Below are 115,343 nucleotides of genomic sequence, written 5' to 3'. Positions count from 1 at the left end.
CGACTACCGACTATAGTTTTGGTCCTATCGATTCCCCTTTTAATGTTTCAGTTGACGATGTTGAACTCTTTTTTTGGGCAAGGGATACTAATGAAACCATTGTCTATTTCACGGACAATGGCACGGGGAGCGGTCGTGGCGTAACGGTGAAACACGACGGTGATGCGCCCATCATTGTCTGGCCTGTCGGCGCTGAGGCGACAGCAAACAGAGCCGCTCCTGGTAAGCCGTTTGAGGTCAAAGTTGATGTTAGCGATGCGCAGAGTGGCGTCGATCCGGCGAATGTTAAGTTACGTTGGAAAATAGGCGCAAATGCTTGGTCGGGTGATTTGGCTATGTCACATGTCGCCGAGAATCGTTATTCGTTGCAAGTGAACATCCCGGCCGATGTCAACAAAAACGACCCACTTATATTTCAGGTTCAAGCAGCCGACACGGTAGGAAACATCGTCGCTTATGCGAACAATAACCAACACGTTGCCGCAATAAGCAAACCAGAAATAACGTTTTCGGTGCTTGGGAAAGGTGGCTGGCATAACGGTAGCAAAATTAAAGTAAGCGGAAAAATAACCTCAGGTGCCGCGATAAAGAGTGTTGCAATCGGGCAGCGGAAAACTAGCGAACCAAATGGAATCTACCGTTATTGGAATTATGTTTGTAAAGGTAATTGTGGTCTTACAAGCGAATACAATTTGGACCAAGTTGAATATGTCTACGGACTATATACGGAAGACGTGGAAATCGCGATATGGGCAGAGGACGTGCTTGGAGGGGTTGCATTTTCTACGCTGGATGGCAACGATGCAACTGCGGGATTTTCGTTGAAATATGATGGCAAAGCCCCTGTGATTCACGATGTCATCGCAAAATGGGATCCCGATGGTAGTTTAATTGTCAGTGGCAGTTTCAGTGACGATGCTTCTGGCCTTGGCGCTGGCGGCGATGGAAAAGCCGCAATTGTGTTGGGTTGGTCGGGGATGGCCGATCAGCTCACGCTTGATGTCGTAGGAGATGGCCTTGGCAGTTCAGCGACCTTTTCGCATACGTTCGCAAAAGGCGACTTGCCTGCTAAGCCGGGCGTTATATTGACGGTCGCGGCCAGTGATCGTGCTGGTAACGTGAGTTTGCCGACGGCGATTGAGGTTGGTGCCCAGATTCCCAAATTAGCCCTTCGCGTTGAGCAAATAGCCACTTCGCCGCCGCGACAGGCATGGTTTGCCGGAGAAAGCGTCGCTTATCGCCTGACGTTAGCAGTAGCAACGGATTCGGTGTGCGCAATGAATAGCGATGTAATCTATGCGCTTCCGGCGCAGTTGCAGTTAGACCCCGGTGCGATTCCCTTACTAACAGTCAGCGACGGTACGGTGATAGCTAATCTTGATTCGATCTGGACGGGGGAGTCCGGTTTTGACAGCCTGCTTTCTGCAGGTGGTAAGTTATGTGCAGGACAATCGTTGCACATTGACGTGCCGTTGATTATTGCCGCGAACGCAAGTGGGGAAACCGCTGTAAGTGTTATCAACGCAACTGCGGATAACTTAATTGTGGCACTCCTGCAAAAAGACAGCATTACGGTCATGCCCGATCAAGGATCATTGCAATTTACAAAAACAGTCGATAAAGACAGTGCAGAACCCGGCAACGACCTGACCTATACCATCATCTTTAAAAATCGTTCGGATCAATATCTGACGATGCGGGAAATAGAAGATGTTGTTGCGCCTCATACATTACTGCAAGGCTTACCTGAGTGCGGTGCAATGCCGCCCGGATTGATGTGTAACTACGTTCCCACGGTCCCAAGGGGGCTTCAGTGGAGCTTTAGTGGTGAACTAGCCCCGGGAGAATCAGGTCAAGTGTCGTATAAGGTGAGGATTCAATAATCGCGTTGCCAGCTTGAATGTTATTAAAAAATAACTATAAGTGCTGGTATGTGCGCATTCGATATCCTACTAAAGGCGTATTTAGTCTCGCTAAGGCTACAGCTATGATGAATAATTGCTGTCCTCGTGCTGCGGTTTGACCGTTTTGGTCCCGCCGCGTTAGAATGTCGGGTTATTAAAATAGTGGGCTTTGCCAATCATGCGTCGCAATCTCGTAGCAGGAAATTGGAAAATGAATGGCAGCCTGTCTGCCAACGCCGCATTGTTGGCCGAATTAAAGGCAGGCTTGGGGGAAGTTGGCTGTGATGTAGCCGTCTGCGTTCCGTCACCTTATTTCGCTCAGTGCCAATCCACAATTGCGGGAACCGCGTTAGCTTTAGGCGCGCAAGACGTCTCGGTACATGTTTCCGGTGCATATACTGGTGAAGTTGCGGCATCGATGCTGCGCGACTTTGATTGTAAATATGTCATTGTCGGACATTCAGAGCGACGGGCGTATCATGGCGAAACTAGCGAATTAGTGGCGCAAAAAACGTTAAGCGCATTGAAATCGGGTTTGACGCCAATCGTCTGTGTGGGTGAAACCTTAGCGCAACGCGAAGCGGGTGAAACCGATGCTGTGGTCGGCGAACAATTAGAGGCGGTTTTAGAGCTGCTGGATGTGTCGGCAATCAAAAAAATTGTTATTGCTTACGAGCCTGTATGGGCGATCGGCACCGGCAAGACGGCTACCCCACAAATGGCGCAAGACGTGCATGCAGCTTTGCGCGGTAAAGTGGCTTTGCGGGATGCTGAGTCGGCCGCGGTAGTAAAGATTTTGTACGGTGGCAGCATGAAGCCGGATAATGCCGTCGAATTATTGGCAATGCCAGATATCGATGGTGGCCTGATTGGCGGTGCTGCATTAAAAGCCGCTGATTTCCTCGCCATTGTCGCGGCAGCCTGATCGTTGCTTGTCGGTGTGCCTGGATTGATGGCAGCAATTAGCGTCGCAAAGTAGTTGGGCGTCGGCTTGCTCAGAATAGGTTAAAGTTTTGGTTTGCGCAGTCAGGCAAGTCCTAAAAAGTATTGAATCGCAAAATAGCATCATCTCTCCATTGGAAAATCATTAAATGAACTCAGTACTTACTATTATCGTCATCGTTCAAGTCTTGTCAGCGTTGACGATCATCGGTCTCGTTCTATTGCAGCATGGTAAGGGTGCCGATATGGGCGCAGCTTTCGGCTCTGGCGCTTCAGGTAGCTTGTTTGGTGCAACCGGATCGTCAAATTTCTTGTCGAAGTCGACTGGATTGGCAGCGTTGATTTTTTTCTGCGCGACATTGGCTTTGGTGTATTTGGGTAGTCACCGCACTGCAGCAACTGGTGGTGTAATGGATAGCTTGCCGGCAGCATCTGCGCCAGCCGCCGCAATCCCTGCAACTTCGGTTCCTGCGACCGTTCCTGCAGCGAGTGCATCGACTAGCGCTACGCCAGCCGCGGCGGCAGCAACTTCGGCCTCATCAACGCATAGCGCCGATCAGTCGAATCAAATTCCTAAATAAGTAAATGTAGACTGTAAATTACTGGATTTTAATCAAATTGTGCATTGAACAAAAATGCTAAAACAGGTTAGAATACGGCCCTATGCCGACGTGGTGAAATTGGTAGACACGCTATCTTGAGGGGGTAGTGGCGAAAGCTGTGCGAGTTCGAGTCTCGCCGTCGGCACCAAGTTATGAAGGCCAGCAAAGTTGTTCCTACGCTGGTTTTTAATCGAGGAACTTGTAGTGTTTGGTTGAAAAGGTAAAGTACGTTGCGGTAGTTATTGTTACCTTTTCGTGCTTGCCGTTATATCACTCTACTCAACGTTCAAACTATTGGCGAAAAATTGTGAACCTCGAAAATTATTTCCCCGTCTTGTTGTTTATCTTGATTGGTATTGCGGTTGGTGTCATGCCGCAATTGCTCGGTCGTATCCTTGGGCCACATCGGCCCGATGCTCAAAAAAATTCTCCGTACGAATGTGGCTTTGAAGCATTCGAAGACGCGCGCATGAAGTTTGATGTGCGGTATTATCTCGTCGCCATTTTGTTCATTTTGTTCGATCTGGAAACTGCCTTTTTCTTCCCTTGGGGTGTTGCAATGCGCGACCTCGGCTGGGCTGGCTTCATCACGATGATGGTATTCATCGCTGAGTTTGTTGTCGGCTTCTGGTACATATGGAAGAAGGGCGCACTGGATTGGGAGTAAGTCATGTCTATTGAAGGCGTATTGAACGAAGGGTTTGTCACCACAACTGCTGACAAACTAATCAACTGGACACGTACCGGCTCGTTATGGCCGATGACGTTCGGTTTGGCTTGCTGTGCTGTCGAAATGATGCACGCCGGCGCGTCACGTTATGATATGGACCGTTTCGGCGTGATTTTTCGTCCGTCGCCGCGTCAATCTGATGTGATGATTGTCGCCGGTACATTGTGCAACAAGATGGCACCGGCGTTACGCAAGGTGTATGACCAGATGCCAGAGCCGCGTTGGGTGATTTCGATGGGATCGTGCGCCAATGGCGGTGGTTACTATCATTACTCATATTCGGTGGTACGTGGTTGTGACCGGATTGTGCCTGTCGATATTTATGTTCCAGGTTGTCCTCCAACGGCTGAGGCTCTCCTTTACGGCATCATTCAGCTGCAAAATAAGATTCGCCGCACCAATACGATTGCGCGCTAAGAGAATAGAATGACGACGAAACTGGAAACCCTTGAAGCCGCTGTGCGCAATGCGCTAGGCGATGATCTTCAAAGTCTGACTGTTGCCTTCGGCGAAGTGACGATCGTAGTCAAGGCTGCGAACTATCTATCGGTGATGCGCGTGTTGCGTGATCATGCGGATACGCGCTTCGAAGAATTGATCGATTTGTGCGGGGTTGATTATTCAACCTATGGCGATGGTATTTGGGACGGTGCGCGCTTCGCGGCTGTTTCGCATTTGCTGTCGCTTGAGCATAACTGGCGCTTGCGTGTGCGGGTATTTGCCCCCAATGATGAAATGCCTTTGCTGCCATCGTTGGTCAATATCTGGTCTGCAGCAAACTGGTACGAGCGCGAAGCATTCGACTTCTTCGGTATTCTGTTTGAAGGTCATGACGATTTGCGTCGTATTTTGACCGATTACGGCTTTATCGGTCATCCGTTCCGCAAAGATTTCCCCGTCTCAGGCTATGTCGAGATGCGCTATGATCCTGAGCAAAAACGCGTGATTTATCAGCCTGTAACGATAGACCCGCGTGAAATCACGCCACGCGTGATTCGCGAAGAAAATTACGGGATCAAATAATGGCAGAAATTAAGAATTACACGCTGAACTTCGGCCCACAACATCCTGCTGCACATGGTGTTTTACGTCTGGTGCTGGAGTTGGATGGAGAAGTTATTCAACGTGCCGATCCGCATATTGGCTTGCTGCATCGTGGCACTGAAAAGCTCGCGGAACAAAAAACTTATTTGCAATCTGTTCCTTACATGGATCGTCTCGACTACGTGTCGATGATGTGTAATGAGCATGGTTACGTGATGGCGATTGAGCGTCTATTGGGGCTCGAAGTGCCTTTGCGTGCGCAATATATTCGCGTCATGTTCGACGAAATCACGCGGTTGCTGAATCACTTGATGTGGATCGGCGCGCATGCACTCGACGTTGGTGCGATGGCGGTATTGTTGTATGCGTTCCGCGAGCGTGAAGATTTGATGGATTGCTACGAAGCTGTTTCTGGCGCACGTATGCATGCTGCTTACTATCGTCCGGGCGGCGTGTATCGTGATTTGCCTGAACAGATGCCACAGCATAAAGCGTCTATCGTTCGTAATGCCAAAGCCATCAAGGCCCTGAATGAAAATCGTCAGGGATCGATGCTGGATTTCATTGAAGATTTCACGAATCGTTTTCCTACCTATGTCGATGAGTACGAAACCTTACTCACTGATAATCGTATCTGGAAGCAGCGTCTGGTCGGGGTCGGTGTAGTTTCACCTGAACGTGCAAAAGCGATGGGATTTACAGGCCCGATGTTGCGCGGCTCTGGCATTGAGTGGGATTTGCGCAAGAAGCAGCCGTATGAAGTTTACGACTTACTGGATTTCGATATTCCGGTTGGTAAAAACGGTGATTGCTATGACCGTTATTTGGTCCGTGTCGCAGAAATGCGTCAGTCAAACCGCATTATCAAGCAATGCGTAGAATGGTTGCGGAACAATAGCGGTCCTGTCATGACTACAAATCATAAGGTAGCGCCGTCGTCGCGCGTTGATATGAAGTCCAACATGGAAGAGCTGATTCATCACTTCAAGCTTTTCACTGAAGGATTCCATGTTCCACCGGGTGAAGCTTACGCTGCCGTTGAGCATCCAAAGGGTGAATTCGGTGTGTATATCGTGTCGGACGGTGCGAATAAACCGTATCGCCTGAAAATCCGCGCACCCGGTTTTCCGCATCTTCAAGGTTTGAATGAGATGGCCAAAGGCCACATGATTGCCGATGCCGTCACTATCATCGGTACGCAAGATATTGTGTTTGGTGAGATTGACCGCTAAGGATTTTTTCTACAGCGAAAGCAAATTTTCGTGACATTAGCGCGCCTCGGCGTGCTTACCGGGAATTTACCAATAACTAGCGCAGAGTACCGCGTACGAATGGCCAACAACATGTTGTTAAGTCAAGAAACTTACAAAAAAATTGATCGCGAAGTTGCGAAATTTCCTACCGACCAAAAACAGTCGGCGGTGATGGGTGCATTGGCGATTGCACAGGATGAAAAAGGCTGGCTATCGCCAGAAACCATGCAGGATGTTGCCGATTATCTCGACATGCCAGCAATCGCGGTGCAAGAAGTCGCGACCTTTTACAACATGTACAACACCAAGCCTATCGGCAAACACAAGATTACGATTTGCACTAACTTGCCGTGCCAATTGTCCGGCGGCGAAAAAGCCGCTGCACATTTGAAACACAAGCTCGGTATCGATTACCGTGAGACGACCGCCGACGGTAAGTTTACGTTGATGGAAGGTGAGTGCATGGGCGCATGTGGTGATGCGCCAGTTTTGTTGGTCAACAACAAACGTATGTGTAGCTGGATGTCGAACGACAAGATTGATGGTTTGCTGGCGGAATTGAGCGAAGCTGAATCCAGCCAAATTCCAGCAACAGTGAGCCTAACATGACCAGCCTGCACAATCGTCACATCAATCCCCTGATACTTGCCGATTTGAATGGCGATAATTGGCACTATGCCGATTATGTCAAACGCGGTGGTTATTCTGCATTGAAGCGCATTTTGAGCGAAGGCATTACGCCAGAGCAGATCATCGCAGAACTCAAAGCGGGTTCCTTGCGTGGTCGCGGCGGTGCTGGTTTTCCGACTGGATTGAAGTGGAGTTTCATGCCGCGTCAGTTTCCCGGTCAAAAATACTTAGTATGTAATACCGATGAAGGTGAGCCAGGCACGTTTAAAGACCGTGACATCATTCGCTACAATCCGCATGCGCTGATTGAAGGCATGGCGATTGGCGCGTACGCAATGGGCATTACTGTTGGTTATAACTATATCCACGGTGAAATTTGGTCTGGATACGCACGATTCGAAGAAGCATTGGATGAGGCGCGTGCTGAAAATGCGCTAGGCGATGCGATTTTCGGCAGCACTTTCAACTTCCAGTTGCACGCATTCCACGGTTACGGCGCGTATATTTGCGGCGAAGAAACTGCATTACTGGAGTCGTTAGAAGGCAAAAAAGGACAGCCGCGCTTTAAGCCTCCTTTCCCTGCCAGCTTTGGTTTGTACGGTAAACCGACAACGATTAATAACACCGAAACGTTCGCAGCAGTTCCTTTCCTGTTGAACATGGGTGGCGAAGCCTATGCAGGTTTAGGTAAGCCAAACAATGGCGGCACCAAGATTTTCTCGATCTCCGGCGACGTCGAATTGCCAGGTAATTATGAAGTGCCTCTGGGTACCCCGTTTGCCAAGCTGCTAGAGCTTGCCGGTGGGATGCGCGGCGGTAAAAAGATTAAAGCGGTCATCCCAGGCGGATCTTCGGCACCAGTGATTCGTGGCGACGTGATGATGGACACCGATCTTGATTACGACGCAATTGCTAAAGCCGGTTCGATGCTGGGCTCCGGCGCTGTCATCGTGATGGATGACACGCGTTGCATGGTCAAGGCGTTGCAGCGATTGTCGTATTTCTATTTTGAAGAATCCTGTGGTCAATGTACGCCATGTCGTGAAGGTACTGGCTGGTTGTATCGTCTTGTACATCGGATCGAAACAGGGGACGGCCGCCCTGAAGATATAGAACTGTTGGACACTGTCGCCGGCAATATCATGGGCCGCACGATTTGTGCGCTCGGAGATGCAGCGGCGATGCCGGTACGCGGTTTCTTGAAGCATTTCCGCGAAGAATTTGAATATCATATCGAGCATAAACATTGCTTGGTGCCCGCTTATGTTTAAGGGTAGCGCTAAAATTTAAGACGCCTTCCGGTGACTCCATGGATACGGCGAAGTCATCGCGTGTGTGACGGCGTAACTCAGAACAGTAAGCAAAAAACTTAGGCAAGAAAAGCAAAAGCCATGGTCGAAATCGAAATAGACGGCAAAAAAGTGGAAGTCCAAGAGGGCAGCATGGTAATGGATGCTGCCAACAAAATGGGCACCTATATTCCTCATTTTTGTTATCACAAAAAACTCTCTATTGCGGCAAACTGCCGTATGTGTCTGGTCGAGGTAGAAAAAGCGCCGAAGGCTTTGCCGGCCTGTGCCACGCCGGTCAGCGCTGGCATGATTGTGCGTACAGCTAGTGAAAAGGCGGTTACCGCACAAAAGAGCGTGATGGAATTCCTGTTGATTAATCACCCGCTGGATTGCCCAATCTGCGATCAGGGTGGTGAGTGTCAATTACAGGATTTGGCGGTTGGGTACGGTAAGTCATCGTCACGCTACGAAGAAGAAAAGCGCGTCGTAACACCCAAAGATGCTGGTCCATTGATCTCGATGCAGGAAATGAGCCGTTGCATTCAGTGCACGCGCTGCGTTCGGTTCGGTCAGGAAATTGCTGGCGTGATGGAATTCGGTATGGTCGGTCGCGGTGAGCATTCCGAGATTACGACCTTTGTCGGCAAAACTGTCAATTCAGAGTTGTCTGGCAATATGATCGATCTATGCCCAGTCGGTGCATTGACTTCGAAACCATTCCGTTACAGCGCCCGTACTTGGGAATTGTCACGACGTAAATCAGTCAGCCCACACGATGGCCTAGGCGCAAATCTGATCGTTCAGGTTAAGTCTGGCAAAGTCATGCGCGTGCTGCCGTTAGAAAATAACGACGTCAATGAATGCTGGTTGTCGGATAAAGATCGCTTTGCATACGAAGGTTTGAACAGCGCTGAGCGTTTGACCAAACCAATGCTGAAGCAAGACGGAAAATGGCAAGAAGTTGAATGGCAAACCGCGCTGGAATACGTCGCGCATGGTTTGCGCAATGTCCGTCATGAGCATGGCGCTGATGCGATTGCAGCGTTGGGTACTCCATATTCGACAGTGGAAGAATTGTCCCTGCTACAAAAAATAGTACGTGGACTAGGCTCCGAAAATATCGATTTCCGTACACGTCAGTCAGACTTTGCGTTGGATGGCAAAGTAAGGCCTTGGCTTGGTATGTCGATCAATGAATTTGCTGATCTGGATCGGGCGTTCGTAATTGGTTCGTTCCTGCGCAAAGATCATCCGCTATTATCTGCACGGCTGCGTTTGGGTGTTAAACGTGGTGCCAAGTTAAGCATCCTGCACGCCACCGACGATGATTTGTTGATGCCGGTCGCGAACAAGATCATCACAGCACCATCAAACTGGTTGGCGATGCTAGGCGAAGTTGTCGTCGCCGTTGCGCAAGCCAAGAGTGTTGCTGTGCCAGCAGGTTTTGATAATGTCACGCCGTCAGCGAATGCTAAGCAAATCGCTACTAGTTTGATATCCGGTACATCCAAAGCAGTATTGCTGGGTAATGCCGCAGCACAGCATCCACAAGCATCGCAGTTGCACGTTGCTGCACAATGGATCGCGCAGCAAACAGGAGCCAAATTTGGCTATATGACTGAGGCAGGTAATACCGTCGGTGGTTATTTGGCACAGGCAATTCCTGCGGTAGGCAAAGGCGCTAACGCACAAGAAATGTTTGCAAAACCGCGCAAAGCCTACGTACTGCTGAATGCCGAGCCAGAGTTTGATAGCTTTAATCCACAAATCGCCCGTGCTGCATTGAATCAAGCCGAAATGGTAGTGGTGTTATCGGCTTACAAGCACGGCACTGATTACGCTGACGTGTTGCTTCCTATTGCACCATTTACCGAAACTTCCGGCACATTTGTCAATTGCGAAGGTCGTGCCCAAAGTTTTAACGGCACTGTGCGCCCATTGGCGGATGCGCGACCTGCATGGAAAGTCATGCGGGTATTAGGTAATCTGCTTAGCTTGCCAGGTTTTGACTACGATACTTCCGAAGCCATTCGCGCTGAAGTGCTGGGTACTGATGGCATTGTCGAAGTAAATCTGCAGGCGCAACTGAATAACCTCTCTGATCTGCAATTAGAAGCCGCTCCGCAAGTGGCTGATAGTGCTATCGAGCGTATCGCTGATGTGCCTATCTATTTTGCCGATGCAGTGGTGCGGCGCGCAGCATCGTTGCAAGAAACCATAGATGGTCAAGCGCCGCGAGCATGGTTATCTGCTGCGTTGGCTGAAAAACTGGGTATCGCTAATGGTGACCTGGTGAATGTAAAACAAGGGCAGGGTGCAGCGTCACTGCTAGCTGCAATCGATCTTGGCTTGCCCGATAATGTTGTGCGTGTTGCCGCGTCTCACGCATCGACTGTAGCTCTGGGTTCGATGTTCGGTTCTATCGTTGTGGAGAAAGCATGATGGATCAATTTATCGCCTCCATTAATGCTGTAGGCGCAGATCATCTTGGCGTTATCTGGCCGTTGATCTGGAATGTTATCAAGATTGTTATCGTAGTCGTACCACTGTTATTGTGCGTGGCCTATCTGACATATTGGGAACGTAAACTAATCGGTTGGATGCATATTCGTTTGGGCCCTAACCGCGTTGGACCATTCGGCTTACTGCAACCGATTGCCGATGCGCTAAAGTTGCTGCTGAAGGAAGTGACTTTGCCGTCACGTGCGAATAAATACCTGTTCTTTATTGCACCCATCATGACCATCATGCCTGCACTTGCGGCATGGGCAGTGATTCCATTTGGGCCTGAGACAGTTTTGGCCAATGTGAATGCCGGTTTGTTGTTTGTGATGGCAATTACTTCAATGGAAGTCTACGGCGTGATTATTGCTGGTTGGGCTTCAAACTCCAAATACGCATTTTTGGGTGCCATGCGTGCTTCAGCGCAGATGGTGTCGTATGAAATCGCGATGGGCTTTGCGCTAGTGATTGTCTTGATGGTCTCAGGCAGTTTGAATCTGACCGACATTGTGATGGGACAAAGTAAGGGCCGTTTCTACGATATGGGCCTTGGCTTCCTGTCATGGAACTGGTTGTCATTGTTGCCGGTGTTTGTCATCTACTTTATCTCGGGTATTGCTGAAACTAACCGTCATCCGTTCGACGTTGTAGAGGGTGAATCTGAAATCGTTGCCGGTCATATGATCGAGTACTCAGGTATGTCGTTCGCTATGTTCTTCCTGGCTGAATACGCCAATATGATTTTGATTTCGATTTTGACGTCATTGTTATTTTTGGGTGGTTGGGCATCGCCACTGCAGATACTTGATTTCATCCCTGGCTGGATTTGGCTCGGTGCAAAAACATTCTTGGTGGTGTCGATGTTTATCTGGGTTCGGGCATCATTTCCGCGGTATCGGTATGACCAGATCATGCGTTTGGGCTGGAAAGTATTTATCCCGTTGACCCTCGCTTATTTGGTGATCGTCGCTGCCTGGATTCAAAGTCCGTGGAATATCTGGAAGTAATGGAAGGTTTATTATAAATGGAAGCGATTAAGGATTTTTTCGGTAGCTTAATGCTGCTGGAGCTGCTTAAAGGATTACGGCTGACTGGCCGTTACCTGTTTGCGCGCAAAATTACGGTGTTGTTCCCGGAAGAAAAGACGCCGCAGTCGCCGCGTTTCCGTGGTCTGCATGCACTACGTCGTTACCCGAATGGCGAAGAGCGCTGCATTGCTTGCAAATTGTGTGAAGCGGTTTGCCCTGCGATGGCGATTACGATTGAGTCGGAACAGCGTGAAGATGGTTCACGCCGCACGACGCGTTACGATATCGATTTGACCAAATGTATTTTTTGCGGTTTTTGCGAAGAGTCATGCCCGGTAGATTCAATTGTTGAAACGCACATTCTTGAATATCACGGTGAAAAGCGCGGTGATTTGTACTACACCAAAGAAATGTTGCTGGCGGTTGGTGATCGTTACGAACCTGAAATCGCTGCAGCACGTGCGGCAGATGCTGCATACCGTTAATCGGTGTTGCTCCCGGCTTGTGGACTTGGTTTGTCCTCAAGCCTGAATTTAAAGCTTATTTAGCTGACTTTTTTGGTCGATTATGGAATTTAAGACATTCTTGTTCTACGCGTTTTCGGTGGTGCTGGTCATCGCTGCATTACGTGTTATCACGGCGCGCAATCCCGTGCACTCAGCATTATTTCTAGTGTTGGCGTTCTTTTCAGCGGCCGGTATCTGGATGTTGCTTAAAGCAGAATTCCTGGCGATCGTTCTGGTTCTCGTGTATGTCGGGGCAGTAATGGTGCTCTTCCTGTTTGTTGTGATGATGCTAGATGTTAATCTGGATAAGTTGCGAGAGGGATTTTGGGGGTACTTTCCGTTGGCCGCTACTGTCGGCGTCATTATTGTTCTAGAAATGGCGGCAGTATTACTGCGCGGTTTTTGGGCTCCTGAAAGCGAAGTACCGGCGATTTCTGCAAACATCGGAAATACCAAAGCACTTGGTTTGCTGATTTATACCCAATATGTGTACGCGTTTGAAATTGCTGCCGTGGTATTGCTGGTAGCGATTGTTGCTGCGGTTGCACTCACATTGCGTCGCCGCAAAGATACCAAGGCTATGGCACCTTCCGAGGCTGTAAAGGCACGTAGTGGGGATCGTATACGACTGGTAAAAATGAAGTCGGAGCAGCGACCATTTGATACGCCAACAACGGCCGCGCCAGAAAAAAAATAAGAGGAATCGATCATGGCTTTATCACTGTCACATTATTTGATCCTCGGCGCGATCCTGTTTGCGATCGCGATCGTCGGAATTTTTCTGAATCGTAAAAATATTATCGTATTGCTGATGGCAATCGAATTGATGTTGTTATCGGTGAATATAAACTTTATCGCCTTTTCATATTACCTCGGCGATCCAGCTGGTCAGATTTTCGTATTCTTTATCATGACAGTTGCTGCAGCCGAAGCGGCGATTGGTTTGGCGATTCTGGTGGTGTTGTTCCGTAACCTGGATACCATCAATGTAGAAGATCTCGATAGCCTGAAAGGTTGAGATTAGATTCAGAAACAAGACAAGTGACAGCAATATGTGTGATGCGGTATTACGAAAAATTGCATGACATATTGTGACTACAGGGCAACTCAAAAAACCGTAGCGAACGCGCCAGTGTCGCATTTTAGAAGCGAGCCGTAGGACTTTACGGCAAGCATCTCAAATGCAAGATTGGTGTGGGGGTGTATAGCCCATCGCAGGTTTTAGGGACGACCACAGCGAACAACGAATAAAGATAAGGTTCATCATGGCGGGGCAACTTAACCCACAATTACTTCTGGCTGTACCGTTGGCGCCTCTCGTAGGTGCCGCGATAGCAGGCTTATTCGGTACGCGATTCTTCGGCAATCTGATAGGGCGTAAAACCTCGCACACAGTGACCATCCTGGGTGTGCTGATTGCGTTCATCATTTCAATTCAGACACTGCTTGCGGTAATGGATGGCGCGTCGTTCAACGGTACGCTTTACACCTGGATGACGGTTGGTGGAATCAAGCTGGAAGTCGGATTTCTGATCGACAGTCTGACTGCCATGATGATGTGCGTGGTGACTTTCGTTTCGCTGATGGTGCATATTTATACCATCGGATACATGAAAGACGATGAGGGCTATAACCGCTTCTTCTCTTACATTTCGTTATTTACATTTTCGATGTTGATGCTTGTCATGAGCAACAATTTCCTCCAACTGTTTTTTGGTTGGGAAGCAGTAGGCCTGGTATCGTATTTGCTGATCGGTTTCTGGTACACCAGACCGACCGCAATTGTCGCTAATATGAAGGCATTTCTGGTCAACCGTGTTGGTGACTTTGGTTTCATTCTGGGCATCGGTTTACTATTGGCGTATTCCGGCTCGATGAACTACACCGAAGTATTCGCACAAAAGGGCGCGTTGGCGCAAATGATGTTGCCGGGCAGTAACTGGATGCTGCTGACCGTTGCTTGTATTTGTTTATTCATCGGCGCAATGGGTAAATCGGCACAGTTTCCGTTACACGTCTGGCTGCCGGATTCGATGGAAGGTCCAACCCCGATTTCCGCGCTGATTCACGCCGCGACAATGGTTACCGCCGGTATCTTTATGGTGTCGCGGATGTCGCCCTTGTTTGAATTGTCGGATACAGCTCTTTCCTTCATTTTGGTCATTGGTTCGATTACCGCACTGTTCATGGGCTTCCTGGGCATGATCCAGACTGACATTAAGCGCGTCGTTGCATATTCCACGCTGTCACAGCTTGGTTACATGACAGTCGCATTGGGTGCCTCGGCTTACTCAGTCGCCGTATTCCACTTGATGACTCATGCATTCTTTAAAGCGCTGTTGTTCCTTGGCGCAGGCTCAGTCATTATTGGCATGCACCATGATCAAGACATGCGCAATATGGGTGGCTTACGTAAGTACATGCCAATTACGTGGATCACTTCGCTGATTGGTTCTCTGGCGCTCATCGGTACGCCGTTCTTCTCCGGTTTCTATTCTAAAGACAGTATTATCGAAGCAGTCGAAGCGACGCATTTATATGGCGCTGGTTTCGCTAAATTTGCTGTGCTGGCAGGCGTTTTTGTTACTGCGTTCTATTCGTTCCGTATGTATTTCATGGTGTTCCACGGCGAAGAGCGTTTCGGCAAACCGCATCATCATGCAGACAATCATGCTGATGATCATCACGAAGAAGAAGAGGCTGATGATCACGGGCATCATGGTTTGGCGCCAGGTCAAAAGCCGCATGAATCACCATGGGTCGTTACGGTGCCTTTGATTCTGCTGGCCATTCCATCGGCGGTTATCGGTTTCTTTACCATTGAACCTATTTTGTACGGTAATTTTTTCAAAGATGTGATCGTGGTCGGCGAAGCGCATCGCGCCATGGAAGAGTTACGTAATGACTTCCACGGCCCGCTATCGATGGTTGTGCATAGTCTGACTTCTGCGCCATTGTGGTTGGCAATTGCCGGTGTCGTGGTTGCCTACTACTTTTATATGGTTAATCCGCGTGTGCCAGCGGCGATCAAACAAAAGCTGTATCCGCTGTACGTGTTATTGGATAACAAGTACTACCTGGATAAGTTTAACGAAGTGGTCTTCGCCGGTGGTGCGCGTCTGATCGGTCGAGGCTTGTGGAACGTTGGTGACCGCAGTCTGATTGATGGCTTGGTTGTGAATGGCAGCGCCAAGGCAGTCAACTGGTTCTCGAAAATTACCCGCCTCTGGCAATCTGGTTACATCTATCACTATGCATTTGTGATGATTATTGGTGTGCTAGGTTTCCTGGTTTGGTTCATGCCTTCTCCGTTTGCCAAATAAGTTGGCGAAGTAAAGTAAATAATAACCATGATTCAGTCAACTTTCCCTCTTCTTAGCCTCGCGATCTGGTGCCCGATCGCGTTTGGTGTGCTCGTCCTGGCAATTGGTCGCGACGATAATCCTACGCTTGTCCGGTGGCTGTCACTGTTCGGTGCGCTGGTTAGTCTGGCGGTGACCATACCGCTGATAACGAATTTCGATAACAGCTTCCATGGCATGCAGTTTGTTGAGAAAGCTGCCTGGATTACGCGTTTCAACATCAATTACTTCGTCGGTATTGATGGCTTGTCGCTGTGGTTCATCCCGTTGACCGCCTTCATCAACGTGATGGTTATCATCTCTGCATGGGAAGTGATCCAGAAGCGTGTTGCGCAGTACATGGGTGCATTTTTGATCCTGTCAGGTGTGATGATCGGTGTGTTCTGCGCACTTGATGGCATGTTGTTTTACGTCTTTTTTGAGGCAACGCTGGTGCCGATGTTCATCATCATCGGAATATGGGGCGGTGCAAATCGCGTCTATGCGGCGATCAAGTTTTTCCTTTACACGTTCTTCGGATCGTTGTTGATGCTGATCGCGTTGCTGTATCTCTACTTTGTGTCGGGCGGCAGTTTCGATATTCTGACTTGGCATCAAGTACCGCTGTCAATGAGCGCGCAAGTCTATATTTTCCTGGCGTTCCTGATGGCCTTCGCAGTTAAGGTGCCAATGTGGCCGGTGCACACGTGGTTACCGGATGCGCACGTTGAAGCGCCGACTGGTGGATCGGTTGTACTGGCAGCGATCATGTTGAAATTAGGCGGTTACGGTTTCCTTCGTTTTTCGTTACCTATCGCACCGGATGCAAGTCATTATCTGGCGGGATTCATGATCACGCTGTCGCTTATCGCTGTGATTTACATTGGTTTGGTGGCGCTGGTTCAAAATGACATGAAGAAGCTGGTCGCTTATTCATCGATCGCGCACATGGGTTTTGTCACACTTGGTTTTTTCCTGTTTAACGATATGGCCTTACAGGGCGGTATCGTACAAATGATTTCTCACGGTTTTGTCTCTGGCGCGATGTTCTTGTGTATCGGTGTTATGTATGACCGTTTGCATACGCGTGAAATCGCACAATACGGTGGCCTTGTAAATGTGATGCCGCGTTTCGCTGCATTGTTTGTGCTGTTCTCGTTAGCAAACAGTGGACTGCCAGGCACTTCAGGTTTCGTCGGTGAATTCATGGTGATTCTGGGCGCGGTCAAGGCCAATTTCTGGATCGGTTTATTAGCCGCAACTGCATTAATTTTGGGCGCAGCGTATTCGTTGTGGCTGGTTAAGCGCGTGATATTCGGTGTTATTACGAATCCACATGTTAAAGACATGGCCGATCTGAACAAACGCGAGTTCTTTATGTTGGGCTTGCTGGCGATTGCCGTTATTGCGATGGGCCTCTATCCAGCGCCATTTGCCGATGCGATGCAAGTATCGGTGGCTGATCTGTTGAAACATGTTGCCATCACCAAATTGAATTAAAGACCTCCATGTCTCTAAGCAGAAATAAAGAGAATTTACGAAAACCTTCCTCAGGTGGGTTATCGCCTAGCCAAGCCGGTGGCGTCGACTATGCCAATAGTCTTTATCAAAATGGCTTGCTGGAAGGCTTTTGCGTAAGTTCGAATGAAAAAGCTGTGAGCACCAGTGAAAAAAATAAGCGGCAAATAAATGAATAACATAAATCTGATCCCTGTTTATCCGGAAATCTTTTTGCTGATTGCGACCTCCGCAGTTCTGCTGGTCGATATGTTTCTCTCGGATGCGAAACGTCACATTACGTATTATTTGACATTGCTTGTGCTGGTGGTCTGCTTCTTCCTGACCCTTGGTGCTTTCAATGCGGGCGAGACGGTTTATACCTTTCATAATATGTTTGTGAGCGATCCTTTAGCGCATCTGCTAAAGCTTTGTTCATATGTCGCGGTATTCGCTACGCTGGTGTATTCCCGCGAATATATTGGTGAGCGTGAGATGGTGAATAATCATCTCGGCGGCGAGTTTTATCCATTGGCCCTGTTCGCATTGTTGGGCCAGATGGTCATGATCTCTGGCCATAATTTCCTGATTATTTATCTCGGTTTGGAATTGATGTCATTGTCGCTGTACGCACTTGTAGCACTGCGTCGTGATAATGCGAGTGCGACCGAAGCCGCCATGAAGTATTTCGTACTTGGTGCAATGGCTTCCGGCTTCCTGTTATACGGGATGTCGATGTTATACGGGGCGACTGGTTCGCTGGACTTGATTGAAGTTACCCGCGCTATCGCGATGGGCGGTACAGAAACGCAACACAATACGCTGGTGTTTGGTGTGGTGTTCTTAGTGGCTGGACTAGCTTTTAAATTGGGCGCGGTGCCGTTTCATATGTGGGTGCCCGATGTTTATCAAGGCGCACCGACTGCCGTAACTCTATTGCTGGGCGGTGCACCGAAACTGGCTGCGTTCGCGATTTGCTTCCGCTTATTAGTCGAAGGCTTATTGTTATTGGCAATTGATTGGCAACAGATGTTAATGGTGCTTGCAATATTGTCGATGGCGATTGGTAATATCACGGCGATTGCGCAGACTAATATCAAACGGATGTTAGCGTACTCGACTATTTCTCATATGGGTTTCATGTTGCTGGGTCTGTTGTCCGGCGTTGTTGATGGCAACATGTATTCGGCCACCAATGCTTACAGCGCGGCGCTGTTTTATGCCATCACTTATGTTCTGACGACACTTGGCACATTTGGCGTGATTTTGTTGCTGGCCCGGTCAGGATTTGAAGCGGAAAATATTGAAGACTTTAAGGGTCTGAACCAACGTAGTCCTTGGTTTGCCGGGATTATGCTGTTGTTAATGCTTTCATTGGCAGGCGTTCCGCCATTGATGGGATTCTTCGGTAAATTGTCAGTCTTACGCGCAGTCTTGGGAACTGGTCAAATTTGGCTAGCAGTCGTGGCAGTCTTGTTCTCTTTGATCGGGGCTTATTATTATTTACGCGTGATTAAAGTCATGTACTTTGATGATGCGCAAGATACCGCGAAGATCGTGGCCCACACTGACGTGCGCGTGTTGCTGAGTGTGAATGGCGTCGCAGTGTTGGTCTTGGGTCTGTGGCCTGGATTCTTGATGGATGCAAGTCAAACTGCGATCGTTCGCTCGTTAGCAAGTTTTGTCGGTCGTCTGACTTCTTAGCACAGCGTGAATGTCTCTCTCTCTAGCTGGTTAGTGATTGTTTTGGCTTTGCTGGCTGCTAACCTGCCATTCATCAATGAACGCTTATTTGCGTTCATACCGCTCAAGGCCGGCGCATCTAAGCCGGTCTGGGTGCGGTTGATTGAATTGTTTGTGTGGTACGTGATTGTCGGTGGCATTGCTTATTTGCTGGAATCCGGTATGGGCAATACTTTCACGCAAACCTGGGAATTTTATGCGGTCACCGGTTGTTTGTTTTTGGTGTTTGCATTTCCTGGTTACGTGCATCGTTATTTGCGTAAAAAGCACGCTTAAATCTATCTCGAATTCGATTGTTCTCAATCGTTTTCGATTTTTCGATTTTAGATCCGGTATCTATCGGCTGTCATTGAAAGAGATTTGATTTACGTCGATGCGCGCGGTAACGCCGCCGATATTAAGTTTGTGATGAATGTCGGTAGTTAACCTGCAACAATGCACGCGTGCTTTATCCCGTATGCAAGCCAAGTAATTATCTGCCGTCTTAATTCTTCTTCTTTCCCTATCCTTTATCTTGACGGAGTGTTCGCATGGATCAGCACCTGAAAGAAACACGGATCGACAGCGCATTGGCTTATAACGGTGATTTTCTTAAAGTGCAGCGAGATACCGTAGCACTTCCTGATGGCAAGCCCACGATACGCGAATACATCAAACATCCCGGAGCAGTCGTCGTATTGCCGTTATTTGAGGATGGGACTGTTTTGCTCGAACGACAGTTTCGTTATCCACTTGATCGGGTCTTTATTGAATTCCCGGCCGGTAAAATTGATCCGAATGAAGATCATTTAGTCTGTGCCAAGCGCGAGTTGCAAGAAGAAACCGGTTATACCGCCGCAGATTGGCAGTACGTTTGCACCATTCATAATGCGATTGCGTATGCCGATGAACATTTGGAAATTTTTCTGGCGCGTGGTTTGACTGCTGGTGAGCGTCGTCTCGATGATGGCGAATTTCTGGATGTATTCAAGGCGCCTGTCGCCGACGTGTTGCAGTGGGTCAGAGAAGGTAAGATTACTGACGTTAAAACGGTAATAGGTGCGTTCTGGCTAGAAAAAATCGTCTCCGGACAGTGGAGACTTGAGAAGTGAGCTTGCGAACGTTCAATCACGCAAAGTGATTCAGAGAAAAAAAGCGCCAGAATTGGCGCTTTTTTAATATCAACTCTGGTATTACTTCAGCCCTAGCTCAAACTGAAATAAACAAAGCATTCGAGCTAGCTGACTATTATCCAAATGTATCCAAGCATGTATTGGGCACATCAAATACACGCAAAATGACGTACGCCGATGTTAGCGACGCCGTCATTAAATTACTTCTACATATTCGCGTAATTCGGGCCACCACCACCTTCTGGCGTTACCCAGACAATATTCTGGGTTGGGTCTTTAATATCACAGGTTTTACAATGTACACAATTTTGCGAATTAATTTGTAGCCGTTCAGTATTATCTGCGGCAGTAACAAATTCATATACACCCGCCGGACAGTAACGCGCTTCTGGTCCAGCGTACTTTGCTAAATTGATATTTACCGGAACGCTTGCATCTTTCAGCGTCAAATGAATCGGTTGTTCTTCTGCATGATTGGTGTTCGAAATGAATACCGAGGACAAGCGGTCAAACGTCAATTTTCCATCCGGTTTAGGATATTTGATTGGCGCATAGTTTGCCGCTGGCTTCAAACACTCATGATCGGCATGGGTATGATGCAAAGTCCAGGGCGCTTTGCCGCCGAACACAATTTGGTCTATCCCGACCATTAAGCTACCGAAATACAAACCTTTGCTCATCCAAGGTTTGAAATTACGTGCCTTGTGGAGTTCTTCGTGCAGCCAAGACTTTTCGAACGCGCTGGCGTAGGCGGTAAGCTCATCATGCTGGCGTTCACCGACTAGCGCTTCGAACGCGGCATCGGCTGCCAACATGCCAGTCTTGATCGCTGCATGGCTACCTTTAATGCGGCTGGCATTTAAGAAGCCAGCTTCGCAGCCTATCAATGCGCCGCCGTTGAATGTCAGCTTAGGCAGGGATTGCAAGCCACCGGCAGTGATTGCGCGTGCACCGTAGGAAAGGCGTTTGCCACCGACGAAAAACTTGCTGATTTCTGGATGCGTTTTGTAGCGTTGAAACTCTTCATACGGCGACATGTAGGGATTTTCATACGACAGCCCAACGACGTAACCCACCGCAACCTGATTATTTTCCAGGTGATACAGGAAGGACCCGCCGTAGGTTTTAGTGTCGAGTGGCCAGCCAGCGGTATGTACGACCAGGCCGGGCTTATGCAGCTTTGGATCGATTTCCCATAGCTCTTTGATGCCAAGACCATAAGTTTGCGGGTCTTTACCCTTGTTCAGGTCATATTTAGCGATGATTTGTTTGCCGAGACTGCCGCGTGCGCCTTCAGCGAACAGTGTGTATTTGGCATGTAATTCCATCCCGAGTTGAAACGCATCGGTGGGCTTGCCCTCGCGATCGAGCCCCATATTTCCGGTTGCCACGCCTTTAACAGAGCCATTTTCGTTGTAGAGGACTTCTGCGGCTGGAAAACCCGGAAATATATCTACGCCTAAGGTTTCAGCTTGCTGTCCCAGCCAACGGACAACGTTGGCTAATGAAATCACGTAATTTCCGTGATTCTGAAAACAGGCCGGTAACATCCAGTTAGGGGTCTTGAAAGCTTTGGTAGCGGTCAAAAACAGGAAGCGGTCTTCACTGACTTCGGTGTTTAAGGGGGCGCCCAGTTCTTTCCAGTTGGGAAATAATTCGGTCAGCGCTTGCGGGTCCATGACTGCACCGGACAAGATATGCGCACCGATTTCGCTGCCTTTTTCTAGTACGCAGACCGAAACCTCACTACCTTTTTCAGCCGCGAGCTGTTTCAGGCGAATTGCCGCTGCCAAGCCCGCAGGACCACCTCCAACTACTACTACGTCATATTCCATAGCCTCTCTTGGGCCGTATTGCGCAAGGATGCTTTGTGTCTGGTTTTCGGTCATTGTCTCTTTACCTATATTTACTTTTTTTACGATTGCGCTAATTGTCAGGGATTTTGCGGCAGAATACTAGAGTTTGCCTTGCGCATACTTTACGCGGCGTGTGTTCTATACAATGAGTGTTGCGTCGCAACATCAGTCTAAAGCGTCTCGCAGTGAACAATGAATCACGGTGAGTAAACGCTATCTAGATGCTACGGAAAGTGTTCCAGCGTGTTGTGCCTTTTAACTAATGCAAATAATCACTCGCAAGCTATGCGCCTTTAGTAGTTCGCCAACGTAGCTCGAATAGTTTGCGCAAATCCTACAACGTATTGTTGAGAAAAATCATGGAAAGTAAAAAATTGGTCCATAGCAGCCGAATTGCTATTCGGTGGGGCGACATGGATGCACTTGGGCATGTGAATAATACGGTGTATTTCAGATATATGGAGCAGGCACGTATCGAATGGATGGAAAAGATGGGAAATGTAATCGGCCCACTCGATGGACCGGTAATGGTGAACGCCCAATGTAATTTTTTACGGCAGCTGAAATATCCGGGCGACATAGAGGTTCGTTGTTATACCGGCGCAGTCGGGCGGTCCAGTTTTGAGACCGCCTATGAAATTTGTCGCGTCGATGTACCCGAGGTGATTTTTGCCGAAGGCTCGGCCAAAATGGTATGGATTGATTTTAAGCAAGAAAAATCCATCCCCTTACCAGACCCGATTCGCCACATGCTAGTCGGCTAGGTCCTTGCCTGGACTGGCTGGCATTCGATTAAGCCAGCCATCCACATCGCGCATAGTTTATTGATTAACTGCACCAAGCAGTCTGTGTACCAGTTCACTGGAAGTCGCCGCGGTAAATTTTTTCATCAGGTTGGCGCGATGCATTTCTACTGTACGCGGACTTAAGCCGATTTGCTTGCCGATTAATTTGCTGGTTTTTCCTTCCACCAGCAGCGCGGCAATTTCACGCTCGCGTGGCGATAATTCGGCGGAGACTTTGCGCTTTCCACTTAAATCTTCAAAAGTCCAGATCCCGGCGGCATGCATGTCGGTGGGAACCAGAGTGTGACCAATGACATGGCACCAGAACAGGTCACCATTAGCCCGGCGCATGATGCGTTCGTCTGAATAAATACCCTTGGCATTCATAATCGGCACGATGCGTGCGCCAGTGCGTTCGAATTCATCCGCTGTTGGGTAAAGAATCTGAAATGACTGACCATCCAAATCGCCCGCTTCATAGCCAAATATCTTGGTTAACTCGCGGTTGCAGACTTGCATGACACGATGTCGGGAAATGCACAAGCCAACGGGCGCATGCTCGAAAATGGTTTGATAATCAATGGCTGGAGAGTCATTCATGAGCAATGGTTCGGCCCTCGGCTTTGAAATGAGATAGAAGAGAAAGGAATGTGTTTTAGTAACGTTTTGATGACGGGATGCGCTTCGATGGAAATGATCATCTGCTTTTTTCTCCCACGCCAAAAGTGTATTGCGCCGTAGTTTTACCGTATTGTGAGATGAGTCGCTTCATCATATGCTATTAGACGCATTTACAGGCAAAATAGTCTTGAGCCTCCGCAAAATCGCCTCAGTGATGTCATGCTTATTCGCATATAGAGTGCCCCTTACCTTTATAGTGGCTTCGTTGGTGAGTTTGGCAACGCTTTGCTGAAGTGATTTCGCAAAAGTCTACAGTTTACTCAAAAGGAGATAGCAGTATGAACAAAGTTTATCCTGACGCGGTCAGCGCGTTAGCAGGTGTTGTCAAGGACGGCCAGACTATCGCCGTAGGTGGTTTTGGTTTGTGTGGAATCCCAGAGGCGCTTATCGCCGCATTACGTGATTCTGGTGTACAAAATCTGACCGCGATTTCGAACAATGCCGGTGTGGATGGATTCGGTCTTGGTCAACTGCTCAGCACACGTCAAATCAAAAAAATGATTGCATCGTATGTTGGCGAAAATAAAGAATTCGAACGGCAATTCCTCGCTGGTGAACTTGAGCTTGAATTCACGCCGCAAGGTACTTTAGCGGAGAAACTCCGTGCTGGTGGCGCTGGTATTCCGGCATTCTTCACCAAGACTGGTGTCGGTACTTTGGTCGCCGAGGGTAAAGAAATTCGCGAATTCGACGGCGAACAATATGTGATGGAGCGTTCGTTAGTTGCCGATGTTTCTTTCGTCAAGGCTTACAAAGCCGATCGCAGCGGTAATCTGGTTTATAACAAAACGGCACGCAATTTCAATCCAAACGTCGCGATGGCCGGAAAAATTACTATCGTAGAAGTTGAACATCTGGTGGAAGTTGGCGAAATTGACCCGGATGAAGTGCATACGCCTGGCATTTTTGTGCACCGCATTGTCGTCAACGCAACGCCTGAAAAACGGATTGAGCAGCGTACGGTGAGCAAATAAATCCCGACGCCTTAATCGTATATTTAATATTGCAGCTAATACGTGCATTCAAGATCGACTAGCTTTATTAATGCATGGCATTTAGCTGAAAAACTGATAAGAACGGAGAATGAACATGGCATGGACTCGTGATGAAATGGCCGCGCGCGCGGCATTGGAATTGCAGGATGGTTTTTATGTCAATCTGGGTATTGGCTTGCCGACATTGGTGGCAAATCATGTACCGAAAGATATTGAAGTCTGGCTACAATCCGAAAATGGTCTTTTGGGGATCGGTCCTTTTCCAACTGACGATAAGGTCGATGCAGACTTGATCAATGCTGGTAAGCAAACGGTGACATCGCTACCGGGATCGTCTTTCTTCAGTTCGGCTGACTCGTTCGCCATGATTCGTGGCGGTAAAGTTAACCTTGCTGTTCTAGGTGCGATGCAGGTATCGAAAACCGGTGATCTGGCAAACTGGATGATTCCAGGAAAGATGATCAAGGGCATGGGCGGCGCGATGGATCTGGTCGCGGGCGTGAAGCGCGTGGTGGTATTGATGGAGCACGTCGCTACTGCCAAGGATGGTTCAATCTCGCACAAAATTCTCGAGGCTTGCAATTTGCCATTGACTGGAATTGGTGTCGTTGACCGTATTATTACGGATCTGGGTGTGCTGGATGTAACGCCAGATGGCTTAAAAGTCGTTGAATTGGCGACCGGCGTGACTAGAGAAGAATTAAGCGAAAAGACCGGCGTGTCGCTGGATTTTAGCAATCTGCATTAAATCGGTTTTATATCGAAAAAAGCGCTGACGGATATTGTCAGCGCTTTTTTTTTGTCGGGTCCGTTTTCATCCTCGATAGGAGGAGAGGTTAGCGCAAGACAATCGTGCACTAAATGATGGATAGATTGCCCTATCACAATGGATTGTTCATCAAGGTTTATAGTCGCCATTCAGCGGTATTGTCTTTTAGAACAAGTTTTAAAGTGCTAGCGACGGTAGAATAGAGGCTAATCACTCGTATGTTCAACCGGATAAACGCCCATGACTTCAGCTTTGCATAAAACTGTTCAATGTCTTTCTCCTGGTGGTCTGCATACAATGGCGTATCAGGAGTGGGGCGATCCCCACAATCCTAATGTGTTGCTATGTTTGCATGGCGTAACCCGCGTCTCTGACGATTTTGACCAAATGGCGCGCGCGTTGAGCGATACCTATCGTGTCGTCTGTCCGGACATCGTGGGTCGTGGACGCTCGGGTCGCTTACGTGATCCACAATATTATGTTGTGCCGCAATATGTCAGTGACATAGTCACTTTGCTCGCCAGATTAAATGCCGATACGGTGGATGTGGTGGGCACGTCGATGGGAGGATTGATCGGGTTGGGATTGGCTTCTTTGCAAGACAATCCGATTCGCAAACTGGTTCTTAACGATGTTGGCCCAAATCTAAATCCCGAGGCGCTGATTCGTATCGCAGACTACATCGGTGCAGATATGCGCTTCCCTACTTTTGAAGCCGCCGCTGCGTATATTAAAGCGATTTCGCTCCCGTTCGGAGAACATACCGATGTTGAGTGGCATAAGATGGCAGCCGACGTGCTGCGTCAAAATGCCGATGGAGAATGGGTACGCCATTACGATTTAGGATTGGCCGTGCCATTTAAAACCTCAACTGTTGACTCTTATAAGGTCGCTGAAATGATGTTGTGGGCGGCGTATGATGCAATTAAATGCCCGACTTTACTGATTCGCGGCGCGAATTCCGATTTGTTGTCACGTGAAAGTGCGCTGTTGATGACGCAACGTGGTCCTAAGCCAGAGTTGGTGGAGTTGGCTGGCGTCGGTCACGCACCGACTTTTCTGCATGCCGATCAGATCGCCATCGTCAGTCACTTTTTGCTTGGATGAAAAGGTGAAAATGTGCGTAACGAAAATCAATGCCCGAATAGATTAACCATGTCATGGTTGATGACATCCGCTTCAATCGCCTCATCCCGAGATTATTTTTTACTATAAAGGAGACATTATGAGTATCACGCGTTTACATGTAGGAAAGAGATTGTCAGAAGTAGCGATCAATAACGGCACTATTTATCTCGCAGGTCAGCTGGCCGAAGACGTTAGCCAAAATATCGAAGGTCAGACCCGTGAAACATTAGGGCATATTGATCGTTTGCTGACCGAAGCTGGCAGCAGCAAAGAACACATCCTGTCATGCCAAATCTACTTGGCCGACATCAAGGATTTTGCTGGCATGAACGCAGCGTGGGACGAATGGGTTGCCGCCGGAAATTGTCCACCGCGTGCGACCGTGGAAGCCAAATTGGCAAGACCTGAAATCCTGGTCGAAATCGTCATTGTTGCGGCACAGAAGTAATTAGCCGATGGTTGCCATTGCCTCAACACAAGATGCCGCTCAAGTCCAGCTTTGCGCTGGCTTGAGTGCCGACGATAGCGCACGCGTACTCGAGGCGTTAGCATTCGTCGAACCTGTGTATGCGGACCAGACCATCACCACAGGCCAGACCGCGCTGGAATTTTCGCAAGGTGTGGCCAGCATATTAGCGTTGCTCAATACTGATGTAGAAACGCGTATCGCCGGGCTGTTGTTTGAAATGCCCATCATTGATCCGGCCAAGTCGGTTGTGATTGAACAGCGCTTTGGTAAAGAAATCAGCGATTTAGTGGTGGGAATCCGCCAACTGATGCGCTTGCATGGATTTACCTTTGCGCTGCCGCAAGAAGTCATGCGCGGTAAAAATGCCGCGCAACAGGCTGCTACGCAAGTCGAAACATTACGCAAAATGTTGCTTGCAATGGCCAGCGATATGCGCGTCGTTCTGGTCCGTTTGGCGTCGCGACTTGCTGCATTACGGTATTTTTCCGAACACAAATTAGAGAACGAACGCACCAGCCAATACGCTCGTGAGACGCTCGATTTGTATGCGCCGTTAGCCAATCGGCTCGGTATCTGGCAACTCAAATGGGAGCTCGAAGACTTATCGTTTCGCTTCATTGATCCTGCGACTTACAAACGCATCGCAAAAATGCTGGAAGAACGGCGTATCGAGCGGGAAGGGTTTGTCGATGCTGCGATCACCCGCTTGCGCAGTGAGTTGGCGGCTGCTGACATCAAGGCGGAGGTCTCGGGGCGACCTAAGCATATCTACAGCATCTGGAATAAAATGCGCGGCAAGGAACTCGACTTTTCCGAGTTATATGATGTTCGCGCATTTCGTGTGATTGTTGACGATGTGAAGACCTGCTATACGGTCCTCGGCATTGTCCATAATATCTGGGTGCCGATCCCAAAAGAATTCGACGATTACATTTCACGACCGAAACAAAACGGCTATCAATCGCTGCATACCGTTGTGCTGGCAGATGACGAGCGTGCGTTGGAAGTACAAATTCGCACCAATGACATGCACCACTTTGCTGAGTATGGCGTGGCTGCGCATTGGCGCTATAAAGAAGCTGGCGGCTCGAATTTCTCCGCTCAAAAATACGATGAGAAAATTGCCTGGCTGCGGCAATTACTGGCGTGGAAAAGTGAAGTGGTGGACGCCGTTGTCGAGCAAGAAGACAGTCGGCGCGAGTGGCTGGAAAAACTCAAATCTGCCACGCTCGATGACCATATTTATATCCTGACACCGCAAGCGCGGGTAATCGAATTGCCGAACGGGGCAACGCCCATCGATTTTGCTTATCACCTCCACACTGACGTCGGTCATCGCTGCCGCGGTGCGCGTGTTGACGGCGTTATGGTGCCGTTAAATACGCCGCTAAAAAATGGTCAGACCGTCGAAATCATCACCGTAAAAGGTGCGCCGGGAACAGCGGGGCCATCACGTGATTGGCTCACCCCCGGTTATGCGACAAGTGCACGTACACGCTCTAAAGTACGGGCCTGGTTTAACGCTATCGAACAGCAAGAAACGTTATCGACCGGCCGCGGATTACTGGATAAATCCTTGCAGCGCGAAGGAAAAACCGCCGTTAATCTGGAGGAGCTGGCGCGTAAGTTGGGCTTCGCCAAGCTTGATGAGTTGTTATTGGCACTGGCCAAGGATGAGTTTAGTTTGCGTCATGTCGAGCAAGGCTTGCGCGATGAAGAAATCGTCAAGATTACGACCACCGACGTCCAGCAAGAAGAAGCCGCGATTACGCGTAAAAGTCGGGCATCCAGCGTAGAACAGGGTGCCAAGAGCGGTGTACTGGTAGTCGGCACAGATGGACTGATGACGCAACTGGCGAAATGTTGTAAGCCCGCGCCGCCAGACCCGATCGTTGGCTTTGTCACACGCGGAAAAGGCGTTTCGATTCATCGGGAAAACTGTAAAAATTTCGCCGAAATGCGCGTAAAAGCGCCCGAACGCGTTATCCAGACAACTTGGGGTGCGCCAGCGGTCGAGACGGTTTACCCCGTTGATATTTTTGTTCTGGCAAGTGACCGCCAAGGTTTGTTACGCGATATTTCAGAAGTGTTCTTGCGTGAGAAAATCAACGTGATCGGGGTCAGCACACAAAGCGCAAAAGCGCACGCCCGGATGGCTTTCACTGCTGAAATTGCCTCTACTGCACAATTGCAGAAAGCGTTAATGGTGATTCGTGAGGTCAAGGGCGTACTAGAGGCTAAGCGCCAATAGTTCGTTTTATGGCAGGTGGTATGCTGGTTCATACTTGTCGCATGCAAGTATTTCATGCGATAATTCGGTCCTCTTCCGGCGCTTGCTGAATGCCTTATTCAGCTTCAAAAGTGCCGCAACAGTAAGACTAAATGGAAGGTTAGCTCAGGGGTAGAGCATCGCACTCACACTGCGAGGGTCGCAAGTTCGAAACTTGCACTTTCCACCAGAATTTTCCAATAAAATCAAGCGCTTACACCGTTTTGCACAGTTGGTTTTTGCTTTTCTGTGTAAATTCTGTGTACAGCGCTTCGAACTGCTATAGGAGAATTCGCGTTTGGCCTTTTTTGGATGTCCAAGATATCAAGAAGAAACTCAGTAAATGCACGCGCTTTCGGAGCAATAAACCGCGCTTGCGGTGTTACTACATAAAAGGTGCGTGACGTGGTGTCCCATTCAGGAAACATTACAACAAGCGCACCTGATGAAATCAACCTATTGACGAATACGTCCGATATATAGATGAGTCCCTTCCCTTCAAGGGCCGCCTGAATTAAGGCGTCACTACTGTTGTAATTAAGCTGTCCCTCCGGGCGGACGTTATATTGTTCGTCTCCACAGGAGAACTCCCAGGTTCGGGCAACGAAAGTCTCCGGGATGAGCAGTCCAAGACATAGCTTTGAGTCAAGCTCACGCGGCGAGCCGGGCACCTTCAATGACGCAAACAAGCTCGGCGATCCGCACACTGTGTATCGGGCCCGATAGATGGCCCGCGCCACGAGATCGACGTCATCCACATGGTCAATGCGAATCGCGACGTCGGTCTCACGCTCGATCAAACTCCGGGGGTGATCCGTCAACGCCAGCGTGATCGACAATGACGGATACTTTTCGGCGAATGCAGGAAGTACAGGACAGATCAATGCCTTGGCAAACGCAACCGGAGACTCGATCCGAAGCGTTCCATAAACCTTCCCGCTCTGCCCTTTAATTTCGGTTTCGGCCTGCTCGACGCCGCGCAGGAGCTCCACGCAGCGTTCGTAATATGTCGCCCCTTCATCCGTCAGTCTCAGCGAACGCGTGTTGCCCTGCATGAGCGTCACGCCAAGGTGTTTTTCGAGGTTCCTGACATTCGACGTTACTGTCGCGTTCGCGAGGTCGAGCGACTTGGCTGCGCGTGAAAAGCTCTCGCAGTCGACGACGCGAGCAAACACCTGCATTGCCCAAAGCCTACCTCAGGATCAACGAGTTCATCAAGCATGCTGTCGGTGCCGGTCAAGTTGCCCAGTTTCTCGGTCAGGCAGCATTGGCACGAGCGCTATCACGCGGATGCGTCGAACCGCTGGCTGCGCCAAGTGATGGCGCAACTATTTTCTGAGCGTGTACCCGCCGGTGTTATCACTCGCTGAGGTACTGCCGGCGCGCGCGAAGTGTCTGAAATGTGGTTAGGGGTGCGCCAGCGCCCATGTTTATTGCCGGATGGAAATTTTTGGCAAGGGAGGCCAATTGTCTTGGTTTCCACAATTCTCCCTTCCTGCTCATCAGGAGAGTTCTGGCGATAGCCAATCAATCATTCAAGAAATTCGTCGACCCGGCCGACATCGCGGAGCTGATCGTCTTTCTTGCGGGTCCACACGCCCGCCATGACGACTATCCCCGTTGCGAATGCCTTCGGCTGGCAAGCCTCATTGGCGTAGTGGGGTGTGTTGTCGCTGATCGCCGTGAGCCCTTGGTGCATCCAGTTGTTGAGGCTTCGCCGTATTGGTTCATAGCGACGCAAGTAGGCCCCGTCCGGGCACCGGTCACGCACAAGCTGGGCCTGACCCAGTTGGTCACCAGCCCCGTGTCGGTCGGAACAGCACTTCATGTTTAATCTTCGCACCCGCACCACCATGGATTCTGCTGCCATAGCCGGCTTTGCAATGGGCATTGAATACCTCGCCGGGACGCTAGGCCCCTGCTGGGTGGCTGGGCTCTACGCTATCACGGGCAGCTGGACGATGGCGCTTTGGGTGCATGCAGCTACTGTGATTCCCATAGCCACTGGTGGATTGATGATGGCTCGGCCGGGTCGCTACCTTGAGGATAGATTCGACTGACAGCACGCTGGATCTGACTTGGTAGATCGATGGTCAGAACTCGACGGTTCCGTTGAGTTCTGACCATCTTTTCCAGTTCGTGTCACCAATATCTTTGTTTTAGTGTCTCAGCCAACCTCAGCCAACGTGCTTTTTTACCCACGCAACATACTGATCCATCCAGCTTTGCAGGAATGCCTTGCTGTCCGGGCCGATATTGCCGGCACTATCAAACAAGCCATCCTTGGCGTGGATGAATGCTTCCGGTTGGCCTAGCGTTGGTACGTCCAGGTAAGCGAGAACATTGCGCAAATGCTGTTGCGCGACGGCGGTCCCGATGGCACCGACTGATGCACCCAGCACACCGGCCGGCTTGCCCGCCCACGCGCTCTGGCCATAAGGGCGTGAAGCGTGGTCAATGGCGTTCTTGAGTACACAGGGGATCGAACGGTTGTATTCGGGTGTGACGAACAATAGACCTTGGGCAGCAGCGATTTCTGCTTTCAGGCGCTTGACGGAAGCGGCCTGTTGCGCATCGTCATCTTGGTTGTAGAGAGGCAAATCGCCAATTTCCAGCTGTTTGAATGAGAACTCGGACGGCGCCAGTTTGACGATGGCGCTTGCCAACTTGCGATTGTATGAATCCTTGCGGAGACTACCGACTACGACGGCGATGTGATATTGGCTCATGATTACCCTCTTCACGTTTTATGATTGGAAATAGAACTCGCTTTACTGCTTGATTGACGCAGAAAGAACTTAAATTTCACGCCTGCGTGATGCCAAAATCATACAGTGGAATGCCCTAAATGCTGACTTTATTTTGTTTTTTTTTGACTGAAAAAGCACCCATTACCCGTGCCGAATATACCAACGCAGCCCCAGCATTGACAGCAATGGCCACACCAGACGTTTTGGTAACTTTCTCGAGCGTAGCGCCATGCTTGACGGCTCCTTCGGCATGGCGCCATTCCGCTCAGAATTTCTTCGGTCAGCATATATCCTTTGGCATGCAGTTCTTTCAGAATCCGGGATATTCCGTGCACGTTATGCAAAATCACCATATCGATATCGGCAACGAGCTGGTTGTACTCGATGACTTTCCGTTAAATCAGGATACTCAATCGTTTTACGCGAAATCCCTCACACGGCACTCGCCACTGTCCGTCAAGGCATCTTCATCGGTCAAGAAACCGAATACGGGCGAGGTGACGCTCATTTGTTTCATTTGGTTTCATATTAGGTCTTCGTCGTATGGCGATGTAGCGTTGACGGATTTCAATTTCCGTTGACGGATACTTTTAACAGGCCATCAAGCCATTCCAAAAAATCGGTTTTCATGGCCAAGCTGATGCCATGGTCGATGGGATAAAGATGCGTGAGATGCGCCACACCCAATTCGCCCAGTAATTGGTCCGAGCGCTGCGCCCACATCACTGGCAGCTTGGTATCAAACTCGCCATGGCCGATAAAAGCGCGAAGGTTTTCTAGCCGCCCTTTGTCGGCAATATGCGGGGTGAGCTCAGGCAGAATGCGGCCAGACAAAATACCAAAGCCTGCGACGCGTTCGGGTGCGCTCAGGGCCACACTTGCACTGAGGATACCGCCCTGGCTGAAGCCGGCAATGACCGTGTTGCGCGCCGAGATACCATACCGCGCCTGCACCTGTTGCACAAAATGGATCAAGGCCTCCCGGCTGCTCTCGGCTTCTTCAGCCACGATGCTGGGTCCTGCCGAGGTGAATGCAACCCTGAACCAGGCAAATTGCTGCGCCGCCAATTGCAATGGACCGCGCGGAAAGATCACCAGGGTTTGTGGGTCTATGCCCGCGGCAAAGTCGATCAAGTTCGTCTCATTGCCACCGACGCCATGCAGAAGGACCACACACCGGGTGGGCTTGAGCGGCACCGGTTGCCGAATTCGATAAGACAGGCCCAGGTCGGCATCCGTGTGCAGGTCTGGGGTGGATGGGATTGTGTTCATATTGTAATTTCTTTCTATATTCAGACTATGGCGCCACTGAAACAGCGGCGGGCTGAGGCATGCCCCAGACATACGAATCCATGGATAATACGCCGTGGGTGATGCCACCATCAATGGCTTGTACGGTATCGGAATCGTTCTGCGCCCCCAGCGCCACCAAAAGAGGAAGGAAATGCTCTTCCGTCGGGTGCGCCCTCTCGGCATGCGGTGCTTCGGCGCGGTATCGGATGATCCGACTTGTCGCGTTGGCAAGCACTGCAGTTTGTACCCAGGCGGAGAATTCCCTGACATATGCCGCTGGGGCACTGCCCGATTGGCGGAACTCAAAAAGGTTGTGCGTCATACTGCCGGAAGCGACGATAAGCACACCCAGCTCACGCAGTGGCGCCAGAGCTCGCCCCAGCTTCACAGCCTGCAGGCTGTTCAAGTTGTGGGGCATGGATACCTGAAACACCGGAACATTCGCTTTGGGCAGCAGGTGCATCATTGGAATCCAGGCACCGTGATCGTGTCCGCGATGCACATCGAATTCAGTAGCAAAGCCGGCTGCGGTCAGCAATCTGGCGGCCTCTTTGGCGAGTTCCGGCTGACCCGTGGCGGGATACTGCAATGTGTACAAACTGGAGGGGAAGCCGCCAAAGTCGTGCACCGTCCCGGGCTGTTCGTTGCTCATCACTTTCACGCCATGTGTTTGCCAGTGCGGCGACACCACCAACACTGCTTTGAGTGCAGGGAGGTGCCCGCCCAGTTCGTGCAGGCGGGGGCCAAGCACTCCGGGCTCAATGGCAAAGGTGGGGGCGCCATGCGAGATAAAAAATACCGGTGCTTTAGTAATGGTTGTCATGTTGTTTCTGTTTCAATTAGCGGTGGCTGCGCGCGTCAACACTCCATGCACCGGCGCCATTGGCCGCTAGCGCCAGCAAGCCGCCGACCACCGCGATGTTCTTGAAGAACAGCAGTTGTGTTACGTATGCCTGGTCAGCAGGCGCTCCCCAATAGGCGTGGAAGAAGAAACTGGCCACCAGCGTGAACGCAGCCAGGACCAAGGCCGCAAAGCGCGTGCCGAATCCTGCCAGAAGCGCCAGGCTACCCAAAATTTCAACGGTCAGCGCCAACCCTGCTCCGAGGGTGGGAAGTGGCAAGCCTACAGCAGAGATGTAGCCTACGGTTCCGGCGAAGCCGGTAAGCTTACCGATACCTGCGGGAAGGAAGAGCGCTACGAACAGCAGGCGAGAGGCAAGGGTGAGACTATTTTGAACGGACTTGGACATGATGAACTCCTAAAAAATGAAATGAACTAAATGATTGATATGGCTGGATCTCTGCAGGGCTTAGCTCTTGCAGAAACCCCGTATTTTTAAGCGCGTTTGATCCAGGCGGGCGCAATTGAAGTGCCCAGACCTGCGCCATAACCCAGATAAATGTTGAAGCCGGCCACCGGTTCCAGATAGCGGGCATTTTTCAGGCCACCGGCATCTACCGTGACAAAGCCCATGCTTTCGGCCAGCGCTTTGGCGGTCTGCTTGGCGCGCGCGCTGTCACTGGCAACAAACACCGAAACGGTCTGGCCGTTGCCAAAGTCAGCGCCATCCGACAGTACCTGTGCAAACACCGTGTTGAAAGCCTTGACAACTTCAGCACCGGGAATCGCCTTGGCGATTTCTTCTGATGCAGAGGTGCTGTGGCCCAAGGTCAACCCCATGTAGTCGGCAGTCAGTGGGTTGGTGATATCGATGACGACCTTGCCTGACAAGTCGCCCACACTCTTCAATGCAGACACGGCATCATCGTAGCTGGTTGCCAGCACGACCACGTCGGCGACCGCTGCCGCATTGACTGCAACAACGGCAATAGCATCTGGGTTGGCAGCAGCCACAGCCTGTGCTTTTCCCAGATTGCGGGTGGTCACGGTGACCTGGTGGCCAGCGCGGGTGAGTTGTTTGACGAAGGCTGAGCCCATGTTGCCGGCGCCGATGACTGTTACTTTCATGATGCTTCCTTTTATTAGTTTAATTTGTCTGTTTGCAGATACTGCATCGACTCAACGTAATGTTTTGCGGTGCATGGGATAGACTTTATTAGTTCTTTGTTGGAAGATAAACACTGTAAATATAGATTTATTGTTTCATAAGGAGGGATAATGGACCGATTCCTTGAAATGCGGACTTTTAATGCGGTGGTCGATGCAGGTAGCTTCGTTAAGGCAGCAGACGCTTTGGATATGTCCAAAGCCGCGGTATCGCGGTACGTGGTCGACATGGAAACCCGTTTGGGGGTGAGGCTACTGCACCGCACAACGCGGCGCCTATCTTTGACCGATGAAGGGCAAGTCTTTTATGCCCGTAGCAAGGAGCTTCTGGCTGAACTGCAAGAGGCAGAGGATGAAATCACTTCGCGCAGCGCCGCCGCAAGTGGCTTACTGCGAATCAATGCACCATTTACCTTTGGCATTCTTCATCTGGCGCCACTATGGGGCGCGTTCAAAGCCCAACATCCAAAAGTAACACTGGACGTGACATTGGCAGATCGGTTGGTGGATTTGGTAGAGGAAGGTTACGACGTCGCCATCCGTATTGCCACGTTGGAAAGCTCAACCTTAGTGAGCAAGAGACTGGCGACCACCCGCATGGTGCTGTGCGCATCGCCGACCTATCTGGAGCAACACGAAACGCCCACGCATCCGGCTGATCTGGCGCAGCACTCGGTCATTTCCTACAGCTATTGGGCAACCAAAGACGAATGGCGGTTTAACGGACCAGAGGGCGCCGTGAACGTCAAGACCAATCCGTGGATTCACGCCAATAATGGTGATACGTGCCGGGCCGCAGCATTGTCACATCAGGGAGTGATCTTGCAGCCCACTTTCCTGGTCGGAAAGGATTTGTCAGACGGCACCTTGGTTGAGTTGATGCCGGAGTATCGGTCAATCGAGTTGGGTATCTATGCGGTCTATCCCACGCGTAAACATGTCTCGGCCAAAGTGCGTGCACTCATTGAGTTTCTGGGGGGGCGTTTTGCCAGCCAGGGGGCATCATGGTCGTTGCCGCGTGAATAATGTACCGGAGCGCGCACTGGAAACGGCCCTCCAAGTCGCTTCTATTTGCACCAGAGCCGAAAGTTAAAACATCCCATTCCCACTCGTCGTCTTCTCAGGAATCTCCTGCGTCACATCCCAATGCTCGACGATCTTGCCATGTTCCAGACGGAAGATATCGATGATGGCGACGCCGCGATCAGTGGGGCTGGTGGTCTTATGCACATGCAAGATGACAAAATTGCCGTCGGAGAACACTTTCTTGATCTCACTATGTGAGGTGGGGACGTTTACCTTGAGGAAGTTGATGAAGTTATGAAAACCCTCAATGCCATCTGCAGCGCGGGGATTGTGCTGTTTATAGTATGGCCCTAAATATTGGCTCGCGGCGGCAAAGTCCTTCTGGTTCAGTCCAGCTTCGTAGAAGGCAAGGACGGTTTGCTTATTTTCTTTTATTTGAGCGGCGGAAGGCTGATCGGCATTGGACATGATGGTTGCTCCAGAAGGTGTCGCTGAATCTGCTGGTGTCGCTGCGTTCGCGCCAGACATCCAGAGACACGTTAATAATGCAAAGCACAGTGCTTGTTTCATTGCCGATATCCCTTGGATTAATGTCTCACGATAGTGACCCTTTTAAAGGGAGGTTTCACTTACAAAAAAGAGTCTTCCCAGTCGTCCATGGTCAGAACGAATCTCCTCGAATGGAATCTTGTTGGCCAACGGCGCACGCGCAACCGGATAACCAGGTAGTCGCCACGATGGGCATTTGTTCGGCGCAGTCGTGTGGTCCAGCAATACGAGCTCCATTATATGGTCGTGCGCCGTACTGTGCACTTGCATATCAAGAGCCTACGCCCAAAGCTGTTGGACGCAGGTATGCAGGACGATTCGGTCGTAGCAGTGCAAGGCGTCGTGTTCTGCTTGTAGCGGTAGTTACGTGCTTGCGGCTGACGGGCCGCAACCAGCGTCTCGCTGCTCGGCGCGGCTCGCTGCGCCACCTCGCCGATAGAGAATCAAAGTTGCAGCAAGCCCACATAGTGCAGCGAAACTCATCCAAAGGCCGGGCGACGCCTTGTTGGCGGTAAGATCGATTAGATAGGTCGATATGGCGGGCGTAAATCCACCGAAGACGGCGGTGGCAAGGCTGAAGGCGAGTGAGAAGCCGACCACCCGGACGTTGACGGGCATTACTTCTGTCAGCGCTACCACCATGGCGCCGTTGTACATGCCGAAATAGAACGAGAACACCAGCAACACCGCGAGCAAGTGTCCGAAGCTGGGGTTGGCGACCAGCCACGACATCGCCGGGTACGCGGTCAGCAGCGCAAGAAGGGAGATGCCGACCAGGATAGGTTTGCGGCCGATGCGGTCGGATAGCGCACCGCCGATCGGCAGCCAGACGAAATTGGACAGTCCCACCAGCAGCGTGACCAGCAGACTGTCGGCTGCACTCAAGTGCAGCACGGTACGGCCGAAGGTTGGTGTGTAGACGGTGATCAGGTAGAAAGTGGTGGTCGTCATCGCTACAAAGAGCATCCCAGTCAGCACCGTGCGCCAGTTTTTAACCATCGAGTTGAATACTTCGCGAATATCGGGATGGTGACGGCGCGCCTGGAACTCGACGGTCTCCTGGAGGCTGCTGCGCAGAATGAAGATGAAGGGCACGATCGCGCAGCCGATCAGGAACGGGATACGCCAGCCCCACGCGGCCACCTCCGCCGGGGAGAGCCAGTGATTCAAGCCGTATCCCAGCGCCGCCGCCATTACGATGGCGACCTGCTGGCTGGCCGATTGCCACGCGGTGTAGAAGCCTTTGCGGCCCGGCGTGGCGATCTCCGCCAGGTAGACCGAAACGCCGCCCAGTTCGGCCCCGGCCGAGAAGCCTTGCAGCAAGCGGCCGATCAGCACCAACGCGGGCGCGAGCAGACCGATCGATGCGTACCCGGGAACCAGCGCAATGAGCACCGTACCGCTGGCCATGATCGAGAGCGTGACAATCAGTCCTTTGCGCCGGCCAACCTTATCGATGTACGCACCCAGGATGATCGCGCCCAGCGGCCGCATCAGAAAGCCGGCACCGAACACCGCGAAAGTCAGCATCAGTGACGCGAACTCGCTATCGATCGGGAAGAAAACCTTGGAAATATAGTTTGCGTAGAAGCCGAACAGGAAGAAGTCGAACTGTTCAAGAAAGTTGCCGCTGGTCACGCGCAGCACGGCGCCGATCTTCGACGGTGGGGAAGAAACCGTGTCGCCCACGGTGGTGATCTTGGCAGTCATGGCATTTGTCTCCGAATATTTTTGTGGGTTATGTCGTTTGTTTTGGCTTTGATGAGCAGGGCCAACGCATCATGTAAAGTGACCGCGTCTGGCGTTCAGTCGTCACTTAGTTGTAGTGAGTTTGGTTGGCGTTTCTCGATCGCCCACTTGAGAAGTGCAGCGCTTCTGAAGATGCCGTGAGCGAATTTCCCATAAGGTAATGTGGCGAATAGCGCCATGACCGCGCCCAGGTGCACGCACAACGTCAGGCTCAGTGCCGGAGTGCCGCGTGACAGCATCAGCATCAGGCCGCTCGCTGCCGTTAGGAACAGCAGGGCGATGAAACCTCGGTCCATCGGCTTCTGCGCGGCATCACCTTGCAGCGGGTGGCGGCACAGGTTCAGCACAAACAGACCCGCAGTGCCGATTAGCAGCGAAACGCCGCCTGCGATGCCCAACAGCTTTGGCAGGCTGGTCAAGCCGTAGGGCGCTTCCCAGCCGAACAGGTAGTGGTACAGCGTGGCCACGCTAGTGGCCGCGAAACACAGCATGAAGCCGTAAAACGTGAAGTGGTGGTAGCGGCGCCGCGCCAGCGTAAAACTATCGTTCGCGTTGTTGCAACCTTCACCGTGCCCCCCATCCAGGAATTTCAGCCTTAGAACCTTGTCGGCGGCATCTCCCACGGCCGAGGCCGTGGCGGTTCCGGGTGACACGTCCTTCCAAAAGCGCCGCACGCCCAGGCTGAGGCTCAGCACTGCGAACAGGAAGATGGGCGCGAACAGGCCTACCATCAGGTTGTGCGGAAAAATCGAATAGAAGTTACCGCCCGCAGGCGTTTGGAACAGCGAGCCTTGCAGTCCGGCGGCAAGCATCAGGAATAGCGCTAATCCTGCGACCAATGCCAGCGACAGTGTCAGGCCGCTGCGCTTGTATAGCGCACCGAGAGCCGCCGGCCAAGCATAGTCGGCATAGGTCTCGACGCGTACCTTGGCCATGGCCTGCGGCACATTGACAGCGAATTCGTGCGGCGGTGCATACTGACACGCATGTAGGCAGGCACCGCAGTTATGACATAGGTTGGCGAGGTAATTGATGTCGGCCTTGCCGAATTCCAGCCGCCGCGTCATGGCGGGGAAAACAGCGCAAAAGCCTTCGCAGTAGCGGCAGGAATTGCAGATCATCATCTGGCGGCCGACCTCGGTCTCATTGACGCTCAGGATCGGGATCACGGGGTAACTGCCAGAGGCCAGCGCGCTGGCTTCTCTGGTCAGGGCTTCAAGCTGTTGCATGTTCGACTTTCTTTGCGGCGGCGGCCGCCTGCGTGCCAGCGATGCGTCCAAAGGCGGTGCCGATGGCCATGCCGACGCCGGCGGTGTAACCCTTGCCGAGCACGTTGCCCGCCATCATTTCGCCGGCAACGAAGAGGTTGGGACTGGGTCTGCCGCCGAAGTGCACGGCGGCATGCTCATTGACCTTCAGGCCAAGGTAAGTGAAGGTGACGCCCGGTTTGAGGGCGTAGCCATAGAACGGTGCCGTGTTGATGGGTCGCGCCCAATGCGTTTTAGCGGGCGTGAGACCTTCGGTGCGACAGTCGTCGAGCGCCGTGTGGTCGAAGTTGCCAGGAACGCAGGCGGCATTGTAGTCGTCCACCGTCTTGACGAAGGCCTGCTCGGGCAACCGGAGCTTCTGGGCCAACTCGAGCAGCGTGTTGGCCGTGGTTCCAGAAAACACCGGTGGCATGAAGCGTCCAATCGCTTTCTGGTCAATGATGGAATAACTGATCTGACCTGGCTGCTGGGCCACTAGTCGGCCCCAGATGGCGTAGCGCTTGGGCCAGAAGTCCTCCCCCTCGTCATAGAAGCGTTCACCTTCGCGATTGACCACCAAGCCGAGCGAGACGCAGTCGATACGGGTGCAAATGCCACCGTCATAGAGCGGTGCGCGTGCATCGATTGCCACCATGTGCGCTTGCGTCGGGTCGCCGATCGAATCAGCCCCGGCATTGATCATGTATTTGAGCAGCACGCCTTCGTTAAAGCGTGTGCCTCGGATCAGAAAATTGTCGGACGGCCATTCGCCGCGCGCGTTCTGGCCCCAAGCTTCGCGCAACCATTCACGGTTAGACTCGAAGCCACCGGCGGCCAGCACGCAGCTTTTCGCGGTGATGCGTTCGCCCTTGGCGGTGCGCACGGCAACAAAGCGGTCGCCGTCGAGCTCGACCGACACCACTGGCGTGTCGTAACGGATCTGCACGCCGAGCTTTTCGGCGCTACGGAAGTAAGCATTGACCAAGGCCTTGCCCCCGCCCATGAAAAAAGCGTTGGTGCGCGCCACATGCAGCGCACCCGACAGTGGTGGCTGGAAGTGCACGCCATGCCGGCGCATCCAGTCACGGCAGGTCGACGATGCCAGGATCGCGAGGCGCGCCAGCTTTTCATCGGTGATACCGCCGGTGACTTTGAGCAGATCCTGCCAGTATTCCTCTTCGGGGTAGGCGTCGGTCAGCACGTCCTGCGGCGCGTCGTGCATGCAACGCAGGTTGCGCGTGTGCTGCGAATTCCCGCCGCGCCATTCACGTGGCGATGCTTCAAGCAGCAACACGGACGCACCCGCTTCGCGGGCCATCAGCGCCGCACACAGTGCCGCATTGCCGCCACCAATAACCAGTACGTCTACCATCGTTCGCCTCCTTTTTATGTGGGCAATTCTAGATGGACTGCATCAACTCCGGTAGTCGTCAGCCAGGCAAGCCGCGTTCATGATTCGTGAAGACTTGCACCTATCCAATGGGATTCAGACAATAATTCTCGCACGACGTCCTTCAGCACAATCCGCGTGGCCAGTGCCGCGGGGGATAGTTCATCCTCCGGCAGGCTGGCCAACAGATTGCGCCGGCGAACACCCTTATCCGCCACCTGTATAAGCCGAACCTCGGATCCGGGGAGACGTGAGGCGGCCGCACCGGGCTGAATCGTCGCCGCTAGTCCTGCCCGAACAACATCCATGAGGATGGCCAGGCCGTCAATCTCGGCGACGATGTTTGGGTCGCACTTGGCCTGCGTGAATGCCGTCGCCACGACCGCTCGCAGCCCGTGGGTTCCACTCGGCATGACCAGCGGCAACGCGCCGATATCCTTGAGGTGGATCTGTTTGCCTTTGGGCATGCCAATGAGCTGGTGGGAGCCGATCAAAAAGAGGCGTTCGTCCAGAAGAGGCGTCGCGCTCAGGCGCTTGGCCGCGTCTGTCTCGAACAGGATGGCGAGATCGAGTTGTCGCGCATTGAGCATGGCCGCCAAGTTGCCCGACAGGCTTTCGACAAGATGCAAACGGATGTCGGGGTAGCGGGCACGCAAGCCGCTCATGAAGGCCAGCGCCAGAACCGATGCCGTCGATGGCGCAAAACCGACACTGACATGCCCGGACATGCGTGCGTGCTGCGCAGCACGCGCTGCCTCATCGACATGCCGCAGCGCTAGTTGCGCCTGGTGCCAAAATGCCAAACCGGCGTCGGTGGGGACAACGCCGGTCGTTGTACGCCGCAACAGACGGGTAGAGAGTTCACCCTCGAGTCGACTGATTTGCTGACTAAGCGCAGAAGTGACCACGCCCAAGTCCACCGCAGCTCGGCCCATACTTCCCAACTCAACGACCCGTATGAAATAGCGGAGTTGTCTTAATTCCATGGTGTGGTTCACTGGGGTGATCAAGCGCGGATATTAGCATGAGGATTTCCTCGAAGCTGCCTTTCGCGCACGGCAGGAACTGGCTGGTTGTACGCGTTCAGCATTATGGCAGAAAGCGGCCATATGGCTTCGCGCGAAACGACGTCCGTATGGCCGACATAGACAGCGCTTTCTAGATCTCAGTCTGTTCGGAAATTTCCAGAGTGCCATCTACTTCAATACCCGATAGCGAACTGTGCTTTCCAGTTTCGTGTGGCCAAGCAAAAGTTGGACGGCACGTAGATTGTTTGTCCGCCTGTAGATCAATGCCAATGTCGCTTTCTTGAGTTCAGTCGTGATATCAAGCATGATTGCCCTCCACCGTGCTGGCGTCACTTCGTTAATTCCACGCAGGATATCTCGACATTGGAGAATCCGGCTATCCCGGAATAATTGAAAGAGGTGATCTGAGGAGGGGGAGGCAACGCCGGTGGATGTGAAAACGGTTATTAAGCTATCCAAGCTGATTAGGCGCAACGATACCGAAGCGCTTCATCTGCCGGTATAAGAAGGTAATACAGATCCTCACGGAAGCGTCCTTCGGTAATCAACTGGCGCAGATCTCGGTGCGAGGCGGCAATTATGCGTAAGTCAACTGGTCGCGGCTTTTCCGAGCCGAGCTTCATCGGCACCAGCACCACCGCAACCAGCACCACGATGTAGATCATTAGGTCTTTGACAAAGGCAATCAGTGCCGGCGCCCTCAACCCTGCCGAATAGGTATATAGCGCAAGGATCACGAACGCGGCCGCCAGCGGCCGTTCGCCCGTCAAGCCCAGCGCCTTGATCACCACCTCCATGCCGACCAGCTGCAAGGCGATATACGGCATGGTGGCGACCACGCCGGTGAGCGCAATGGCGAATTCAAGTCAGCGCGAACCGTAGCGCCCGTACACCACATCGGCGGCGGTCACATGGCCGGCACGCTGCGCAGCATGCCACAGACTGGGGATGATGATGAACACGATCGGATAGACGATAATCGTATACGGCAGCGCGAAGAAACCGTAGGCGCCCACTGCGTACACCAGCGCCGGAACGGCGATGACGGTGTAGGCGGTATAGAAGTCGCCGCCGACCAGGAACCAGGTGATCCAGGTGCCGAAATTGCGGCCGCCCAGACCCCATTCGTCAAGATGCGCACCTTTATTGGCCTTGCCGCTTTGCCAGCGCGATGCGGCAAAACCCATGATCGTCACCAGCAAAAAGAAAAAGATGAAGACGCCTAGCGCCGTCCAGTTGACTTGGCCATTCATTATTCGTCTCCCTTACGCACGCCGTGGCGATATACGATCCAGATCAGCAGGGAAGTGATTGGCACCCAGACCAGCTGGTACCAGTAAAAGAAAGGAAAGCCGAATAGGGAAGGTAGTTCGTGGTTATAGAAGGGCACCCACAACAAGCCGATGAATGGCAACAAGAGCAGACTCCACATGCTGGACTCCTCGCGTTAGGTTGGCAACCCGGCTGCCGTTTGTTTCCCGTCGGGCTCCCGTCGCACAGCATGCAGCCGACAACGAGGAAACCGCACACCATCATCCGTCCGAAATCGACTCTACGCCAGCTTTCCGATGCTTACAGCGGCTTCGCCAGTACTCATTGCCCACCGAGGTTCGTCACTGATGAAAGCCCATAGGCGGCCAGAATATCTCTTGCGCTAAATAAAAAGTAGCAATAAATGCGGCAATGGAGCATAGTTTGTTCGTCTCCGCCATTCCCCTCGGGGAATTGGATTTAGCCCGTTTTTACCAGCGGGCTTTTTTGTGTCAAAATTCTTACATGTCCTTGAGATGTTGCAAAACATTTTAGACAAATATTCGGGCGGAAGAACACCGCGAAATGGCTGGTTATTGGCTGTAAAGAGTGACGGCAGGTTAACTCGGTCAGCGGTATAGCCGTGAAATTCTACGGATTCCGCCAAATCAGTCAACTTTCGTGCCGCTCACTGAAACTTTGCGCTCATCTGCCTGCCGCTTTCAATGACCCGTGCGAGGTCATCAGGGTCCAAGTTAAGCTCGGTAACGCGATGCGACGCCTGAAAGTCATACGACAGTGTGATCTGTCAAATTCGATGGGGGTACCCGATCGCAATCGCCTTCATCAACATGCTTGGCCATCCGGTCTTCGCCACGCTCGCACCTAATCTGTGATGCCTTTGCGAACAGCGTAGCGAGGTTGCAAGCAGCTACTTCAAGGAGCGCGCCGGCATTTCGCACGGCGTGTTCCAGAGTTACCGGGGCTGATTGGATAGAAAAACACCCGTCGAATAGCCGCGAGAGAGCCGCACTGTGGTCGACCGCACCAGATAGCAATGTAACTGGAATGCCTTGTCGCTTCGCCAGACTAGCTATTAGCGCAGGGCCCTTTCCTAACAGCGTTTGCCCGTCCGAGCGACCTTCGCCAGGGATGACCCAATCGAAATTCATCGCAGAATGGTTCAACTGCAACGCGTCGAGAATGAAGTCGGCTCCTGGCTGTAGCAAGCCTCCAAGTACGCGAACAGCGAATCCGAGACCGCCAGCGGCACCGGCGCCCTCGACCGACGAATAGTCCCCACTCATCAATGGCAAAAGCTGCTTGGCAAGATTTGAGACAAGACGGTCGGCCGCGTCCAAGTCTTTCAAGCCTTTCTGAGCGCCGAAAATTTGACTGGTGCCGTTGGCGCCCGTGAGTGGGCTGGCCACGTCTGTCAGGCCGATTAGCCTAATGCCAGCCAACCATTTAGCCTCATCACGTCTCGCAATTGCACGCACGTTCGGGAGCGTCTCAAGCACGTCTTTAACATGGTGCGCATGGTGATGTACCTGTCGCCCATAGGCGCGTTCGGCGCGATTGCCTTCACTATCGGAAAATATGGTGTGGCTTCCTTGGCATCCTACGGACAGCTCCTTGACACTTACTATCTAACCGCGTTTTTCTTCGTCTTCGTCGTCCTTGGTATCGTCTGCAGACTCGCTGGATTTAGTCTTATGCGGTTTCTCCGATATATACGTGAAGTATTGGTAATCGTTCTTGGTACATCCTCTTCGGAATCGGCATTGCCGCGCTTGATGGCCAAGCTTGAACGACTCGGGTGCAACAAGTCAGTAGTTGGACTGGTTATCCCCGCTGGATACTCGTTTAATCTGGATGGCAGTTGTATCAACATGACAGTTCTCGCCATCTTCATTGCGCAGGCCACAGATACATATCTCTCGCTCGGGCAGCAAATTACATTACTGGTCATATTACTTCTGACCTCGAAGGGCGCTGCAAGCGTAAGCGGCGGGGCGTTTATTGTGCTGGCAGCGACGCTCGGGGCCGAATTGGCGAGGCATCGGCGTGCCTGGCGCGAGGGATCGGGATGAAGGTGATTTTTACGCAGAACCTAGGTCAGGCTTGTCGTGACGATGAACTGCCTCTGTCAGAGTTACTGGCGCGTGCCGACGCGCTCACTCTCCACGTTCCGCTTACTCCAACGTCCAGAAATATGATTGACAGCAAAGCTTTGGAAGCGATGAAAGCGACGGCGGTCCTAATCAACACTGGCCGTGGCGCCCTGGTGGACCCGGTCGCTCTGGCTGAAGCCCTTCGAGCCGGAACGATTTCAGGAGCCGCAATCGATGTACTGGAAATGGAGCCTCCTTCTCCTGATCATCCACTTTTGGCCCACGACATACCCAATCTGCTATGCACGCCCCATGTGGCATGGGCTAGCGAAAAGGCGCAGGCCACGCTCGCTTCCCGGCTAGAGGTACTGGTGAGGAATGCATTGCAATAAGTGGTTTTCCGAATGAATAAGCTTCACGTAGGATTAACTAAGGCGCGACATCCGCCATCCAGGACGACTGCTCGGGGATACGATACGTGTGCAGGACGGTAGCGAATAGTTCCATGCGAAACCTGCACCGGTACGATGCATGTCGAATGTGACATATGGCAATGCCTCTTTGCTCGGTTGCATTGAGAAGGCGCGCCGCTTGGCCGGCTCGAATTCTACCTGCTTTAGTCAATTTCCATGCCAAGAATGTTGCAAGTCATGCGGCTGGATTTGCCCGGTGCATGATTAACCGGTCGGTTGTCTACCTGGCGCGGAAACAGCTTTCCCGACACTGGCTAACTTCGGTGTCCCGCGTCCAGCAGCCTAATAACGCTGTGCTTGATGTTGACTGCTACATAATCCCGCCGTGACGGAGGCATCTTTAAGTTGTTACGGTACGCGCATTTTCGAGCGGCCAGACTGGCGACTCCAAACACCATGCATCTGGTGGTTTCGCGAGAACCAGGCACTGATCAACACAAAATGAGCACGCGGCTCATTTTGCGCGAGTTCAGAGTTTGGTTGTGGGATGCTGAGCGAGGGATACGAATTTGTTCGTGGTGGCGTCAAGCGCGTCTATCGAGCCACTCTCGATATCGTAGACCCAGCCGTGAAGTGTCAATCCACCTTGAGCGAGAGCCAAGGCTACCGACGGATGTGTGCGGATATTGTTCAACTGTGCAATAACGTTCTCGCGAACCATGCCGTTTATGCGGTCATTCTCGTTCGTATGGTTCTTAGACTCATTAATCATCCGGGCGGCATCGGCATAATGCAGCCAGTGTTTGACCGCTGGCATGTGGTCCAGGCATGCGCATGTGGCGATTGCCGTCATAGCGCCGCAATCGGAGTGACCACAGATGACAATATCCGTTACTTTCAGTTGGACCACTGCATATTCAACCGTTGCGCTGACACCGCCTGGTTCAGGGCCGAACGATGGCACGATGTTGCCAGCATTGCGAATCACGAACAGCTCTCCAGGCTCTCTCTGTGTGACAAGCTCCGGCACCATTCGGCTGTCAGAGCAAGAAATGAATAACGCTTTAGGCGTTTGACCAGTCGCTAGAGTCTTGAATAGCGCTTTGCGTGCTGGAAAGACGTCCTGCTGAAAGCGGAGAAAACCATTAATTATGTCGCGCATATTGAAATTAGAAGCTGATTCTGGAACGTTATTATCGCTTGAATTCCTAGAGTTTTCCCGCTACACCGGCCGGATTCCTTGCTGCTACACTCTTTGCCCATCACGGTCATAGGAATAATTTGTCTGCTCTGCTCATTTCCGATTTGCCCGATGAATGGTATACGAATACCTGCCACCGTCCCAGAGGCGACCTCCTTGTTCGTTTGCTTGCTTGCTGAATTGACCCGGTCAGTTTGACCCGCCCGCCATATCCTCGGGAACGCTGCGACCCTGTCATAAGATCCCGCGAAACCCAATTCCTTCAGGTCTTCATGGATCTGCTTCAATGTGCGCCGTTGCTTGCGTAATTTGGCCGTCTCGGTCTTTAGCAAAGCCGATAACTGGAACGCATATTTGTCGATTGCACTGGGCGAACGCCGCTCCGCGTAGGACGGCTCTGTAATTTCCGTGCGCAGGTAGCGCCGGACAGTGATTCTGGAGATGCCAAGACGCCTGGCGATCTCTCTTAGGGGGACCTGGTCGCGAATGTGCCAGCATCGAATAATGCCTGGTAACGCCACCTCGATCACTCCAATCCGCTACTCAATGTCGTGAGCAGGATTGTGTCTTAAACGTGGGTCAATTTCGTGTGCAAATTATGCGGCAAAGTGGGTCAAATTTGGATGCAAATCAACACTCGGGGTGTATGTGTGCGTAATGCAATCCTCATAAGAGAAACTAATCTCTTCGATGTACTTACCGATGCCAACGGTGAACAGAGTGCTGGCTTTATTGGGTAAAGATGAAAGTTTAAAAAGTGATAAAGGCAAGGAGTGTATTTTTAACGACGTCACCGAGTCGATGGGGAATAAATTGACACTACAGCAGCAATTCCTGCACGGCTTCGTGTATTCTATAAACTGGTAATGTCATTGTGATCTCCAGAGGGAACATCTCGAAAAGATCACCGCATTTATTGATCGACAGCAGCACTAAAGCGCCTGTAGCTCCTTAAAGATGTCCGTAAAAACGTACGGGGACGGAAATGACGATAAAAAATTCTCTGCTACTGGCGGGAGTGACGACAATATGCGCAGGCGCATGGTGCGATGCGGCGGCGCAAAGCAATGTCACTATCTACGGGACAGTGGATACCGCTCTGGTATATAGCAGCAATCAAAAAGGGCCTTCGAATATATATCTGCGTACCGGCAACCTGGCCGCCAGCAAACTTGGTTTCAAGGGTAATGAAGACCTGGGCGGCGGGACGCAGGCACTGTTCCTTCTGGAAAACGGATTCGACACCAACACCGGCGCCCTGAGTTCACCTGGCGTTTTGTTTAACCGGCAAGCGTATGTCGGCCTGTCCAATACCAACTACGGCACGCTGACCGCCGGGCGGCAATATACACCGTATTACCTGTTCGTCGGACCGGTCGGTCCCACTAGCGTCCTGACCGGTGCCACCGGCGCCCATCCCGGCGATATCGACGGACTCGACACCACCATCCGAAGCAGCAATTCATTGACCTACACGTCGCCGATCTGGTCGGGCGCGCAATTCAGTGCGTTGGTTGGCCTGGGAGAAGTGGCCGGCCAACCTTCGAGCGGCAGCACGCTCAGCGCTGCGTTCAAATACGACTACAGCGCCTGGAATTTTGCGCTGGGTTACCAGAGGTTGAAAAACGGGCCGACTCCAGGCATCTGGAACCCGGGCGCATCGGCCAGTTTCAGCACGTCGCCGATCAACAACGGCTATGTCTCTGCCGATTCGGTGCAGTACATTGCGGCAGCGGCACGCTATACGATCGGCAAGCTGGGCTTCGGCATCAACGCGACCAACGTGGCTTACCGTCCGAACAACGGTTCATTGTTCAGGAACACTGCAATCTTCAATAGCGCCGGGCTGCTGGCGACTTACCAGCTTACGCCCGCGGTATTTGTCAGTGCCGGTTACAGCTACACACGGGAAAATGCCGCCAACGGTATCACTGATCCCGCGAAATACCAGCAGCTGTCGCTGGAACAAACTTATTCGTTCTTTAAGCGAACCGCGTTTTACCTGCTGGAGGCCTATCAGTTCGCCAAGGGCACGACGCTCGGCGCGGCGGGGACTGGCAATCAGGTGAGCGCGGTGGCGGTGGTCGGAGATTCGCAAAACGGATCGCCGTCTTCGGGTCGTAACCAGACCGTACTGATGGCAGGTTTGCGCCATTCGTTTTGATCTTCTTCTGATCTTCCTTTGATTTTGAGACAGGAACGCATAATGGATCATCCTGAAAAAGTCGCTGAGCAACTTGCAGAGAGCGCCGCACCGTCCAGTCTCGGACGGCGCACCTTGCTGGTCGGTTTGTTGTCCGCGTATAGCGCTTCGCTGATTCCCTGGGCGTTGGCGCAACCGGTGGCCGATGCAGACCAAGGTGCGTTTGTGGCGGTTTCCGCGATCCTCGCCGGCCGTCAGGCTCTTGATGCGGTGCAGGCAAAGCGCCTGTATGACGCGCTCACCGCCGATGATTCCGCTTTTCCTGCAGCTGCGCGGGCATTGCTGGCACTGATCAATGAGCGAAAAATCGACCCTCTCGCCTTGCAGAAAACACTCGACGACGAACACTCGCCGCTAGCTGCAGTGCCCCGAAAAATCGTGACAGCCTGGTGCATGGGTATCGTCGGCGATGGCGAGAAGGCACGCTGCATTGCCTATGAAACCGCACTTAACGCCGTGATCGTCGAAGATGTGCTGAAACCTCCTACCTACGCCTATGGCGTGTATGGAAGCTGGGCAAAAAAACCTCTCTAAGGAGCGCCAGATGTCGGAACAATTGTCGGCTGACTTCGTTGTAATCGGCTCAGGAATCATTGGCTCGTTGACCGCACTCAAGCTGTTGAAACAGGGGGCCTCGGTCGTGATCCTGGAAGCAGGTCCGCGGGTTAACCGCGGCCAGATCGTTGCCCGCTTCCGCAATTCGCCGCGCAAGGGCGACTGGATGTCACCCTATCCATCCGTGCCATCGGCGCCGCATCCGATTTACCAGCCCAAGGACAGCGGTTATCTGGTGCAGGCCGGTCCGTATCCCTATCCCGCCGAGTACATCCGTCAGGTTGGCGGAACCACCTGGCACTGGGCGGCACAGGCCTGGCGCGTGGTCCCGAATGACATGCGCATCAAGAGTTTGTATGGGGTCGGGGTCGACTGGCCACTTACCTACGAGGAACTCGATCCCTTTTATCAGGAGGCCGAAGAGATCATGGGCGTGTCGGGCGCACCCAACACCGGGTCACCGCGCAGTAAACCGTTCCCGATGGAACCTGTTACGGAAACCTGGGCGATGCGTCGCTTCCGCGAACGGCTGGCGCCTGGCGGCTACGAAGTCGTCGCCAATACGACCGCACGCAACAGCCGGTCTTATGATGGCCGGCCTGCCTGCTGCGGCAACAACAGTTGCCAGCCGATTTGCCCGATCGACGCCCAATATCACGGCGGCCTGGCGGCAGAGGCCGCCGAAGCCGCCGGCGCCAAGCTGATCCCGAACGCCAATGTCTACAAGATCGAACATGATGCGCAAGGCCGCATTGTCGCCGCTCTTTACTACGACCCTGACAAAGTTTCACATCGTGTCACCGGTAAAACCTTTATTCTTGCGGCTAATGGCATCGAAAGTCCGAAACTGTTGCTGCTGTCGGCTAGCGATAAATACCCCCAAGGCCTGGCGAACAGTTCTGACATGGTCGGCCGCAACCTGATGGATCACCCGAGCACGTCGTTGACGTTCTATGCCGAGGACGAACTGTGGCTCGGACGCGGGCCGCAAAGTCCTAGCTCTATCAACACTCTGCGCGATGGGGCATTCCGTTCCAAGCATGCAGCGTATCGCCTCGATTTCACCAATATTTCGCAAGTGCTGGCTTCCACCCAGGCGTTGATCGCCGAGGGCGTGTATGGCCCGGAATTCGAGAAGCAGCTGCGTTACCGGGCGGCGCACCAGGTCAATGTCAAGAACGTCCTGGAAGTGCTACCCAATCCGGAAAACCGCATCACGCTCAGCACACAGAAGGATGCGATGGGGATACCGAAACCGCAGGCGAGTTATTCCATCGATGAATACACGCGGCGTGGGGCCGAGGTATCCAAAGCCGATTTTGCACGGATTGCGGAATTAATGGGAGGCACCGGTCTGCGTTACAGCGCGGAAGGTAATTTCGCCAACAATCAGCACATTACCGGCACGATGGGGATGGGCAATGACCCGAAAACGTCGGTGGTCGATGGCTTCGGACGTACTCATGATCACGAAAACCTGTTCATCGTCAGCACCGGCATCATGCCGACTGCGGCCACCTGTAATTCGACCCAGACCGGAATCGCGTTGGCGCTGAGAACTACGCAGCACATATTAGAACAATTCAACGTGCGTACGCCGGCCCCGGCTACGTCGAAATCCTAATCGTCAAGGTAGCCTTCAATGAAATTGATGACATGCTTGCACGTTAATCTCGGCGCCACCGTGCTGGCGCTGGCGAGTTTCAATGTTTACTCCGCTGCAGCGCCAGGCCCGGCCAATGCCGACATGGTCAAGCGCGGCGAATATCTGGCTACCGCCGGCGATTGCATCGCGTGCCACACCGCACCTGGCGGCAAGGCCATGGCCGGCGGCCTGTCGCTGCCGACGCCGCTCGGTCCGATTGTTTCAACCAATATCACGTCCTCGAAAACACACGGCATCGGAAACTACACGCTGGAACAATTCAGTGATGCCTTGCGTAAAGGGATACGCGCTGACGGACGGCATCTCTATCCGGCCATGCCATATACGTCGTACGCAAAAGTCACAGACGACGATGTGCAGGCGTTGTATGCGTATTTTATGCAAGCGGTTGCACCGGTCGATGCCGCCGCCCCCGCCACGGCGCTGCCTTTTCCGTTCAACATCCGGCTGTCGATGGCGGGCTGGAATCTGTTATTTCTGGACAAGCAGCCGTTTACACCCGATGCCAGCAAAAGCCCGGAATGGAATCGTGGCGCCTATCTGACTCTTGGACTCGCGCACTGCAGCACCTGCCACACGCCACGGAATGTCCTGATGGCGGAGAATTTGTCGCGTGAACTTGGGGGAGGCGAGGTCGGCACTTGGCACGCGCCTAACATTACATCGGATGCGAATAGCGGCATCGGCGGATGGAGCGCGCAGGAAATTGTCGATTACATGCGCGTCGGCCACACGGCCAACAAGGCGCAGGCGGCAGGACCGATGGCAGAGGCGGTCGATAACAGCCTGCGGCACCTGACCGACGGCGACCTGCGTGCAATTGCCACATATCTGAAGAGCGTGCCGGCACAACACGATGCAGCTGACACCACCGCGACATACGCATGGGGTGCGGCTGCCGATGACTTGAACAGTATCCGGGGCGTGGCCTTGCCCACGGATCCGAACCAGATGACCGGCCCGCAACTCTACGACGCCCAGTGCGCAACTTGTCACCAGGCGCGCGGCCAGGGCAGTTTCGATGGGGGGCTGCCACCACTGTTTCACAACACGGCGCTGGGTAGAACCAACATCAACAATCTGGTGATGGTGATGCTCGATGGCATACAGCGGAAAACCGATTCCGACGAGGTTCTGATGCCTGGTTTCAAAAAAGAACTGTCGGATCAGCAGATCGCAACCCTCGGGAATTATCTGACCAAGAATTTTGGCAACCCCGCAGCCGTGGTGAGCGTAGATCAGGTGAAGACGTTACGTGCCGGCGGCAGTTCGTCCAACCTGGTGACGGTGGCCAGAGTGGGAATGGGAGCGTTCATCATCGTGATCATCGCTGCGATTTTCGGATTCAACAGGCGGAAAAGGCGGAATGCACAAGGTCCGATATAACAGCAGCGAGGTTGTTGTCAGGGTTGCCATGCGTTAGGGATCGATACTATGAATCATTACGTGGCCCGAAAATGGCTGCCGGATGAACGGCCCACGTTGCCGGGTTCACCTTCGACGCCGGCTCACTCAACCCCGCTCCGCTTCGCGTATGGCATCGTAGGATTCATCGTTGCCATCACAGGTGGTTTGGGCAACGCACTGGTATCCGCCAACCTGATCAATCTACAAGGCACGCTGGGCGCCTACTCGACCGAGGTGGCCTGGCTGCCGGCGGCTTATGTGATGACCAATGTAACGATGAGCCTTTTGCTTGTGAAGTTTCGCCAGCAATTCGGATTGCGTCTGTTTACCGAAGCGTTTGTCGCGCTGTATGCGCTGGTAACGTTTGCGCATCTGTTTGTCAACGACCTGAGCTCAGCCATTGCCGTACGAGCCGCCCACGGCATGGCAGGCGCTGCGCTCAGTACGTTGGGACTTTATTACATGCTGCAAGCCTTTCCCGCAAAGTGGCGATTGAAGGGAATCGCGGTAGGGCTCGGCGCTGCACAACTGGCGCTGCCGATCGCCCGGATTATTTCCACGGATCTGCTGCAGATCGCGGCGTGGCGCGGGCTATATTTGTTCGAGCTGGGACTGGCGCTACTCTCGCTTGGATGTGTCCTGCTGCTCAAATTACCGCCCAGCGACCGTTTCAATACCTTTGAAAGACTTGATTTCCTCACCTTCGGCCTGTTCGCACCGGGTGTAGCGCTGATGTGCGCGGTGTTCTCATTGGGTCGTATCGTCTGGTGGCTGGAGACACCCTGGATTGGCATGGCCCTGGCGGGTGCGATCGGGCTCATCGCCACCGCTCTGGTGATCGAGAGCAGGCGGGACAACCCGCTGCTCAATACACGCTGGCTGACGAGCGGCCGCATTGTGAGGTGGGGACTGGCAATGATACTGATCCGCATCGTGCTGTCGGAGCAGGCTACGGGTGCGGTGGGCTTCTTGCAGGTGGTAGGGTTGAATAACGACCAGATGCATGGCCTGTTCGCAGTGGTTCTAATCGCCTCGGTTGCCGGCATAGCGGCCAGCGCACTGACACTTAATCCGAACCACCTGATGGCGCCGGTGGTGGTTGCGCTGCTGTTGATGGGCGCTGGCGCTCTCATTGACGCGCAGGCAACCAACCAGACGCGGCCTGTCAACATGCTGGTGAGCCAATTCCTGTTGGCGTTCGGGAGTGTGTTCTTCCTTGGCCCCGCGATGATTTCTGGTATTAGCGGGGTCATCGCTGAGCCACGCAATCTGGTCAGCTTCTCCGTCATGTTCGGTATGTGCCAGAACCTGGGCGGTCTGATCGGCTCGGCCGCTATGGGAACGTTCCAGGTGGTGCGCGAGAAATTTCATTCGAGCCAGCTGGTCGAGCATCTGAGCTTGCTCGACCCGCAGGTCGCTGCCCGTGTGCAAGCCGGCGCTGCAGTTTACGGGAAGGTCCTTGGCGACCCGACCTTGCGCAACGCGGAGGGCATTTCCGCACTGGGTGCTGCCGCAACACGGGAAGCCAATGTGCTGGCCTACAACGATACCTTCATATTAATTGCCGTGATCGCAATCCTGACTGCTGCCTGGATTTTTTGCCGTGCGCTCTGGCTGCGCCGGGTAGCAACTGCCGCCCCTGCATCTGCTCCGCCATCTGGTCCCGCTCCGGACGCAAAATCCGCTTCCTCACCCATGACAACCTGACATGAGCGCAGTTAATTCCGACCCATCTACCGAACCACCCCGTCCCAGCCGCAAACGCTTGTGGTCGGGGGTTCTCTTTGTCACGATTGCCATCATCGGCATATTGGTCGTGCTTTACGCCTGGCAGCTGCCGCCATTTGGCAGCGCGATCCAGAGTACAGATAATGCCTTCGTGCGCGGCCAGGTCACGATCATCAGTCCCCAACTGAGCGGTTACGTCATGGAAGTTCCGGTGCAGGATTTCCAGTATGTTCATACCGGCGATTTGCTGGTGCGGCTCGATGACCGCATCTATCACCAGAAACTCGATCAGGCCAATTCCCAACTGGCTACCCAGAAGGCGGCACTGGCCAACGTCATCCAGCAACGCCGTAGCGCTGAAGCTACTATTGAACAGAACCAGGCGGCCGTGGCCAATGCCGATGCACAATCTTTGAAGGCGGCAGCCGACTTGCGCCGGGTGGAAGAGCTTGCTGCCGACGGTTCACTGTCGACGCGGGAGCGCGACCAGACCCGTGCGGCGCGTGCGCAGAGCATTGCCGCTACCGCACAGGCCAAGGCCGCACTTGAGATCGCCCGCCAGAATCTGCAGACGGTGATCGTCACCCGCGCATCGCTGGAAGCTGCGGTCGCCAGTGCGGAAGCCGCGGTGCAACTGGCCCGGATTGATCTCGACAACACACGCATTGTAGCGCCCCGTGACGGTCAACTCGGACAGGTGACAGTGCGGCAGGGTGCTTATGTGAACGCCAGTGCGCAGCTGACCGCGATCGTGCCACGCCAGTTGTGGATCATTGCCAACATGAAGGAAACGCAAATGTCTGATGTGCGCCTTGGCCAGCCTGTCGACTTTCAGGTGGATGCGCTCGACCACGCGCAGCTTCGCGGTCACGTGGAACGCATCTCGCCGGCGACAGGCTCGGAATTCAGCGTATTGCCTGCCGACAATGCCACTGGTAACTATGTCAAGATCGCCCAACGGATTCCGGTACGGATCAGTATCGATCCGGACCAGGCTCTGGCGCAACGGCTTCGGCCGGGCATGTCGGTGGTGATCAGTATCGATACCGGAGCCGACGCCAAACATACGACGCGCCGGGAAAACAGTCGGTGAATAGCATGAACCTTACGACCTGCACCGCCAGTCTTTTTCTGGCTCTGCTGTCCTCCGGCTGCAGTATCGCGCCGCAGCCGTCGCCGGCGTCGTCTTTGCAGATGCCGGCCGGATGGCGCACTCATGCAAGTCCCTCGGCAGCCGTCGACGTGCAATGGTGGAAAGTGTTTGGTGATCCGATACTCAACGCGCTCGAAGATTTGGCCCGCACGCGCAACGCCGATCTGCGTATGGCCCGTGCCCAGGTTCAAGAATATCAAGCGCGTGTGCGGATCGCCGCAGCTGGTCAGTTGCCTTCGGTGACGGCAGGATTCACACCTGGACGATCGCGCGCGCTCAATGCTTTCGGCACGCCCAGCGACACGACTGTTTATCAGGGCAGCTTGCAGGCTAGTTATGAGGTCGATCTATGGGGAAGATTGGAAAGTCTCACTGACGCCACGCGTGCCGATTACGAGGGACAGCAGGCAGCTGCTGGCGCCACTGCCCTTGTGGTTGCGGCCAACGTGGCCTCAGGCTATCTGAATTTGCGTGGACTGGATGCGCAGCTCGATCTTGCCCGTGCCACGCTCAAGTCGCGACAGGGCTCGCTGGACCTTACCCGTAAGGAGTTTGAGGTTGGCTACAGTTCCCGGCTGGAATGGGCCCAGGCGCAGGCCGAATATCGCGCCACAGCCGCAGCAATTCCACAGTTGCAGCGCGCCATTGCGCAGCAAGAAAATGCCTTGAGTATTCTGATCGGCGACAACCCCGCCGCCATTGCCCGCGGCCCTGCATTGACGGCGCTCGCGCCGCCGCCGGTGACCGCCTGGCTGCCGTCGCAATTGTTGCGTCGGCGCCCAGACATTTTTCAGGCAGAAAGAGCGGTTGTCGCGGCAGACGCCAACCTTGCCGCCGCACGAGATCAACTGCTGCCATCGGTCAATCTCGCTGCTTCTGCAGGAGTAGCTGCCTTTAGCATGAGCCAGTTGGCGCAGTCGCCATTCTTCTTGTGGAGCATCGGCGGCAGCATCCTGGCGCCCATCTTCGAAGGAGGGCGGTTACGCGCGCAAACCGACATCGCTGCTTCAGAGCGTGACCGTGCCGTGTTTGCATACGAAATTGTGGTTCGTACCGCATTCGCTGAAGTGGAAAATGGACTCGATTCCGTGCAGCGGCTGGGAGAGCAAACCACCGAAGCACAAGAGCAACAGATCGCTGCGGCCGAAGCACTGCGCATCGCCCGTAACCGGTACCGCAGCGGCTACGCGTCTTACCTGGAAGAACTGGATGCGCAACGCACAAGCTATAGCGCCGACGTCAATCTGCTGCAGCTGCGCACCAGTCTGCTCATCGCGCACGTCAACCTGTATCGCGCAATGGGCGGCGGATGGATCAGTCCTTCGGAGAATAAAGCCACTACTGGTCAGGAATCGGATCGCTCTCGTACCCGGCTTATCAAGTATTGAGTGGGAGATGTTCCTTTTTGAAGGATTTCATCCAGCGTCAGTATTACCTGCTTCTCGAAGTCCCATCAAAAATTCGTCGACACATGAATCGATTTTTTGATTGACTTCAAATGCAGCTCCCTCACCACTACCAATAGGAGGATGTATGACTACGAAAATACAAGTCGTCTTTTATGGTTAACAGGCGGACCCAAGCACCTGCTAAAAATTTGACTTACCTTCGCTAGCGCGACAGAACTCAGTTCTCGTCGCTGAACCCGATCGATGCATGCGTGCCGTCGCAAAAAGGCTTGTTCTGCGATGCCCCACAGCGGCACAAGGTTACGCGGTTGCGCACTTCATATTCGAAACCATCGGCGCCGATCAGTTGCACCCCGCCACGAAGCCATACCGGCCCGGAGCACCCTTTGACCGGGTCTTCAATCAGACCTATCGATTGCTCATACTTCGGCTCGATCGGTTTGCCGGTCTCATTGTCCCAGGCCACCAGACGCCCCGAAGGGCAGTCGCAAGTCTGGCTAACGAAATGCTTACTTGCTGACGGGTTGTCCGTTTCCCCGACGAGATTCCATACCTGCCCATGTGGATCGCAAAAACGCGCGAACGCGCACAAGTTCTCGACGTCCGTCAATGACATCGTCGGGCCTCGTATCACTTTGGCCTGCTCAAGATACGGTTGGCGGCTCGCGGTTTCGGTGCCGTCAAATCCAGTTTTCATATGCGAGCCATCGCAAAATGGTTTGTTCCCGCTGCGGCCGCAGCGGCACAGCGCGTATTGCCCCTGAGAAGGATATTTCTGCCCCTGCGTCCACTTTACCGACTCGTCGTCGTCGTTGGTGCTGATAATTTCCTTATTCAGAGGTATATCTCCCGAGACGATATACGGGCCGTTCTTCGAAATTTGGACTTTCGCATCTATGGGTTTCTGTTGAGTCATCTGAGGCCTCCGGTTGATTGAAGTGAAAAGTCCCGCCTAAGAACTCAATGTAGCACCTAACGACACCGACGGATGCATGGCTGAAACCGGACGCTGTCCACTTTGAATTCAGCCCGCGTAAGAACGCAGAATAAATGCGTCGAAAGAAAGATTGATCTCTCAAATCCGCTGTTATGCAATTTTTTTGTCCGACTGTACGACGAGACACTAGCCGTCGTTATCTTGACTGCCGGAAGGGCGCGGCAGATTCCACTTGTAGCGCAGCGACAGGTAACGCAGCGCGAAACACGCCATCAAAGCGACCCAGGTCCGCCCGCTCGACAACCACCCAAGGCGCTCGCCCGCCACTTCGATGCTGGCGCCGACCAGCGCAGCCAACGCATAGATCTCACGTTGAAGGATCACCGGGACTCGAGTGAGCAGTACGTCGCGCGTCACGCCACCGCCCACGGCAGTGACGACGCCGAGCAACACCGCCACCTCAGCGCCGTGGCCATAAATGATGGCTTTTTGCGCGCCGGTCACAGCAAACAATCCCAGGCCCAGGGAGTCGAACAAGATCACGGGATGGGCGAGGCGCGCGACAAGCCTGCCTGCGGCAACCGTCATCCATGCCGCTGTCATGGCGACGGCCAGGTAGCGCCAGTCGGTCAACCCGGCCGGCGGCACGGCGCCGATGCACAGGTCGCGCAGCACGCCCCCGCCGCACGCGACCGTGAACGCTATGACGACGACGCCGAACCAGTCGAGGCCGCGGTCCCTTGCCGCGACTGCACCGCTGATGGCAAAGGCGAACGTGCCCGCGAGATCGAGAATGGTGAATAGGCGGTGGTCGTTCAGGGCGGCAAGGGTCAATTGGTGGAGGTTCATGAGTTCGGTTCGTGAGAAAGGCGCTGATCCCGGAAGATGCCGCCGATGGGCGCCCTGAGGCAGGCCGCGGTGTAGATGCCGACCAAATCAAGGCGGCGCTGCGGAGCGGCCTTTGGGCAGAGGATGGCGAACACCGTGGGTCGCCTGCGTCTCAGGCCACGGTACTGGGGCACAGCCACGCGCTGGCGGCGGTCAGCACGGCCTGCAAACCGGTCTCGAGCGTCGGGTGGATCTGCGGCGCGAATTTCGGCGAGTGGTTACTGGGGATCTTGTTGACGGTCTTTTCCTGTTTAGCTTTGGCGTACACCACCGGGTCGGTGCTGCCGACGAACCAAAACACATAGGGCACGCCCCAGGTGCGGCCGAAGATGCTGAAGTCTTCGCTGGCTGATGCCGGACTGGGTGCCAGTGAGGCGTTCTCTCCAAACTGGTGGTCGAATGCCTCCGCCACTTTTTGCGTAGCGACCAGGTCGTTTTCGGTCAGCGGGTAGCTGTTGATGGTAGTGAACTCGGGCGGACACTCGGCACCGGAGGCGTCGCTTTCGGCGCAGCAGATGCGGCGGATCGATTTGAGCATGTACTCGCGCGTGTCTTCGCTGAAGGTGCGAATGTTCAGTTTAATGGTGGCGTCGTCGGGGATGATGTTTTCCTTGGTGCCCGCTTGCAGCGAGCCTATCGTGAGCACCGCCGGCTCAGTCGGCGCGATCTCCCGCGAGACGATGGTCTGCAGGCGCATTGTGGTTGCGGCGGCCATGATCACCGGGTCGATCGATGTTTGCGGCTGCGAGCCGTGCGAACCGCGCCCGAACAGCTTGATCTTCAGGCTGTCTCCGGCCGACAGCGTGACGCCGGGACGGTAGTTCACGGTGCCGGCCGGACCGACCATTACGTGCTGGCCGAGGACGATGTCGGGTTTCGGAAAGCGGTCTTCGCCCCAGTCGCGCACCATGGCGTTCGCGCCCTCGGCCGTTTCCTCGCCCGGCTGAAACACGATCATCAGCGTGCCATGCCAGGCGGCGCGATTCGCGGACAGGATGCGCGCGGCGCCGATCATCCAGGTCACGTGCATGTCGTGGCCGCAAGAGTGCGCAACGCCAACCTCGACGCCGTCCGCGTCGCGCGCCCTCACGGTGCTGGCATACTGCAGCCCGGTACTCTCGGCCATCGGCAGCGCATCCATGTCGGCACGTAGCATCACGATCGGGCCGGCACCATTCGTCATCACGCAGACCACGCCGGTCACGCCGATGTTGCGCGTCACCTCGTAGCCGAGGCCCTGCATTGCGTCGGCGACGATTTTCGCGGTGCGGACTTCCTGCATCGACAACTCGGGATGCCGATGCAGGTCCTTGTAGAGCACTTCAAGTTCGACCATCAGGGTAGATTCGGCGGAGGCAAGAGCTTGGGTGAGGGCATTCATGACAACTCCAAAAGTGATGAAGTAAGCTTGAAAGAAGGGCTCTGGTACAAATAGCAGGATTTTGGCGAATCAATTTCATCATACCGTAAAACTTTGGACGCAGAACATTGCATTCCAGATGGCAGACGTGGTATTTCCTTGAATGCGCAAACGCCCATGCGCGAACTGCCCATTGCGAATCCGGTGTAGCAGTTCGATGCCTGAGATCATGACGGCCGCCAGATCAAAATCCTTAAAGCTGAGCATCGGCCGAATGCGAGATTTCACACCACGATGATCTTGCTCAATCATGTTGTTGAGGTACCTGGACGATCGAAGTTTTGTGTTGTTTCATACCTTGTTCTTTGCCGGCGTTTCACGTACCGCTCGGTGCGATGCGGCATAACCATCGAGCGTGATGCTTCCGTCGAGTTTTCCGTCTTATCCGATTCGTGGCGCTAATCGCTAAAATATATTGCGGTACGGCACCCCTGATAGACCAGTCGGCGATGCTGCTATTTGCAACAAAGCCGCTGTTTGGGTGTAAGCGTCAGGCTGATGCTACTACCTATCGTGTTGCTGCTGTATGGAGCCGGCATTGACGCGACCGGGTGCTAGCTCTGTAAGAGTCGCCAAGATAGATGATAACGATGAGTATGTACATCGACGACCCCTAAAAAATCTGCGTAAAATCTGTGTGCGCTCAGCGCATCTCAGCGTATTTCAGACAACCATGAGCAGTTTTTTCGGGCTACATGCCTACGGTGAGCTACGCAGAGCTACGTAATACCCAATTTCGAAACTTGCACTTTCCACCCAATTTACTGAATCTTGCCCAAGACCGGACGTAAGGTCTTTTTCCGATAGCCGGTCTTCTTTCCATCAATTCCGTTTTCAATCCCTTCCCCAATATTTACTTAGCATCTGCGCGTCCTCACGCCCATTCGAACGGCTTCGCTTAACGCGACAAAGCCCAGTCCATCTATCTCACCGCAGCAAAAAACCAAACTGATGACGAAAAATTGCACATTTTTTGTGTCGCAACTTATCTCACAACGTACTTGCATTCGTTAGAAAAGTGGAACATTATAATTATTGGAAATATTATCAATAATAAAATTTGGGACATTAATGACTAATACTAGCGACAAAAGCAATAAAAAAAAGGATGATCCAACCGGACTACATAAGGGGCTGACCAGCTATGGAGACAGCGGATTTTCCTTATTCTTGCGCAAGGCGTTCGTAAAAGGGGCGGGCTTTACCGATAACGCGTTGGATCGTCCGGTAATTGGCATTGCCAACACTGGCAGTGCCTTCAACCCTTGCCATGGAAACATGCCGCAGCTAATTGAGGCCGTGAAACGCGGGGTGATGCTGGCCGGTGGTTTGCCGATGGATTTTCCGACGATTTCTATCCACGAGAGTTTTGCTTCGCCGACGTCGATGTATCTGCGGAACCTGATGTCCATGGATACCGAGGAAATGATTCGAGCGCAACCGATGGACGCGGTGATTCTGATCGGTGGCTGTGACAAAACGGTCCCAGCCCAGTTGATGGGGGCGGCCTCAGCCGGTATTCCCGCGATCCAGTTAGTCACCGGATCAATGTTAACCGGATCGTATCGCTCAGAGCGCGTTGGTGCCTGCACCGATTGCCGTCGCTTTTGGGGTAAGTATCGGGCGGATGAGATTAATGATCAAGAAATCGCCGAGGTCAATAATCAATTGGTCGCCAGCGTGGGAACCTGCTCTGTAATGGGAACGGCGAGCACGATGGCCTGTGTGGCAGAAGCACTGGGAATGATGGTTCCTGGTGGTGCATCGCCGCCTGCGGTCACCGCCGATCGCATTCGGGTCGCCGAACGCACCGGCGCCACTGCAGTGGCGATGGCACTCAGCGGCCTTACGCCTGACAAGATTATGACCGTGAAGGCATTCGAAAATGCGCTGCGCGTCCTGTTGGCGATTGGCGGTTCGACTAACGGTGTCATTCACTTAACGGCGATTGCTGGTCGGCTTGGTATCGATTTGTCGCTTGATCGCCTTGATGCGCTAGGCCGTGAAACGCCAGTGCTGATCGACTTGAAACCATCAGGCCAGTTTTACATGGAAGATTTTCATGCCGCTGGCGGTCTGCATGCGTTGCTGCGTGAACTGAAGCCGTTGTTGCATCTCGACACGATGACCGTGACCGGACGCACGCTCGGCGAAGAACTGGAAAGCGCTGGCCCGGGCTTCCCTCAAGCCGTGGTGCGCTCATTTTCGGATCCGATCTATCCGCAAGGCGGGATCGCTGTCCTGCGCGGTAATCTCGCTCCCGACGGCGCCATCATCAAGCAATCCGCGGCTAATCCCGATTTGATGGAGCATGAGGGGCGTGCTGTGGTGTTCGAAAACATTGAGGATCTGGTCTTGCGGATTGATGATGATGCGCTTGATGTGAAGGCAGACGACGTGCTTGTGCTCAAGCATATCGGCCCGACCGGGGCAAGCATGCCAGAAGCTGGCTATATTCCTATTCCCAAAAAACTGGCGCGTGCTGGTGTCAAGGATATGGTCCGGGTTTCCGATGGCCGCATGAGTGGGACCGCCGGGGGCACCATCGTGCTGCATGTCACGCCTGAGTCGGCGATTGGCGGACCGCTGGCCTACGTCCGTAACGGCGACCGCATCCGGCTCTCGGTCAAAAAGCGTGAAATCAGCCTGCTAGTGTCCGATGAGGAGCTGGCCAGACGGGTGTTGGAAAGCCCTGTAATGCGGCCAACTGCGCCGCGCGGCTATCGTCATCTGTTTTTGAAAACCGTGACGCAGGCCGACAAAGGGGTCGACTTCGATTTCCTGCGTCCATCTGATATTTAGCAAGGAAATTCTGGTGGAGTGTTGATCGCAGCACTCCGAAAACCGCGTGTCCGGCATCTTGGCCTACACGCGGTTTTCGTGTTGCATGATCGGTTTAATACCTCTAAATCGGAGTGGGCGAGTCTTTTACATGGCTTCCGTCAAGGTGGATTTTAAATGGTCAATATTATTATTGATAATTGGTGACAACCCGGTTTTTTCAGTTTACTCTTACCCATCGATTCGAAAATTAAGCGCTCAACGAAGTGCAACGACGATCCACATTCTGCCTGTCGGAACCGGATCTCAATCGACCTTGCAGGTGCGGCCGTGACCGATCTGCTTTCAAAACAAGTAAAAACAGGAGACAGCATGATCGAGGATCCTTCGATACCGTTGCTTGATGTACATGGCGTTACGCTGCAGTACAAGACCCGCGATCACCTCATTACCGCCACCTATCGCGTCAATTTCAAAGTCCTGAAATCGGACCGTTTTGTCCTGCTCGGTTCTTCCGGATGCGGCAAGTCGACGCTGTTGAAGGCGGTGGGCGGTTATCTGACACCTACTGAAGGTGAGATTCGGTTGAAGGGCGTACCGGTCCATGGTCCAGGGCCGGATCGGATGATGGTGTTTCAGGAGTTCGACCAGTTGCTCCCTTGGAAGACCGTCAAGGAAAACGTCATGTTTGCACTCGAAACCTCGGGCAAGCACAAGGGACGTGCGGCAGAAGACAAGGCCATGCAGTACATCGAGAAAGTTAATTTGGGTAATTTTGCCAATAACTATCCGCATACCTTGTCGGGCGGTATGAAGCAGCGGGTTGCCATTGCACGTGGCATGGCGATGGAACCGGACATCCTGCTAATGGATGAGCCGTTTGCCGCCCTCGATGCCCTGACTCGTCGGAAGATGCAAGATGAGTTGCTTGATCTGTGGGATGACACCAAATTTACCGTGCTGTTCGTGACTCATTCGATTGAGGAGGCCATCAAGATCGGTAATCAAATTTTGTTGCTCACACCGCATCCGGGCCAAGTGCGTGCGGAGCTCAGCAGCGTGCCCCGTGACTGCCTATTGACGGACGAAGCACGCGAGCTCGAAAGTCGCATTCACAATATGTTGTTCGTGCCAGAAACCGTTACTGAGGATTCACATGCTTAACGCCGTCATGCGGGAAAATACCGTGCGCAGCAAAGAAGTCATTCATGAAATTGTCTCGTCATCCGAATTCGGCGTCGTACAGAAAAAACTGTCGGCTTGGGAGGCTGTCTATCAGATCGGTGCAGTGCGCAAGGCTGCCATCCTGATCGTATTGGCGTTGATCTGGGAGTTCTATGCCCGCTCAGTGAATAACGCGCTGATGTTCCCAACTTTTTCTGCAACGATGGAAGCATTTGGCGCCGGTATTTTTTCCGGCAGCTTGCTGGTGAAAGCTTGGACTTCAATCCAGGTTTTATTGATCGGTTACGCAGCCGGTATTGCGCTGGCTGGCGTCTTTACGGTAATCGCGATCAACTCACGCATCGGTACAGACTTACTTGAAACGCTCACCGCGATGTTCAATCCTCTACCTTCCATTGCCATCCTGCCGATGGCCATGATCTGGTTCGGACTAGGCGCGCAAAGCCTGGTATTCGTGCTAATTCACTCGGTACTCTGGGCCGTAGCACTCAATACCCACACTGGGTTTACATCGGTATCGAATACGCTACGAATGGTCGGTCGTAACTACGGACTGCGCAATTTCGGATATGTCGCGAAGATACTGATTCCTGCTGCGTTTCCCAGTATTTTGATTGGACTAAAAGTTGGCTGGGCGTTTGCCTGGCGCACGCTGATTGCCGCCGAACTGATCTTCGGTGTCAGCTCGGGGGAGGGTGGTCTCGGCTGGTTTATCTACGAGAACAAGAACCTCATGGATATTCCAAATGTATTTGCCGGACTATTTTCAGTCATTTTCATTGGATTGATTGTAGAAAACCTCATTTTCCGCACCATTGAAACCCGTACTTTACGCAAGTGGGGAATGCAGAGCTGAAGTTAATCATCGTCAAGGCAACATTGATAAATAAGCGTCAAAAGCGCTATAAGGAGACTAACAATGAATAGATTCGTCAAAAAATTTAACATCGTGCTGTTTGTATGTGCAATCGGTGCGGCGGTGTCGGCGCAGGCTGTGGAACTACGCATTGCCAAGCAACCGGGCTTGACCTATTTGCCGACCATCATCATGGAGCAAAACAAGCTGATCGAAAAGCATGCGGCAGCGATGGGCATCAAGGATTTGAATGTGTCTTGGCGCATGTTCAACTCTGGTGCCAGTTTTAATGATTCATTGATCTCCGGTAACATCGATATGGCCGTGGCAGGCACCACCAACCTGATCTTGTTATGGTCTAAAACGCAGGGCGCGATAAAAGGCTACGCTGGCGTCGGCGCCATCCCGCTAACATTGGTAACCCGTAATCCAAATATAAAAACGGTTGCTGACTTCGCTGGCGACGACCGCATCGCGGTGCCAACCGTTAAACTGTCCAGTCAAGCTATCGTGTTGCAAATGGCGGCTGAAAAAGAGCTGGGCTTACCCGGTCGTGCCAAAATCAACGCGTTGACCGTGTCGATGGGACATCCTGATGGCGTGATTGCAATGCAAAATAAGAGCGCGCAAATTACTAGCCATTTCACTATGTCTCCGTATACTGAAATGGAATTGAAACAACCGGGCGTGCGCAAAATCCTGACGTCTAATGATGTATTGGGTGGACCAATGTCGATTGCCATCATCTTTGGCTCTGTAAAATTTCACGACAAAAATCCGGAAGTGGTACTGGCATTGAATGCTGCACTGGACGAAGCACTCGACATGATTGCCAAGGATAAATCGGCTGCTGCTGCCGTGTATCTGACCGCCACGAAGGACAAGACCCCATTGGCCGACATGGTTAAAATGCTCGAAGGACCGGATATGCTGTATTCAAAAACGCCGGCCAATACCATGAAAATGGCTAATTATTTTGCTCACGCCGGTTATATCCAGCGTGCTCCGACCGACTGGAAAGAAATGTTCTTCCCTGAAACTCATAAACTGAACGGCAACTAGGCATGCTTTGCGGACGCTACAGGGGCGTTCCGCAATCGCACAATGCCCGGATTGCCAATCGCAATACTGGAAATTGATAGTATGAACAAGACACTCCCATCGGAATCCACCATGGACCTGAACATTGACAATGCGTCGCAAGTGCGGATGGCCGTCGAAACGCTAGAAGAAGACATAGCGTTCGGTTATATGCACCCGCGTGAACGGCTGGTTGAGGATGAGTTACGCGCCCGTTTCGGCCTGAAGCGGCACATTGTGCGACAGGTGCTGGCCGAACTAGAGCAGATGGGGCTTGTAGAACGCAAGAAGAATATCGGTGCCCTAGTCAAGTCATACAGTGTCAAGGAGGTGATTGATCTGTATATAGTGCGCGATATTCTGGAAACCAACTGTGCTCGCCAGATTGCATTGCCGGTCGCATCGGAAAAACTGGCCGAGCTGGAAGCCATCCAGCAACGCCATGACGATGCTGTCCGGGATGCGAACTTGCACGTAGCGTTTCGCATGAATATTGCGTTTCACAAAGTGTTGTTCGCTCTATCCGATAACCCGGCATTGACTGAAATGATCGAACTGGCTGCGCAGCGCGCGCATGTAATCCGCTCGCTGTCGATGGTCGTTCCGGAGTATCTCGAAAAGTCGCGCCGCGATCACCGCCAGATGATTGAGGCGTTGCGTGAAGGAGACCGGGAACGGCTGGTGGCTCTTTGCCATGATCACCTGCTGCCCTCGCGCGACGCCTATATCGAAAAATACCGCCGCATGGCGCCTCAGTTCGAGCGTGCCGATGCGTTGCTTCCGTTAGCACATCCGCCGCAAGACTGACCCCGGCATTCATACAGGAAAGCTGACCCATGATGCAAGACCTGCTGTTACTCGGCACGTTCCCGACGCTCGCCCAAAATTTGATCGATACCGAATTTCGCTGTCACAACATGGCGGCTTTGGAGACGGACGATGCACTTCGCACGTCTCTCCGCGGCATTATCACGCGCAGCAATTGTGCCGTCCCGAAGGATGTCATCTTGCAATTGCCGAATCTAGGCATCATTGCGACCTGTGGCGTTGGCTATGATCTGATTCCGCTCGACGTTGCCGCGCAGCGCAATGTGATCGTCACAAATACGCCGGATGTGCTGAACGATGCGGTAGCAGAACTGTGCGTAGGCTTGCTATTTGCGCTATTGCGCCGGATAGGAGAAGGCGACGGTTTCGTGCGCTCTGGCGCTTGGCGCAACGGCGCGTTCCCGCTTGGCGTAAGTCTTGCAGGAAAACATGTTGGCATCGTCGGACTGGGCCGAATCGGCAAAGAAATCGCTAATCGGCTTGTGCCGTTCGGCGTCAAGCTGTCGTATTACGGACGCACCGATCAGCAACTTGACTGGCCGTTTCAGCCTGACTTGCACGAACTGGCGCGTCGCAGCGACATCCTGATTTTGACTTCTCCGGGTGGTCGAGAGACTGAACAAATGATTGATGCTTCGGTGCTGGAAGCGCTTGGCCCGCAAGGCTACCTGATCAATATTGCGCGCGGTTCAGTCGTGCATCAGTCGCAGCTGATCGATGCGCTGGCAAGTGGCATGATTGCAGGCGCAGCGCTCGACGTGTTCGACAGCGAGCCGGACATCGATCCACGTTTCTTCGAACTGAACAACGTAGTGTTGTCACCGCACGTGGGAAGCGCTACCAACGAGACGCGGATGGCGATGGCACGTCTGACGCTGGACAACTTGCACCGCTTCTTTGAGGACGGCACCGTGCTGACGCCAGTCGCTGCGTAGGTCTGATTTACTTTAATTCGAGGATGCTGGGAACATGATTGAAACTTCTGAAAAGTGTGTGACGGGATCGATTATCCGCTTGCATTCCAACGATAACATCGTGGTCGCGCGGGTTGATATCGCGATCGGTGCTGCAATCGAAGGCGAGGGCATTGTGTCGCGCAGCCAGGTAACCGCAGGCTACAAAATTGCAACTACCCGAATTCTCAAAGGCGAGCCGATACGTAAATATAACGTCGTGATCGGTTTTGCCGAAGTCGATATCGACGCGGGGACAATGGTACACAACCACAATATGGCGTTCCGCGAGTTCGAGCGCGACTATGCTCACGCCAGCGAATATCGTGAGGTCACGTTAATCGAGGAGGCACAGCGTGCAACGTTTCAAGGCATCGTTCGCAACGATGGCAGGGTGGCGACGCGCAACTATATCGGCATCCTTTCGACAGTCAATTGTTCGGCCACGGTAGTGCGCAAGATCGCCGAATGGTTTACGCCGGAACGTCTGGCCGACTTTCCCAATGTCGACGGCGTGGTGGCGTTCAGCCATTCGCTTGGATGTGGCATGGAAATGACCGGTGAGCCAATGGCGCTGCTACGACGCACGATGGCAGGCTATTCACGCCACCCGAATCTGGCCGGTGTATTAGTGGTTGGCTTAGGTTGTGAGCGCAACCAACTGCGCGGCCTGATGGAAGACGAACAGCTGCAAAGTGGGCCAACGCTGCATACATTGGTGATGCAGGAAACCGGCGGTACGCGCAAGACAATTGAAGCTGGCGTCGCCGCCGTGATGGCGATGCTGCCTGACGCAAATCAGGTATCGCGCAGCACTGTCAGTGCAAGCCATCTTGTGGTGGGCCTGCAATGCGGCGGCTCCGATGGCTTTTCCTCGATCACTGCCAATCCCGCTCTCGGCGCGGCTGTCGATCTGCTGGTAAGGCACGGGGGTACAGCGATCCTGTCGGAGACACCTGAAATTTACGGCGTTGAACACACGCTCACGCGGCGTGCGGTCAGCCGCGAAGTCGGTGAAAAACTGGTTGCCCGCGTGCGCTGGTGGAAGGAAGAATATTCGGTTGGGCGCGACGTGCAGATTAATGGCAATGTAAGTCCCGGCAATCAGGTCGGCGGGCTGGCGAACATTTTCGAAAAATCGCTGGGATCGTCGATGAAAGGGGGCACCGGGCCGCTGATGGAAGTCTACAGGTATGCCGAACCTGTCACGACCAAGGGATTCGTATTCATGGATACGCCCGGCTATGATCCGGTTTCTGCAACTGGGCAAATTGCCGGAGGGGCCAATCTGATTGCCTTCACCACCGGACGCGGATCGATGTTCGGTGCTAAACCGGTTCCCAGCATCAAACTCGCTACCAACACGCCCATGTTCAATCGGCTGGAAGAGGACATGGACATCAACTGCGGTGAGATTCTCGATGGGACCTGCACTTTGCAGGAGATGGGGCGGCGCATTTTCGACTTGATGCTGGTCACCGCTTCGGGCGCAGCATCCAAGAGCGAACTACTCGGCCTTGGCGATAACGAATTCGTACCTTGGCAAATCGGGATTATGAGCTAAAGCCTCGCCTGTTGTTGCCAACATTTTTTTCGCCCATTTAAATTATCGATAATATTATCGAAAAAATGAAGTGGGTTATTTATCCTGCTAACCAAGGACATGCAATGCAAAACCAAGCCTGTGATTACACTAACGATGCCCGCATCGTTTCCGTCGAAGCACGCACTATCAGCATTCCGCTTGATCAGCCCACCGCCTTTTCGACCCGTCAGGTCACGGCGCGCGATTACACTTTGGTTCGGGTCCGTACCGCGGACGGCTTGGAAGGCATAGGCTTTTGTTACGGCGGTAGCCGCGGTGGGGTGCTCGTCACCCATGCGGTGCGCGAACTTTTCAAGGAAACATTGCTTGGCCAGAATGCGCTACGTGTGGAAGGGCTATGGCAGGAAATGTATCAGGATTCGCTGTTGCACGGTCGCGCCGGATCGACCATGCGCGCCTTGTCCATTCTCGACATCGCGCTATGGGACCGCAATGCGCGTGCTGCGGCATTACCGCTGTCGCAGTATCTGGGCGGCTCTGCCAAGAGGACTGTCCCGGCCTATGCCAGCGGCGGTTATTACCTTGAGGGGAAAACCCCAGAAATGCTGGGCGAAGAGATGGCTGGCTATGTCGCGCTTGGTTTCAAAGCCGTGAAAATGAAGGTGGGCCGCTTCGGTCCGAAGGAAGAAGAAGCGCGCATTAAGGCGGCGCGTGCGGCAATTGGCGACGACGTGCTGCTGATGCTGGACGCCAACAATGCCTGGCGTGACTTGCCGACGGCGCTCGAATACATGAAACGCTTTGAGTCGTATCAGCCGTACTGGATCGAAGAGCCATTTAGTCCCGACGATATCGAAAATCATGCGCAGTTGGCTAAGCGTACCTCAGTGGCGGTCGCCACCGGCGAAATTGAAGCTGGCCGCTGGCGGCATCAGGAACTGCTGGAAAAACGTGCCGCGATGATATTGCAAACGGATGCGGCCGTATGCGGCGGCATCAGTGAGTGGCGTCGCATCGCAGCGATGGCGGCGGGATTCGGCGTAACAATGTGTCCGCACTGGTTCCATGATCTTCACGTGCATTTGGTCGCTGCCACGCCAAACGCTGGTTTTGTCGAATATTTTTCGGATGATCGCGTGTTGAATTTTAGACGGCTGGTGGATACGCAGTTAAGTTTTGAGAACGGTAACCTGATAGTGCCTACGGCACCGGGTCTCGGTTTTGGCTTTGATGAAAAAGCCGTCGAGCGTTACGCCGTGGATAGCTGGGCATAAGGAGAACAAGATGAATCCATCCCCCCGACTGCGCGGCGTCTTTTCCCCCGTCATTACGCCATGTACAGACGACCCGCGCCGCTCGGCCGGGATGCTGGTCCGGCATTCCCGCTGGCTGCTTAGTCAGGACGTCGGACTAGCAGTATTCGGCACCAATTCCGAAGCGAATTCGCTTTCGGTTGTCGAACGCATGCACTTCCTCGATGCACTGGTCGAATCCGGGGTGCCAGGCGATCGCATGATGCCCGGCACTGGCTGCTGCGCGTTGGATGACAGTGTCGCGTTGACGCGTCATGCGGTCCAGCATGGTGCTGGGGGTGTGTTGATGTTACCGCCATTTTTTTACAAGGGCGTATCAGATGACGGCCTGTTCGCCAGTTATGCAGAGGTGATCGAACGGGTTGCCGACGCGCGCTTGCGGATCTACCTTTACCACATCCCGCAGGTGTCGCAAGTGCCGATCAGTCTGGCACTGATCGAACGCCTGCTGCAAGCCTATCCCGGAGTGATCGCCGGTATCAAGGACAGCTCGGGCGACTGGAACAATACCAAAGCGATGCTGGAGCGCTTCCAGCCGCAGGGCTTTGATGTGTTCGCTGGCAGCGAAACCTTCTTGCTGGCGACCATGCGTGCTGGTGGTGCAGGTTGTATCACGGCAACCGGCAATGTAAATTCTGGCGCCATCGCACGGTTGTACCGGACCTGGCAGCAACCGGATGCAGATGCGCAGCAACAAGCGCTCGACGCCGTGCGTGCTGCGTTCATGATATTCCCGATGATCCCGGCCTTGAAGGCGGCGGTTGCCCACTTTTCGGGCGACGCAGGCTACGCTTCAGTGCGGCCCCCTCTGGTCCGGCTCAATCCCCAGCAAAACACCGAATTATTGGCCGCGCTGCAAGCTAAGGCATTTTCGATGCCAGGTTTGTAGTGTTAGGTCTTGTCTTGTGGAACAACACGGCAACTTGCTTTTAAATCAGTAATTTAATATCGACAGGAACCAAATTGAAATCAGATCATTCAGTCGTCGTAATCGGCGGCGGCACCATGGGATGCGACGTCGCGGCAATTTTTTATGCCGCTGGCTGGAACGCGCAAATTGTCGAGCCAGCGCCAGCGCCGCGTGCGCGTTTGCCTGAAAGCGTCGCTGCGGCAGCGCAATCGATCGGCATTTTCGGGAATGGCGGCAGCGTCGATGCACGATCTGCTATTGCTGACATTGACTGGTCCAAAGTCGGTATCGTGATCGAATGCGCGCCCGAAAATCTAGAGATCAAGCAGCAGATATTCCGCCAACTCGATACGCTGGCTCCGGCGCATGTGCCACTCACCAGCAATTCGTCGGGCATCCCCATCAGCCAAATCGGTGATCAGTGCAGCACCCGCGAACGTATGCTGGGTTTGCACTTCTTCATGCCTGCGCACTGGGTGCCAGCGGTTGAGGTGATACGCAGCGCATTCTCGGATGAGGCGGTCGCGCAGACGGTCAGCGCGATCATGCGATCCGTACGTAAAAAACCAGTGCAGGTAAAGCGCGACGTGCCGGGTTTTTTGGCAAACCGCATCCAGCATGCGTTGATGCGAGAAGCAATCGCGTTAGTCGATGAAGGTTTTGCCAGCGCCGAAGATGTTGACCTTGCGGTGCGCTACGGGTTTGGTTTTCGCTACATCGCCGCTGGACCGCTGCTGCAAAAAGACTTGGCGGGCGTCGATATCCATTGTGCCGCAGCCGCCGGGATTTACCCGCACTTGCACACAAACACCGCCCCCAGCCCACTGATGCAAAACCTCGTCGATAACGGTGATTTCGGCGTGAAGAGCGCTAGCCGCAAGGGTTTCTACGATTGGGATGAGGCGACAATCGCACGCGAGCAGACACGCTATCAAATCGCGCTGAAGAAGGCGATGCAGATATTGCGTGACGAGGACGATGGCGAGGCTGTCGCCACGTCTACGCATACAAATCAGGGTTGAGTGTTGCTCTGGCTTTCGGCAAAAAAAGGGGGAGGATAAGTGCTTCGATTAGATGGAAAAATCGCACTGGTAACTGGCTGTGGTGCCATCGGACCCGGTTGGGGAAATGGTAAAGCAATTTCAGTACTGCTTGCCAGGCAAGGTGCCAGCGTCTTTGGCGTCGACCTGACGCTTGAAGCGGCAGAAGCCACCCGCGCTCTGATTTTGGAACAGGGTGGTAGCGCCGAAGTGCAGGTTATAGATGTCACGCAATCAGCGCAGGTCGCCAGTATGGTCGAGGCTTGTCTTGCCCGCTTTGGCAGGATCGATATCCTCATCAATAATGTTGGCCGCTCCGAACCGGGCGGTCCAGTTGAAATGGCGGAGGACATCTGGGATGAGCAGATGGATGTGAACGTGAAATCTGCATTTCTTACGTGCAAGTCGGTGCTGCCAATAATGGAACGTCAAGGCGGCGGATCGGTAGTGAATATTTCATCGGTTGCCGGGTTGCGCTATGTCGGCAAGCCGCAAGTGGCCTATGCTGCAGCAAAGGCTGCATTGATGCAGCTTACCCAGACCACGGCGGTACTTTACGCCAGACACAACGTGCGCTTGAATTGCGTGGTGCCGGGCCTGATTTTCACGCCGTTGGTCCATCGTCTGGCCGACAAATATGCGAACGGCGATTTCGACGGTTTTGTTGCGCATCGTCATCATCAGGTCCCGATGGGCCGCATGGGCGATGCGTGGGATGTGGCGCATGCAGCACTATTTTTAGCAAGCGACGAGAGCCGCTATATTACAGGGCAGCAGATTGTGGTCGATGGTGGCCTGACAGCTTCCACCGGCTCGTAACGTACACCAAAAGGAGAATACCGTCATGGCAAGAATACCCTACCCAGATCTGGATGATCCGACGATCGCGCCGGTAGTTGAGCGCATCGTAGCAGAACGAGGACGTGTTCTGAAACTCTACGAGATGCTGTTGCACAGTCCGCCTGTCGCCGCTGGCTGGCTCGGATTTTTAACGGCGATTCGGCAGCAATGTCTTCTTTCCGGTCGTATCCGTGAACTGGTGATCATGCGCGTGGCCGTGATCAATGGCGCCGAATATGAGTTTCGCGCACACATCCCGTTTTCCCTAAAGGAAGGCATCAGCCAACTGCAGATCAATGACTTGCGGGAAGGGCAATTTGCGACCTTTGATGTATCCGAACGCGCGGCGCTCGATTACTGCGAGTCCATGACCCGCAACGTGAAAGTCCCTGAAACTGTATTCGCCGCAGTCCGACTTCACTTCAATGATCGTGAACTAGTGGAATTGACCGCCACGATTGGCGCATACAACCTTGTATCGCGTTTCCTCGAAGCGCTGCAAGTCGATCACGAGTAATTTCCACACATGCGCATTTTGATCAATAAATTGATCTCTGAAATGGTCGTTTTATTGATTGATATTCGATTGTGTAGATTGGACTGATTGCGCAGATTGCGCATTCAGTCCTGCTGCTTTATCCATTCGGGATTGGCGGCAACTTTCTCGATCAATCCACACCGCCTGTCTCTGACGCGTCCTTGTCTCCACTTAACATCGCGCTAACCATGTTTTCTTGGTGTTGCCAGTTAGTCCATCACGCCATTATCTGGCAATAAGAGCAATTCAATCAGCAGCCAACTCGGCATCCCATGCAAACGGCCTAACCTGCCCGCAACATAACGATACAAAAATGCGTGGGCGAAATAACAACTCGCATGTTAAAGTTGCGAATGATTATCAATCAATAAAATTTCAATTTATGCATGGATGGCGATAAGCATGAGGGCGAGTAATGTCATCAACAAAATGCCGGATCAGAAACATCGTTCGTTCTGGCTTAAACATTTGCATCAGTGGCACTGGATCAGCTCAAGTCTGTGTCTGGTTGCCATGCTGGCGTTTGCCGTGACTGGTTTGACCCTAAATCACTCGGCGCAAATTGAAGCGAAACCCAAGATTAGTCATCTCAACGCACAATTGCCGAGCGCTTTGCTGGTGCCGTTAAAGCATCTGGGGGAGTCCGGTGAGGGCTCGGGCGCGGCTTCCAAACAGCCGTTGCCGGAAGGGTTGCGGGATTGGTTGTCAGGAGAAATGTCGATTGCCGTTGGTGAACAAACACCGGAATGGTCTGCTCAGGAAGTGTATATGTCGCTGCCCCGTCCGGGCGGCGATGCATGGCTGCGGATCGATTTGAGCAATGGCAAGGTTGAGTACGAAAAGACCGAGCGCGGCTGGATTTCATACTTTAACGATCTTCACAAAGGGCGCAAGACCGGCACCGCGTGGAGCTGGTTTATCGATGTTTTTGCGGTGGCTTGCCTGGTGTTTTGCATTACCGGTTTCTTTCTCCTGCACATGCATGCGAAAAATCGTCCCGCCACGTGGCCCATCGTTGTATTTGGCGTGGTGGTGCCGCTGCTGCTGGCGTGCCTCTTTATTCATTGAGTCAATTCGATACAACCATCGATAGTTTACCTATTCCATTTGTGTTCTTTTTTCATCCGCTGACGAGGTCCGTTACATGCCACAAAAACGAGTATCAACCAGAAAAAAATCTATCTATGCGATCAAGCCAACCATCTTGGCGCTTGCGATGGCGACGCTGTTCATGTCTGCTGCTCCGGCTGGCGCGGCGGACATGAACCTCAAAATAGAGATTCCAACGCTGAACATAGCAGAGTCTCATCGACCTTATATTGCCGCCTGGATCGAGCGTCCTGATCAGAGCGTCGCTGCAAATCTGTCGGTCTGGTATGACGTTAAGAAGAAAGATAAGGAAGGTGAGAAATGGCTCAAGGATATGCGCCAATGGTGGCGTCGCACGGGTCGGGAATTGCACATGCCGGTCGACGGCGTGAGCGGCGCAACCCGTCCGGCGGGAGAGCAAAAGCTCAGCTTCAATTCCGCTAAAGGTCCATTGGCCAATCTTGCGCCGGGCGATTATGTATTGATGGTGGAAGCAGCGCGTGAAGCCGGTAGCCACGATCTGGTAAAAATGCCATTTCAATGGCCGCCTAAAGCGCCGCAAAATACTAAAGCTCAAGGCCAGACCGAGCTAGGTGCGGTAGCCCTCGAATTGAAGCCGTGATCCAGACATCCCTCATTAACAAGGAATAAGCATGACACTATTTTTTAAGCGTTCGGTTAACCGCTCACGAACGATTGTCGCGCTGGCATTGTCAGCAATCGCCATCAGCCTGCCTTTGTCGGCGCAGGCGCATCGCTTGTGGATGTTGCCATCAGCCACAGTTTTATCGGGTGATGATCCATGGGTGACGGTTGACGCCGCTATCTCTAATGATCTGTTCTTCTTTGAGGATTTTCCACTGCGGCTTGATGGCCTGACCGTCATCGGTCCTGACGGCAAAAATGTCGAGGCAGCAAACCTCAATACCGGCAAGCACCGCAGCACATTCGATGTTCACCTTGCCCAAAGCGGGACTTACAAACTGGCTGTCTTGAACAACGGATTAAACGCCAGCTATAAGTTGAACGGCCAGACGAAACGGTGGCGTGGCAGCGCTGAAGCGCTGGTCAAAGAAATTCCTGCAGATGCGCAAGAGTTGAAAGTAACCCAATCGCAGGGTCGCATAGAAACCTTTGTCACCGCAGGTAAGCCGAGTAAAACTGCATTGGCGATCACTGGCGTTGGATTGGAACTCAATCCCATCACGCATCCGACCGATCTGGTCGCAGGTGATAAGGCCACGTTCCAGTTACTGCTGGACGGAAAACCAGCACCTGATGTCGAGGTCGAAGTCGTACCGGGCGGCATCCGTTATCGCGACAAGCTAAACGATACAAAGATCAAGACCGGTGCCGAAGGCAAATTCAGTGTCACATGGCCCGGTCCTGGCATGTATTGGATGGCAGCCAGCGTTGCCAATCAAAAAGCCACGGTGCCGCGTGCAACCGAGCGGCGCGCCAGCTACGCGGCAACGGTTGAAGTATTGCCTTAACCATTTTTGAACTTTCATTTACTAATATTAAACCGATGTCCAACCGTGTATTGATACCGCTCGATCTAGCCGAACCGCTTCCTTTGCAGTCCGGCATGCCTGAAATTTATTTGTCTGGCAGTACGATGGGCACGACCTGGTCGGTACACGTCTTGGCACCGCTTGCCGTGTCGCGGCAGACCATCGAGCAAGGCATTCAGGCGCAACTCGATCTGGTGATTCATCAGATGAGCACCTGGGAATCGGATTCTGATGTGAGTCGCTTTAATCATGCGCCGGCTGGCAGCTGGCATGCTCTGCCGGATGCATTTTTTACGGTTCTTGACGCAGCACTAACGATGGCGAGGGATAGCGATGGTGCGTTTGATCCAACCATCGGTCCGCTGGTTAACCTGTGGGGTTTCGGCCCGCAGCAGGGTGGTGCGGATACAGTCGCGGCATGTCCTAATGCGGTTGCGATGCCGTTTGCGCAGAAGCGCTGCAATTGGCGACAGATAAGTTTAGATCATCAACAGCGCAGGCTTTTGCAGCCCGGAGGCGTGTATCTTGATTTCTCAGGAATTGCCAAAGGGTATGCGGTTGATCTGGTTGCACGGTATTTATTCGCGTTAGGTTGTCCAAGCTATCTTGTGGAAATAGGCGGGGAGCTAAGCGGATTTGGCGTAAAGCCCGACGGCCAGCCGTGGTGGGTCACCTTAGAGCGGCCGCCATCCGAACAGGGTGCCAAGTCGATCGTCACCGCGCTGCACGGATTGGCCGTGGCAACGTCTGGCGATTACCGCCGCTATTTCGATTATGCAGGCCAGCGTTATGCACACACCATCGATACGCGCACCGGTGAGCCGGTGAGTCATGGCATGGTTTCGGTGACGGTGCTGCATGCGCAATGCATGGTGGCGGATGCATTGGCAACCGTGCTGATGGTGCTAGGAGAAAAAAAGGGCATGGCGTTCGCGCAAGAACGCAATATTCCGGCCTTATTCATACACTCTCACGATGGCATTTTCAGCGAAAGCATGTCGCCAGCGTTCGCCGAAATGCTCCATTGAGTTGACCATGGCGAAGTCACAATTTCTTTCCCTGAGTATCGTCGCTGGCTGCATTTGCGCGCCATCCATAGGCTGGGCTCGCGGTCTCACACTCGATAGCATGCAAGGTCGCTGGTTAGCGGCGGCCGTTATCTCACTGGCGTATTTTGTATTTTGCGTGGCGACGGTGCGCAAGTATCAGCGTACGCAACGTGAACAGGAAGCGCTCTGGACGTCCGGAGAGAATGACACAATGGTAAACGCATCGTCGGCGACAGAAACGAAAAGCGACACCGTTCTGATCGCTTTCGCCAGCCAGACCGGGTTCTCTGAACAACTTGCTGTTAAGACCGCGCAAAGTATGCGTGACAGTGGACTTTCAGTACGGATTTTGCCGCTTGGACGCGTTGACGAAAATCACCTTGCATCGGTTAGTAAGGCGTTGTTCATTGTCAGCACCACGGGCGAGGGCGACGCGCCTGACGGTGCCGCCGGATTTGCACGCCGCATGGCGGAAACGGATATACACAAAGCGCTGGATCTGCGCTTCGGCATACTGGCTCTGGGAGATCTAAGCTACGCGCATTACTGTGCTTTCGGACACGCACTAGAAAGCTGGTTGCATCGACGTCACGCGCAACCCTTGTTCGATACGGTCGAAGTGGATAACGGTGACGAAGGTGCGCTGCGTCATTGGCAGCATCATTTGGGCGTTCTTAGCGGGCACACTGAAGTCGCGGACTGGAGCAAGCCGGCCTACGGACGATGGCGTTTGGCAGAGCGTCGTTTGCTGAATGCAGGCAGTATCGGCGGACCTGCATTTCATCTCGCGTTAACTCCCATCGATCTGCCTGCGCCGTCTTGGCAGGCAGGAGACATCGCCGAAATAGGTCCCCGTAATTCCAGCGATGACGTGAAGCGTTTCTTGTCGATCTTATCCTTGGATAACGTAGACGTCGCCACGTCAGATAGCGACAGCATGAAGCTGCTCGATGCGCTAGCTAGCTTGCTACTGCCCCACGAAGATGAAGAGATCGCTGCACTGAGTGGCCTCACTCCTGTGCAATTGTCAAGCCGATTAAAACCGTTACCGCATCGCGAATACTCGATTGCTTCATTGCCTGACAATGGCACGCTTGATTTGCTGGTGCGTCGCATCTTGCGTGAAGATGATCGCTTGGGGATTGGTTCTGGTTGGCTTACACAGCATGTTGCGATAGGTGGCGAGATCGCCTTACGCGTGCGGAGTAATCGTAATTTTCATCCTCCCACAGATAATGTTCCTTTGATTTTGATCGGCAATGGCACTGGGCTGGCAGGCTTGCGAGCGCATGTTCAGGCAAGGGCGGCGGCCGGACGATACCAGAATTGGCTGATATTCGGAGAGCGTTCACGCGATGCCGATTATCTGCACTGGGAAGAAATAGAAGCATGGTTAGCTAGCGGACTACTAAAGCGGGTGGATCTGGCTTTTTCCCGAGACCAGATCGAACGAATATATGTTCAGGACAAGCTACGCGAGGCGGCGGACGAACTGCGACGGTGGGTCGATGATGGCGCAGCAATCTATGTTTGCGGCAGTCTTCTGGGTATGGCTTCCGGCGTTGCCGATGCGTTAGAAGAAGTCTTGGGCGAGTCTCAAATGATGGCTCTTGCCGAGGCAGGACGGTATCGCAGGGATGTGTATTAATTCAAGTCAATCCGGGACGCGATCATAGCCGCTCATCACAAAGATGCGTTGGCAAGTCAAAAATGCCAGCGTCGAAAATAACGAACATCTAAGCCGGTATCAAATCTGCGCCCACATCCTAATCAGATTGTGATAGTGCCCGGTCAGCCCTATTACCTCTTCACAATCGCCGACACGGGCACGCAGCTTCTGGATATGTTGGTCTAGCTCAAACAGCATGCCGCGTTTGCCATCATCCTGAATCATGCTTTGTATCCAAAAGAAAGAGCAAAGACGTTCACCGCGCGATACCGGTTCGACCCGATGCAGGCTGGTCGACGGATACAAAATCAGATCGCCCGCAGGCAGCTTTATTTCATGGCTGCCATAGGTATCTGACACGATCAGTTCGCCACCATCGTAAGAGTCCGGCGCGTTCAAAAACAGGGTTGCTGAAATATCGGTCCGCACCGGCAATGGACTGCCAGCGACGATCCTGACCGAGCCATCGATATGGGCACCGTAATGTTCACCGCCAGCATAGCCGTTGAACAACGGCGGCACGCTGCGCAATGGCAACGCCGCTGCGAAGTACAGCGGATTGTTCAGCAACGCGGCCTGAATGATATCGCCCAATTCGCGCGCGAGCGGTGAGTGTTCCGACAGTTGACGGTTACGTTTGACCTTGGCACCTTGCGCACCGACGCTGGCACGGCCGTCCACCCAGTCTGCAGCTTCGAGTTGCGTACGCATGAGGGTGACTTGCTGTTCTGAAAGTACTGCGGGAATATGTAAAATCATGGCGGGTTAAATACAAGCTGAATTTAGTGGTTCAAAACGGGAAAAGCCCCTTCCGAAGAAGGGGCCGATGGGTCAGGTTTTTTTAGAACCTGAAATTGGCGGTCAATGTAGCTGCGCGCTCTATGCCGGGCGTGTAGCGATAACCGCTTTTATTGATGGCCGCAACATATTGCTTATCGGCCAGGTTATAAACGTTAAGTTGCAGGTCCAGATTTTTCGATACCGCGTAACCAATCATGGCGTCGAATACCCAATACGAATTGGTATAGCGAGGTGTGCCGACTGCGCCATCCGAAGCACGTATCAGTGCATCGACAAAACGGGCACCGCCACCGATGGTGAAGCCTTGCGGCAGTTTGTAGCTCGTCCACGAAGTGAACGCCTGTTTCGGCGTATAAGCCAGATTACTCGACCCATCGCTGGCGACGGATGAACCCGTTACCTTGGTTTTCATGTAGGTATAGCCGGTGCTGACTGACCATTCTTTTGTGATGTTGCCAATCGCACTGATTTCGATGCCCTGGACTTGTTTTTTGCCAGTCTGGAAATAAGCCAGGCTGACAGGATCCTGCGACACTTCGTTGGTAACTTTGGTGGAGTACAGCGCCGCGGTCAATGCCAGTTTTTTATCCAGTACATCCCATTTGGCACCGATTTCCGATGACGTTGTGGATTGGGGATCATAGTTCGTATTGCCCGCATTGTTGGCAGCCGTGCTTAAGATAAAGTTCGATCCACCCGGTGGTTGCTTGGAGGTCGAATACGAGGCATAGAGACTGCTGTCAGGTGTCAGTTTATATACCGCGCCGACTTTCCAGTTGAATAGATAACCAGACGTGCTCAAGCTTGGCTGATTCACGCCTGTGCCGACGCGCAGAGTAGGATTGGTCAGAACCGTCGATGCCGTAGCGTAGTCGTAATTCAGATCGTAATGGTCAACGCGGACGCCGCCGCTCAACAACCAGCGATCACCTAATTTCAGGGTATCGAATCCGTAAGCTGAGACACTCTTTATGACGCCGCTGGTATCCACACCACTACGGACCGGATTGTAGCCAGTCACCGGGTCCGATGGATTCGGATTATACAAATTGGCCGGGTTCATGGTGCCTAGCGAGTTATTGTAATAACCGACAACGCGTTGTTTTTCCTGTGTCAATTCGAAACCACCGACCGCCGTATGTTTGATGCCGCCGGTATCGAACTCGGCAGTCAAATTGGTTTGATTGGTCAGGATTTCATTGGTTTGATCTTTTGCCTGACGGGTACGCGCCAATGTATAAGTCGATGGATCAGAGGTTACAGGCGTAGCGAACCCGCCCATGAAACCCGTAATCTGATAGTACTGCGACGTCTTCGCATAACGTGTGGTGTTCTGCAGTTTCAGTTGCGGTGAAAAGTCATGCTCGACCCGTACGGTCAGCATGTCCGAATTCACTTTATCGAAATCGTCTTTAGAACCGTAGTAGTTCTTCGGATTGACCGGTTTTGCCGAATTGATCGCAGCATTGGACGGAAATGTATACCCCGGCAGGCCGATTGTTGACACGCCATCTTCCGGACGATTATTTTGCTGCATATGAAGGTAATCTACATACAAACGGGTCGCGCTGCCCAATCCGTACACGAATGATGGCGCTACACCCCAACGCTTGTTATTTACGATGTCGCGGCCCGCCACGCCACTATCCTGACCTACTACATTCAAGCGTAAAGCCATCCCTTTATCTGCATCCAATACGCGGTTCAAATCCATCGTCGCACGCTTGTTGCTGGCGCTGCCAGCGGTGGCACTTGCGTTGAACGAGTTGTTCAGGTCAGGCTGCGAGGTGACAAGATTGATCGAGCCGTTGGGCGCACCGCGACCGTTATCTGTCCCTGATGGGCCTTTCAATACTTCGACTTGATCGATGTTGAACATGTCGCGTGAAATCGCGCCAAGGTCACGCACGTTGTCGACATAGATGTTCGCTGACGCATCGAAGCCACGCATATAAATCGCATCACCGGTGGCTGTCGCCCCATTTTCGCCGAGCGAAAAAGTGCCTACCCCCGGAGTATTACGTAGCGCTTCGGTCAACGTGGTCCCGCCTTGTTGCGAGATCAATTCTTTGCGAATGACGGTGATGGTTTGCGGTGTGTCGAGCAGCGGTTGAGTGTATTTTGGCGAGGACGCCTTATCGGCCTTGATGCCCTCCGATGCACCGGAGACATGGACCGTTGGCAACGTTGCTTCGGAGTCCGTTGCCAAGGCACCGGATGATAATGTCATGCTGGCCGCGAATGCGGCGCTCAGACAATAACCCAAAGGAAACGGTTGCGGTAAAGTGCCCGGAAAGTCGGTCGAATGACCCGCCGCCGTAGTGTGCTTACGGCTTTTGATATGCGTCATGAAAGTGCACCAATCTATTTGATATGAGTGAAATTGGCTGACTGACGGTGCGTCAAGGGATGACGGCGATGTTGGCTGGCTATTGAAAACTGCGGTAAGTTGCAAATGATAATCATTATCATTATTTAAATCAACCATTTTGTAGCTTCTATGCAACATTTGTTACAAAGTGTTTCTTCGGTTGTCCTTACACAATTTCAAAAAAATTGACCAGATACTAAAACAGGTAGCTACACGAACAGCTGACAAAATCACCACACAAAGTTATTGCCATGAAAAATACTTGCCTAGCATTAAACTTACATGCATAATATTTTCCGTATTCACTGTTTTGTTTTCACTTAGCGGGTTGAATCATGTCGATGCCATGTTGTTTCTACAGAAACGTTACTTGTACCGACTTTATCGGTATAGACATTGGTGTCTTGATGGCAACGCCATCCCCGAATTTGATTTCAATGACAGAAAAGCGTTGCGCTTTTAACCTAGCCAACGATTACACATCGCATGATGATTTCAACAAATCGTCGCGGCGCAAAAAAATCTACTTCCCACAGCTAGCCATTTCCATTCAGCACCGTAAGACCTCTCCATCAGCCATGCCAGCGCACAAAAGTGTCGTTATATGACCCACTTCGCCATGCAGATGTCAATCGAGGTCGCATCATGCGGGCAAATACTTTTTATAAAAAACGGTCGAAAGCGGCAGTATTGCGCGCATCTTCCGAGTCTTCCTCAGCGTTGGCGAGATCGGCTGGCAGAACAAACACCAAAAATTAAGCCTTATCAATTGATGGTTTTAAATTGAAGTGCCTGCATTCGTAATGCTAAATATTAAACGCATCTTTTTGTATCAAGCGTGAAGCCCACTATCACAGCAGCACGGCTAGCCCATTTACAGTTCGGGCGGGGCCGCTGCATAGCATCGGTTGTTTTATGTTGAATAGCGTATTGCCACGTTATTCAATACAAGCCATGCAGTTGCATCGCAATTGGTTATTCGCATCTTTAATTAATGTGCGCTAACAGAAGAGGGAGGCGAAGAAAATCACACATAAACCACGCACTAATACCATCACTGATTTATAGCAACGCCAGAGCTACGCTTACGTAGTCAAAAAAATCGGAGGAGACATGAAACAAGATTTAAAGTCGAGAATTCAGCGGATGTATATCCAGGACTGTACGATGGCCTATGTCGATGTGCTGCTTTTATGGGCCAGCATACTCTTCGTATTAGTCAGCATTATGCACGTCGTTCATGACAGCAATATCCGTCTGATTATGGTTATTTCCAGCGCTTTACTGTTGTTGTTCAACACCGCCTCCGTCTTCGCGATGACTAAACACTTCGCTGAAGATAAACAATTTATTTATGGCATGGATATCAAACATCTGGATGAGAGCAAATCAGTTGCTGCTGATCCCGTCGTAGATCTCCTTCCTGTATCCGAATAAATCAAGGAGCATCCATCGTGACGACGAACTATGTGCCGCCTAAACAAGGCTGGTTTGGACAAGTATTCGATAGCGTTTTTATTCTTGTATTAGTTTTTGCAAGTTTATTAGTCCCGCTTTTATTAAAACCCGCCGAAGTCAAAGATACCAACCTCGATGCTGCCAAAGTAACCTGGGAATCGTTGAAACTCTCGCCCATAGAGCAAGGGCAATGGATCAAGCTTGGTTACGATCCGGAGAAAGCAGCGGCGATTATTAATACCAAGTTTGATTACTCGATTGATGCCTGGTCGCTCGCCATTACTATTTTAGTGATTGTTGGCTATTTTACGTTCCTGCTGAAAGTGTCGAATAAAGAATATAAAGAAGTAATTAATGAAAAATTCGGTCCGATTAAGTGGACGGATAAAAAGGAACAATCATGAATTTTTTCGATATTTTGCCTTATCTGGCATGGGCGATTGCCGCCATCTTACTGACCTGGATAGTGGCCGATGCTATTAATGTTTCCAAACAATATGACGAAGACTTTCTCATGAGCTCTCGCGAAGGCGATGAGTAAATGCGTAAGGTTTGATAAAGCCGTCTAAAAAATCAAGGAGAACAGTGGTGAGTGTAAATAATGCAGAGGTCATCGATAAGCCGCGCATAGCGATGCTTAAAGTGCTTAACCCTTTTCATATATGGGCGCTAGGGGTGGGTATTGTGTTGGTGGGCGAGTTTATGGGCTGGAATTTTTCAGTAGCCAAAGGCGGCGCTTATGGTTCGCTCATTGCCTGTTGGGTGATTGGTTTGCTGTATACCTGTGTTGCCATGATCGACTCAGAAGTAACCTCGACGGTAGCCGCAGCAGGGGGCCAATATACGCAGGCAAAACATATTATCGGACCGTTGATGGCCTTCAATGTCGGTTTGTATTTAGTGATGGCCTACACGATGTTATGCGCAGCCGACGCACTCGTCGTTGGCGATCTGATGAAGGCTGGCGCTGAAGTATTGGGACATCCGGGATTGGACCCAAAACCGTTCGTGGTGCTGACGATTGCATTTCTGGCGTGGCTAAATTATCGCGGCGTCTTTGCCACACTCACGCTTAACTTTGTCATTACGCTGATTGCGTTCACGTCTATCCTGGTGCTTTTTCTTGCAGTCGATCCGATGAATCCGGGCAAGGTCTTGCAACATGAAGCATTGCTGACTAATTTGCCATATGGATGGATAGGCGTAGTGGCCGCGCTGCAATTTGGGATGTGGTATTACCTAGGCATTGAAGGTACTTGTCAGGCTGCGGAAGAAGTCCGGTCGGCAGGGCGTTCGATTCCGCTCGGCACGATGGGCGGCATGATTACATTGTTGGTCGCCGCGTCGCTGACCTGGTTTATTTGTACTGCGCTGATGCCATGGCAATACCTCGGGCAAGCGGTGACCCCGTTATATGACGCTGCAAGCATACTCGGCAATACTAAATTGCAATTGCTGCTGTTTGTGGCCACCATGTTTGCCGCGATTGCCTCCGCCAATGGCTGTATTAATGATGCTTCCCGTGCATGGTTTTCGCTTGGACGCGACCGCTATATGCCCGCATTTTTCGGCGCGATTCATCCGCGCTATCGCACGCCTTATCGCTCAATTATTTTTCTGGTGCCGATTGCAGTTTCATTTGCGTTCACGGGCTTGCTTGATCAAGTGATTACGTTCGCTATCCTGTCAGGTTTGCTGGGGTATACGTTCATGTCATTCAATATTTTCAAGTTCAGAAAAATGTGGCCTTTGGGTAGTATCCATCGCGGCTATATTCACCCATTTCATCCGATCCCTGCGATTACATTATTGATCCTGTGCAGTGCGACTTATTTCGCCACGTTTTTGGGCTATGGTTCTGCGCTGCTATCGATCATGGCGTTTTACATCATCGCGTCTATCTGGTTCACTTTGCGCCGCTATAAATTTGTGAAACGGGCCGATCAATTTACGATGCCATGGCCGCGTCCAAAAGGTTATTAAAGGCATGGTGAAACTTACACATAATCGCTCTCATACTCTATGCAAAATTTAGTGATCGCAGCATCGGCGGCTTGTATGGCCGCCATGCTTTATTGGCGTTATCGTAGCGACGCGCTGAATGCCCGCAATGGCCGCGGTAATATTTTTAATGATTGTTCAGCCCTGTTGACACAGGTATCAGAAACGCGCGAAACCATCGGCTTCCCAACGTTGCGAGGAAGTGTTGAAGATTATCCTGTGATGTTTGAAGCGTTGGTTGATACATTATCCATGCGAAAAGTACCGCCGCTCTGGCTGACGATTACCGTTACCGGCAAGCAAAGAACGCCTGGCAGTCTTGACGTACTGGTCCGTCCTCAAAATACCGAATTTTATAGTCCGGGTTGGGGATGGAATGGCGCGTTGCCGATCCCAGCGGATTGGCCTCAACATGCCATGGTGAAGTATCAGGGCATGCCAGTCTCACTTGAAGATTTGGGAAATTTTGTGCCAGAACTGTTCAGCGATGAGAAGGTGAAGGAACTGTTAATTACACCGACCTTGGTCAGAATTACTTATCTGATCAAGCAGGGTGATCGGGGTGAATATCTGCTGATGCGCAATGCTGCTTTTGACGGCTTGCCTATCCCAAAGGAAGCGGTGTCGGGATTGCTGCATGCTGCCATTGATCTGCGAAAAAAATTGGAAGGGGCTTTGCGCACATGAAAATTAGTCAAAGGGATCATTTAAAGCCGCCAATATCCCCCTACGTCGTGATGCTGGTCGCCATACTTCTGCCGGGGATGGGGCAAGTGCTGAACAACACGTCAGTACGTGGTCTGATGATCATTTTGTTCGGGGTGATTTTAGGATTGATTACCTATCAGGTCGCTGATCCGCATGTATCAATGGTGGGGCGGTTTGCGGGCGGTTTGTTTGTTTATGCCATCTCTGTGATGGATGCTTATTACTGGGCGCGGGTGCGCAGTGAACTGTTCCGCAATCGCAGACAGGCAGTGTAAAAACTGCCTGTCTGATAAGGGGATAGCGTTGCGTATTTAAGATTCCGATACCTTCTTCGGTTTGTTTTGATACTTCCAGACTGCCGCTTCCAATCTGCTGGTCAGATTCAGTTTCCGCAGCAAATTCTTGATATGCACCTTAACCGTCATATCGCTGATGCCGAGATAACGCCCGATGGTTTTGTTATTCATACCATTGGCAAGGCATTCCAGAATTTCGTGCTCGCGTTCTGTCAGTGCCGCATCGCTGGTAATTTTTTTAGAGACCGGTTCCAGTAACGCGTTCTTCAATACCTCCGTCAAACTGTCCTGTAAAACGGTGACGCCAGTAGACGCCTTGAGAAGATTGGCGCACAAATCTTCCGGCTCCATATCCTTAAGAAGATAGCCATCGGCGCCAGCCCGCAACGCTTCCAGCAAATCATCCTCGGCATCCGACACTGTCAGCACGATATAGCGCGCATTCAGCGTGGTGGCTTTGAACCGGCGCAAGGTTTCAAGCCCGTTCATGCCCTTCATGTTGAGATCGACCAGCACCATATCCGGCAGTAATTTCTGCGCCAGATCTAGTCCCTCTTGACCGGATGCTGCTTCGCCGACGATCTCGAAATGCGGATCGATGGAAATAATCTGTCGCACCCCCTTGCGGAAAAGGGCATGGTCATCGATCAATAAAACTTTAATTTTCTCTTTCATACGTCTCCACCAGGTAATTAATTTTATTGTTCCATCTTAGGCGTAAATACCAACTTTACCCGCGTGCCACCGATCCGCCTGCGTAACACCTCGATCTTGCCGCCAAGGCTGCTAGCGCGTTCTTTCATAATCGTCTGACCATAATGGTGCGGCTCTTCACTCATAAAAGTGTAGCCGACACCATCATCATCAATCGTCACCACAATCATTCCGTTAGGTTGAAACGCCATCGCAATCGTGACATTTTTCGCACCCGAATGTCTGACGATATTTGATAATGCCTCGCGCACGACATGTAAAACATGCAGCTCTTCATTCACCGTAAAGCGACAATTCACCAACCGATTATCTAGCGTAATTGACAGACTGGAGCGGCTAGAAAATTCTTCAATCGCCGACTGGATCGAGAACGATAAACCGCGCGTATCTATGTTAACCCGGAAAGTCGCCAGCAACTCTCGTAGTTCGCGATAAGCGTTGTTTAATCCTTCGCGCAGATCGTCGACAATTTCATGGATCGCCGCTTCAGGCACATCCTCCGCGCCAAAATTTGATTGCAGCCGGGCAATTTGTATTTTCATAAACGATAGCGATTGCGCCAACGAATCATGCAACTCGCGGGCAATCGCCGAGCGTTCTTCCAGCAACGCTACGCGGCGACCTTCCTGCTCCCGGCCATGCGACCCCATCACCATCGATAACAATTGTGCAGTCATTTCAACCAGTTGGATTTCTGCATCTTCAAATAGTCGCGCTTCATCCGCTTCGATTTTCAGTACGCCCAACTCGCCCGAGGGGCTGGAGAAAGCCACCGCCAGACAGCGTATCGGCGCGCCCTCGGCGTTGGAGGACAAGAAGTTCACTGCCGAGTCAGAGCCAACCAGACCATCAAATAACGCATCCTGAAAGGTCGCGGGCAAATGATGCGAGAACAGCACCCGTCCGTAAAAAAGAGGGGAATCGTTTTCGGTAAAAATCAGCGCTACGTTATTCGCGTTCAGTGCTTTTTCAAGCGAATATAACGCCTTGCGTAAGGTCATTTCCGTCAGCGTGGCGTTGTTAATTAATTCAATAAATTTGAAGAGGAAATCCTGCGAGCGCATCATGCGCCGGATGCGCTCGCTGGTGGTTTGATTGATCCATTCCGTTTCCGCCTTAATCCCTTCCAATCGGGCAGAAAGTTCATACACCATATGCTCAAGGCGGGCAAACTCATTCACATCGGTATCGCTTCTTCCGGGAACAAAGCCCTTTGATACCATCGACATTAAACGATCCAGTCTATCGACCAAAATCCGTCTGGCGTCTAGCGCCACCGTTCCAAGGCAGCACAGTATCAGTCCCATGCTGACTAATTGCAGCAGTGAAATAACGGATTGCTTGGTATCGATGTCGGTCTGTAAAGCAGTAGCAAGCGGCGCATACGCTTGCACCACCAATTTCGCCAGATGCAATCTTTCTTGTATTGGCAATTGATGTGCACCGGCGAATTCAAAATTTTCCTGCGCCGTCTTCAACGTCTTTAGCGCCAGCGTACAAGCCTTATCGTCCTTCTCCACCAGCCAGACAAACAAGGGATCATCGGTATTGAAGTAATCGTTCCTCAGCGAGTCCATGGCGCTCTTGGCATCGGCAGGCGCCATCTCATTGGCGGTATCGACTTCACGGCCCCAGAAGATTTTTTGATGATAGATTTTTTGGATGGCGGATTGATTATGTGGAATATAATCCATTAGATAAAGTGAGCCCGCCTGCATTAACACGACCAGAAAGGCCACGCATAACAACAAAGCAACGAGACGAATATACAGCGGGTGTCGCCGAAGCAGGCTACTGATATCCCCCAGAAAATGGCCGACTTTATATAGTCCGGGATTCAGGATTCGATTCCAATTCATAAGCATCAGTGTAATTGTTCAAGGTACAAGCAAATGAGCCTATATGTTTTTAGCACGTTTGTGTTAAGCGTTATTTTTATGCTGGTGCTTGGCACATGGTGGGACGGCCACGCGCCCTTCAAAATATATCTCGCTGCGCTCGCTGTCGTCACCGCCACGATGTTATCGGCCACCCTGATGATCGCGATTTATCCAATTCTGGGCATCCGTTCCGGACGTAGCCGAAAAGAATCCGGTTTCGACAACCTTACGTGGGGCCGGGACGTTTCCAGTGGCCTTTCTACTCCGGCAGCAGTGTTGAATGGTTACGGCATCGCTTTTGCCAACAAAGCTTTCCTCAGCGAACTTGGCATGCTGGGCATGAACGAGCAAATCATTGGCATGCCGCTCACTAATCTTGTGCATCCCGCCGATCATCAGTGTCTCGCCAGTCTGGTTGCACAGGCCGCGCAGGAGGGCGAGAAAAACGGCATGATCAAACTACGTCTCTTGCACTCCGATGGGACGATCCTGCCGGTGCAGGCCTCGCTATCGCCTTTGCGCGAGGGTGGAAGCCCGGATATTAATCTATTGCAACTTTCCCCCGCCTCATCGCTAGAATCCAGCAGCACCAACTTTAATGACCAGTTCAACTATCACCTGCTGATCGATCAGATTGAGCAAATTGTATTTCAGGTCAATGCGGCAAGCGAAATTATATTTCTCAATCCTTCTTGGGAACATCTGCTCGATCACAAGGTTGCCGAGAGCATGCACAAGCCGTTGCTGTCCTTTATCCACCCGGAAGACCGGCCATTAATAGAGTCACATCTGACATCGCTGACGCAAGGGAAACGGCCAAATTGTCAGCTGGAGACCCGTTTGATTGCCAAAAATGGCGATTCCCATTGGGTCGAATTACGTGCAAAAAATATCTCGACCTGCAAAAATGAGCGCTCAAGCGTCGTTGGTACTTTGACCAATATCAGCCGTATGAAAATGATAGAAAGCAGCCTGCGCGCCAACCGCCGCTCTCTGAGTACGCTGATCAGCAATACCCCCGGCATGATTTATCGCTGCAAAAATGACAAAAACTGGACTTTTGAATTTGTCAGCGATGGCTGCCTTGAAGTGACCGGCTATGAACCTTACGAAATGGTAGAAAATCCCAATTTCTCCTACGTATCGATCATCCATCCCGAGGACCGACCCCGCACCTGGAGTTGCGTGCAGCAGCAGATCGCCAATCAAGGTAAATTCCAGATGATTTATCGCATCATCAGCCGTTCAGGTGCGCATAAATGGGTTTGGGAGCAGGGCACGGGCGTCTATTCCAGCGCAGGCGAATTGCTTGCGTTAGAAGGCTTTATCACCGATATTTCCCAAGGCGATGAATACGATGCCGTCTTTCAGGAATTGCTGCCAACGACGCCGATAGTCTGATAAATACCCGCTTGAATAGTATTTGCACATTGAACCGGGATGGCAAAAACGCCCGGGTATGGACGAGTTGATCTGCCTTCCCGTGTTGCGTAAGGTGCGTTATTTGAAGGACAGACTTACTAAACAGGCGCGGGGTTGCTGCGGTACTGGTGCAACAATCCTGCGCCATTATTGCCGTTGTTACTTAGCCGACATCAGTGCAACAGTGGTATCCAACATGCGGTTTGAGAAACCCCACTCGTTGTCGTACCAGCTTGATACTTTCACCAGATTGCCCGACACTTTAGTCAGCGTTGCATCGAAATTCGACGATGCGGGATTGTGGTTGAAATCGACCGATACCAAAGGTTCTACGTTGTAGGTCAGGACGCCTTGCAATGCACCTTCCGATGCTTCTTTCAAGATCGCGTTGACTTCTTCAACGGTAGTTTCACGGGCAGCAACGAACGATAAATCGACCAGCGACACATTGATGGTCGGTACGCGAATCGCGAAACCATCCAGCTTGCCGTTCAGCTCTGGCAAGACCAGACCAACGGCGGCAGCGGCGCCGGTTTTAGTCGGGATCATACTCATCGTGGCCGAACGCGCCCGACGCAAATCTTCGTGATACACATCCGTCAATACTTGATCGTTGGTGTACGAGTGAATCGTTGTCATCAAGCCATTAACCACGCCGATAGTGTCGTTCAGTGGCTTGACCAGCGGTGCCAGACAGTTAGTCGTGCATGAAGCGTTAGAAATGACAGTGTCGGTGGCTTTCAGGACATCGTGATTGACGCCAAACACAATCGTTGCATCGACATCTTTGCCGCCCGGTGCAGAAATAATGACTTTCTTGGCGCCGCCGCGGATATGGGCGCTGGCTTTTTCTTTGGTAGTGAAGAAACCGGTGCATTCCAGTACGACGTCAACCTTCAGATCGCCCCATGGCAACTCGGCTGGATTGCGCTGCGCCAGTACTTTGATGCGGTCGCCGTTGACGACAATCGCGTCGCCATCGACTGTGACTGTGCCTGGAAATTTACCGTGCGCAGTATCGTATTGGGTCAGATGGGCATTCGTTTTTGGATCGCCCAGATCATTGATCGCAACGATTTCGATGTCATGCTTTTTACCGCCTTCGTAATGCGCACGGAGGATGTTGCGGCCGATGCGGCCATAGCCATTGATGGCGACTTTAATGGTCATAGTCTCTTTTCTCTGTTTCGTTATGGGTGGACGGCCCTGCATGCAGCGCCGGTAATGCATGCACTAAGCAATTCGATTTGGCAGTCGATTAGCAAGCCAATCAGGGCGGCGGATCGGCGATTCGGCTGCGGTAAAAAATGGCGTTTGTGTTGCGATGCATCAAGCGAATCGCCATGGCATGGCTGTGCCCGATGCCCGTTTGACATCTATGTACAGCAATATATAAAACGATTAGCATTCGGACTAATCAATAAAAATTTTTGCTCCATCAGTAATCGCTTATAGATAGATCGCTATGCGCCAATATACCCTTCGCCAATTGGATACTTTTCTTGAAGTCGCGCGAGAATTGTCGATTTCTCGGGCGGCTGAGAAATTGCATGTTACGCAGCCAGCGGTGTCGATGCAGCTGCGTCAGCTTGAGAATGCGATTGGTACGCCGTTGCTGGAGCAGGTTGGCCGGAAGATGTTGCTGACTGCAGCGGGTGTGGATTTTCGGCAATATGCGTTTGATGCGTTGGCGCAATTGACGTTGCTTGAAGCTGCAATGGCGGAGCGGCGTGAGTTGAAGAAGGGACGCGTGGAATTGGCGATTGTCAGCACGGCGAAATACTTCGTGCCGATGTTGCTGGTGCGCTTTCGTCAGCAATATCCGGCGATTCAGGTGGTGTTGCATATTCATAATCGCGAAAGCATTATGAATTCGCTGGTGCGAAATGAGATTGATTTGGTGATTATGGGGCGGGCGCCCGATACGATTGATACAGTCGCTGTGGCGTTTGCTACTAATCCGCTGGGGATTGTTAGCGCGCCTGGGCATCCTTTATCGCGTCGGCGGAATGCGCCGTTGTCTATCTTGAATGGGCAGGATTTTGTGGTGCGGGAGAGTGGTTCTGGTACGCGGCAATCGATGGAGAGATTGTTTTTGGAGAAGGGTATTAGTCCGAATATTGTAATGGAAATGCCTAGTAACGAGACGATTAAACAGGCTGTTATGGCGGATATGGGGTTGAGTTTTTTGTCGCTGCGGACTACTCGGCATGAGTTGGCTTCCGGGCATTTGGTTTTGTTGGATATTGCGGGATTGCCGGTTGTGCGGCATTGGCATGTTACGCATTTGAAGGGGAAGCGGCTTTCTCCTGCTGCTGGGGCGTTGAAGGATTTTTTGATTGAAGAGGCTGGGCCGTTGATTGATGAATGGGCATAAATTTTTGTGTTGGTTTTGGTTCGTTGGTAATTGAAACGGGTTTTTCTCCGTTGATGCCAGCCGAGAGTGGCCCGGCAGAAAAAGCAGCCAAAAAGAAGGCGACCACAGGTATCGCTGCCTTTCGGGTCCCCAAATGTCTCAGGCGTTTGCCGGGTCGAGAAACCAACTCGCTGCATTCAAACATGTTTCCCGCCTATTTCCGAGTGACAGCTAAAAAATTTGGGAACCCGAAGCAACTGTCTTGAAATTCAACTTATTTTTGGTGACGTTTTCTGCGTGGGCGCCTAGCCGCAGCAAGAAAAAGTGATTAGCTGTCGTGCTACCCCCTACAAAGCCTCTACGGAGCGCTAACCGTTTCAATCATCACATAACAGAACCTCTCCCCACCCTCCCAAACCTAAGCCCTAAGGAGTAGTTCGTAAGGAGAATTGTTCGCCATCCACGCTGGACTGAGAATGACCAGGCAAGCAACTCATTCAAATTGTACCGGAGGAGAGAAAATGGCACGCGATCCAAAGCACGACATCCTATTTGAACCAATCCAAATTGGCCCCAAGACATTGCGTAACCGTTTTTACCAGGTCCCGCATTGCATCGGCGCAGGTTCCGATAAACCCGGCTTCCAGGCAGCACATCGCTCCGTCAAGGCCGAGGGCGGTTGGGCCGCACTGAACACCGAATATTGCTCCATCCATCCAGAATCAGACGACACCCATCGCCTTTCTGCCCGCATCTGGGACGAAGGAGACGTCCGTAATCTGCGCGCAATGACCGATGAAGTCCACAAATACGGCGCTTTGGCTGGCGTCGAACTTTGGTACGGCGGTGCCCACGCACCGAATATGGAATCGCGCGCCACGCCCCGCGGCCCAAGTCAGTACGCCTCAGAATTCGAAACACTCAGCTACTGTAAAGAAATGGACCTCAGCGATATCGCCCAAGTCCAGCAATTTTATGTCGATGCCGCCAAACGTTCCCGCGATGCTGGCTTCGATATCGTTTATGTCTATGGCGCACATTCCTACCTGCCGCTACAATTTCTCAACCCCTACTACAACAAACGCACCGATAAATACGGTGGCTCTTTAGAAAATCGCGCCCGCTTCTGGCTAGAAACACTCGAAAAAGTCAAACGCGCAGTCGGTGACGAATGCGCCATTGCGACGCGTTTTGCCGTGGATACCGTGTACGGTCCCGGCCAGATTGAAGTCGAAGTCGATGGGATGAAATTCATCGAGCTGGCCGATCCGCTGCTCGATTTGTGGGACGTAGACGTGGGCGATATCGCCGAATGGGGCGAAGATGCAGGGCCGTCGCGTTTCTATCAACAAGGCCACCAAGTACCGTGGACCAAGTTCGTCAAACAAGTCTCCAAAAAGCCAGTATTGGGCGTAGGACGTTACACCGACCCAGAAAAAATGGTTGAGATCGTGACCAAAGGTTATGCCGACATTATCGGTTGCGCCCGTCCTTCTATCGCTGACCCCTTCCTGCCTAAGAAAATTGAAGAAGGCCGTTACGACGATATCCGCGTCTGTATCGGTTGTAACGTATGTATCTCGCGCTGGGAAATCGGCGGTCCGCCAATGATTTGTACGCAAAATGCTACTGCTGGTGAAGAGTATCGTCGCGGCTGGCATCCGGAAAAATTCCGCAAAACGGCATCCAAAGACTCGGTCCTGGTCGTCGGTGCCGGCCCTTCCGGTTCCGAATGTGCACGGGTACTGATGGAAGAAGGCTATGTCGTCCATTTGTATGACAGCGCAGAAAAAATCGGTGGTCATCTTAACAGTCTGGTCACACTGCCGGGCTTGGGCGAGTGGGGTTACCACCGTGATTATCGCGAAACGCAGCTCAACAAACTGGTCAAGAAAAATAAAGAAAGCCAAATTGCTCTTGGTCAGAAACGCATGACTGCCAACGACGTGCTGGAATACGGCGCGGACAAAGTTGTCATCGCTACAGGCTCTTCCTGGAACACTGACGGTAACAACTGCCTGACGCATGAAGCTATCCCCGGTGCCGATGCTTCGCGCGCCGATCAACTTACGCCAGAACAGGTATTTGAAGGCAAAAAGAAAATCGGCAAGCGCGTCGTTATTCTGAATGCGGATACCTACTTCATGGCACCAAGTCTGGCTGAAAAGCTGGCCGCAGACGGTCACGAAGTGACAGTGGTATCCGGTGTGCATCTGGCTAATTACATGCATTTCACGCTGGAATATCCAAACATGATGCGTCGTTTGCATGAGCTGCATGTTGAGGAACTGGGCGATCATTTCTGCTCAAAAATTGAGCCGGGTCGTCTTGAAATTTACAACATCTGGGGCGATGGTTCTAAGCGTACTTATCGCGGCCCGGGCGTTTCTCCGCGTGATGCCAACACTTCGCATCGTTGGTTGGAATTCGATTCGCTGATATTGGTCACGGGGCGTCATTCAGATTGCAGTCTGTATAACGAACTCAAAACCCGTGAATCAGAATGGGCTAAAAACGACATCAAAGCCGTCTATTTGATTGGCGATGCTGAAGCGCCACGTTTGATTGCTGATGCGACCTTTACCGGTCACCGTGTTGCGCGTGAAATCGAAGAAGCGAATCCGCAAATCGCGATCCCGTACAAGCGTGAAGTTGCGGTGTGGGGCACGCCGTATCTGCCGGAAGGCACATTCAAGATCGAGTACAAAGTCTAGTTAGTCTGAGGTTGATCGCCGCAGAATCTTGCGGCGATTACTTTCTTCAACTCATCCCGATGATGGACCAGGCATCTAAAAAGTAAGTCGAATAAATGAAAAGCCCATGCAAAAAATCAATGAGCGATGCATATGAACAATCCTAAAGAAATCACCCGAGTGCTGTTTGAGAATTTTCAGCCGCAGGCGATCCACCTGTTCTACGCAATTGGTTATGCAGCTATCGCCGTTTTCCTCTACGGCACGTATGTCCAGATCAGAAAATATCGACGCGGTCAGCCCGATGTTTCATGGGGCGCTTTGCTCCAGCGCTTTATACAAATGACCAAGACGGTGGCAACCCATCGCACGCTGGTACAGCGCGATAAAAAGGCTGGCTACGCGCACGCCATGATTTTTTTCAGCTTCGTATTGCTGTTCATCGGCACCGCGCTTATTACGCTGGAATACGACATTCTCGAACCGCTCTTTGGCGTGCATTTTTGGTACGGCAATTTCTATCTGTGGTTTTCCCTGATTCTTGATCTTGCCGGATTTGGTTTGATCGTTGGTTTGATATACATGATGTATCGCCGCAAATGGCTGCATCTGCCTAAATTGGATTACGCAAGGGTAGATAGAAAACCTGGCGACCCCGACTTCGACCGCAGCGGATATCGCCGCGAAGATTGGGCCTTTCTATGGTCATTCATTCTGATCGGCATCACTGGTTTTGTTCTTGAAGCAATCCGTTTGGTGTGGCTTGCGGATCGTCCGGCAGTATGGGATTACCGTATGTGGTCGCCAATCGGTGCGGGGATTGCATGGTTTATGCAGGTCATTGGCATTACACCGGAAGCTGCAGGAACTATACGCGTCGGTTTATGGTGGTTCCACGGCATCATCGCGTTGACGTTTATTGCTTGTATTCCTTACTCCAAGATCAAACATATTTTTACCGCTTCCGCTTCATTGATGTTCAAAGACCCGCTGGCTGGCCGACGTCTGCCGAAGGTGCCGGATGATCAGAAGAATGCGGGCTACAAACTTATTACCGATCTGACCTGGAAAAATTTACTGCATTTAGATGCCTGCACCAAGTGCGGCCGCTGCCAGGAAGCTTGTCCGGCAAATGCAGTCGGTGCACCGTTATCGCCGCGTGATGTGATTCTTTCACTGCGCGAATTTGCTAACAATGCCTTAAGCGCGAAAGAACTGCCAAAAGAAGCCGAACTGGATATCCACGGTAAAGATATCGGCCAGGTATTCATGGAAACACTATGGTCATGCCGTACCTGTCTGGCGTGTGTGGAAATTTGTCCGGTAGCCGTCGAACATGTGCCGATCATCGTACAAATGCGACGCAGTCTGGTGGAAGCGGGCGAAATGGATCCGCTGTTGGAGAAGACGCTGCAAACCGTGCACAAGACTGGTAATTCATTCGGCGAATCGAAGCGCAAACGTGCGTCATGGGCGAAGGAACTGCCGTTCAAAATTAAAGATGCACGCAAAGAAGCCGTCGATATGCTCTGGTTTGTGGGCGACTACGCTTCCTTTGATCCACGCAATCAAAAGGTCACGCAAGGCTTTGCAAGACTGATGCATAAAGCCGGAGTAGATTTTGGACTGCTATTTGAAGGCGAGTTAAACGCCGGTAATGACGTGCGGCGCGTCGGTGAAGAAGGTCTTTACGAGTTCTTGGCCACATCGAATATCAAGACTATCGGCGATTGCGATTTCCAGTCGATTGTGACGACCGATCCGCATTCTTACAACACGATCCGTAATGAATATCCGGATTTTGGCGGCACCTATGAGATTCAGCATTACAGCACCGTGGTAAAGCGGTTGATCGAAGAAGGCAGATTGCCGTTAGCTAAAAAGCTCAATTACAAAGTCACCTTCCATGATCCTTGCCATCTAGGGCGATTCAATAAAGGTTACGACGCACCACGCGATATTCTCAAAATGCTCGGTTGCGAACTAGTCGAAATGGGACGTAATAAGGACAACTCATTCTGCTGTGGTGCCGGTGGTGGGCGCATCTGGATTCCTGATCCAGTCGGTCTGGAAAAACCATCCACTAACCGCATGAAAGAAGCCGCAGTGATCGACGGGTTGGAGGTGTTTGTCGTGTCTTGTCCGAAAGACCTCACGATGTTTGAAGATGCGCTGAAAACCTCTGGCTATGAGGGCAAGTTTGTCGTGCGCGAACTGATCGAATTGATCAATGAGTGTGTCGCCTATGAAACCGTTGACGCAGTTGCCGAGGCGGCCTGATTGTGGCTGTGCCGGTACAGGCTGGCGATTTGGTGCGCATAGTCCTGCAACACCGCGATCCATTCGCCGCCGCCGCCGTCTATAACGTCGCGACAGCGGGTCAGCGTCAGGCATTGGAAGAAGTCATTGTTGGCGAACGCAGGAATGCTCTGATGTTTGCCCGCTGGGAGCATACCCCCGGCGGTGTTTTGCAAGCGATGGCAGGAAGCGGCGATCAGGCAGTAAAAATGCGTCTGGACAAGAATCCAGGCACGCCAGGGCAAGCTTTATCGCATCTGTATAGCAGTGAAAAGCAGGCTACGCTGATAGGGCTGATTGCGCAGCATGCGCATACACCGGCAAACGTATTGGAGGCGATTGCCGCATTTGAGTCAGACCTGAAAATTCTGAAAGCGGTCAGCAGTAATCCCGCCGCTAGCGTGCGTGCGATCAGGTTGCTGGTAACCCGAATGCCCGGCCAGTTCGATAGTGCGGTAGCGACAAATCCTGCGACGCCCGCAGATGTGCTGGAACAGATTTATGCAAGAGGCAATGCCTTCATCCGTGCTGCCATCGTTGCGCATGCTAGTTGCCCGCTGTCCGTTTTAGATCGGGCATGCGGCGAGCATGAAATCAATGTATTGCGACAAGTGGCGCGGGACCAACGCGTGGACGCAGAAGTACTGGCGACGCTGGCTGGTCATGCGGATGTGGCCATCCGGCGCGGGGTCGCCGCTAATCCTGCTGCGCCAGATGCCTTGATAGGAATGTTGGCAAAGGATGATGCAGTGTCGGTCAGACGCACGGTGGCGGCCCGTAATTTTCTGACGCCAGCCACGGTGATGTGCCTGTCGCAAGATGCCGATCATTGGGTGCGGCAATGGCTGGGTCGCTATCCATTGTTGCCAAAAATTATGCTGCGACAGTTAGCGCAAGACAGCGAAATGATCGTCAGGAGAGCGGTCGCACGCAATCCGGCTAGCTCAGCGCAATTGTTAAAAAAACTGGCAGCGGATAGCGAAGCATGGGTTCGTTCGGCTGTCGCTTATCAGGTCAATGCCACGCCATCGCTATTGCGTTGGCTGGCTGAAGATACAGAAGTTGATGTGCTCTGCGGTGTGGCCTCGCATCCGCGCACGCCGCAGCATATTTTGCAGCGGTTGACACAATCACCTGATGCCGATGTGCGACGTGGGGTGATATTGAATCGGAGCGCTAAGCGTCGTGTTTTATGGCCCTTGTTACAGGACCCGTATTACTTGCATCGAATGTTGCTGATCGGCAATCCGGCATTGAGCGAAAAAGACCGTTGGGGGCTGCGTGACGATCCTGATAAAGCTGTCAGGTTTGCTGTCTTCAAATGGTTTTCTGACCGATTTGCGCAGGGAGAAAAAATCCATTAATGCCAGGTAGTAAAAAGCATAGAAGTATTTTAGGACGACGATTGTAAGACAAATAAAACAAGATTCAAGCACGATTCAAGAATGATTCAAGGACGATTTTAGGAGACTCACCATGAAGATATTAGTCACTGTGAAACAGGTTGCAGCACTGGATGAAGATTTTGAGTTCCGCTCTGACGAGAAAGATGTAGATGAAGATTTTCTGATTTACGACCTCAACGAATGGGATGATTATTCCGTCGAAGAAGCGATGAAAATCAAGGAGGCCAGCGATGGCGCAGTGGAAGTCGTCGTGGTCTCGGTTGGCCCGGACCGCGTCGATGAAAGTTTGCGTAAATGTCTGGCTAAAGGTGCCGATCGCGCCATCCGCGTGTGGGATGACGCGATGGACGGTTCAGACTCCGTCGCCATCGGCCGCATCCTTGCCGCCGTCATCAAAAAAGAAGCGCCGGATATGGTGTTTGCAGGGGTTCAGTCGTCGGACCATTCGCACGGCTCCACTGGGATTTCTACCGCTGCCTATCTTGACTGGCCGCACGCCGCAGTCGTGTCTGACCTCAAGTATTCACCCGGCAGCGCCACAGCCATCATTCGCCGCGAGTTGGAAGGCGGCCTCTCGCATGAGGTTGAAATTGCCTGCCCAGCCGTATTGACCATCCAACTCGGTATCAACAAACCGCGCTACGCCTCTTTGCGCGGTATCAAACAGGCTGCAGCCAAGCCGATTGAAGAAGTCTCGCTGGCCGACATCGGACTGAGTGCTGAAGAAGTCGGTGCTGACAGCGCGTTGTCGCGCGTACGTCGGATGTATGTGCCAGAAAAAGGTCGCGCCGCCATGATCGAAGGCACACCGGCAGAACAGGCAACGAGGTTGATCGAAATTATGCGCGAATTCAAAGGAGAATAACGATGAAAACCATTTTGGTAGTTGCCGAACATCGCCGTAACATATTAAGCCCTGTCTCACTAGAACTGATCGCCGCGGCGCAAAGTCTGCGGCAAGCCGCTGACGATAAAGTGATCGTCGCGTTGATCGGCAGTGAAGTCGATGCTTACGTCAAAGCAGTCTCCGCAAAAGGTGTCGATGAAGTTGTCACCGTTAAAACGCCTGTTGTTGAATTTGATCCTGAGTTTTACCAGGCCACGGTCAGCGCATTGATCGCTGCGAAATCGCCATCGATAGTATTGCTGCCGCATTCAGTCGATTCGCTGGGTTACGCCGCCACGGTTGCGGCAAAAGGCCGTTTTGGCTTCGCCACAGATGTTTTCAAAGTCGCTTATGACGGTGATGATCTGGTTGCCACGCGTGGTGGCTATAACCAGAAAGTCAACGTAGAAGTCGACTTCCCCGGCAGAGATTGCATCGTGCTGGCGTTGCGTCCTAGCGTATTCAAACCGGGTGAAGAAACCGGCGCGCCAACTGTCAGTAGCTTCGATGCCCCGGCGCTGACATCACGCACCAAGAACCTGAACTTCGTTGAGCAGGGCGGTGGCAATGATGTCGACATCACTACAGTCGAATTCATCATGTCCATCGGTCGCGGTATCGCAGATGAAAATAACGTTGAACAGTTCACCGAACTGGCAGAAATCGCTGGCGCGACGTTGTGTTGTTCCCGACCAATCGCGGATGCCGGATGGTTGCCAAAATCTCGTCAGGTCGGCCAGTCCGGCAAAGTTGTGGGAGCTTGCAAACTGTATGTGGCAATGGGTATTTCTGGCTCGATCCAGCACATGGCGGGGATGAAACATGTACCGACCATTGTGGGCGTCAATACCGATCCTAATGCATCGATTTTCACTATTGCAAAATATGGCATCGTCGGCGATATTTTTGAAATCGGGGAAGAATTGCGCAACCAGTTAGCGTAAAGCGCTGCGCGATCAGGGCTTCACGTCCGAACGTTGCAGCGACGTGAATGCCCTCAGTACGACAGAATTTTAGCTGTATTTGATCGACTGAAAGGGATGTTGAATGGTTGCGAAAATTATCGACGGCAAAGCGCTCGCGCGCGTTGTCAGGGGCGAGTGCAAGATACGTGCAGACAAATTGATCGCAGCCGGATGTCATCCGGGGTTGGCGGTATTAGTGGTGGGGAGTGATCCCGCGTCGCGGGTCTATGTCAACAATAAAGTACGGGCTTGTACCGAAGTCGGGGTGGAATCCACGCTGTTGGAATTTCCCGCTGATGTGAGTGAAGAAGAGGTCTTGATGAAAATCAAAGCCCTCAATACCGATCCCGCTGTGCACGGCATTTTGGTACAACTGCCGCTGCCGGAACATATTTCAGTACGCAAAGTGCTGGAAACCATCTCTCACGAAAAAGATGTAGACGGCTTTCATCTCTATAACGTCGGCAGCCTGGTATTAGGTAATTCGGTTTTCCCTCCATGCACGCCCTACGGTGTACAAAAATTGCTAGAGTCCGAAGGCATTGACGTGCGCGGGCAGAATGTCGTTGTAGTCGGTGCCAGCAATATCGTCGGCAAACCGATGGCGCTGATGCTGATGCAGCAGGAAGCGACAGTGGCGATTTGCCATGCGCGCACCCGTGACTTGGCGCAATTTACGATTCTGGCAGACATCTTGGTGGTCGCCGCAGGCAAGCCCGGATTGATCGTACCGCAGATGGTCAAAGCGGGCGCTGTGGTGATCGACGTCGGTATTAATCGTATGCCGGACGGCAGCATTGTCGGTGACGTGGATTTTGAAGGTGTAAAAAAGAAAGCCTCTTACATAACCCCTGTCCCTGGGGGCGTCGGGCCGATGACGGTAACGATGTTGATCGTCAATACGTTGGAATCGGCAGAGCGCGTGCTGGAAGCAGGGCGACATATCAGCAGCATTAATTGAGCTTATTTGTGGCGCATTGCATCACGTTGAACCGGAACAACGCAGGGCGGCCTTGCACATTCTTAATCCCTTAGTAGTAAGTCCTAAGAAGAATTGTTCGCCGTCTATCCAGCCCCGAAAATGACAACATGCGGAAAGAGGATTTACAAATATTCTGCGTTGGAATAGGTAAGTCCTCACCGTAAAGAACAGCATAAGTTACGTATTCAAATCGAACGGAGGAAACAATGGCGGTTGATCCAAAGCAGAATATTCCATCTGAAAAAAATCAGGTCGGCGAAAAAGTGTCGCGCCGCTACACGCTATCGTTATCATGCCCGGATCAACTCGGGATTGTGGCGGCAGTGAGTACTTTTGTTGCCAGCACTGGCGGCTGGATTATCGAAGCAAGTCATCACGCTGATGAAATCAACAAGCGATTTTTTATGCGGCAGGAAATTCTGGCCGATTCAATTCCTTACGGCATCGACGAATTTCGTTCACGGTTTTCTTCCATCGCCCGCGATTTTGGGATGGATTGGCGGATTGCTGATTCGGCTAAAAAGAAGCGCGTCGTCCTGCTGGTTTCCAAGCAAGAGCACTGTCTTTACGATTTGTTGGCGCGTTGGCAATCGAAGGAATTGGATATTGATATTCCCTGCGTAATTTCGAATCATGAGACGTTCAGAGGATTGGTCGAATGGCACGGAATTCCTTTTCATCACGTGCCGGTAACGGCTACGAATAAGACTGAGGCTTATGCTGAGGTTGCGCGTTTGTATGATGAAGTACAAGGCGATGTGATGGTGTTGGCGCGCTACATGCAGGTATTAAGTCCAGAATTGTGCGCCCGCTATCATGGCCAGATCATTAATATTCACCACTCTTTTTTGCCGAGCTTTATTGGCGCAAAACCTTATCATCAAGCGTTTGAAAAAGGCGTCAAATTGATCGGTGCAACCTGTCATTACGTTACCGAAGAGTTGGATCAGGGTCAGATCATTGAGCAAGATGTCAACCGCATCGATCATTCCGACAAGGTCGAGGATTTGGTACGTTATGGTAAAGATATTGAGAAGGCTGTGTTAGCCCGAGGTCTGCGTTATCACCTGGAAGATCGGGTGTTGGTGCATGGTAAAAAGACGGTTGTCTTTAAATAGGCAAGCTGGGCGATACGGTTTTTTATTCGCACGTGTCGTTGGGTTATTTGGAGTAAGAATGTTCGCCGACGTGATGTCGGCGGCTGCGCTTTTGTCGGGATGCATTGGATTGCTGGCAGAGGCGATTCGATAACGATCATCATGCACTATGCGTTGAAGGTAACGGTTGCGGCCGCGGTCGTTCCTTCGCGCAATAACCAGTGAAGAGTCAACATGGACACACGCGTTATTTCCTGGACTATTGAGGTTGCTGATATTAATACGCAGTTGCGTGTCGGCATTTGGGATCATGAACGTGAATTTCAGCCGATAAGGATCAATCTTTCGTTACGGGCGATAGCGCCTGCATTTCCAGATACGATTGAGGATTGTTTGAATTATCAGCCGATTTGTCGATGGATAACGGAGGAGTGGCCGAAGCAGCCACATACGCCGTTGTTGGAGACGAAGATGCGGGAATTGATGACGTTTGTTTTTAATTTCGATGCGCGGGTGGAGTGGGTTGATCTTGCTATTTCAAAACCGACTGCGATTTCGGAGGCTTATGGGGTGGGGATTCGGATGGCGTTATCTCGGGCTGATTTTGAGGTGGCGTTCAGGCAGAGTGTGGTTGCGCCATCCGTTGTACGACATTTGAATAATGCGGTGTTATCCCTTTGATGGTGACGGGGGACTTTTAGAGGGTGTTTGGTTGGCGTAGGATTCGGCGGCTTCTTTTAGGTCGGTTCGACGAGCTCGCCCCAACGCGCGGCTGTTGGTGGTAATCCATTCGTATTCTTGAACGGCGTATTCGTCTAGTAGGCGGGCGGAGGCTAGGGCTAGATGGTGGAGTGCCTTACAGACGGGTTTCTCTAATGGTTTTGTTAAGCGTCTGCACATTGTTTCAAGCCGGCTGTCAAACCGCATTCCTTTGTGAGGAACGTTGCCACCTTAACCCCGGTGAACTATCCACCGAGAACATACCGTTTGAATTGCCGACTAACTAAAAATCATCCCCGCCAAACTCACAAACCATGAAAGAAATAAACAATTGCCACCCCAGCAGCTAGTGCAACGTAAGGAAGTATCCCAGCGTTGCTGGATCGACCCTTGCCATCCACTCCCAGATCCATATCCTCCAACATAGCCTGCGGAAAGACCCCTTTATCCTGCACAAAATGTCGAAACATAAACACCGGAATAATCAACGTAGCGAATAACAAACCAGTCTTCAACGTACCTTCACCCCAAATATCCGCCCCCATCCCCATCATCGCCAAATTAACAAAACCCAACAAAGCCCCCATCAACAGCAGAATGGTCGGCGCCTTATAAGGCCGATCCCACTTCGGCCGATCAATCCGATGAATCCATCCCGCATTCAAATTCAAAAAATTAAAAATAATGTAGCCAACGTTCGATGCGGCAAGAATAAAAACATAATCCGACATCAACAACAAAATCAGGTTAAAACAAAGGTCCGTCCACATCGCGCTGGTCGGGGCACCGTTCTCATTAACGTGCGACAAATACCTCGGCAACCATCCATCTACAGACGCCTGATAAATCGTCCGTGAAGATCCCGCCATCGACGTCATGATCGCCAACATCAACGCCAGCACCAACATAATCACCAACACAACCGTAATCAACTTACTGCCGCCCAACATCTCCGACAAAGCCGCCCCGACTCCCATCCCACTGTAAATATCCGGTGCCAGCATCCCATCGTAAATAGCCGGTGTCGCCAACCCCGCAGCATCAACCCCCGCTGGAGTGATCAACTGCCCCAATCCAAGATGCCCCTGAAACGCAAACGGCACTAACGTAAACACCGCAATACACAACAATCCGGAATAAAAAATAGCCTTAAACGTATCCGTCTTAGGATTCTTAAATTCGCGGGTATAACACACCGCTGTCTCAAATCCGTAAGTCGACCAGCCAGCAATAAACAAGCCCCCAGCCATCAACTTCCAACCCTCAATTCCCCACACGCCATCAACCACTTTGCCAGCGGCATCGTGCGCCAGCGGTGCAAATGGAAAAAAATTCGCGTGCGGAATGTCCCCCGTCAAGATCGGCACCAGCCCAATCAACATCAACGGAATCAATGCTGTCACGCCCAGAATCATCGTCGCCTTAGCCGAACGCATAATCCCGCCATGCTGAATCCCAAACGCCGTCAGCAAAATCACCGCACCAAGGATGAATGTCGCATTAATACGCAATTCCAGACCCGTTTTGATAAAGCTCAAGTCCAGCAACGTCAGTTGCCACAGATTGATCGCCGCGTCAGGCCCGAACAGCGCATTGAGGATGTAACCAGCCGCCAGCCCAGACCCAATCGCCAGCACCGGCGACCACGCAAACCAGTTGCACCAGACCGAAATCGGCGCAATAAACTTACTATATCGGACCCACGCAATCGCGCCATAAATGGATGCGCCACCCGATTTATGCGGAAACAATCCTGCAATTTCCGCATAGGTGAAAGCCTGAATAAAACCAAAGCTGATTGATAGCATCCACACCAGCCAGGACGGTTTGCCAACGGTCGCCGCAATCGCCCCAATTGAAAATAAGACCAGCGCCGGAACGCCGCTGGCAACCCAAAACGCGCCTTTCCAATCGATCTGCCGATGCAAGGTCGCATTTTGTTCAATGAAATTGTCGGAAAAATCAGCAGGAATGGCGGCGCTTCGACCTGTATTTGCTCTCAATTTCAGTCTCCTGCTTTTGCAAATAATCTGATGCCGTCCCATCACCACTTTTGCAAAATGCAAAAAATGTGAGGACGCCATGTCCGTTTCTTTCCGCTATGTAGCCATTTCACCATGCCAGATAACAATCTCTGGAGGCATAAAAATGGCGGCTGCGGTACACGTCTTTGAACGTCTTGTTACGGATTAACACGTATCAGTAAGCATTGAACCCATTTTGAATAGCGTTAGCCCCAACAAACAATTCGCTATATGGATTACTCCTAAAGAGGTGTTGAATGCTGGCCAAATTTTGATAATCATAGAATCAGCATTTACCTGTCTGAAAGAGGCTGAAGCAAGAGATAAAGAGCGTGTTGGCGTTGGTATGGAGTGTAAATCCAGACGGCGCGCTCAGGCAAAGAAATGCGGAATTTATCGATAATAGTTGCAAGAAAGGCTGCCGGGCTGTGCATTGGTGGCCATGATTTTAGTAATTTTTATTATTAACGTGTTCAATCTAAGGAGTGGGATCAATGGCAAATTCATGGAGACGTTCAGTGCTGGCGGAACGGCATATTGCACTGGGCTCAAACCTCGAGGACTGGAATGGTATAGGTGCCGCCTGGACCTATAACCAAAGTCTGGCCGACGATCATGAAGCGATCCGTACCAAAGCGGGTCTGATGGACGTCTCCGGACTGAAGAAGGTGCATGTCGTCGGACCGCATGCGGAAAGCGTGATCGATTTCGCTACCACCCGCGATGTCTCAAAACTGTATGCGGGCAAGTCCGTGTATGCGTCAATGCTGAATGATAAAGGCCACTTTATCGATGACTGCGTGATTTTTAGAAATGGGCCTAACGCGTTCATGGTCGTGCATGGCGCAGGCCGTGGCGGCGAAGCACTGGCGAGCGCCGCAGTTGGGCGCAATGCTGCGCTATTGTTCGATGACGATTTGCACGATTTGTCGTTGCAAGGACCAGCGGCAGTGGAATTTCTGGCCGAGCACGTGCAGGGGATTCGGCAGTTGAATTATTTCCATCACATGCATACCAGTTTGTTTGGCCATCCGGTGACGATTTCACGTACCGGTTATACCGGCGAACGTGGCTACGAGATTTTCTGTAAAGCCGCCGATACCCCGCATATCTGGGACAGTATCGTGGAAAAAGGCGCTGCGATGGGTGTGCGTCCTTGCGCATTTACCGCGCTTGATTGGGTGCGGGTCGAAAGTTCGTTGGTCTTCTATCCTTACGATAATTCCGAGATGTATCCGTTCAAAGACGAACCGGCGGGCGATTCATTGTGGGAGTTAGGTCTTGATTTCACGGTCTCGCCAAATAAAACCGAGTTCCGTGGCGCACCTGAACACTTCCGTTTAAAAGGCAAAGAACGGATCAAAATCTTCGGCGTGTTGGTTGATAGCGAGAAAGCGACCGAAGCTGGCGATACGTTGTGGGCAGATGGCAAACAAGTCGGCGTGATTACTTGCGGTATGTATTCGCGGCTGACTAAACGGTCGATGGCGATTGCGCGATTCGACGCACCGTATGCGGTGCACGGCAAAAAGGTCGACGTGCGTGGAAAAGCAGGCACTTTGCAAGCCATTGCGCACACCCAGCCGTTCGACGATCCGGAAAAAACCAAGCGCACAGCAAAAGGCTGATTTCCTGAAATTTCCGCACACCGCTTTAGCCCATGTGCGGTTTTGTTTTAAGCAAAAGTCCCAGGCCAGCATCGCTAAAAAACGCCATGTGGATGACGGTGTTTGTTAGCCGATGTTGGCTTAGTCCATTTGACGGTTTTGTCACTTTTCATCGCATTAGCCATAAAGATTCCCGTTGAGAACGCGCAATGGGGTGCTGCGCAACCTCGGGCGTTTCTGCTTTCGGAGTTTTTTTCAAGGTGTTATCGGGTTAGTTTAGAGGAGACTTAATTGTGTTAAAAAGATCAAAAAATTCAGCCGTTTTTTGCCATGTAGCCGCCACACTTGTTTGTGGTTATCAGATCACCGCATCTGCCCAGACTGTCACCAATACAGCGCCCAGCGCGCCAGCTGCAGCCACGTTAGCGCCAGCGGCTGATGCAGCGGCACCGGCAGCAGCGCCGGTGTCTCCGTGGAGCGCCAATCTCACGCTGACCTCGCAATATGTATCGCGCGGCTTTCGTCAGACCTGGGGAAAACCTGCGATTCAGGGTGGTGTGGATTACACCCATCCTAGCGGTTGGTCGGCGGGCACCTGGATGTCTAGTGTTAGCGATCATTTCATCGAAAACGGCACGGTCGAATGGGATTTATATGGCGGTTATTCCGGCACAGTCGGTGACATTGCTTACAGCGGTTTAATTTATTATTACGTCTATCCTGGCGCAGAAATGTCGTTCGCCAAAACCAAATACAACTATGGCGAAGCGGTCGCCTCGGCCACCTATAAATGGTTGAATGTTAAATATTGGCTGACCTATACACCGACGTATTTTGGCTATAACAGCAACACGCTGGGCGTGGGCAATAACAAGAATAGCCGTGGCTCGGGCTATCTCGATATCAACGGCAATTTTGATCTGAGTAATGGCATTAATCTGCTGGTGCATTACGGTGCTGAACGGGTGCAAAACTTCTCTGCGTATAACTTTCAGGACACGCGGATTGCGTTGTCAAAAGTGCTGGACGGTGGCTGGACGTTGACCGGCGCTTACACCAAAGGCTGGGCTAAAAATGGCATCTATGCGCATTACACGACCGGCGCGTTAAATTCAGCAGGTGTGGCGGATGTGTCTAATCCGTTGGCTAGTACGTTTTTGGTGTCTGTAACCAAGACGTTTTGATGCTGCATGACTGTTCATTTCTCACGTAAAGCAGCTACGTAATTTACCTGACGTCCTTGTTGCTATTATCTGATTGCCGCCTGTAGAAGACCGGTTGGTATGGTCGGTTGTCGCGTGAACGACAACCGAACCAGCGCTTGCCGTCAGATTGCTGTGTATGTCTCAGGCCGACTACGATTACCTAATGTTCAGGTCATTGATTCGGTATCGATACATGCATAGCGTCATTTCTGCCTCATCGAAGGCGCTTACCGTTAGCGCAACTTGAATACTGACTCCTCAGCGGTCTGTCGTTTTTACTTTCCCTCCTGACCCTTTTTTAATAAAAATCCTGCGCACGCTTTATGCCAAATTGCGCATTTGATTCGGGTCCAAAATCATTCGTTCAAATTTTGCCTTGCCCAAGCTGCTGGATATTCATGTTCATTTGATGGCGCTGCCTTCTGGCACGATCGATAGGGTGAGGACAATTTTCTTGTCTTCCTTCTTCAGGTATCTGGGCCGCAGCAAATGATGGCTAAGGCGCGACCGATGGGATGTGATGTTCCCTGCGTTACGTTACATGTAACGTCGCATCGATTGATTTGATCGCCAATTGTGAACCATTGTTAATTCTCATTTTTTTTATAAGTCCTTGATATTAAATGAGGTTTAGATATTTTATGATCCTTTCCAAACGTGATTAATTGTTTTTGTATGAAGGTTTCCAGCTGGCATGTTCTTTGCTGAAAAGCTCCCAATCAGGCTATTACTTGTCTCGTCAAAAAAAGGGAGAGTCACCATGAAATCATCAAAAAAAATAGGTTTAGTTGCGGCATCAATATTACTCACCGGATTGTTAGCAGGTTGTGCTGGTAGCAGTGGCACCTTGAGCAGTGTTGGCGGTGGTGGACCAGGTAGCGGCAATCCCGGCACTGGCGATCCTGGTACTGGTACACCGGGTGGCGGTACAGGCGGCAGCGTACCAACATCTAACTTGGTATCGAATACTGGTTCGGTCGTGACGAGCGTCGGCACTGCGGTGCAGGGGATTGGTACTACGTTGACTAGTCAGTTGCCATTGCCGACAGATGCAAAAACCGGCTTGAACGGTGTTGTGACTAACGCCGGCGGCATTCTGACAACGTTGGGCGCGGGCGTGACGGGCGGCCTGGGTCAGATCGGGACTTCTCAAAATCCGATCGGCACAACGGTCGGCAGCGTTGGCGGTGTCGTCGGCAAAGTTGGTGACACGGTACAAAGCGCAGGCCAATTGGTGACAGGTTTGGGCACTGGTCAACTGGCTGCATTAGCGCCGTTGACAACCCCGCTTGGTGGTGTAGTCAACACGGTTGGCGGTGTGGTGAATCAACTGGGAAGCACGTTGACAACTGGCTTGACGACCGGTCCGGTACAACAGGTAACGCAGACATTAAGTACTGCTATCGTGCCGTTGACTAGTACGGTCAATACGCTGACACAAACGATCGGTAATACAACTGGCTTGAATCAACCGGTAAATGCTTTGCTGGGTGTGGTTGGTGGCACCGTAGTGGCGTTGGGGAATACGTTGACAGGTTCTAACGTGCCGGTGGCAGGTAGTTTGGGTGGCGTCGTATCGACAGTCGGTAATACCGTCGTTGCGCTTGGTAATAACAGTCTGACCAACAGTACACAACCTTTATTGGGTAATCAAACCGGCGGCTTGTTGCAACCGGTGAATAATGTGTTGCTTGGCTTGATCGGTGGCATCGGTGGTGCAGCGGGTGGTGCTGGTACTGGTCCTCTGGCACCAGTAACCGGTTTGCTGGGTGGCTTGACAGGCGGCTTGGGCGGTGCGGCCGGCGGCACAGGAGCGGGTCCTTTGGCACCGGTGACTGGGTTACTTAGTAGTCTGACCGGTGGCTTGGGCGGCGCGGCTAATGGCACAGGCGCTGGTCCTTTGGCACCCGTGACTGGTCTGCTTAGTGGTCTGACGGGTGGCTTGGGCGGCGCGGCTAATGGCGCAGGTGCTGGTCCTCTGGCACCTGTGACCGGTCTGGTTGGTGGCTTGACTAGCGGCCTTGGTGGTGCAACTGGTGCGGGGGCAGGTCCTTTGGCACCTGTCACCGGGCTGGTGACTGCGTTACTTGGTGGCGTGGCAGCGAAATAATTCTGTTTTCTCCGGAAAAAACCTTGGTGCAAGCCAGGTTTTTTTTGGTCAGTTTTAAAGAAGCATTTAATTTTTTCAGGTTATTTACATAGACAACGGCGAACAAGTACCAGGCTGTATGTCTTGCGTTATTTACCTTCGTCGTTACCGTTCAAAGAATCAAGATAGAGAGCAAAAGCAGTATGAAACTAACTAACATCATCAAACGCAAATATTGGCAACAAGGCATTCTGCGCCGTGCGGTGATGGTAGGTGGACTATGCATTTTTTCCGCACTGTGCGCGTTACCAGCCAGTGCGCAGAATCGGAGTCCGGTGCAAGGTAATCCGCTGGATGCGTTGCCGAAACCTGAGGCGGTACCAAGCGCGCCAATGACCATTAATATCCAGCCGCAAGCTGTCGATCCGGCATTGGAAAAACTCCTGGCAAGTCATTTGGTCCCATCGCGTTTTCAGATCGCGGGGGTGACGGCTTTACCGTTCGATCAGATAGCCGCCTTATTCGCGCCTTTTGCCCAACGCGATACGACGGTTGCCGAGTTGCTGACAGCGGCAAATAAAGTCACAGCAATGTATCGGGAGCACGGTTATCCGTTGTCGTTTGCCTTCATTCCAGCGCAAAGTTTTGAGGGCAATGTCGTGGTGGTCACCGTGGTGGAAGGTTACGTCAAAACGGTGAAGGTTGAGGGTAATCCCGGCAATGGCGAAGAGCGCCTGAAGGCGATTGCAGAGCAGCTTAAGCAAGGTCGCCCATTGCGGCAAGAAACCTTCGAGCGCGTGGCCGGTATTTTGAGTTTGCAGCCTGGCGTGCAGATCGTCGCCAATGTTCCGCCACCAACTACAACAGATGGCGGCACGGACATGATTCTGACGGTTAAACGTAAGCCAATAACGGCGGGTGTCGGTGCCGATTATCGTCAGCCGGGAATTCGCGGGTTATTGACTGCTAGTGCAAATGGCCTGACGCCGCTGGGTGAGCAAGTCACGGTCAGCACCTTGCAACCAAGCGGTCCGCTGCATGAGAAATTTTATGCCATCAATTATGTTCAGCCGATAGGTGTGAACGGCATGTTGGCGAAGGTGAACTGGTCTGACTATCGTTCACAGCCGGAGAGTCAATCGTTGACGAATGACCAATTTGAAGCCCGTTATCAGACAAAAACCGTGCGTGTTGGCGCGGCTTTAAGTTATCCGGTCATTCTTGATAGTACGCATAACCTTACTGTGACCGGTGGTGTGTATGCCGCAGAAAATGGTCAGACTTTTACGCGCTCTGTGCCGACTACCCCAATGTCGGTGGAAATAAGTTCGCAAGTCCGTGTATTGAGTGCCGAGGCCAGTTGGACCGCCGTCAAAGTAAGTCCGGATAAATTGCAGCAAACCCGTCAGATAGCAGTCGGTTTATATAAAGGTATCGACGGCCTGGGTGCTTCGCGTGAAAACAGTAAAGTCGATTTAGGTTTCACCCGCGCGACGTTGCAAGTGGCGCAATCAAATCAATTGCCGGGCGGATTCGGCATAGCGTTCGCGGCTAGCGCTCAACAAAGCAGCAATATCTTGCCGACATCGGAACAAATTGGGTTCGGCGGCAAACTTTTTGGTCTCGCCTATCCGGTGGGAGAGTTGGCTGGCGATAAGGGATGGGGCATCTCAGCAGAGATCAATCGCCTATTTCCGATTAGTACAACTTATCTAAAAACGGTACAGCCATATTTACTTGTGGATCATTCCCGGGTTTATTCAAATGCAGGTTCATTAACGCACGATACCTTGGGATCAATCGCAATTGGTACCCGATTTTCTGATGGACGTTATTACACCCTTGATTTGTCTTTAGCAAAACCGGTGGCCGATAAACCCTTTAATACAACATCCAGATCGCCACGGGTGAACGCGATCTATTCCTATCAGATGGAGTGACGATGCATTAGCTTTTGAGACTGTGGCAGTACAAATTAGCAGTATTTTAACCTTGTTTTTGTATATCCATATACCGATGGAGATTTTTTTACGTCCGCTATTCTATATAAAAAAAATATAAAAAACTAATAAAAAAATAGTTTATAAAATGAATATGGCTTTATGGAAATATTATGTTGAGGAAATTTTTTTTTAAAGCTATCCTGATACCACGTTGAAAAACTTGTAAGCCCATCTGCATAACTGTTTGCTCGATTCTCTAGTTAAAAGTTTTAGTTGGTTGCAGGCAATTTTTATTAAAAAGTCTAGTTTCTTACGGGCAATTTATTAAAAGGTTCTAGTTGGTTACGGGCAATAGACGGATTTTTACGGTGTGCGTTGTATCTTAGGAGAGAAAAATGAATGCGAAACTAATGAAATTTCTTCGTGATGAAGATGGTGTGACTGCAATTGAATATGGTCTGATTGCTGGGTTGATTGCTGTGGCGATTATCGTGGCGGTAACATCGCTCGGAACAAACGTAGCTAGTGTTTTTACCAGGATTGCCGGTCATTTGACAACAGTTGGTAGCTAACAAGAATAGTTTTTGATAGCAATTTTTAACGCGTAACTGACCAAAGAAAAAAATGCAGGATATTCGTCTTTGGTCATTTGCGCTGTTTGTTCTTTGGTGTGTTGCAATATTTCTTTATGACGCCTTGATTCGCCGCGTACCTAACAAGCTGTTGGTTATGGCGATAGCGGTGCAGCTATGCTGTTTTATAGTATTGGGGTATGGAGTGGTCGGTACACGCCCTGTAGATGGATTAACTGGCTTTGCTGGCGGCATGATATTTTTCCTGCCTTTGTATGCGTTACGTGCAATGGCTGCCGGAGATGTTAAATTTTTTGCTGTACTAGGTTTGCTGCTTGGGCCCACGGTATTGTTACCAATATTTTTACTAGGCTCGATGTGCGCAGGTGTATATGCGTTAGTGTTTTATGTGTCGAAATCCGGCGCTGCTCCAATTTTAGAAATTGTCGCGATGCGATTGCATAGCTTGCCTTTTTATCGGCAAATATTGATAAAACGCGGCGCGCGTATTGGTATTCCCTACGCTGCGTATCTGGCATTCGCTGCGGTCGTGGTTGAAACACTGAAATTGATGGAGGTACGCTATACGTAAGGAATGCGACCTTAAGATTTTTATGTTTGTTTAATTTTAGTCGTGCGTCTGTCGGGAGATAGATGAGGTAGATCGGTAAGGACATACTGAATGGTGTGCCGAGATAGGGAGTGGGAATGGTTAACGACTATACCGGTGGCGCTATTAATAAAGTGGATACCAGGAAGCTAGTAACTAGAAAAACGCAGCGCGGTATCGCCGCAATTGAATTTGCGCTGGTATTCCCAATATTCTTTGTATTGCTTTACGGCATTATTACTTATTGTTTAATCTTTGTCGTTCAACAATCATTAACACTTGCCGCTGCGGAAGGTGCACGGGCTGCATTGCGTTATGTTGCCGTACCCACGGTGCCCACTATTCCTGCTACACCCGATCCACGTGGTGTAACCGCGTGCAACGTCGCGAAACAGACTGTCAGTTGGTTAGATAGCTCGGTTGTGGCCTGCGTTCCCTCTATTATCCCGAATTGTTATATACCCGCTGCACCTGCAGTCGCTGTTGCCTGTGTCAAGGTAACCGTTTCCTATCCCTACAGTACCAATCCTTTAGTGCCTTTATTACTTGGTTCGCTAATGAGCGTTGCTGTGCCAACTACATTAG

The 115,343-nt window shown here is 52.2% G+C and carries 101 protein-coding genes, 2 tRNA genes and 5 pseudogenes (2 of these 108 running past the window's edge); 79 read left to right on the top strand and 29 right to left on the bottom strand.

Annotated features, from left to right (window positions below):
- From C7W93_RS08870 to C7W93_RS08775, 20 genes are all read left to right on the top strand, one after another.
- Nucleotides 1-1,883: the 3' portion of a DUF11 domain-containing protein gene (locus C7W93_RS08870; protein WP_161539904.1), read on the top strand. It extends 1,612 nt beyond the left edge of the window; only the last 1,883 of its 3,495 coding nucleotides appear in the window; its start codon lies beyond the left edge, outside the window; it ends in the stop codon at nt 1,881-1,883.
- A gap of 199 nt (nt 1,884-2,082) precedes the next feature.
- Nucleotides 2,083-2,829, top strand: a complete 747-nt coding sequence (tpiA, locus tag C7W93_RS08865) for a triose-phosphate isomerase (RefSeq protein ID WP_108439675.1) — start codon at nt 2,083-2,085, stop codon at nt 2,827-2,829.
- Between the two features lie 166 nt (nt 2,830-2,995).
- Nucleotides 2,996-3,427, top strand: coding sequence for a preprotein translocase subunit SecG (gene secG, locus C7W93_RS08860; RefSeq protein ID WP_108439674.1), 432 nt, complete (start codon nt 2,996-2,998; stop codon nt 3,425-3,427).
- Between the two features lie 84 nt (nt 3,428-3,511).
- Nucleotides 3,512-3,596, top strand: a tRNA-Leu gene (locus C7W93_RS08855).
- Nucleotides 3,597-3,755: 159 nt separating this feature from the next.
- Nucleotides 3,756-4,115: an NADH-quinone oxidoreductase subunit A gene (locus C7W93_RS08850; RefSeq protein WP_108439673.1), complete on the top strand. Its 360-nt coding sequence runs from the start codon at nt 3,756-3,758 to the stop codon at nt 4,113-4,115.
- A 3-nt stretch (nt 4,116-4,118) separates the two neighbouring features.
- Nucleotides 4,119-4,595 (top strand): NADH-quinone oxidoreductase subunit B family protein, encoded by a 477-nt coding sequence (locus C7W93_RS08845; RefSeq protein ID WP_014005578.1) that lies wholly within the window; start codon nt 4,119-4,121, stop codon nt 4,593-4,595.
- A gap of 9 nt (nt 4,596-4,604) precedes the next feature.
- Nucleotides 4,605-5,201, top strand: a complete 597-nt coding sequence (locus C7W93_RS08840; RefSeq protein ID WP_108439672.1) for an NADH-quinone oxidoreductase subunit C — start codon at nt 4,605-4,607, stop codon at nt 5,199-5,201.
- Nucleotides 5,201-6,454 carry an NADH-quinone oxidoreductase subunit D gene (locus tag C7W93_RS08835; RefSeq protein ID WP_108439671.1) on the top strand — a complete coding sequence of 418 codons (1,254 nt, stop codon included), beginning with the start codon at nt 5,201-5,203 and terminating at the stop codon, nt 6,452-6,454. Before C7W93_RS08840 ends, C7W93_RS08835 begins: the two co-directional genes overlap by 1 nt.
- A gap of 99 nt (nt 6,455-6,553) precedes the next feature.
- Entirely contained in the window at nt 6,554-7,084 is a 531-nt protein-coding gene (gene nuoE, locus C7W93_RS08830) for an NADH-quinone oxidoreductase subunit NuoE (protein WP_201747239.1), read from the top strand.
- Nucleotides 7,081-8,376 (top strand): NADH-quinone oxidoreductase subunit NuoF, encoded by a 1,296-nt coding sequence (gene nuoF, locus C7W93_RS08825; protein ID WP_108439670.1) that lies wholly within the window; start codon nt 7,081-7,083, stop codon nt 8,374-8,376. The genes nuoE and nuoF overlap by 4 nt, the downstream gene beginning before the upstream one ends.
- Before the next feature lie 120 nt (nt 8,377-8,496).
- Nucleotides 8,497-10,839: an NADH-quinone oxidoreductase subunit NuoG gene (gene nuoG, locus C7W93_RS08820; RefSeq protein ID WP_108439669.1), complete on the top strand. Its 2,343-nt coding sequence runs from the start codon at nt 8,497-8,499 to the stop codon at nt 10,837-10,839.
- A complete protein-coding gene (gene nuoH / locus C7W93_RS08815; RefSeq protein ID WP_108440558.1) occupies nt 10,839-11,906 on the top strand; it encodes an NADH-quinone oxidoreductase subunit NuoH in 1,068 nt (355 codons plus the stop codon). Before nuoG ends, nuoH begins: the two co-directional genes overlap by 1 nt.
- 17 nt (nt 11,907-11,923) lie before the next feature.
- Nucleotides 11,924-12,412: an NADH-quinone oxidoreductase subunit NuoI gene (nuoI, locus tag C7W93_RS08810; RefSeq protein WP_092414420.1), complete on the top strand. Its 489-nt coding sequence runs from the start codon at nt 11,924-11,926 to the stop codon at nt 12,410-12,412.
- An 82-nt stretch (nt 12,413-12,494) separates the two neighbouring features.
- A complete protein-coding gene (locus tag C7W93_RS08805) occupies nt 12,495-13,130 on the top strand; it encodes an NADH-quinone oxidoreductase subunit J (RefSeq protein ID WP_108439668.1) in 636 nt (211 codons plus the stop codon).
- A 12-nt stretch (nt 13,131-13,142) separates the two neighbouring features.
- Entirely contained in the window at nt 13,143-13,451 is a 309-nt protein-coding gene (gene nuoK, locus C7W93_RS08800; protein WP_108439667.1) for an NADH-quinone oxidoreductase subunit NuoK, read from the top strand.
- A gap of 247 nt (nt 13,452-13,698) precedes the next feature.
- Entirely contained in the window at nt 13,699-15,756 is a 2,058-nt protein-coding gene (gene nuoL / locus C7W93_RS08795; RefSeq protein ID WP_108439666.1) for an NADH-quinone oxidoreductase subunit L, read from the top strand.
- A 27-nt stretch (nt 15,757-15,783) separates the two neighbouring features.
- Complete coding sequence (locus C7W93_RS08790) at nt 15,784-17,274, top strand: NADH-quinone oxidoreductase subunit M (RefSeq protein WP_108439665.1); 1,491 nt, start codon at nt 15,784-15,786, stop codon at nt 17,272-17,274.
- A gap of 189 nt (nt 17,275-17,463) precedes the next feature.
- Nucleotides 17,464-18,975 carry an NADH-quinone oxidoreductase subunit NuoN gene (nuoN, locus tag C7W93_RS08785; protein ID WP_108439664.1) on the top strand — a complete coding sequence of 504 codons (1,512 nt, stop codon included), beginning with the start codon at nt 17,464-17,466 and terminating at the stop codon, nt 18,973-18,975.
- Between the two features lie 6 nt (nt 18,976-18,981).
- A complete protein-coding gene (locus C7W93_RS08780) occupies nt 18,982-19,290 on the top strand; it encodes a DUF2818 family protein (RefSeq protein ID WP_108439663.1) in 309 nt (102 codons plus the stop codon).
- A 254-nt stretch (nt 19,291-19,544) separates the two neighbouring features.
- Nucleotides 19,545-20,105 carry an NUDIX domain-containing protein gene (locus tag C7W93_RS08775; protein WP_108439662.1) on the top strand — a complete coding sequence of 187 codons (561 nt, stop codon included), beginning with the start codon at nt 19,545-19,547 and terminating at the stop codon, nt 20,103-20,105.
- Between the two features lie 227 nt (nt 20,106-20,332).
- Here C7W93_RS08775 and C7W93_RS08770 read toward each other — a convergent pair whose 3' ends face one another.
- The gene (locus C7W93_RS08770; RefSeq protein WP_108439661.1) at nt 20,333-22,015 is read right to left on the bottom strand and encodes an electron transfer flavoprotein-ubiquinone oxidoreductase; all 1,683 of its coding nucleotides are present in this window, start codon (nt 22,013-22,015) and stop codon (nt 20,333-20,335) included.
- 326 nt (nt 22,016-22,341) lie between these two features.
- Here C7W93_RS08770 and C7W93_RS08765 point away from each other — a divergent pair, with 326 nt between their 5' ends.
- Nucleotides 22,342-22,746 (top strand): thioesterase family protein, encoded by a 405-nt coding sequence (locus C7W93_RS08765; protein WP_108439660.1) that lies wholly within the window; start codon nt 22,342-22,344, stop codon nt 22,744-22,746.
- Between the two features lie 57 nt (nt 22,747-22,803).
- On the opposite strand, the gene C7W93_RS08760 is transcribed toward C7W93_RS08765, so the two are convergent.
- Nucleotides 22,804-23,367, bottom strand: a complete 564-nt coding sequence (locus tag C7W93_RS08760; RefSeq protein WP_108439659.1) for a LuxR C-terminal-related transcriptional regulator — start codon at nt 23,365-23,367, stop codon at nt 22,804-22,806.
- Between the two features lie 359 nt (nt 23,368-23,726).
- On the opposite strand from C7W93_RS08760, the gene C7W93_RS08755 reads away from it, so the two are divergent.
- The 6 genes from C7W93_RS08755 to C7W93_RS08730 all read left to right on the top strand — a co-directional run bounded on the left by C7W93_RS08755 (nt 23,727) and on the right by C7W93_RS08730 (nt 29,268).
- Entirely contained in the window at nt 23,727-24,422 is a 696-nt protein-coding gene (locus C7W93_RS08755; RefSeq protein ID WP_108439658.1) for a CoA transferase subunit A, read from the top strand.
- Between the two features lie 115 nt (nt 24,423-24,537).
- On the top strand, nt 24,538-25,191 hold the full coding sequence (locus tag C7W93_RS08750) for a 3-oxoacid CoA-transferase subunit B (protein ID WP_108439657.1): 654 nt from the start codon (nt 24,538-24,540) through the stop codon (nt 25,189-25,191).
- A gap of 261 nt (nt 25,192-25,452) precedes the next feature.
- Nucleotides 25,453-26,319: an alpha/beta fold hydrolase gene (locus tag C7W93_RS08745; protein ID WP_108439656.1), complete on the top strand. Its 867-nt coding sequence runs from the start codon at nt 25,453-25,455 to the stop codon at nt 26,317-26,319.
- Nucleotides 26,320-26,437: 118 nt separating this feature from the next.
- Complete coding sequence (locus C7W93_RS08740) at nt 26,438-26,788, top strand: RidA family protein (protein ID WP_108439655.1); 351 nt, start codon at nt 26,438-26,440, stop codon at nt 26,786-26,788.
- Between the two features lie 7 nt (nt 26,789-26,795).
- On the top strand, nt 26,796-29,060 hold the full coding sequence (locus C7W93_RS08735) for a bifunctional (p)ppGpp synthetase/guanosine-3',5'-bis(diphosphate) 3'-pyrophosphohydrolase (RefSeq protein ID WP_108439654.1): 2,265 nt from the start codon (nt 26,796-26,798) through the stop codon (nt 29,058-29,060).
- 133 nt (nt 29,061-29,193) lie between these two features.
- Nucleotides 29,194-29,268: transfer RNA gene (locus tag C7W93_RS08730), tRNA-Val, on the top strand.
- Between the two features lie 16 nt (nt 29,269-29,284).
- Here the strand turns inward: C7W93_RS08730 and C7W93_RS08725 are convergent.
- The gene (locus C7W93_RS08725) at nt 29,285-30,259 is read right to left on the bottom strand and encodes a LysR family transcriptional regulator (protein WP_108439653.1); all 975 of its coding nucleotides are present in this window, start codon (nt 30,257-30,259) and stop codon (nt 29,285-29,287) included.
- Here C7W93_RS08725 and C7W93_RS24605 point away from each other — a divergent pair.
- Both C7W93_RS24605 and C7W93_RS25025 read left to right on the top strand, forming a co-directional pair.
- Complete coding sequence (locus C7W93_RS24605; RefSeq protein ID WP_161539903.1) at nt 30,259-30,417, top strand: hypothetical protein; 159 nt, start codon at nt 30,259-30,261, stop codon at nt 30,415-30,417. The genes C7W93_RS08725 and C7W93_RS24605 overlap by 1 nt on opposite strands.
- Before the next feature lie 87 nt (nt 30,418-30,504).
- Nucleotides 30,505-30,912, top strand: coding sequence for a hypothetical protein (locus C7W93_RS25025; RefSeq protein ID WP_225869788.1), 408 nt, complete (start codon nt 30,505-30,507; stop codon nt 30,910-30,912).
- Nucleotides 30,913-31,255: 343 nt separating this feature from the next.
- On the opposite strand, the gene C7W93_RS08710 is transcribed toward C7W93_RS25025, so the two are convergent.
- From C7W93_RS08710 to C7W93_RS08680, 6 genes and pseudogenes are all read right to left on the bottom strand, one after another.
- Complete coding sequence (locus C7W93_RS08710; RefSeq protein WP_108439651.1) at nt 31,256-31,807, bottom strand: NADPH-dependent FMN reductase; 552 nt, start codon at nt 31,805-31,807, stop codon at nt 31,256-31,258.
- A gap of 115 nt (nt 31,808-31,922) precedes the next feature.
- Nucleotides 31,923-32,081: pseudogene (locus C7W93_RS25020) on the bottom strand (carboxymuconolactone decarboxylase family protein); the annotation flags it as partial.
- Nucleotides 32,082-32,395: 314 nt separating this feature from the next.
- A complete protein-coding gene (locus C7W93_RS08695; protein ID WP_108439649.1) occupies nt 32,396-33,100 on the bottom strand; it encodes an alpha/beta hydrolase in 705 nt (234 codons plus the stop codon).
- A 25-nt stretch (nt 33,101-33,125) separates the two neighbouring features.
- Nucleotides 33,126-33,944, bottom strand: a complete 819-nt coding sequence (locus C7W93_RS08690; protein ID WP_108439648.1) for a class III extradiol ring-cleavage dioxygenase — start codon at nt 33,942-33,944, stop codon at nt 33,126-33,128.
- A 16-nt stretch (nt 33,945-33,960) separates the two neighbouring features.
- Nucleotides 33,961-34,371 (bottom strand): DoxX family protein, encoded by a 411-nt coding sequence (locus C7W93_RS08685; RefSeq protein ID WP_108439647.1) that lies wholly within the window; start codon nt 34,369-34,371, stop codon nt 33,961-33,963.
- Between the two features lie 86 nt (nt 34,372-34,457).
- Nucleotides 34,458-35,090, bottom strand: coding sequence for an NADPH-dependent F420 reductase (locus C7W93_RS08680; RefSeq protein WP_108439646.1), 633 nt, complete (start codon nt 35,088-35,090; stop codon nt 34,458-34,460).
- 150 nt (nt 35,091-35,240) lie between these two features.
- On the opposite strand from C7W93_RS08680, the gene C7W93_RS08675 reads away from it, so the two are divergent.
- Nucleotides 35,241-36,155 carry a LysR family transcriptional regulator gene (locus tag C7W93_RS08675; RefSeq protein WP_108439645.1) on the top strand — a complete coding sequence of 305 codons (915 nt, stop codon included), beginning with the start codon at nt 35,241-35,243 and terminating at the stop codon, nt 36,153-36,155.
- A gap of 63 nt (nt 36,156-36,218) precedes the next feature.
- Here the strand turns inward: C7W93_RS08675 and C7W93_RS08670 are convergent, their stop codons facing one another.
- The 9 genes and pseudogenes from C7W93_RS08670 to C7W93_RS08630 form a co-directional block, all read right to left on the bottom strand.
- Nucleotides 36,219-36,725 (bottom strand): nuclear transport factor 2 family protein, encoded by a 507-nt coding sequence (locus tag C7W93_RS08670; RefSeq protein WP_370446408.1) that lies wholly within the window; start codon nt 36,723-36,725, stop codon nt 36,219-36,221.
- A 342-nt stretch (nt 36,726-37,067) separates the two neighbouring features.
- Nucleotides 37,068-38,414, bottom strand: a complete 1,347-nt coding sequence (locus tag C7W93_RS08665; RefSeq protein ID WP_108439644.1) for an MFS transporter — start codon at nt 38,412-38,414, stop codon at nt 37,068-37,070.
- A gap of 95 nt (nt 38,415-38,509) precedes the next feature.
- Nucleotides 38,510-39,682 (bottom strand): tricarballylate utilization 4Fe-4S protein TcuB, encoded by a 1,173-nt coding sequence (tcuB, locus tag C7W93_RS08660; RefSeq protein WP_108439643.1) that lies wholly within the window; start codon nt 39,680-39,682, stop codon nt 38,510-38,512.
- Entirely contained in the window at nt 39,669-41,072 is a 1,404-nt protein-coding gene (tcuA, locus tag C7W93_RS08655; RefSeq protein WP_108439642.1) for an FAD-dependent tricarballylate dehydrogenase TcuA, read from the bottom strand. The genes tcuB and tcuA overlap by 14 nt, the downstream gene beginning before the upstream one ends.
- A 77-nt stretch (nt 41,073-41,149) precedes the next feature.
- Entirely contained in the window at nt 41,150-42,076 is a 927-nt protein-coding gene (locus tag C7W93_RS08650; protein ID WP_108440556.1) for a LysR substrate-binding domain-containing protein, read from the bottom strand.
- Between the two features lie 172 nt (nt 42,077-42,248).
- A pseudogene (locus tag C7W93_RS25015) lies at nt 42,249-42,385 on the bottom strand (integrase); the annotation flags it as partial.
- 227 nt (nt 42,386-42,612) lie between these two features.
- Nucleotides 42,613-43,371 (bottom strand): annotated as a pseudogene (locus C7W93_RS25010) (sigma 54-interacting transcriptional regulator); the annotation flags it as partial.
- Nucleotides 43,371-43,550 carry a DUF3311 domain-containing protein gene (locus tag C7W93_RS08635; protein ID WP_108439641.1) on the bottom strand — a complete coding sequence of 60 codons (180 nt, stop codon included), beginning with the start codon at nt 43,548-43,550 and terminating at the stop codon, nt 43,371-43,373. The gene C7W93_RS08635 and the pseudogene C7W93_RS25010, both read right to left, overlap by 1 nt.
- Nucleotides 43,551-44,157: 607 nt before the next feature.
- A complete protein-coding gene (locus C7W93_RS08630; protein ID WP_161539901.1) occupies nt 44,158-44,889 on the bottom strand; it encodes a glycerate kinase in 732 nt (243 codons plus the stop codon).
- A 3-nt stretch (nt 44,890-44,892) separates the two neighbouring features.
- On the opposite strand from C7W93_RS08630, the pseudogene C7W93_RS08625 reads away from it, so the two are divergent.
- Nucleotides 44,893-45,417 (top strand): annotated as a pseudogene (locus C7W93_RS08625) (cation:dicarboxylate symporter family transporter); the annotation flags it as partial.
- A 41-nt stretch (nt 45,418-45,458) separates the two neighbouring features.
- Nucleotides 45,459-45,875 (top strand): NAD(P)-dependent oxidoreductase, encoded by a 417-nt coding sequence (locus C7W93_RS08620; RefSeq protein ID WP_108439639.1) that lies wholly within the window; start codon nt 45,459-45,461, stop codon nt 45,873-45,875.
- 550 nt (nt 45,876-46,425) lie between these two features.
- On the opposite strand, the gene C7W93_RS08615 is transcribed toward C7W93_RS08620, so the two are convergent.
- On the bottom strand, nt 46,426-47,058 hold the full coding sequence (locus tag C7W93_RS08615; RefSeq protein WP_108439638.1) for a carbonic anhydrase: 633 nt from the start codon (nt 47,056-47,058) through the stop codon (nt 46,426-46,428).
- 1,024 nt (nt 47,059-48,082) lie between these two features.
- Here C7W93_RS08615 and C7W93_RS08605 point away from each other — a divergent pair.
- The 7 genes from C7W93_RS08605 to C7W93_RS08575 are packed head-to-tail and all read left to right on the top strand — an operon-like array spanning nt 48,083 to nt 57,197.
- Nucleotides 48,083-49,261, top strand: a complete 1,179-nt coding sequence (locus C7W93_RS08605; RefSeq protein ID WP_108439636.1) for a porin — start codon at nt 48,083-48,085, stop codon at nt 49,259-49,261.
- 42 nt (nt 49,262-49,303) lie between these two features.
- Entirely contained in the window at nt 49,304-49,834 is a 531-nt protein-coding gene (locus tag C7W93_RS08600; RefSeq protein WP_108439635.1) for a sugar dehydrogenase complex small subunit, read from the top strand.
- Nucleotides 49,835-49,844: 10 nt separating this feature from the next.
- Nucleotides 49,845-51,479 (top strand): GMC family oxidoreductase, encoded by a 1,635-nt coding sequence (locus C7W93_RS08595; RefSeq protein WP_108439634.1) that lies wholly within the window; start codon nt 49,845-49,847, stop codon nt 51,477-51,479.
- Nucleotides 51,480-51,497: 18 nt separating this feature from the next.
- Nucleotides 51,498-52,907, top strand: a complete 1,410-nt coding sequence (locus tag C7W93_RS08590; protein WP_225869787.1) for a cytochrome c — start codon at nt 51,498-51,500, stop codon at nt 52,905-52,907.
- Between the two features lie 48 nt (nt 52,908-52,955).
- Nucleotides 52,956-54,635: an MFS transporter gene (locus C7W93_RS08585; protein WP_108439632.1), complete on the top strand. Its 1,680-nt coding sequence runs from the start codon at nt 52,956-52,958 to the stop codon at nt 54,633-54,635.
- Between the two features lies 1 nt (nt 54,636).
- Entirely contained in the window at nt 54,637-55,749 is a 1,113-nt protein-coding gene (locus tag C7W93_RS08580; protein ID WP_108439631.1) for an HlyD family secretion protein, read from the top strand.
- A gap of 5 nt (nt 55,750-55,754) precedes the next feature.
- Nucleotides 55,755-57,197 (top strand): efflux transporter outer membrane subunit, encoded by a 1,443-nt coding sequence (locus C7W93_RS08575; RefSeq protein ID WP_108439630.1) that lies wholly within the window; start codon nt 55,755-55,757, stop codon nt 57,195-57,197.
- Nucleotides 57,198-57,435: 238 nt separating this feature from the next.
- Here C7W93_RS08575 and C7W93_RS08570 read toward each other — a convergent pair whose 3' ends face one another.
- From C7W93_RS08570 to C7W93_RS08555, 4 genes and pseudogenes are all read right to left on the bottom strand, one after another.
- Nucleotides 57,436-58,134 (bottom strand): CDGSH iron-sulfur domain-containing protein, encoded by a 699-nt coding sequence (locus C7W93_RS08570; RefSeq protein WP_108439629.1) that lies wholly within the window; start codon nt 58,132-58,134, stop codon nt 57,436-57,438.
- A gap of 207 nt (nt 58,135-58,341) precedes the next feature.
- Nucleotides 58,342-59,004 carry a trimeric intracellular cation channel family protein gene (locus C7W93_RS08565; RefSeq protein ID WP_225869786.1) on the bottom strand — a complete coding sequence of 221 codons (663 nt, stop codon included), beginning with the start codon at nt 59,002-59,004 and terminating at the stop codon, nt 58,342-58,344.
- 151 nt (nt 59,005-59,155) lie between these two features.
- Nucleotides 59,156-60,424: a M20 family metallopeptidase gene (locus C7W93_RS08560; RefSeq protein WP_108439628.1), complete on the bottom strand. Its 1,269-nt coding sequence runs from the start codon at nt 60,422-60,424 to the stop codon at nt 59,156-59,158.
- 78 nt (nt 60,425-60,502) lie between these two features.
- A pseudogene (locus C7W93_RS08555) lies at nt 60,503-60,730 on the bottom strand (DDE-type integrase/transposase/recombinase); the annotation flags it as partial.
- An 804-nt stretch (nt 60,731-61,534) separates the two neighbouring features.
- On the opposite strand from C7W93_RS08555, the gene C7W93_RS08550 reads away from it, so the two are divergent.
- From C7W93_RS08550 to C7W93_RS08470, 17 genes are all read left to right on the top strand, one after another.
- On the top strand, nt 61,535-63,265 hold the full coding sequence (locus C7W93_RS08550) for an IlvD/Edd family dehydratase (RefSeq protein WP_108439626.1): 1,731 nt from the start codon (nt 61,535-61,537) through the stop codon (nt 63,263-63,265).
- Between the two features lie 351 nt (nt 63,266-63,616).
- Entirely contained in the window at nt 63,617-64,408 is a 792-nt protein-coding gene (locus C7W93_RS08545; protein WP_108439625.1) for an ABC transporter ATP-binding protein, read from the top strand.
- 7 nt (nt 64,409-64,415) lie between these two features.
- Nucleotides 64,416-65,285: an ABC transporter permease gene (locus C7W93_RS08540; protein ID WP_108440554.1), complete on the top strand. Its 870-nt coding sequence runs from the start codon at nt 64,416-64,418 to the stop codon at nt 65,283-65,285.
- A 63-nt stretch (nt 65,286-65,348) separates the two neighbouring features.
- The gene (locus tag C7W93_RS08535; protein ID WP_108439624.1) at nt 65,349-66,347 is read left to right on the top strand and encodes an ABC transporter substrate-binding protein; all 999 of its coding nucleotides are present in this window, start codon (nt 65,349-65,351) and stop codon (nt 66,345-66,347) included.
- 81 nt (nt 66,348-66,428) lie between these two features.
- Nucleotides 66,429-67,172, top strand: a complete 744-nt coding sequence (locus C7W93_RS08530) for a GntR family transcriptional regulator (RefSeq protein ID WP_225869785.1) — start codon at nt 66,429-66,431, stop codon at nt 67,170-67,172.
- 29 nt (nt 67,173-67,201) lie between these two features.
- Nucleotides 67,202-68,128, top strand: coding sequence for a 2-hydroxyacid dehydrogenase (locus C7W93_RS08525; RefSeq protein WP_370446407.1), 927 nt, complete (start codon nt 67,202-67,204; stop codon nt 68,126-68,128).
- Between the two features lie 34 nt (nt 68,129-68,162).
- A complete protein-coding gene (locus tag C7W93_RS08520) occupies nt 68,163-69,710 on the top strand; it encodes a UxaA family hydrolase (RefSeq protein WP_108439623.1) in 1,548 nt (515 codons plus the stop codon).
- A 104-nt stretch (nt 69,711-69,814) separates the two neighbouring features.
- On the top strand, nt 69,815-70,966 hold the full coding sequence (locus C7W93_RS08515; RefSeq protein ID WP_108439622.1) for a mandelate racemase/muconate lactonizing enzyme family protein: 1,152 nt from the start codon (nt 69,815-69,817) through the stop codon (nt 70,964-70,966).
- Between the two features lie 10 nt (nt 70,967-70,976).
- Entirely contained in the window at nt 70,977-71,894 is a 918-nt protein-coding gene (locus C7W93_RS08510) for a dihydrodipicolinate synthase family protein (RefSeq protein WP_108439621.1), read from the top strand.
- Nucleotides 71,895-71,968: 74 nt separating this feature from the next.
- On the top strand, nt 71,969-72,937 hold the full coding sequence (locus C7W93_RS08505; protein ID WP_225869784.1) for a 3-hydroxyacyl-CoA dehydrogenase NAD-binding domain-containing protein: 969 nt from the start codon (nt 71,969-71,971) through the stop codon (nt 72,935-72,937).
- Between the two features lie 39 nt (nt 72,938-72,976).
- Nucleotides 72,977-73,774: an SDR family NAD(P)-dependent oxidoreductase gene (locus C7W93_RS08500; protein WP_108439620.1), complete on the top strand. Its 798-nt coding sequence runs from the start codon at nt 72,977-72,979 to the stop codon at nt 73,772-73,774.
- A 25-nt stretch (nt 73,775-73,799) separates the two neighbouring features.
- Nucleotides 73,800-74,312, top strand: coding sequence for a carboxymuconolactone decarboxylase family protein (locus C7W93_RS08495; RefSeq protein ID WP_108439619.1), 513 nt, complete (start codon nt 73,800-73,802; stop codon nt 74,310-74,312).
- Between the two features lie 411 nt (nt 74,313-74,723).
- Nucleotides 74,724-75,401, top strand: a complete 678-nt coding sequence (locus C7W93_RS08490; RefSeq protein ID WP_108439618.1) for a PepSY-associated TM helix domain-containing protein — start codon at nt 74,724-74,726, stop codon at nt 75,399-75,401.
- A 76-nt stretch (nt 75,402-75,477) separates the two neighbouring features.
- On the top strand, nt 75,478-76,044 hold the full coding sequence (locus tag C7W93_RS08485) for a DUF2271 domain-containing protein (protein WP_108439617.1): 567 nt from the start codon (nt 75,478-75,480) through the stop codon (nt 76,042-76,044).
- Between the two features lie 31 nt (nt 76,045-76,075).
- Entirely contained in the window at nt 76,076-76,915 is an 840-nt protein-coding gene (locus C7W93_RS08480) for a DUF4198 domain-containing protein (protein ID WP_108439616.1), read from the top strand.
- 35 nt (nt 76,916-76,950) lie between these two features.
- Nucleotides 76,951-77,964, top strand: a complete 1,014-nt coding sequence (locus C7W93_RS08475) for an FAD:protein FMN transferase (RefSeq protein WP_108439615.1) — start codon at nt 76,951-76,953, stop codon at nt 77,962-77,964.
- A gap of 7 nt (nt 77,965-77,971) precedes the next feature.
- On the top strand, nt 77,972-79,633 hold the full coding sequence (locus C7W93_RS08470) for a sulfite reductase flavoprotein subunit alpha (RefSeq protein ID WP_108439614.1): 1,662 nt from the start codon (nt 77,972-77,974) through the stop codon (nt 79,631-79,633).
- Between the two features lie 99 nt (nt 79,634-79,732).
- On the opposite strand, the gene C7W93_RS08465 is transcribed toward C7W93_RS08470, so the two are convergent.
- Both C7W93_RS08465 and C7W93_RS08460 read right to left on the bottom strand, forming a co-directional pair.
- Nucleotides 79,733-80,413 carry a Fe2+-dependent dioxygenase gene (locus C7W93_RS08465; RefSeq protein ID WP_108439613.1) on the bottom strand — a complete coding sequence of 227 codons (681 nt, stop codon included), beginning with the start codon at nt 80,411-80,413 and terminating at the stop codon, nt 79,733-79,735.
- 82 nt (nt 80,414-80,495) lie between these two features.
- Nucleotides 80,496-82,805: a catecholate siderophore receptor Fiu gene (locus C7W93_RS08460; RefSeq protein ID WP_108440550.1), complete on the bottom strand. Its 2,310-nt coding sequence runs from the start codon at nt 82,803-82,805 to the stop codon at nt 80,496-80,498.
- Between the two features lie 1,134 nt (nt 82,806-83,939).
- Here C7W93_RS08460 and C7W93_RS08455 point away from each other — a divergent pair.
- The 6 genes from C7W93_RS08455 (at nt 83,940) to C7W93_RS08435 (ending at nt 87,268) form a co-directional block, all read left to right on the top strand.
- Nucleotides 83,940-84,263 (top strand): hypothetical protein, encoded by a 324-nt coding sequence (locus C7W93_RS08455; RefSeq protein ID WP_108439612.1) that lies wholly within the window; start codon nt 83,940-83,942, stop codon nt 84,261-84,263.
- Nucleotides 84,264-84,280: 17 nt separating this feature from the next.
- Entirely contained in the window at nt 84,281-84,688 is a 408-nt protein-coding gene (locus tag C7W93_RS08450) for a hypothetical protein (RefSeq protein WP_108439611.1), read from the top strand.
- Nucleotides 84,685-84,825, top strand: a complete 141-nt coding sequence (locus tag C7W93_RS24800; RefSeq protein WP_201747180.1) for a hypothetical protein — start codon at nt 84,685-84,687, stop codon at nt 84,823-84,825. The genes C7W93_RS08450 and C7W93_RS24800 overlap by 4 nt, the downstream gene beginning before the upstream one ends.
- 47 nt (nt 84,826-84,872) lie before the next feature.
- Nucleotides 84,873-86,267 (top strand): APC family permease, encoded by a 1,395-nt coding sequence (locus C7W93_RS08445; RefSeq protein ID WP_225869782.1) that lies wholly within the window; start codon nt 84,873-84,875, stop codon nt 86,265-86,267.
- A gap of 75 nt (nt 86,268-86,342) precedes the next feature.
- Nucleotides 86,343-86,972 carry a hypothetical protein gene (locus tag C7W93_RS08440; RefSeq protein WP_146177536.1) on the top strand — a complete coding sequence of 210 codons (630 nt, stop codon included), beginning with the start codon at nt 86,343-86,345 and terminating at the stop codon, nt 86,970-86,972.
- Nucleotides 86,969-87,268 carry a hypothetical protein gene (locus tag C7W93_RS08435; protein WP_108439609.1) on the top strand — a complete coding sequence of 100 codons (300 nt, stop codon included), beginning with the start codon at nt 86,969-86,971 and terminating at the stop codon, nt 87,266-87,268. The genes C7W93_RS08440 and C7W93_RS08435 overlap by 4 nt, the downstream gene beginning before the upstream one ends.
- Nucleotides 87,269-87,304: 36 nt before the next feature.
- On the opposite strand, the gene narL is transcribed toward C7W93_RS08435, so the two are convergent.
- Nucleotides 87,305-87,964, bottom strand: a complete 660-nt coding sequence (gene narL, locus C7W93_RS08430) for a two-component system response regulator NarL (RefSeq protein ID WP_108439608.1) — start codon at nt 87,962-87,964, stop codon at nt 87,305-87,307.
- Nucleotides 87,965-87,987: 23 nt separating this feature from the next.
- Nucleotides 87,988-89,862, bottom strand: coding sequence for a histidine kinase (locus tag C7W93_RS08425; RefSeq protein WP_108440548.1), 1,875 nt, complete (start codon nt 89,860-89,862; stop codon nt 87,988-87,990).
- Between the two features lie 33 nt (nt 89,863-89,895).
- Between C7W93_RS08425 and C7W93_RS08420 the strand changes: the two genes are divergently transcribed.
- Complete coding sequence (locus C7W93_RS08420) at nt 89,896-91,284, top strand: PAS domain-containing protein (protein WP_108439607.1); 1,389 nt, start codon at nt 89,896-89,898, stop codon at nt 91,282-91,284.
- Nucleotides 91,285-91,464: 180 nt separating this feature from the next.
- On the opposite strand, the gene gap is transcribed toward C7W93_RS08420, so the two are convergent.
- Entirely contained in the window at nt 91,465-92,475 is a 1,011-nt protein-coding gene (gap, locus tag C7W93_RS08415; RefSeq protein WP_108439606.1) for a type I glyceraldehyde-3-phosphate dehydrogenase, read from the bottom strand.
- Between the two features lie 295 nt (nt 92,476-92,770).
- Between gap and C7W93_RS08410 the strand changes: the two genes are divergently transcribed.
- From C7W93_RS08410 to C7W93_RS08365, 9 genes are all read left to right on the top strand, one after another.
- Nucleotides 92,771-93,682: a LysR family transcriptional regulator gene (locus C7W93_RS08410; protein WP_108439605.1), complete on the top strand. Its 912-nt coding sequence runs from the start codon at nt 92,771-92,773 to the stop codon at nt 93,680-93,682.
- 500 nt (nt 93,683-94,182) lie between these two features.
- Nucleotides 94,183-96,375: an FAD-dependent oxidoreductase gene (locus C7W93_RS08400; RefSeq protein WP_108439603.1), complete on the top strand. Its 2,193-nt coding sequence runs from the start codon at nt 94,183-94,185 to the stop codon at nt 96,373-96,375.
- 132 nt (nt 96,376-96,507) lie between these two features.
- Nucleotides 96,508-98,634, top strand: coding sequence for a heterodisulfide reductase-related iron-sulfur binding cluster (locus tag C7W93_RS08395; protein WP_108439602.1), 2,127 nt, complete (start codon nt 96,508-96,510; stop codon nt 98,632-98,634).
- 2 nt (nt 98,635-98,636) lie between these two features.
- The gene (locus C7W93_RS08390; protein WP_108439601.1) at nt 98,637-100,016 is read left to right on the top strand and encodes a hypothetical protein; all 1,380 of its coding nucleotides are present in this window, start codon (nt 98,637-98,639) and stop codon (nt 100,014-100,016) included.
- 112 nt (nt 100,017-100,128) lie between these two features.
- On the top strand, nt 100,129-100,923 hold the full coding sequence (locus C7W93_RS08385) for an electron transfer flavoprotein subunit beta/FixA family protein (protein WP_108439600.1): 795 nt from the start codon (nt 100,129-100,131) through the stop codon (nt 100,921-100,923).
- Between the two features lie 2 nt (nt 100,924-100,925).
- Nucleotides 100,926-101,888 (top strand): electron transfer flavoprotein subunit alpha/FixB family protein, encoded by a 963-nt coding sequence (locus C7W93_RS08380; RefSeq protein ID WP_108439599.1) that lies wholly within the window; start codon nt 100,926-100,928, stop codon nt 101,886-101,888.
- Between the two features lie 103 nt (nt 101,889-101,991).
- Nucleotides 101,992-102,870, top strand: coding sequence for a bifunctional methylenetetrahydrofolate dehydrogenase/methenyltetrahydrofolate cyclohydrolase FolD (gene folD, locus C7W93_RS08375; protein ID WP_108439598.1), 879 nt, complete (start codon nt 101,992-101,994; stop codon nt 102,868-102,870).
- Between the two features lie 227 nt (nt 102,871-103,097).
- Nucleotides 103,098-104,009 (top strand): formyltetrahydrofolate deformylase, encoded by a 912-nt coding sequence (gene purU, locus C7W93_RS08370; RefSeq protein ID WP_108439597.1) that lies wholly within the window; start codon nt 103,098-103,100, stop codon nt 104,007-104,009.
- Nucleotides 104,010-104,222: 213 nt separating this feature from the next.
- Entirely contained in the window at nt 104,223-104,669 is a 447-nt protein-coding gene (locus C7W93_RS08365; RefSeq protein WP_108439596.1) for a dihydroneopterin aldolase, read from the top strand.
- Between the two features lie 344 nt (nt 104,670-105,013).
- Here the strand turns inward: C7W93_RS08365 and C7W93_RS08360 are convergent, their stop codons facing one another.
- Nucleotides 105,014-106,681 (bottom strand): APC family permease, encoded by a 1,668-nt coding sequence (locus C7W93_RS08360; RefSeq protein ID WP_225869870.1) that lies wholly within the window; start codon nt 106,679-106,681, stop codon nt 105,014-105,016.
- A 545-nt stretch (nt 106,682-107,226) separates the two neighbouring features.
- Here C7W93_RS08360 and C7W93_RS08355 point away from each other — a divergent pair.
- From C7W93_RS08355 to C7W93_RS08325, 7 genes are all read left to right on the top strand, one after another.
- Nucleotides 107,227-108,360, top strand: coding sequence for an aminomethyltransferase family protein (locus C7W93_RS08355; protein WP_108439595.1), 1,134 nt, complete (start codon nt 107,227-107,229; stop codon nt 108,358-108,360).
- A gap of 269 nt (nt 108,361-108,629) precedes the next feature.
- On the top strand, nt 108,630-109,523 hold the full coding sequence (locus C7W93_RS08350) for a TorF family putative porin (RefSeq protein WP_108439594.1): 894 nt from the start codon (nt 108,630-108,632) through the stop codon (nt 109,521-109,523).
- 781 nt (nt 109,524-110,304) lie between these two features.
- Complete coding sequence (locus C7W93_RS08345; RefSeq protein ID WP_108439593.1) at nt 110,305-111,654, top strand: collagen-like triple helix repeat-containing protein; 1,350 nt, start codon at nt 110,305-110,307, stop codon at nt 111,652-111,654.
- Nucleotides 111,655-111,836: 182 nt separating this feature from the next.
- A complete protein-coding gene (locus tag C7W93_RS08340; RefSeq protein ID WP_108439592.1) occupies nt 111,837-113,573 on the top strand; it encodes a ShlB/FhaC/HecB family hemolysin secretion/activation protein in 1,737 nt (578 codons plus the stop codon).
- 398 nt (nt 113,574-113,971) lie between these two features.
- On the top strand, nt 113,972-114,148 hold the full coding sequence (locus C7W93_RS08335) for a Flp family type IVb pilin (RefSeq protein ID WP_108439591.1): 177 nt from the start codon (nt 113,972-113,974) through the stop codon (nt 114,146-114,148).
- A 52-nt stretch (nt 114,149-114,200) separates the two neighbouring features.
- Nucleotides 114,201-114,740 carry a prepilin peptidase gene (locus tag C7W93_RS08330; RefSeq protein WP_108439590.1) on the top strand — a complete coding sequence of 180 codons (540 nt, stop codon included), beginning with the start codon at nt 114,201-114,203 and terminating at the stop codon, nt 114,738-114,740.
- Between the two features lie 116 nt (nt 114,741-114,856).
- On the top strand, nt 114,857-115,343 hold the 5' portion of the coding sequence (locus C7W93_RS08325) for a TadE family protein (protein WP_108439589.1). 29 nt of this gene lie beyond the right edge of the window; only the first 487 of its 516 coding nucleotides appear in the window; it begins with the start codon at nt 114,857-114,859; the stop codon falls past the right edge of the window.

The sequence above is a fragment of the Glaciimonas sp. PCH181 genome (assembly GCF_003056055.1).
Lineage (GTDB): Bacteria > Pseudomonadota > Gammaproteobacteria > Burkholderiales > Burkholderiaceae_D > Glaciimonas.
The sequence above is the reverse complement of the archived record's forward strand: the minus strand, read 5'-3'. Positions and strand labels throughout refer to the sequence as shown.

Bases quoted from the DNA above. Each gene is read 5' to 3' on its own strand.
- C7W93_RS08510 (WP_108439621.1), top strand. From the start codon at position 70,977: ATGAATCCATCCCCCCGACTGCGCGGCGTCTTTTCCCCCGTCATTACG.
- C7W93_RS08410 (WP_108439605.1), top strand. From the start codon at position 92,771: ATGCGCCAATATACCCTTCGCCAATTGGATACTTTTCTTGAAGTCGCG.
- C7W93_RS08735 (WP_108439654.1), top strand. From the start codon at position 26,796: ATGGTTGCCATTGCCTCAACACAAGATGCCGCTCAAGTCCAGCTTTGC.
- C7W93_RS08490 (WP_108439618.1), top strand. From the start codon at position 74,724: ATGGCGATAAGCATGAGGGCGAGTAATGTCATCAACAAAATGCCGGAT.
- C7W93_RS08480 (WP_108439616.1), top strand. From the start codon at position 76,076: ATGACACTATTTTTTAAGCGTTCGGTTAACCGCTCACGAACGATTGTC.
- nuoE (WP_201747239.1), top strand. From the start codon at position 6,554: ATGGCCAACAACATGTTGTTAAGTCAAGAAACTTACAAAAAAATTGAT.
- C7W93_RS08345 (WP_108439593.1), top strand. From the start codon at position 110,305: ATGAAATCATCAAAAAAAATAGGTTTAGTTGCGGCATCAATATTACTC.
- C7W93_RS08835 (WP_108439671.1), top strand. From the start codon at position 5,201: ATGGCAGAAATTAAGAATTACACGCTGAACTTCGGCCCACAACATCCT.
- C7W93_RS08745 (WP_108439656.1), top strand. From the start codon at position 25,453: ATGACTTCAGCTTTGCATAAAACTGTTCAATGTCTTTCTCCTGGTGGT.
- C7W93_RS08770 (WP_108439661.1), bottom strand. From the start codon at position 22,015: ATGACCGAAAACCAGACACAAAGCATCCTTGCGCAATACGGCCCAAGA.
- C7W93_RS08665 (WP_108439644.1), bottom strand. From the start codon at position 38,414: ATGACTGCCAAGATCACCACCGTGGGCGACACGGTTTCTTCCCCACCG.
- C7W93_RS08465 (WP_108439613.1), bottom strand. From the start codon at position 80,413: ATGATTTTACATATTCCCGCAGTACTTTCAGAACAGCAAGTCACCCTC.
- C7W93_RS08425 (WP_108440548.1), bottom strand. From the start codon at position 89,862: ATGAATTGGAATCGAATCCTGAATCCCGGACTATATAAAGTCGGCCAT.
- C7W93_RS08580 (WP_108439631.1), top strand. From the start codon at position 54,637: ATGAGCGCAGTTAATTCCGACCCATCTACCGAACCACCCCGTCCCAGC.
- folD (WP_108439598.1), top strand. From the start codon at position 101,992: ATGGTTGCGAAAATTATCGACGGCAAAGCGCTCGCGCGCGTTGTCAGG.
- nuoG (WP_108439669.1), top strand. From the start codon at position 8,497: ATGGTCGAAATCGAAATAGACGGCAAAAAAGTGGAAGTCCAAGAGGGC.
- C7W93_RS08530 (WP_225869785.1), top strand. From the start codon at position 66,429: ATGAACAAGACACTCCCATCGGAATCCACCATGGACCTGAACATTGAC.
- C7W93_RS08755 (WP_108439658.1), top strand. From the start codon at position 23,727: ATGAACAAAGTTTATCCTGACGCGGTCAGCGCGTTAGCAGGTGTTGTC.
- C7W93_RS08335 (WP_108439591.1), top strand. From the start codon at position 113,972: ATGAATGCGAAACTAATGAAATTTCTTCGTGATGAAGATGGTGTGACT.
- C7W93_RS08675 (WP_108439645.1), top strand. From the start codon at position 35,241: ATGGACCGATTCCTTGAAATGCGGACTTTTAATGCGGTGGTCGATGCA.
- C7W93_RS08385 (WP_108439600.1), top strand. From the start codon at position 100,129: ATGAAGATATTAGTCACTGTGAAACAGGTTGCAGCACTGGATGAAGAT.
- C7W93_RS08585 (WP_108439632.1), top strand. From the start codon at position 52,956: ATGAATCATTACGTGGCCCGAAAATGGCTGCCGGATGAACGGCCCACG.
- C7W93_RS08605 (WP_108439636.1), top strand. From the start codon at position 48,083: ATGACGATAAAAAATTCTCTGCTACTGGCGGGAGTGACGACAATATGC.
- tcuB (WP_108439643.1), bottom strand. From the start codon at position 39,682: ATGCAACAGCTTGAAGCCCTGACCAGAGAAGCCAGCGCGCTGGCCTCT.
- secG (WP_108439674.1), top strand. From the start codon at position 2,996: ATGAACTCAGTACTTACTATTATCGTCATCGTTCAAGTCTTGTCAGCG.
- C7W93_RS08685 (WP_108439647.1), bottom strand. From the start codon at position 34,371: ATGTCCAAGTCCGTTCAAAATAGTCTCACCCTTGCCTCTCGCCTGCTG.
- C7W93_RS08455 (WP_108439612.1), top strand. From the start codon at position 83,940: ATGAAACAAGATTTAAAGTCGAGAATTCAGCGGATGTATATCCAGGAC.
- C7W93_RS08520 (WP_108439623.1), top strand. From the start codon at position 68,163: ATGATTGAAACTTCTGAAAAGTGTGTGACGGGATCGATTATCCGCTTG.
- C7W93_RS08615 (WP_108439638.1), bottom strand. From the start codon at position 47,058: ATGCGCGACATAATTAATGGTTTTCTCCGCTTTCAGCAGGACGTCTTT.
- C7W93_RS08460 (WP_108440550.1), bottom strand. From the start codon at position 82,805: ATGACGCATATCAAAAGCCGTAAGCACACTACGGCGGCGGGTCATTCG.
- tpiA (WP_108439675.1), top strand. From the start codon at position 2,083: ATGCGTCGCAATCTCGTAGCAGGAAATTGGAAAATGAATGGCAGCCTG.
- C7W93_RS08330 (WP_108439590.1), top strand. From the start codon at position 114,201: ATGCAGGATATTCGTCTTTGGTCATTTGCGCTGTTTGTTCTTTGGTGT.
- C7W93_RS24800 (WP_201747180.1), top strand. From the start codon at position 84,685: ATGAATTTTTTCGATATTTTGCCTTATCTGGCATGGGCGATTGCCGCC.
- C7W93_RS08765 (WP_108439660.1), top strand. From the start codon at position 22,342: ATGGAAAGTAAAAAATTGGTCCATAGCAGCCGAATTGCTATTCGGTGG.
- C7W93_RS08760 (WP_108439659.1), bottom strand. From the start codon at position 23,367: ATGAATGACTCTCCAGCCATTGATTATCAAACCATTTTCGAGCATGCG.
- tcuA (WP_108439642.1), bottom strand. From the start codon at position 41,072: ATGGTAGACGTACTGGTTATTGGTGGCGGCAATGCGGCACTGTGTGCG.
- C7W93_RS08365 (WP_108439596.1), top strand. From the start codon at position 104,223: ATGGACACACGCGTTATTTCCTGGACTATTGAGGTTGCTGATATTAAT.
- C7W93_RS08550 (WP_108439626.1), top strand. From the start codon at position 61,535: ATGACTAATACTAGCGACAAAAGCAATAAAAAAAAGGATGATCCAACC.
- C7W93_RS08620 (WP_108439639.1), top strand. From the start codon at position 45,459: ATGAAGGTGATTTTTACGCAGAACCTAGGTCAGGCTTGTCGTGACGAT.
- C7W93_RS08775 (WP_108439662.1), top strand. From the start codon at position 19,545: ATGGATCAGCACCTGAAAGAAACACGGATCGACAGCGCATTGGCTTAT.
- C7W93_RS08595 (WP_108439634.1), top strand. From the start codon at position 49,845: ATGTCGGAACAATTGTCGGCTGACTTCGTTGTAATCGGCTCAGGAATC.
- C7W93_RS08435 (WP_108439609.1), top strand. From the start codon at position 86,969: ATGAAAATTAGTCAAAGGGATCATTTAAAGCCGCCAATATCCCCCTAC.
- C7W93_RS08695 (WP_108439649.1), bottom strand. From the start codon at position 33,100: ATGAACACAATCCCATCCACCCCAGACCTGCACACGGATGCCGACCTG.
- C7W93_RS08650 (WP_108440556.1), bottom strand. From the start codon at position 42,076: ATGGAATTAAGACAACTCCGCTATTTCATACGGGTCGTTGAGTTGGGA.
- C7W93_RS25025 (WP_225869788.1), top strand. From the start codon at position 30,505: ATGTTTATTGCCGGATGGAAATTTTTGGCAAGGGAGGCCAATTGTCTT.
- C7W93_RS08525 (WP_370446407.1), top strand. From the start codon at position 67,202: ATGATGCAAGACCTGCTGTTACTCGGCACGTTCCCGACGCTCGCCCAA.
- C7W93_RS08710 (WP_108439651.1), bottom strand. From the start codon at position 31,807: ATGAGCCAATATCACATCGCCGTCGTAGTCGGTAGTCTCCGCAAGGAT.
- narL (WP_108439608.1), bottom strand. From the start codon at position 87,964: ATGAAAGAGAAAATTAAAGTTTTATTGATCGATGACCATGCCCTTTTC.
- C7W93_RS08740 (WP_108439655.1), top strand. From the start codon at position 26,438: ATGAGTATCACGCGTTTACATGTAGGAAAGAGATTGTCAGAAGTAGCG.
- C7W93_RS08575 (WP_108439630.1), top strand. From the start codon at position 55,755: ATGAACCTTACGACCTGCACCGCCAGTCTTTTTCTGGCTCTGCTGTCC.
- C7W93_RS08845 (WP_014005578.1), top strand. From the start codon at position 4,119: ATGTCTATTGAAGGCGTATTGAACGAAGGGTTTGTCACCACAACTGCT.
- C7W93_RS08600 (WP_108439635.1), top strand. From the start codon at position 49,304: ATGGATCATCCTGAAAAAGTCGCTGAGCAACTTGCAGAGAGCGCCGCA.
- C7W93_RS08840 (WP_108439672.1), top strand. From the start codon at position 4,605: ATGACGACGAAACTGGAAACCCTTGAAGCCGCTGTGCGCAATGCGCTA.
- C7W93_RS08560 (WP_108439628.1), bottom strand. From the start codon at position 60,424: ATGAATGCCCTCACCCAAGCTCTTGCCTCCGCCGAATCTACCCTGATG.
- C7W93_RS08470 (WP_108439614.1), top strand. From the start codon at position 77,972: ATGGCGAAGTCACAATTTCTTTCCCTGAGTATCGTCGCTGGCTGCATT.
- C7W93_RS08750 (WP_108439657.1), top strand. From the start codon at position 24,538: ATGGCATGGACTCGTGATGAAATGGCCGCGCGCGCGGCATTGGAATTG.
- nuoF (WP_108439670.1), top strand. From the start codon at position 7,081: ATGACCAGCCTGCACAATCGTCACATCAATCCCCTGATACTTGCCGAT.
- C7W93_RS08395 (WP_108439602.1), top strand. From the start codon at position 96,508: ATGAACAATCCTAAAGAAATCACCCGAGTGCTGTTTGAGAATTTTCAG.
- C7W93_RS08570 (WP_108439629.1), bottom strand. From the start codon at position 58,134: ATGACTCAACAGAAACCCATAGATGCGAAAGTCCAAATTTCGAAGAAC.
- C7W93_RS08440 (WP_146177536.1), top strand. From the start codon at position 86,343: ATGGCCGCCATGCTTTATTGGCGTTATCGTAGCGACGCGCTGAATGCC.
- C7W93_RS08790 (WP_108439665.1), top strand. From the start codon at position 15,784: ATGATTCAGTCAACTTTCCCTCTTCTTAGCCTCGCGATCTGGTGCCCG.
- gap (WP_108439606.1), bottom strand. From the start codon at position 92,475: ATGACCATTAAAGTCGCCATCAATGGCTATGGCCGCATCGGCCGCAAC.
- C7W93_RS08420 (WP_108439607.1), top strand. From the start codon at position 89,896: ATGAGCCTATATGTTTTTAGCACGTTTGTGTTAAGCGTTATTTTTATG.
- C7W93_RS08380 (WP_108439599.1), top strand. From the start codon at position 100,926: ATGAAAACCATTTTGGTAGTTGCCGAACATCGCCGTAACATATTAAGC.
- C7W93_RS08565 (WP_225869786.1), bottom strand. From the start codon at position 59,004: ATGAACCTCCACCAATTGACCCTTGCCGCCCTGAACGACCACCGCCTA.
- C7W93_RS08535 (WP_108439624.1), top strand. From the start codon at position 65,349: ATGAATAGATTCGTCAAAAAATTTAACATCGTGCTGTTTGTATGTGCA.
- C7W93_RS08545 (WP_108439625.1), top strand. From the start codon at position 63,617: ATGATCGAGGATCCTTCGATACCGTTGCTTGATGTACATGGCGTTACG.
- C7W93_RS08475 (WP_108439615.1), top strand. From the start codon at position 76,951: ATGTCCAACCGTGTATTGATACCGCTCGATCTAGCCGAACCGCTTCCT.
- C7W93_RS08495 (WP_108439619.1), top strand. From the start codon at position 73,800: ATGGCAAGAATACCCTACCCAGATCTGGATGATCCGACGATCGCGCCG.
- nuoN (WP_108439664.1), top strand. From the start codon at position 17,464: ATGAATAACATAAATCTGATCCCTGTTTATCCGGAAATCTTTTTGCTG.
- purU (WP_108439597.1), top strand. From the start codon at position 103,098: ATGGCGGTTGATCCAAAGCAGAATATTCCATCTGAAAAAAATCAGGTC.
- C7W93_RS08590 (WP_225869787.1), top strand. From the start codon at position 51,498: ATGAAATTGATGACATGCTTGCACGTTAATCTCGGCGCCACCGTGCTG.
- C7W93_RS08690 (WP_108439648.1), bottom strand. From the start codon at position 33,944: ATGACAACCATTACTAAAGCACCGGTATTTTTTATCTCGCATGGCGCC.
- C7W93_RS08540 (WP_108440554.1), top strand. From the start codon at position 64,416: ATGCGGGAAAATACCGTGCGCAGCAAAGAAGTCATTCATGAAATTGTC.
- C7W93_RS08400 (WP_108439603.1), top strand. From the start codon at position 94,183: ATGGCACGCGATCCAAAGCACGACATCCTATTTGAACCAATCCAAATT.
- C7W93_RS08805 (WP_108439668.1), top strand. From the start codon at position 12,495: ATGGAATTTAAGACATTCTTGTTCTACGCGTTTTCGGTGGTGCTGGTC.
- C7W93_RS08725 (WP_108439653.1), bottom strand. From the start codon at position 30,259: ATGCAGGTGTTTGCTCGCGTCGTCGACTGCGAGAGCTTTTCACGCGCA.
- nuoL (WP_108439666.1), top strand. From the start codon at position 13,699: ATGGCGGGGCAACTTAACCCACAATTACTTCTGGCTGTACCGTTGGCG.
- nuoK (WP_108439667.1), top strand. From the start codon at position 13,143: ATGGCTTTATCACTGTCACATTATTTGATCCTCGGCGCGATCCTGTTT.
- nuoI (WP_092414420.1), top strand. From the start codon at position 11,924: ATGGAAGCGATTAAGGATTTTTTCGGTAGCTTAATGCTGCTGGAGCTG.
- C7W93_RS08515 (WP_108439622.1), top strand. From the start codon at position 69,815: ATGCAAAACCAAGCCTGTGATTACACTAACGATGCCCGCATCGTTTCC.
- C7W93_RS08635 (WP_108439641.1), bottom strand. From the start codon at position 43,550: ATGTGGAGTCTGCTCTTGTTGCCATTCATCGGCTTGTTGTGGGTGCCC.
- C7W93_RS08670 (WP_370446408.1), bottom strand. From the start codon at position 36,725: ATGAAACAAGCACTGTGCTTTGCATTATTAACGTGTCTCTGGATGTCT.
- C7W93_RS08355 (WP_108439595.1), top strand. From the start codon at position 107,227: ATGGCAAATTCATGGAGACGTTCAGTGCTGGCGGAACGGCATATTGCA.
- C7W93_RS08340 (WP_108439592.1), top strand. From the start codon at position 111,837: ATGAAACTAACTAACATCATCAAACGCAAATATTGGCAACAAGGCATT.
- nuoH (WP_108440558.1), top strand. From the start codon at position 10,839: ATGGATCAATTTATCGCCTCCATTAATGCTGTAGGCGCAGATCATCTT.
- C7W93_RS08485 (WP_108439617.1), top strand. From the start codon at position 75,478: ATGCCACAAAAACGAGTATCAACCAGAAAAAAATCTATCTATGCGATC.
- C7W93_RS08680 (WP_108439646.1), bottom strand. From the start codon at position 35,090: ATGAAAGTAACAGTCATCGGCGCCGGCAACATGGGCTCAGCCTTCGTC.